Here is a 115343-nt window from a genome sequence, read left to right on the forward strand (position 1 = left end):
ATCGCCGATGGTAGTGTGGGGTTTCCCCATGTGAGAGTAGGTCATCGTCAAGCTTGTATTTCAAACCCCCCATCTGCGTGAGCAGGTGGGGGGTTTGTCTTTGCACCGCAGAAAAGATCGTGCGTAGCAATGTAGGCAACCGCTCGAAGGTTTGGCGCAGGTAAGCGTAAGGCTCTTGGCTCTTGGTCGTTGGCTTTGGTGGTTTCGATCAAACTCTAGAACTGAGCACCAGTAGTCGCGCCCTTGGGCATGTCGCTGAACAGGCAGGTATCCAGCGCCGCCGCGATCCAAAGCCTTCTGGCTACCGCCACGAGCCTGGTGCCTGGCTTAAAGACACACTGGGAAAAGTGCCACCTGGCTGAACAGCCGAATTAATGAACTTCTGCCATTAAGCTCACCTTGCCATGAACTTCCATAGCATTAATGACACCCTCAAACAGGCTTCCGGCTTTGAACTTCACCGCCTTCGAGGCATGTTGGATCGTACCCGAAGCGGATTGTTGCCGTGCAGACGTGACTGCTCATAGGTAAGCGCTCCATAAACCACGTCCGTCAGGACAAAGTCTGCTTTCAGGAGGCTGGGGCTGGCGAGCAGTTCCATGGCAGCAGCGCTTCGTAGCCTTCGACGCTGTTGGCCTGCGGCAGGCGTTCGAGGATGTGGCGCAGGTAAGCGTAAGGCTCCTGGCCGTTGGCCTTGGCGGTTTCCACCAGGCTGTAGATTTGTGCGCTGGCGGTCGCGCCCTTGGGCGTTTCGCTGAACACCCAGTTTTTACGGCCGATGACGAAGGGACGGATGGCGTTTTCGGCACGGTTGTTATCGATCGGCAGGTGGCCACCTTCGACGTAGCGTTCAAGCCGGCTCCAGTTGCTGGCCAGGTAGTTCACCGCTTTACCCAGCGCGTTTTGCGCGGTGACCTGGGGCTGGGTTTTCTCCAGCCAGGCCTTGAGTTGAGCGAGGATCGGCAAGCTGTGCTGTTGACGGCCCTGATGGCGCTGCTCGGCGCTGGCTTCCTTGAAGTCGCGCTCGATGCCGTACAGCTTGTTGATCAGGCTCAGCGCTACGTCGGCCCGTCCGGTTTTGCCCTTGGGCTGCACCTTCTGCGCTTCGATAAATTTACGCCGCGCATGCGCCAAGCAGGCCAGTCGCTCAACGCCCGACTGGGCGGCCACGGCGTTGTAGCCAGCATAGTCGTCGGTCATCAAATAACCGCGATAGCCGGCGAGCAGGCGCAATGGTATTTCCTGCGCGCGGCTGGTTGTGTAGTCGAAGAGGACCACCGGCCTGTCTGGCGGGCCGCCGGTTTGCACCCACATCCACGATTGGCTGCTGGGGCCCCGCCCCGGCTCTTTGAGCACCTGCACCCGGGTTTCGTCGCAGTGCAGCACCGGATAGTCCAGCAGCGTGTCGCGCATCAAGTTGAGCAAGGGCTGCAGGTGCTCCCCGCACTGGATCACCCAGCGCGCCAAGGTCTGCCGGGGGATGTCGATGCCATGACGATGGAGGACTTTCTCGAAGCGATACAGCGGCGTGCCGTCGACATACTTGGTGCTCAGCAACATCGCCAACACACTGGGGCTGGCCAGGCTTTTCTCGATCAGTTGCGCCGGTTTGTCGGCGGTCACCGGAGCGGTTTCACACCCTTTGCAGGTGTAGGTCTTGCGGATGTGTTTGATCACCCGGATCTGCATCGGGATGATGTCCAGCTGCTCGCTGGTTTCCTCACCGATCACCTGCTTGCGGCAACCGCAGGCACAGGTTAGTTCGTGCTCGGGCAGCTCGTGGATGACTTCAACGCGCGGCAGCTCGGCCGGCAACGGCCTGCGCTTGCCACGACGCTTGGTCGGCGCGACGACTTCTTCCTCAGCCTCATCGGCAGGCGCTTCAGGCATTGCGTCGGCCAGACTTTCGGCCTCGTTGAAGATCTCCAACTGCGGCGAGTCCGGATCGGCGGTCTGCTCGGATTTACGGCCGAACAGGCGCTGGATCAGCAGTGCGTTCTGCTCACGCAGGCGCTCGATCTGCCCATCCTTTTCCGACATCTGTACGTTCGCCGTCAGCAGCAACTGCTTCAGCAAAATAGGGTCATCGGGAAGGGTTTCGGGCACGGAAATCATGCCGTGGATTATACCAATTCAGGTTACGAAACGGGGAGTCAGCACCTTGTGCGGTTGGTTGCCCCAGAGGTCGATGCCCTCCAGTAGTTGGTTCAATTCCCGCACAGTCAGTTCGATGGCCTCGTCGCCCGCATCGGGCTTGGTCTTGAACCGTTCGGCCTCCAACCGCTTGAGCCACAGACAGAAGCCGTTGCGATGCCAGTACAGAATTTTTACTTGGTTGCGCGCGCGATTGAGGAAGACGAACAACACCGGGTCGAACACCGCGACCTTAATATCCAGCTCGACCAGGACCGCCAGACCATTGATGGATTTACGGAAATCGACCGGCTTGGGTTAGAGGTAAACCGCTTTGACCCTGGGGTCGGGACGCATCATGTGCTGGGCTCCAGAAAGAAATCGGAACACAGCATCGGCGGGTTATCGGTTCATTTGAAGGTGGGGTTTATGGAGCACTTACGCTCATAGGCAGTAGGTCAATTATTATGTTGCTGGCAGTAACGCGAGCTCACCGCCTTGGTCCCTGAGTTTCGCCGCAAGCATGTGGTGGTGCGCGACTTGGCGAGGCACAAACGCTGGCTGATTCCATACGCTGCTATCAATCTGGGCGAGACGACTGTAAAGATTCGTGAAACGGATGGCGCCGGTCTAATCCAGCATGCGCTCGCCATCGGGGAAACGGTCAGATTTATAGGCGGCGAACACCGGCAGCTGCACGGGGAAATCATCCGTATCAACGGCAAGACAATCACCCTTGCGTGCGACGAGGAGTAGTGGCGACTACCTGCACTTATAGGTCAAATGCAGGCTGAACGGCGCTTGACCGGCTGTGCTTATACACGCACGTGGCTAGTTCGTTAATATAGCCGGAGAACTTCAACGTTGGCGTGATGGAGCGAGCTTCGAGCATGAAAGTTGCGCATTTCTGGTAGCGTGATTGGAACATAACGCCGAATCATTAACGGGTAGTAGGCACTCAGCCGTTAACTCTTACAGCAACTTGCGCGCTAGTATGGCTATCAACTCTTGACTGCTTACAAGCGAAGGCGGGCAGAAAATATTCTGATGTCCGAAATTATTCGACCACAACAGAGTAAGAGGCGGTTGTTAAGCCGCCTCTACTCAACGTCTAGCGGTTGAAGCGTTCGACCAGCGAATACTGTTCCTGCGCTGTGTTGGTGAGTGCTTCGCTGAGCACGGCAGAACTTTGTGCTTCGCTAGCGGTTTGGTCGGACAATTGAGCAATGTTGGTAATGTTACGGTTGATTTCGTCGGCAACTGAGCTTTGTTCTTCGGCGGCTGCCGCGATCTGGTCGGCCATGTCTGCGATGTTGGATACTGCATCGCTGATCCCAGAGAGAGCTTGATCGGCCTGCTGCACGCGCGCGACGCCTTCATCTGCCTGCTTGCGACCTATTTCCATGGTCATCACTGCTTCTTCAGCTGTGCGTTGTAGCTTGGCAATCAGTTGGTGAATTTGCCCTGTGGATTCGGTGGTGCGTTGTGCCAGTGAGCGTACTTCGTCGGCGACAACCGCAAAACCACGGCCCATTTCACCTGCACGGGCAGCTTCGATTGCTGCGTTTAGAGCGAGTAGGTTGGTCTGGTCGGCGATGCCTTTGATCACATCGACCACGCCGCCGATTTCGTTGCTGTCCTGGGCGAGGCGGGTGACGGTTTCGCCGGTGTCGCCGACTGATTGCGAAAGGCGCTGAATGGCGGCGCGAGTTTCCGCCGTAATGGCACGGCCTTCGCTAGTCAGGCGATTGGCTTCCTGGGTAGCGATAGCGGTACGCGCCACATTGCTGGCGACTTCCAGGGTTGTTGCAGCCATTTCGTTTACTGCAGTGGCAACCTGTTCTGTTTCCTGGCGCTGGCGATTTAGGCCTGCGGAGCTGCTGTGCGCGAGCGCATCCGCTTGCTTGGCCTGTTTTGCCAAATTTTCAGCGCTGTCTTGCAAGCGTGTCAGGCAGGTTTTCAACCGTGCCTCCTGGCCTAGGATGGACATCTCCAAGCGGCCTTGAACGCCACGGCTGTCGGTGTACATTTGCGCAATCAGCGGGTCGGAGGTAGTTTGATCTGCCAGCTGCAACAGACGCTTTATTCCGCGCTGCTGCCAGCTGAGACCAGCAAGGCCCAGAGGTATCGAGAGTAGAGCGGCGACTGCGAAGCCCCAGCTGGTGTCGAGCCAGGTACCGATCAGGAAGCCGACTTGGCTGATCAGTATAAAAGGTAGCCAGTTTTGTAGGGTTGGTAGCCACTGGTCGCTGCTTGGCACCGCGGACTTACCATTATTTATACGCATGTAAAGGGCTTCGGCGCGGCGCACTTGCTCGGCAGTCGGTTTGATCCGTACCGACTCGTAACCGACCACTTGGTTTTTTTCCAGTACTGGGGTGACATAAGCATTCACCCAGTAATGATCGCCATTTTTGCTACGGTTCTTTACGATACCCATCCACGGCCGGCCCAGCTTGAGTGTGTTCCACATATGGGCGAACACGGCTGGCGGGACATCGGGGTGACGTACTAGGTTGTGTGGTGCGCCCAGCAGCTCATCATGGCTGAAGCCGCTGATTTCGACGAACGCCTCGTTGCAGTAGGTTATCTGGCCTTTGATATTGGTCGTGGATATCAAGCGTTGCTGGGCCGGAAAAGTGCGTTCGCGTTGAGTGACAGGCTGATTATTGCGCATGAGGATTTATGTCCCTTACTGTTATGCCTCATCATCGGCCAGGCATGGCTAAAGTTGAGTTCAATTTATCCATGCAGTGTAACTGGATATTGAAGGGCTTCACATTTCTGCAGGCGACAAGGCAGTTGAGGGGGCAGTCGTAGATAGTGCGGGAATTGCTAAATTCTTCGGTTCTCATAGCCCGATAAGTACAGGCATGACCTGGGAGGTCTTGCCCGGATTATGCCTGTACCACGCCCTATCGCGACTGGTCGGGTGGAGGAGCCGGTGATCTAACCCTCAACGCTAGCCTGCAATCAACTGGCGCAAAACAAAATGCAAAATACCACCTGCTTTGAAGTATTCCACCTCGTTGAGGGTGTCGATGCGGCAGAGTACTTCGGCGCTTTCCCGTGTGCCGTCTGCGCGATTTATTTCGACGATGAGCTTCATCTGTGGATGCAACTCGACGCCATCCAGGCCATAGATACCGAGGATTTCATTACCTGTCAGGTGCAGGCTCCGGCGATTCTGGCCCGGCACAAACTGCAAGGGCAATACGCCCATACCAACCAGGTTGGAGCGGTGGATACGCTCGAAGCTTTCGGCGATCACCGCCTTGACCCCGAGCAGGTTAGTGCCCTTGGCCGCCCAGTCACGACTTGATCCGGTGCCATACTCCTTGCCCGCGATCACTACAAGCGGAGTTCCTGCATCCTGGTAGCGCATGGCCGCATCATAGATCGCCAGTTTTTCACCGCTCGGTATGTGCAGGGTATTGCCGCCTTCTTCGTCACCAAGCATCTCGTTGCGGATACGAATATTAGCGAATGTGCCACGCATCATTACTTCATGGTTGCCGCGGCGCGAGCCGTAGGAATTGAAGTCCACCTTGTCGACGCCCTGCGCCTGCAGGTACTGACCGGCGGGGCTGTCGGCCTTGATATTACCGGCCGGTGAGATGTGGTCTGTGGTCACCGAGTCGCCGAGCAGAGCGAGGATTCGTGCTTGATGGATGTCGCCAATATGCGGCGGTGCGTCGCCGATGTTGTCAAAAAACGGTGGATGTTGGATATAAGTCGAGTCGGCTTGCCAGGCGTAGGTGGCAGCTTGCGGTACTTCGATAGCCTGCCACTGTGCGTCGCCCGCGAACACCTCGGCGTATTCCTTGTGGAACATAGCTGTGTCGACCTTCTGGATCGCCTCAGCGATTTCCTGCTGGCTCGGCCAGATGTCCTTGAGATAGACCGGCTGGCCGTCTTTGCCTTGTCCCAGCGATTCGCGGCTGATGTCCACCTGCACGCTGCCAGCTAGTGCGTAGGCCACAACCAGCGGCGGCGAGGCGAGCCAGTTGGTTTTCACCAGTGGATGCACGCGCCCCTCGAAGTTGCGGTTGCCGGACAGTACCGAGGCCACCGTCAGGTCGTGCTGTTGGATGGCCTGTTCGATCGGTTCGAGCAGCGGCCCCGAATTGCCAATACAGGTGGTGCAACCGTAACCAACCAGGGCGAAGCCCAACTCATCCAGGTAGCGGGTCAGGCCGGCGGCCTTGAAGTACTCGGTGACCACCTTAGACCCGGGCGCTAGCGAGCTCTTGACCCAGGGTTTGCGCTGCAGGCCTTTCTCGATGGCTTTCTTCGCCAGCAGGCCTGCGGCCATCATCACGCTGGGGTTGGAGGTGTTGGTGCAGGACGTGATGGCAGCTATCACCACTGAGCCATTTTTCAAGTGGTAGGTCTGGCCCTCGTACTCATAGTCGACCTCGCTGCTCTGTTCCCTTGTGCCGATCGCGGTGCCTCCACCGCCTTCATTGAGCAGGCGACCTTCTGCCTTGGCGCTGGGCTTGAGTTGCAGGCCGACGAAGTCGTCGAACGCTTGCTTGACTTGCGGCAGTGTGACCCGGTCCTGCGGGCGTTTTGGTCCGGCCAGACAGGCTTCGACACTGCTCATGTTCAGCTCCATGCTGTCGCTGAACAGCGGTTCCTGGCCTTGTTCGCGCCACAGGCCTTGGGCCTTGCAGTAGGCCTCGACCAGCTTGACGGCCGGCTCTGGGCGCCCTGACAGACGCAGATAGGCCAAGGTAATCGCATCGACCGGGAAGAAGCCACAAGTGGCGCCGTATTCCGGGGCCATATTGGCGATGGTGGCACGATCCGCTAGCGGCAAGTCAGCCAGGCCGTCGCCGTAGAACTCGACGAATTTGCCGACCACCCCCTCATTACGCAACATCTGTGTGACGGTGAGCACCAGATCAGTTGCGGTGATGCCTTCCTTCAATTTTCCGCTGAGTTTGAAGCCGATCACCTCGGGGATCAGCATTGATACCGGCTGGCCGAGCATGGCCGCCTCCGCCTCGATGCCACCGACACCCCAGCCGAGGATGCCGAGCCCATTGATCATGGTGGTGTGCGAGTCGGTACCGACCAAGGTATCGGGGAAGGCAAAAATCTGGCCGTCTTCCTCTTTGGTCCACACCGTGCGGCCGAGGTATTCCAAGTTGACTTGGTGGCAGATACCGGTACCTGGCGGCACCACACTGAAGTTGGCGAAGGCATGCTGACCCCAGCGCAAGAAAGCATAGCGCTCCCCGTTGCGCTGCATCTCGATGGTCACATTCTCGTTGAACGCGTCCGTGCTGGCGAACTTGTCGACCATTACCGAGTGGTCGATCACCAGGTCCACTGGCGACAGCGGATTGATCTTCTGCGGGTCGCCGCCGGCCTTGGCCATGGCGTCGCGCATCGCGGCCAAGTCAACCACCGCGGGTACGCCAGTGAAGTCCTGCATCAGCACGCGGGCTGGGCGGTACTGAATCTCGCGCTCGGAACTGCGGCTTTTCAGCCAGTCGGCCATGGCTTGCAGGTCTGTGCCGGTGACGGTCTTGCCGTCTTCCCAGCGCAGCAGATTCTCCAGCAATACTTTAAGCGACATGGGCAATCTGTCGATATTGCCGAGGGTCTTGGCCGCGTCCGGCAGGCTGAAGTAGTGGTAGGTCTGGCCGTCTACATCGAGGCTGCGGCGACTGTTCAGGCTATCTAAGGAAGGCATTGCGCGTCTCCTGTGGCTTGCACGGTGCAAGTCGATTGTTTGCTGCAGAGTCTTCAAGCTAGCTCTGCTTGGCGAGGCTCGCCACGTCATTACGCGGTGTGGCGAAAGCATGTTGCGATTTGGCACGTTTATCGAGGCGGTCGTACTTGCGGCGTTTGTCTGGGGAATATTGATAGCTTTTGCAGGTGCTAGTTCAGCTGCGCAGTGTTGCGTTGGTTTGCAGGGTTTTCGCCGTAAAAACTGTTATCCAATTGCAAGCGAAACAATCACCCTCACTAACTTGAGAGGCCGCCGGGGTTTAAGAGCCAGACTCCGCTATGATGCGCGCCTTGAGGAGATCACCGATGAATAGTTTGTTACTGCACTGCCGTCCCGGTTTTGAGAACGAGGTGTGTGCGGAGATCGCCGAGCATGCCGCGCGCCTGGATGTGGCGGGTTACGCTAAGGCTAAACCGAGTACGGCTTGCGCCGAATTTATCTGCACTGAGCCGCAAGGGGCTGAGCGCTTGATGCGTGGTGTGCGTTTCAGTCAGCTGATTTTCCCGCGGCAATGGGCGCGTGGCGTGTTTATCAATCTGCCAGAGCTGGACCGCATCAGCGTGTTGCTATCCCATCTGGCGGACTTGCCGGCCTTTGGCAGCCTGTGGCTGGAAGTGCTGGACACCAACGATGGCAAGGAGCTGTCGAATTTCTGCAAGAAGTTCGAGGCGCCACTGCGCAATGCCCTGACCAAGGCCGGCAAACTGGTAGAGGACGCGCAGAAGCCGCGTTTGCTGCTGACGTTCAAGAGCGGTCGTGAGGTGTTCGTCGGGCTGGCGGAAGCGAATAATTCGGCAATTTGGCCGATGGGCATTCCGCGCTTGAAGTTCCCGCGCGAGGCGCCGAGTCGTTCGACCCTCAAGCTGGAAGAAGCCTGGCATACCTTCATTCCGCGCGAACAGTGGGACGAACGCCTATCGGGCGAGATGACCGGCGTCGACCTTGGCGCCGCGCCGGGCGGTTGGACCTATCAACTGGTTAAGCGCGGTATGTTAGTGACCGCCATCGATAACGGGCCTATGGCCGAAAGCCTCATGGAAACCGGCCTGGTGCAGCACCTGATGGTCGATGGTTTTACCTACAAGCCGCGCCAGCCGGTTGACTGGATGGTCTGCGATATTGTCGAAAAACCCGCGCGCAGCGCCGCCTTGCTGGAAACCTGGATCGGCGAAGGCCTTTGCCGCGAGGCAGTGGTCAATCTGAAGCTGCCGATGAAGCAACGTTACGCCGAAGTGCGACGCCTGCTGCAACGTATGGAGGATGGCTTTGCTGAGCGCAAGATCAAGGTGTCAATTGCCTGCAAACAGCTTTATCACGATCGCGAGGAAGTGACCTGCCATTTGCGGCGGTTGTAGGCGCGGGAAGAGGCTCAGTCGCATGCCCGCGATGATTGTGCAACGCCCGGTTTCGCGGGTATGGCCCGCACCTTCAGCGTGGGTGAAATCCATAAGCGGTATCAACGCGGATCCCTGATTTCATCCGCCTCACCAGGGCGGTGTAGGGGGATGATGCCTTTTTCATCCACCACTGCTATTGGTGGATGGGCAAAGCGTTAGCTACGCCCCCTGATCCCGCAGACCTTGCCCATGGTCTCAATGTCTCAAGGTCCACTGGGCTGCTGTTGCCTGACCCAATAGCTTTGCTTGTGCCCGCGCGCCTCGAATTGCCGGGCCAGGGCTTCGGCAGCGATACGGGTCAGGTCGGCGCGCACCACGAATTGGTTGCCGTTATCGTCCATGCGCATCAAGCACCAATTCCGCGGTTTGCTGGGTGCTGACATACTTGCAGCCTGCGCTGTAGTCCCTCGGTTCACTAAAGACTAGCTCGGCGCAAGCACTGGCGCCTTCTATCCGCGACAGTTCTGGCTCGCTCGGGCCATATGCGCGGCGGGTGGTTTGAGGGGCTGCTTTGCGCGACAATAATGGCCTATTTCTGGAGCCCGCTGATGCCTTTGCAATCCGATGTCACTCTCGATGACACCCTCGACGCCAGTGGGCTGAACTGCCCGGAGCCGGTGATGATGCTGCACAACAAGGTGCGCGACCTACCGGCTGGCGGCTTGCTGAAGGTGATCGCCACCGATCCCTCGACCCGGCGCGACATTCCAAAATTCTGCGTGTTTCTCGGCCATGAACTGCTCGAGCAGGGCGAAGAAGATGGCACCTATCTGTACTTGATCCGCAAGAAAGTTGACTGAGGTATGGGTTGGTACTTCGCTTACGGCTCCAACATGAACCCTGCGCGCATGCAGGGGCGCGGCCTGCAAGTGAGCGAGGCCTTGCCTGGGCATTTGTCCGGGTATGCGCTGTGCTTCAACAAGCGTGCAGTGGATCGTGCTCCGGGCCGCGCCTACGCCAATATTCGCTATGAGCGCGATGGTGTCGTGGAGGGCGTGCTCTATCGGCTGGCAGGATTGGACGAGATCACCAAGCTCGATCCTTTTGAGGGAACGCCAATCTATTACAGCCGTGAGCGACTGCCGATTGTCACTGCCCATGGCTAGCAGCCTGCTTGGGTATATATCGCCAATCCGGCGTTTCGTCAGGATGGCTTGTTGCCTAGCGCCGATTACCTGGCGCACCTGCTGCAAGGCCGCGCATTCCTGTCTGAGTCCTATTGGTCGGCGTTGGCTGCCTGGCCATCCCACCCGGACTGACCCGGAGCCAAGCCACAGCTCTTCAGGCTGTCCTGCCAGGCGCGTACATGCCGATTAGTGGCTGCTTGAAAATCAACCCACAGGGATTGCTCGGGGCCCGCTAGGTTCAGCAGGTAGTTGCGCGTGGCCGCTGGTACTTCGGCGGCGGCGCTGAGTTGGCGCAGGCTGCTGCTCCAGGTCTGGCCGCGTTGGTGTACTTGGGCCAGATAAGGTTGCAAGCCGCCAGCATAAAATTTGACGAAGATATTCTGCAGAATGCGGCCGTTTGGCGTCGCTTGCCCTAGCGGGCAAATCGGCCGTTGCTGCTGGCGGACCTCGAGCAGGCGACTGCCTTCATTGAGTGTATGGGTCAGGCTGGCCAGGCTGCTGATCAGTTGACCGCCCTGGGGGCTGGTATGCAGGGCGAAGAACAACGGGTCGAGCTCATCAGTTGCCGGTGGCAGGGTTTGCGGCAGGGCATTGGCCATGGCGGCCAATTGTGCAAGAGCAGCGAGGGCTGCATCGTCCTCGCTGGGGGCTGTAGGCAGTGCCTGATCGGCAAAGCGCAAGTAGCGCTCGACTTCCTGGCTGGCGTTCAGGGCATTCCAGAAAACGCTAGGCAACTGTGTGCGCTTCTCCAGGGCCAGTCGACTGAGCGAGGCGTGCAGGTCGGGGTCTTGCCCAGCGGCCAGATACGGTAAGCAGGCGTCGATGGTACGTAACAGATCGCCTTCATACCCCAGGCGGCTGCTGGGAACCAGCTGTTTGCCCAGGCTGCTGTTGCGCTGGCTGATTTGCTGCTGCAGGGCGGGGCAGAGGCGGACATCAAGCACTAGGTCGAGCAAGCCGATGCGGACTTCGGGGATATCCACCACACGCTCTCGGCGCGGCGGCAAGCGATAACGGGTCAGCAGGGCCTTGTCGAAGGCGACGACATCATCATCACCTCCGACGGCATTATTCAGACGCTGCAGGTAGTCTGCCTGCAGGGCCATGCCGTCATCGGCCGGTTGGCACGCAGCAAGGCTGAACAGGCTGAGCAGGATAAGGGTTCTGGCTTTCATGGCGTTATCTTAACTGCTCGAATGCGCTTGCGCGCGCTGCCTGCGAGACGAATTGCCAGCATGACGGCGGCGCAGGTCAGGCCGACGATCAAGCCTTGCCAGAGGCCGCTCGGGCCGCTCGGCTCGCCGAGCAGGCTAGACAGGCCGAGGGCGTACCCCACAGGCAGGCCGATGCCCCAGTAAGCGAACAGGGTCAGCAACATGGTGATACGGGTGTCCTGGTAACCACGTAGAGCGCCGGCAGCCGTGACCTGGATCGCATCGGAGAATTGGAACAGCGCGGCATACACGATCAACCCGGAGGCCAGGGCGATTACCGTCGGGTCGGCGGTGTAGATCTGCGCGATCTGCTCGCGCAATAGCAGCATCAAGCTGGCGGATAGGCAGGCATAGCCTAGCGCCGTCGCCATGCTCACGCCGGCAGCGAAACGAGCCTCGCGCGGTTGGCCGCGCCCGAGCATCTGGCCGACGCGCACCGTGGCAGCCATGCCGAGGGAGTAGGGGATCATGAACACCAGCGAGCTGAAATTCAGCGCAATCTGATGACCGGCCACCACGCTGGCTCCCAGGCCGCCGATTAGCAGGGCAATCACCGCGAAGATGCTCGATTCGGCAAATACTGCGATACCGATCGGTAAGCCAATTGCCAGAAGGCGCTTGATCACAGGCCATTCTGGCCAGTCAAACCGGCTGAACAGCTGACTCGGTTTGTAGAAGGGCGCCCACTTTACCCACCAGAACATGCCCAGCAGCATGAAACTCATCACCAGTGCGGTGGCCCAGCCACAGCCGACACCACCCATGGCCGGCAGGCCGAACTTACCGTAGATGAAGACGTAGTTGGCGGGAATATTTAGCAGCAGCCCGCATAGCCCCAGCACCATGCTTGGCCGAGTATGGCCGAGGCCGTCACTGAAGCAGCGCAATACATGGTACAGCGCCACTGCAGGGAAGCCGCACGCCACTGCGCGCAGGTAACCCATTGAGGGCTCGATCAGGCTCGGCTCGATATTCATTAACTGCAGGACGATTTCGGCATTCCACAGCAGGACTGCAGCGCCACCGCCGACCGCCAGTGCCAACCACAAGGCCTGGCGCACTACCGGACCGATTTCGGCTTGCTGTCCGGCCCCGAAGCGCTGCGCAACCTTGGGTGTAGTGGCCAGCAGGATGCCGGTCATCAGTAGAAATACCGGCACCCAGATCGAGTTGCCCAGCGCCACCGCTGCAAGGTCATGGGAGCTGACACGTCCAGCCATCAGCGTATCGACAAAGCCCATGGCGGTATGCGCCAGCTGGGCGATGATGATCGGCGTGGCGAGAACCATCAGGGTGCGCAACTCGGTGCGTACGCGCTGCAGGCGCGATACGGCTGGCATAGGGGTCATCCGTTGGATCTCTGAGAAAACAGTGCAGTCTACGCGCTGACGCTTCGGTCAGGAACTCGTTTTGCAGTGGCGCAGTGCGAGGGCGACGACAGTGGCAAGCTGCCTTAGAATGACGACCCGACGTATGGAGCCAATCATGCAAATAGTCGCTGACGAGAACATCCCCCTGCTCGATGAGTTTTTCGCTGGATTCGGCGAGATTCGTCGCTTACCTGGTCGCGGTATCGATGCGGCGGCTGTGGCCGATGCCGAACTGTTACTGGTACGTTCGGTGACCCGTGTTGACAGTGCACTGCTTGAAGGCAGTGCGGTGCGGTTTGTCGGTACCTGCACGATCGGCACAGACCATCTGGATCTTGATTATTTCGCCCGGGCAGGCATCGCCTGGGCCAGCGCGCCAGGTTGCAATGCGCGTGGTGTGGTCGATTATGTGCTCGGCAGCCTGCTGCTGTTGGCTGAGCAGCAGGGCGTTGAGCTGGCCTCGCGCACCTTCGGGGTGGTCGGTGCAGGTGAGGTGGGCGGGCGTTTGGTCGAGGTATTACGTGGGCTGGGTTGGCGGGTGTTGGTGTGTGATCCGCCGCGGCTGCTCATCGAGGGTGGCGACTTCGTCAGTCTGGAGCAGGTGATCGCTGAGTGCGATGTGGTCAGCCTGCACACACCCCTTGAAAGGGACGGCGCGCAGCCCACCCATCACCTGCTCGATGCACGGCGCCTGGCCCAACTCAAGCAGGGTACCTGGCTGATCAATGCCAGTCGTGGCGCGGTGGTGGATAACCTGGCGCTGCGCGAGGTGCTCAAACAGCGCGGTGATCTGCAGGTGGTGCTGGATGTTTGGGAGGGCGAGCCGCAGGTCGATGTCGAGCTGGCCAGCTTGTGCCGTATTGCCACGCCGCATATCGCCGGCTACAGCCTCGATGGCAAGCTGCGTGGTACGGCGCAGATCTATGCGGCGGTTTGCGCGCATCTCGGCTCTACGCCGACGGTTAGTCTGGATCAGTTGATGCCGCGGCCCTGGCTTGCTGAGTTGAACCTGGATGCCGGTGCCAATCTGGATTGGGCGCTGGCGACTGTGTGTCGCGCGGTCTATGACCCGCGGCGCGACGATGCGGATTTTCGCCGCAGCCTGCACGGCGACAAGGCAAATCAGCGCGCGACCTTTGATGCGCTGCGCAAGTATTACCCGATGCGCCGCGAGATCGATGGGTTGAGTGTAAAACTGCAAGGCGATGCGCCGCAGCTGGCACAGATGATCAAGGCGCTGGGTGCGACAGTGCGCTGATAGGTGGAGGCGACAGTGTGTAGCCGGGGGGCAGGGCAACATGGCCCGGTCAACCGTGGTGGCTATCCGGCACGCTCGAGTGTTTTTACAACGCCCGGCAGGTGTGCAGGATCATGCCCTCAGTTATCGGGATCTTCTGGCCTTTTTCGCTGGTGATTGCCCAGTCTGCCTGCTGTTGCGCGTGCAATGGAACCCTCGCGGGGGAGCAGGGTTTTGCTGCTGCGGGCTTATGAGCCGGGGGTGTGCGCAGTCCAATAGAGTCGGATGCACACGCTCAGGCAGTTCGAGCGACGGTGCGCCGTCACAAATACAGTTCACACGTGACGCACTTGTCACTGTGCCGAAAAATCTGTGGGCTGACATGCTCCTTGGAGCGATTCGAGGTTCAACGAGGTATTTATGTCGCGGTTCCATCTGGGCTTGATCATCAATCCCCTCGCAGGCCTTGGTGGTCCGGCGGGACTCAAGGGCAGTGATGGCGTGGCCGAACAGGCCCTGGCGTTGGGCAGCCAACCGCTGGCGGCAGAGCGAACGCGCACGGCACTGGAACGCTTGCAAGCTGTGCAGGAACGCCTTGAGTTTCTGACCTTTCCCGGGCCGATGGGCGCCGATCTGCTGGCCGAAATGGGCTTCAGGTACCGAGTGCTCGGCGACTTGAGCGACCGGCTGAGCAATGCGGCGGATACTCGCAAGGCTGTCGAGCAATTGCAGGATGCCGGTGTGGCGCTGATTCTATTCTCCGGCGGCGACGGCACCGCTCGGGATATCTGCGCGGTGGTCCGAGAAGGACAGCCGGTGCTGGGTATTCCGGCCGGAGTAAAGATCCAGTCCGGGGTCTATGCCGTCAGCCCACGCGCCGCTGGCGAACTGACCGCGCGGCTGATCGAGGGCGGACTGGTACGACTGGCCAGTGGCGAGGTGCGCGATATCGATGAAAGCGCCTTGCGTGAAGGCAGGGTCACTGCGCGCTGGTATGGCGAACTGACCGTGCCGCAAGAGGGCGGTTACATGCAGCAGGTCAAGCAGGGCGGGGTGGAGTCCGAAGAACTGGTGCTCAGCGACCTGGCCGACTGGCTGCAGGATAGCTGGGAAGCAAATGTTCGGTATATCTTCGGCCCCGGTTCGACCCTGCACGGCCTGGCGCAGAACCTTGGGCTGGAAACCAGCTTGCTGGGTGTCGATGTGATCGAGAACGGTCAGGTGATCGCTCTCGATGTCAGCGAGGTGCAGCTATTCGAGTTGGTGGCCGAGCATCCGGCGCGGCTCTTGGTCACCGCAATCGGTGGCCAGGGCCATATCATCGGCCGTGGCAACCAGCAGATCAGTCCGCGCGTATTGCGCGCCGTGGGTCTGGAGCATCTGCGGGTGGTGGCCACCAAGCGCAAGCTCGGTACCCTGCAAGGCCGGCCCTTGCTGGTCGACAGCGGTGATGTAGAGTTGGACGATGCCTTCCCCGATGTGGTGCGGGTGTGGGCGGGCTACAAGGAAGAACTGCTCTATCCCGTGGGGAGGTGATGGTCAGGGTCGCCTGGTCTCAGGATTGTGAGTGGCGCGGCTATCGTTGGGCTGTGTCGTCGTTATTTACCCGTCAATATACGGCTGCAATCCGCTAGCGTTTCTGCAGGCGCTGAATATCCCCGGATTTCATTCGAGTCAGCAAAAAGCTGCGTTCCTGGCTTAAGTGAGCAGCACAGGAGCTCATCTGGCGTTCTTTGCATGATTAAGTGGGTCATCCGCTTGAGGTGCTTGATCTGCCACGGATGAGCCCCCACCTAATTGAGGTGCACACTGCCTCGCAGCGCTAATTGCGACATTCCCTATCACCCTCAAGGCTTACGCCGAGCAGCGAGTAACCATGCTTTCGATCCTGTCTTCCCGCCAGCGCAATGCCCTGCGCATGGCCTGGCGTTTCGTTGCGCCTTATCGCTGGCGCGTGGTCGGTGCCTTGCTGGCGCTGATATTTACCGCGGCAATCACGCTGTCCATGGGCCAGGGTATTAAATTGCTGGTCGATCAGGGCCTGGCTACTCAGTCGCCACGGGCGCTGCAGCAGTCGATCGGGCTGTTTTTCGTGCTGGTGCTGGCCTTGGCCGTCGGCACCTTTAGCCGTTTCTACCTGGTGTCGTGGATCGGTGAGCGCTTCGTCGCCGATATTCGCAAGCGGGTGTTCAATCATCTGATCGATCTGCATCCGGGCTTCTACGAAAGCAACCGCAGCTCGGAGATCCAGTCGCGCCTAACCGCCGATACCACGCTGTTGCAGTCGGTGATCGGCTCCTCGTTGTCGATGGCGCTGCGCAACGTGATCATGCTGATCGGTGGCAGTGTGCTGCTGGTGGTGACCAATCCCAAACTCAGCGGCATCGTGTTGCTGGCATTGCCGCTGGTGGTCGCGCCGATCCTGATTTTCGGCCGACGGGTGCGCGCGCTGTCGCGCCTGAGCCAGGATCGGGTGGCCGATGTCGGCAGCTATGTCGGCGAGGTGCTCGGGCAGATCAAGACGGTGCAGGCCTACAATCATCAGGCTGAGGACAAGCGGCGCTTCGGTCTGTCGGCGGAGGCGGCTTTCGATATCGCGCGCAAGCGCATTGCTCAGCGCGCCTGGCTGATTACCGTAGTCATCGTGCTGGTCCTCGGGGCGGTAGGAGTGATGCTCTGGGTTGGCGGCATGGACGTGATTGGTGGACGTATTTCCGGCGGCGAGCTGGCGGCTTTCGTCTTCTACAGCCTGATCGTCGGCGGCTCGTTCGGCACTCTCAGTGAGGTGATCGGCGAGTTGCAGCGCGCCGCTGGTGCTGCCGAGCGGATTGCCGAGCTGCTGCAAGCGCGCAATGAAATCACCTCGCCGGCCGTCAATGGCGTGGCGCTGACGCAGCCGGTGCAGGGCCGTATAGAGCTGCAGGGGCTGCGCTTCGCCTACCCGTCACGCCCCGGCAGTTTTGCCGTCGATGGCATCGACCTCACGGTTGCGCCGGGTGAGACCCTGGCCCTGGTCGGGCCTTCGGGGGCAGGCAAGTCCACCCTGTTCGATCTGCTGCTGCGTTTCTTCGATCCGCAGCAGGGGCGAATTTTAATCGATGGTCAGCCCATTGAGTGCCTTGACCCCCATGAGTTACGGCGTTGCTTTGCTTTGGTGTCGCAGCATCCGGCGCTGTTCTTCGGCTCGGTGGAGGACAATATTCGCTACGGTAAAACCGGCGCGAGCCGCACTGAGGTCGAAGCTGCAGCCAAGGCCGCCCATGCCCATGAGTTCATTATGCGCATGCCTGAGGGCTACCAGACTCACCTGGGCGATGCCGGTCTGGGGTTGTCGGGTGGTCAACGCCAGCGTCTGGCCATTGCCCGTGCGCTGCTGGTGGATGCACCTATCCTGCTGCTCGATGAAGCCACCAGTGCGTTGGATGCGGAAAGCGAATACCTGATCCAGCAGGCTTTGCCGCGTTTGATGCAGGGCCGCACTACCCTGGTAATCGCCCATCGCCTGGCTACGGTGAAAAGCGCCGACCGCATTGCGGTGATCGAGCAGGGCAAGCTGGTAGCGATTGGTAAACATGCCGAACTGGTCGGCAGTAGCTCGCTGTATGCGCGTCTGGCTGAGTTGCAATTTAGTAATGAACAGACGGCGCCTACGCTTTAGAGCAGTTTTCCTTTCGGTCTGATGGTCGCCGCCGCGCCGGCCGAAGCCAGGATTATCGCGCTGATCGCCAGCCACTGATTCAGGCTCAGTCTCTCGCTGAGAAATAGCAGGCCGGAGAGCGCGGCAATGGCAGGTTCCATACTCATCAAGATGCTGAACGTGCGCGCTGGTAAGCGAGTCAGGGCGATCATTTCCAGGCTGTAGGGCAGTGCAGATGACAGCACCGCCACACACAGGGCGATGGGTAGCAGGTCGAGCGAGAACATGCTGCTGCCCGCGTGCCACACACCGATCGGGAAGACCAAGCAAGCGGCGACTATAGTGCCCAGGGCGACGGTCTGCCGGCCGTGCTCGGCCCCGGCTTTTTGGCCGAAGATGATGTACAGCGCCCAGCACAGGCCTGCAGCCAATGCCAGGGCCATGCCCAGCGGGTCGAGTTGCACATCGGCTTGCGCGCTGGGCAGCAATAACCAGATGCCAAAGACCGCCAGAGCAATCCAGGCGAAATCCAGCAGGCGCCGTGAAGACAACAGGGCCAGGCCCAGTGGCCCGGTAAACTCCAGGGCCACGGCGATGCCCAGCGGGATGGTTTGCAGCGATAGATAGAACAGCAGGTTCATGCTGCCCAGCGCCAGCCCATAGGCCAGCAACGAGCGACAGGAGCGCAGGTTCAGGCGTGCCTGCCAGGGGCGCATCAACACGCACAGGATCAGCGCGCCCAAACCCAGGCGCAGTGCGGTGGTGCCTGTGGCGCCAATCAATGGGAACAGGCCTTTGGCCAGAGAGGCGCCGCTCTGGATCGAGGTCATGGCGATCAGCAGCAGCATAATCGGCAGGATCACCAGGGCGAAGTGCGATGAACGCGGCATTCGGTTGTTCCACGGTGTTGAAGGGCATAAACAAAAAAACCGGCCATCAGGCCGGTTTCTCAGGCGTCAGCTACCTTAGCGGTATTCGCACAGGTAGGCGGTATCAACGGCTACCTTGAGCTGGAATTTGCTATTGGCCGGGACTGTAAATTTGCTGCCACTGGTGAAGGTTTCCCAGCTGTCGCTGCCTGGCAGTTTGACCGTCAGGGCGCCGGCGACCACGTGCATGATCTCCAGCTTGTCGGTGCCGAACTCGTATTCGCCGGCGGCCATCACGCCAATGGTGGCAGGGCCTTCGGCCATGCCGAAGGCGATAGATTTGACGGTGCCATCGAAGTATTCATTGACCTTGAACATATGCAATTCCTGGAGATGAGTTGAAAGCTTGTGAAAAATACTCGCCCATTACGCCTGTCAATGCGCCTTCAGGTGAGCGCGTAGTGAAGGCATCGCTATGGCGTTAGGTATTTTCACAACCTCTGAAAAAGGCCATTAAGTATGCCCAAGCCTTGGCAGTGCGTCATCTGCTTTACGGAGGCTTAACGTGGCAGCACCAGAGGCAGCAGTCGGGCGGTATTGCGGGCATCTATCAGCGCCCGGTGTTGTTTGCCGCTGAATTGCAGGCCTGCCAGTTGTAGTGCAGTCGTAAGGCCGACCGGGCGGGCTAATTGGCGGGTTTCGGCAAAGCGGCGCTTGAGATTGAGGTGGGGGATCAGGCTCAGGCAGCTGACCAGCTGGTATTTTTGCCAGTCTTGCTCAAATTGGCGGCGATCGTATTCGCCCCAACTGGCCCATCCGATCAGGTGCGGCTGGTGGCTCAGTAGCCAGCGCTCGAACTGCGGCCAGATGCCGGTCAGTGGTGCTGCAGTATCAACATTTGCCTGGCTGATATGGGTAAGTTCGCGACAGAAACGGGTGAGCTGAGGTCGCCGTGCTGGGCGCACGAAGCGTTGAAAATGATCCACTTCATGGCCTGACGTGCTGACCAGGCTGGCGCCGATCTCGATGATTTCCATGTCTTCCAGGGGCCATCCGCCTTCTTCGGTGGTGGCTTCCAGATCGACTACCAACCAATATCCCATATACCCTCCGGCGTTTTGTAAGGTCGTTGTCTCGAGCGTCCACGCGTCAAGCTTTGGGGGCTTGCCAGGCCGCATGTTAGGCTGAGAGTCACTGAATTCGGAGGTGCGTATGGCGAAGGTAGCCTTTATCGGGCTGGGTGTAATGGGATATCCGATGGCGGGGCACCTGGCTCGTAGCGGCCATCAAGTGTGTGTCTATAACCGGACGCCGGCCAAGGCTGCGCAATGGTTAGCCGAATTCCCCGGCAGCAGTGCGCCCACCCCGCGTGAGGCGGCCCAGGGTGCCGAGTTGGTGATGGTCTGCGTGGGCAATGACCATGACCTGCGTGGCGTGGTGCTGGGCGCGGACGGTGCCTTTGCCGGCATGGCGACGGGCGCTGTACTGGTTGACCACACCACGGCCTCGGCCGATGTTGCCCGCGAGCTGGCAGCCAAGGCCGGCGAGCTGCAGCTGGGCTTCCTCGATGCACCGGTGTCTGGCGGTCAGGCCGGTGCGCAGAATGGTGCGCTGACGGTGATGGTGGGTGGCGAAGCCGATGTATATGCGCGGGCCGAGCCGGTGATCCAGGCATACGCCCGCATGGTGCGTCTGATGGGGGCGGCTGGCAGCGGGCAGCTGACCAAAATGGTCAACCAGATCTGCATTGCCGGCCTGGTGCAGGGCTTGTCCGAAGCACTGCATTTCGCTCAGTGCGTGGGTCTCGACGCGCAGGGAGCCATGGAGGTGATCAGCAAGGGTGCGGCGCAATCCTGGCAATTGGAAAACCGTCACCAGGCCATGCTGGCTGGAGAGTTTGAATTCGGTTTTGCCGTCGACTGGATGCGTAAGGATCTGTCGATCTTACTCGAAGAAGCACGGCACAATGGCGCGCAACTGCCGGTTACCGCGTTGGTCGACCAGTTCTATGCCGATGTCCAGGCGATGGGCGGCGCTCGCTGGGATACGTCTAGCCTGATTGCCCGCCTGAAGGTGCCGAACAAGCCTTGAGCGAACTCGCGTGTCAGTCGCCGGCGCCCTGCTGGCGTCGGGCCTAAAGCCGCCGCTGTTACGATTATGTTGAGGTTGTGCCGTCATGCAATGCCGTGCTGGATGTGGTGCCTGTTGTATTGCTCCTTCGATCAGTTCTCCTATTCCCGGTATGCCTCACGGCAAGGCGGCTGGTGAGCGCTGCATTCAGTTATCCGTGGATAATTACTGCAGCCTGTTCGGTAAGCCGGAGCGGCCGGCTGTATGCTCGGCATTTTTGCCGGAGCTGGATGTTTGCGGCACTAGCAATGAGGCAGCAATCCAGCTGCTGGGCTGGCTGGAGCAGCAGACTGCTCTGGCGAATTGAGGGCTTCAGTCAAGGCTGAGCCCTAAAGGTTGTGCCGTCACAGCGGCGCCTCTCGGGGATGCTATTGGCAGTTGGGGGGCTCACGCATGGCGGGCTCGCAAATGCCGCCGAGGCAGGCGTTGCTTGGCCGCTAGGCCATTAAGCGGGTCATTTGTCCCGCGCATAACGCGGGATGCAAAAAAGGCTGCCACTGGCAGCCTTTTTTACATCGGTAAAGCCGAGGTTTATTTCTTCAGATCACGTTGCGGGTAACCCGTGTACAGCTGGCGTGGTCGGCCAATTTTGTAAGGGTTGGAGAGCATTTCTTTCCAGTGAGAGATCCAGCCGACAGTCCGCGCCAGGGCGAAGATTACGGTGAACATGCTGGTCGGAATGCCGATCGCCTTGAGGATGATGCCCGAGTAGAAGTCGACGTTCGGGTACAGGTTGCGCTCGATGAAGTACGGGTCGGTCAGGGCGATTTCTTCCAATCGCATGGCCAGTTCCAACTGCGGATCGTTGGTAATGCCCAGCTCTTTCAAGACTTCGTCGCAGGTCTGCTTCATTACGGTGGCACGCGGATCGCGGTTTTTATACACACGATGACCGAAGCCCATCAGCTTGAACGGATCGTCCTTGTCCTTCGCCTTGGCAATAAAGACGTCGATGTTCGACACGTCGCCGATCTCATCCAGCATAGCCAGTACGGCTTCGTTGGCGCCGCCGTGTGCCGGGCCCCAGAGCGCTGCGATACCGGCGGCAATGCAGGCAAACGGGTTGGCGCCCGAAGAGCCTGCCAGGCGGACAGTGGATGTCGAGGCATTCTGCTCGTGGTCGGCGTGGAGGATGAAAATCTTATCCATCGCCTTAGCCAGTACCGGGCTGATCGGTTTGATCTCGCACGGCGTGTTGAACATCATGTGCAGGAAGTTTTCCGCGTAGCTCAGGTCGTTGCGCGGATACATCATCGGCTGGCCCATGGAGTACTTATAGGTCATGGCAGCGATGGTTGGCATCTTGGCGATCAGGCGCATGGCCGATACTTCGCGGTGATGCGGGTTCTTGATGTCCAGTGAGTCATGGTAGAACGCAGAAAGCGCACCCACCACACCACACATGATGGCCATCGGGTGAGCGTCGCGGCGGAAGCCGTTGAAGAAGGTCTTCAGTTGCTCATGAACCATGGTGTGGTTCTTGATGGTGCTGACGAACTTGGCTTTCTCTTCTACCGTCGGCAGTTCGCCGTTGAGCAGCAGGTAGCATGTTTCCAGGTAATCGGAATGCTCTGCCAGTTGCTCGATAGGGTAGCCACGGTGCAGCAGAATGCCCTGATCACCATCAATATAAGTGATCTTCGACTCGCAAGAAGCGGTGGACATAAAGCCCGGGTCAAACGTGAAACGGCCCGTGGCGGTTAAGCCCCGCACGTCTATTACATCGGGACCAACGGTGCCGCTTAAAATGGGCAGCTCGACGGGGGCTGCGCCCTCGATGATCAACTGCGCTTTTTTGTCAGCCATATGTGGCCTCCTAGTTATGCTTGAAGTCATCTGACGGCCCCCCACGCAGGGCCGGCATCACTATAGTGAGATAAATCCGAAAGTCAATTTGAGCGGAGCTAGGCGCTAGAAGGGTTTGCGGGGTGTTTCTTATGAAAAAAATGGCCTATCTACGCCATTTGTATTGGGTGCGCAATGCGCTATTAGGCATAGGCCTTTGCGTTGTCATTAGTAACCTAACTGTCTATACTCTGGGCCCGACCACCAAGGGCTTTGAACCCTCATTCTGGTGGTTGTCACTCCTTGGGTGATGGGTACCTGACCAGTGCACCTCCCGACAACTTTGCCCTGATAGTTAGGGCTCTCAGTGTGATAAAAAAGCCGTGAATAGCCAACGACCTGTAAACCTCGACCTTAGGACTATCAAACTCCCAGTCACCGCTTACACGTCCATTCTCCACCGTATCTCCGGTGTCATCCTCTTTGTCGGTATCGCCATCCTGCTGTATGGCCTCGACAAGTCGCTGGCGTCCGAAGAGGGCTTCGCCCAGGTGAAAGAATGCCTGACCAGTCCGCTGGCCAAGTTCGTGATCTGGGGATTGCTGTCCGCTCTGCTTTACCACTTGGTGGCCGGAGTACGCCACTTGATCATGGACATGGGTATCGGTGAGACGCTGGAAGGCGGCAAGCTGGGCTCGAAAATCGTTCTCGTCGTTTCGGCGGTGGTGATCGTATTGGTGGGGGTGTGGATATGGTAACCAATGTCACGAACTTCTCGCGTTCAGGTCTGTATGACTGGATGGCGCAGCGTGTGTCGGCAGTCGTTCTCGCAGCTTATGTGGTCTTTTTGCTGGGCTACATAGTCGCTAACCCAGGTATGGGTTATGCCGAATGGCAAGCTCTGTTCTCCAATAACGCGATGCGTATCTTCAGTCTGCTGACCCTGGTAGCGCTCAGCGCTCATGCCTGGATCGGTATGTGGACAATTTCCACTGACTACCTGACGCCAATGGCACTGGGTAAGTGGGCGACCGGCATGCGGTTCCTGTTCCAGGCATCGTGTGGCATTGCCATGTTTACGTTCTTCGTCTGGGGCGTGCAGATTTTTTGGGGTAACTGATTCATGACTATTCGTACTCTTTCTTATGACGCCATCATCATCGGTGGCGGCGGCGCGGGTATGCGTGCTGCATTGCAGTTGGCTCAAGGCGGCCACAAGACCGCAGTAGTCACCAAGGTGTTCCCAACCCGGTCGCACACTGTTTCTGCCCAGGGCGGCATTACCTGCGCCATCGCTTCGGCGGATCCAAACGACGATTGGCGCTGGCACATGTACGACACCGTCAAGGGCTCCGACTACATCGGCGACCAGGATGCAATCGAATATATGTGCTCCGTTGGTCCGGAAGCCGTGTTCGAACTGGAGCACATGGGGCTGCCGTTTTCCCGTACCGAACAAGGCCGTATCTATCAGCGTCCGTTCGGTGGCCAGTCCAAGGACTTTGGCAAGGGTGGTCAGGCCGCTCGTACCTGTGCCGCCGCTGACCGTACTGGTCATGCGTTGTTGCACACGTTGTATCAGGCCAACTTGAAGGGCGGCACCTCGTTCCTTAACGAGTGGTATGCGGTCGATCTGGTGAAAAACCAGGATGGCGTGATTGTTGGTGTGATCGCAATTTGCATTGAAACCGGTGAGACCGTTTATATCCGCTCCAAGGCCACAGTGCTGGCTACTGGCGGTGCAGGTCGCATCTATGCCTCGACCACCAACGCCCTGATCAACACGGGTGATGGCATCGGCATGGCCCTGCGTGCAGGCGTGCCTGTGCAAGACATCGAAATGTGGCAGTTCCATCCGACCGGTATTGCGGGTGCTGGCACTCTGGTAACCGAAGGTTGCCGCGGTGAAGGTGGTTACTTGATCAACAAGCATGGCGAGCGTTTCATGGAGCGCTATGCACCGAACGCCAAAGACCTGGCTGGCCGCGACGTAGTTGCGCGCTCCATGGTCAAGGAAATCATCGCCGGTAACGGTTGTGGCCCTGATGGTGATCACGTGATGCTCAAGCTCGATCACCTCGGCGAAGAAGTACTGCACAGTCGCCTGCCAGGCATCTGCGAGTTGTCCAAGACCTTCGCCCACGTCGACCCTGTGGTCGCGCCTATTCCGGTTGTGCCGACTTGCCATTACATGATGGGCGGCGTGCCGACCAACATTCATGGTCAGGCCATCACCCAGGATGCCAACGGCAACGACAAGATCATCGAAGGCCTGTTCGCGGTAGGCGAAGTGGCTTGCGTATCGGTACACGGTGCCAACCGTCTGGGTGGCAACTCGCTGCTCGATCTGGTGGTGTTCGGTCGTGCCGCCGGGATCCATCTGGAAAAGGCTTTGAAAGAAGGTGTTGATTACCGTGGCGCCTCCGAAACCGACATTGAGCTGTCGCTCAAGCGTCTGGCTGGCGTCAACGAGCGCACCACCGGCGAAGATGTAGCGCCGCTGCGTAAAGAGCTGCAAACCTGTATGCAGAATTATTTCGGGGTATTCCGTACCGGCGAATATATGCAGAAAGGCATCGAACAACTGGTCGACCTGCGTGAGCGGATCGCGAACGTCAAGATCGCGGATAAGAGCCAGGCGTTCAACACTGCGCGTATCGAAGCGTTGGAACTGCAAAACCTACTTGAGGTGGCCGAGGCGACTGCGGTGGCTGCGGAGGTTCGTAAAGAATCCCGTGGTGCCCATGCCCGCGAAGACTTCGAAGATCGTGATGACGAGAACTGGTTGTGCCATTCCCTGTACTTCCCGGGCGAAAAGCGTGTGGCCAAGCGCGCTGTTAACTTCTCGCCGAAGACAGTTCCGACGTTTGAACCCATGATTCGGACTTACTAAGGGTGGCGGATATGTTGCAAGTCAGTGTTTATCGTTACAACCCGGAGCAGGATGCTTCGCCGTTCATGCAGGATTTCCAGATCGATACCGGCGGCAAGGACATCATGGTTCTTGACGTACTGGCCTTGATCAAGGAACAGGACGTGACTTTCTCGTACCGTCGCTCCTGCCGCGAAGGTGTGTGTGGTTCCGATGGTATGAATATCAACGGCAAGAATGGCCTGGCCTGCATCACGCCGCTGTCGGCAGTGGTGAAGGGCGGCAAGCTGACCATTCGTCCTTTGCCGGGATTGCCAGTCATTCGTGACCTGGTCGTCGATATGAGCATCTTCTACAAGCAATACGAGAAAGTGCAGCCTTACCTGCAGAACGATACGCCGGCTCCGGCCATCGAACGCCTGCAAACGCCGGAAGAACGCGAGAAGCTGGATGGTCTCTATGAGTGCATTCTGTGCGCTTGCTGTTCGACCAGCTGCCCGTCGTTCTGGTGGAATCCGGACAAGTTCCTCGGTCCCGCTGCGTTGCTACAGGCCTATCGTTTTCTGGCCGATAGCCGCGACACCAAGACCGAAGAGCGCCTGGCTGCATTGGACGACCCGTTTAGCGTGTTCCGTTGCCGCGGCATCATGAACTGCGTGAACGTTTGCCCTAAGGGTCTTAACCCGACCAAGGCAATCGGCCACGTGCGCAACATGCTGTTGCAGAGCGGTATCTGATCAAAAGCTTTACCCGTGACACCTGCGACGCTGGTCTTGAAATCAGCGTTGCAGTCTAGCCAGAGCCGCTGCTCACAAAGTCGCGGCTCTAACTTTGAAATATATGACGACCAGCAGGGGCATCCGGGCTGGTGCCCGGACTATCTGCGGGATCCGTGGTGGCTTTGTCGCAGTCGCTGCTTCAAGACTTCGCAAGCCTGACGGTTTCTTCGCCGGTGGTGTCCCCTTACCGAGGGTGACCAAGCATGCAAGAAAGCGTGATGCAGCGCATGTGGAACAGTGCCCACCTATCCGGTGGTAACGCTGCCTATGTGGAAGAGCTCTATGAGCTTTACCTGCACGATCCCAACGCTGTGCCCGAAGAGTGGCGCACCTACTTTCAGAAGTTGCCGGCAGATGGCAACGCTGCTACTGACGTATCGCATTCTACGGTTCGCGATCATTTTGTGTTGCTGGCGAAAAACCAGCGTCGTGCCCAGCCGGTGTCTGCCGGCAGCGTGAGCAGTGAACACGAAAAGAAGCAAGTTGAAGTCCTGCGCATGATCCAGGCTTTTCGCATGCGCGGCCATCAGGCTGCCCAGCTCGATCCGCTTGGCTTGTGGCAACGGCATGCTCCGGCTGAACTGTCGATCAATCACTACGGGCTGACCGATTCCGACCTGGACACCACCTTCCGTACCGGTGGTCTGTTCATTGGCAAGGAAGAGGCTACTCTGCGTGAAATTCACGAAGCCTTGCAGCAGACATATTGCCGCACCATCGGTGCCGAGTTCACCCATATCGTCGATTCCGAGCAGCGCAACTGGTTTGCCCAGCGCCTGGAAAGCGTGCGTGGGCGCCCAAGTGTTTCGATAGAAGTGCAAAGCCATTTGCTGGAGCGTCTGACTGCCGCCGAGGGCTTGGAAAAATACCTGGGCACCAAATACCCGGGTACCAAGCGTTTTGGCCTGGAAGGCGGCGAGAGCCTGATTCCGCTGCTCGATGAAATGATCCAGCGCGCCGGCTCCTACGGCACCAAGGAAGTGGTCATCGGCATGGCTCACCGTGGCCGTCTGAACGTGCTGGTCAATACCTTTGGCAAGAACCCACGTGACCTGTTCGACGAGTTTGAGGGCAAGAAGCAAGCGTCCCTCGGTTCTGGCGACGTCAAGTATCACCAGGGATTCTCCTCCAACGTGATGACTGCCGGTGGCGAAGTCCATTTGGCTATGGCGTTCAACCCTTCCCATTTGGAAATCGTCTCGCCAGTGGTTGAGGGATCGGTGCGTGCGCGCCAAGATCGCCGCAACGACAGTGCCGGCGACAAGGTGCTCCCGGTTTCGCTCCACGGTGATGCGGCGTTCGCCGGTCAGGGTGTGGTGATGGAGACCTTCCAGATGTCGCAGACCCGTGGTTTCAAGACGGGCGGCACCATTCATATCGTGATCAACAACCAGGTCGGTTTCACTATCAGTAACCCGGAAGATTCGCGCTCCACCGAGTACTGCACCGACGTGGCGAAGATGATTCAGGCGCCGATCCTGCACGTTAATGGCGATGATCCAGAAGCCGTGTTGTTTGTCACTCAACTGGCCGTCGACTATCGCATGCAGTTCAAGCGTGATGTGGTGATCGACCTGGTGTGTTACCGCCGTCGCGGTCACAACGAAGCCGATGAGCCGAGCGGCACCCAGCCGATGATGTACCAGCAGATCAGTAAGCAGCGCACCACCCGTGAGCTGTATGCCGATGCACTGACTGCAGCTGTGCGTCACTCTGCCGATGATGTGCAAAGCAAGATCGACGAATACCGTACCGCTCTGGACAACGGCCAGCATGTGGTCAAGAGCCTGGTCAAGGAGCCGAACAAAGAGTTGTTCGTCGATTGGCGCCCGTATCTGGGCCATACCTGGACCGCACGTCACGACACGCGTTTCGAACTGAAGACCCTGCAGGATCTGTCTGCCAAGCTGCTGGAAATCCCTGAAGGCTTTGTGGTTCAGCGTCAGGTCGCGAAGATTCTCGAAGACCGTCAGAAGATGGGTGCCGGTGCGCTGCCAATCAACTGGGGCTACGCCGAAACCATGGCCTACGCCACCCTATTGTTTGAAGGCCACCCGATCCGCATGACCGGCCAGGACATTGGTCGTGGCACCTTCTCGCACCGCCACGCGGTGCTGCACAACCAGAAGGAGCCGGGTTCGCACGTTCCGCTCAAGCACCTGTACACCGATCAGCCGCGTTTCGACTTGTACGACTCACTGCTGTCGGAAGAAGCGGCGTTGGCGTTCGAGTACGGTTACGCGACTACCAAACCGGATGCGCTGGTTATCTGGGAAGCCCAGTTCGGTGACTTCGCCAACGGTGCCCAGGTGGTGATCGATCAGTTCATCACCAGCGGCGAGCACAAGTGGGGTCGCCTGTGTGGTCTGACCATGCTGTTGCCGCACGGTTATGAAGGCCAGGGCCCGGAGCACTCCTCCGCACGTCTCGAGCGCTTCCTGCAATTGAGCGCTGAGCAAAACATTCAGGTGTGTGTGCCGACTACGCCGGCGCAGGTTTACCACATGTTGCGACGCCAGGTGATCCGTCCACTGCGCAAGCCGCTTATCGCCTTGACGCCGAAGTCGTTGCTGCGCCACAAGTTGGCCATTTCGACCTTGGAAGATCTGGCCGAAGGCTCGTTCCAGACCGTGATTCCAGAGGTCGATACCATCGATCCGAAGAAGGTCGAACGCATGATTCTGTGCAGTGGCAAGGTCTACTATGACTTGCTGGAGAAGCGTCGTGCCGAAGCTCGCGAAGATATCGCCATCGTGCGTATCGAGCAGCTTTATCCGTTCCCGGAAGAAGATCTGGCCGAAGTTCTCGCTGCGTACAAGCACCTCAAGCACATCGTCTGGTGTCAGGAAGAGCCGATGAACCAAGGTGCCTGGTATTGCAGTCAGCATCACATGCGTCGCGTTGCCACCGCATACAAGAAGACTCTGCTCCTCGAGTATGCCGGCCGCGATGGCTCTGCTGCCCCGGCCTGTGGTTACGCTTCAATGCACGCTGAACAGCAGGACAAACTGCTGCAAGACGCCTTCACTGTTTAACGCCTTTGCGCAAGAGGCGGCCTGATGAGGCCGCCTCGCAGAAGAAACCGAATTTAAGGAACCACACAGAATGGCTATCGAGATCAAAGCCCCTACTTTCCCGGAATCGGTTGCCGATGGCACCGTGGCCACTTGGCACAAGAAGCCGGGCGATGCGGTCAAGCGCGACGAACTGATCGTCGACATCGAAACCGACAAAGTAGTGATCGAAGTACTGGCCGAGGCCGACGGTGTCCTCGCGAGCATCGTCAAGAATGAAGGCGATACCGTCCTCAGTAATGAACTGCTGGGCACCCTGAGCGAAGGCGGTGCTGCCGCTGCTTCTGCGCCGGTTGCTGCCCAGGCTGCTGCGCCTGCTGCCGCTGCTCCTGGTGTTGCGGGTGATGATCAAATCCTCTCGCCGGCTGCGCGCAAGCTGGCCGAAGAGAACGGCATCGACCCGAACAGCATTGCCGGTACTGGCAAGGGTGGTCGGGTGACCAAGGAAGATGTAGTTGCCGCTGCCGAAGCCAAGAAGAATGCTCCCGCGCCAGTTGCCAAGCCTGCTGCCCCGGTAGCTGCCGCGCCGGTACTGGCCGCCGGCGATCGCGTCGAGAAACGCGTGCCGATGACCCGCCTGCGTGCCAAGGTGGCCGAGCGGCTGGTCGAAGCCCAGTCCACCATGGCCATGCTGACTACCTTCAACGAAGTCGACATGACCGAAGTCATGGCGCTGCGTTCGAAGTACAAGGACCTGTTCGAGAAGTCCCACAACGGCGTGCGCCTGGGCTTCATGTCGTTCTTCGTCAAGGCTACCACCGAAGCGCTGAAGCGATTCCCGGCGGTTAATGCTTCAATCGACGGCACCGACATCGTCTACCACGGCTATGCCGACATTGGTGTGGCCGTATCCAGCGACCGCGGTCTGGTGGTGCCGGTACTGCGCAATGCCGAGCTGATGAGCCTGGCTGAAGTCGAAGGCGGCATTGCAACTTTCGGCAAGAAGGCCAAAGAAGGCAAGTTGTCGATCGACGACATGACCGGCGGCACGTTCACCATTACCAACGGTGGTACCTTCGGCTCGATGATGTCGACGCCAATCGTCAACCCGCCGCAAGCTGCGATTCTGGGGATGCACAACATCCTGCAGCGCCCGATGGCCATCAATGGTCAGGTGGTTATTCGCCCGATGATGTACCTGGCCTTGTCCTACGATCACCGCCTGATCGATGGTAAGGAAGCCGTGACCTTCCTGGTGACCATCAAGAACTTGCTGGAAGATCCGGCGCGCCTGCTGCTGGACATCTAATAGCCAGTCTCTCCCACGGCGACCCTGTACTCAGGGTCGTCCGGTTTACTCGAGAAGGAATACCTTATGACCCTGAAATTTGACGTGGTAGTCATCGGTGCCGGCCCTGGTGGCTATGTGGCCGCCATCAAGGCTGCTCAGCTTGGTCTGAAGACCGCTTGCATCGAAAAATACCAGGACCATGACGGCAAGATTGCACTCGGTGGCACCTGCCTCAACGTCGGTTGCATCCCGTCCAAAGCGCTGCTGGACAGCTCCTGGAAATATCACGAAGCTAAGACAGGCTTTGCCATCCACGGTATCGAGGCCAAGGGCGTCAGCATCGACGTACCGGCGATGATTGCCCGCAAGAGCAACATCGTTAAGAACCTTACCGGTGGTGTCAGTACGCTGTTCAAGGCCAATGGCGTGACCTTGCTTGAAGGTCACGGCAAGTTGCTGGCTGGTAAGCACGTCGAAGTCACCGCGATGGACGGTACCACTCAGGTGGTTCAGGCCGAGAACGTGATTATTGCTTCCGGCTCCAAGCCGATCGACATTCCGCCTGCTCCGGTCAACCACGACACTATCGTTGACTCTACTGGCGCCCTGGAATTCCTGAGCGTGCCCAAGACCTTGGGCGTGATCGGTGCTGGTGTAATCGGCCTGGAACTGGGTTCGGTATGGGCCCGTCTTGGTGCTGACGTCACCGTGATTGAAGCACAGGATAAATTCCTTCCGGCTGCCGATGAGCAGATCGCCAAGGAAGCGCTCAAGACCTTCACCAAGCAAGGTTTGAAGATTCGCCTGGGTGCGCGCTTGACCGCTTCCGAGGTGAAGAAGAAGCAGGTTACGGTCAGCTTCACCGACGCCGAAGGCGAGCAGCAAATGACCTTCGACAAGCTGATCGTGGCGGTCGGCCGTCGCCCGGTGACTACTGATCTGTTGGCTACCGATAGTGGTGTCGATCTGGATGAGCGTGGCTTCATTTATGTCGACGACCAGTGCGCTACCAGCGTGCCGGGTGTTTACGCAGTGGGTGACGTGGTCCGTGGTGCAATGCTGGCGCACAAGGCCTCGGAAGAGGGCGTGATGGTTGCCGAGCGCATCGCCGGGCACAAAGCCCAGATAAACTACGACCTGATTCCTTCGGTCATCTACACCCATCCGGAAATCGCATGGGTGGGCAAGACCGAGCAGCAGCTGAAAGGCGAGGGCGTTGCGGTCAACGTTGGCACCTTCCCGTTCGCCGCCAGTGGCCGTGCCATGGCAGCCAATGATACCGGCGGCATGGTCAAGGTGATTGCTGACGCCACTACCGACCGTGTATTGGGTGTCCACGTAATCGGCCCGAGCGCTGCCGAGTTGGTTCAGCAGGGCGCCATTGGTATGGAGTTCGGCACCAGTGCCGAGGACCTGGGAATGATGGTCTTCTCCCACCCAACGCTGTCCGAAGCGCTGCACGAAGCGGCTCTTGCCGTGAATGGCCATGCCATCCACGTCGTCAATCGTAAGAAGCGTTAACAAAAAGCGCTAAGTAGTCGTTTGTAAGTCGCCGCGCACTGGTCGCTGTTTGTAGTTGACCTGTAGTGGCGACGTTACAAGAAGAACCACGGCGGACTGCCCGTGCGGAGCCTGGCTCTAGCGCGGAATGCCGTCGGACTGCTCGCAGAAGCAGTCACAGGTGGTGCGGCATCACAAGTGCAGCACCGAATGCGCAATACCTAACGAAGACGGTAGACAAGCATGAATCTCCACGAGTATCAGGGTAAGCAGCTGTTCGCTGAATACGGCCTGCCCGTATCCAAGGGTTTCGCCGTAAGCACTCCGGAAGAAGCAGCAGAAGCCTGCGAAAAAATTGGCGGTACCGAATGGGTCGTCAAGGCTCAGGTGCATGCCGGCGGCCGCGGTAAAGCGGGCGGCGTGAAGCTGGTCAAGAGCAAGGAAGACGCCAAGGCCTTCGCCGCCAACTGGCTGGGCAAGCGTCTGGTGACCTACCAGACCGACGCCGCCGGTCAGCCGGTCAACCAGATTCTGGTTGAGTCCTGCACCGACATCGCCAAAGAGCTGTATCTGGGCGCAGTAGTTGATCGCTCCAGCCGTCGTATCGTATTCATGGCTTCCACTGAAGGTGGCGTGGACATCGAGAAGATCGCTCACGATACTCCCGAGAAAATTCTCAAGGCCACTATTGATCCGCTGGTCGGCGCACAGCCGTTCCAGGGTCGCGAGCTGGCTTTCCAGCTGGGCTTGGAAGGCGATCAGGTCAAGCAGTTCACCCACATCTTCGTTGGCCTGGCCAAGCTGTTCCAGGACTATGACCTGGCTCTGCTGGAAGTGAATCCGCTGGTCATCAAGGCCGATGGCAACCTGCATTGCCTCGATGCCAAGATCAACATCGACAGCAACGCCATGTACCGCCAGCCGAAACTGCGTGCCATGCACGACCCGTCCCAGGACGATCCGCGCGAAGCTCACGCTGCCAAGTTCGAACTGAACTACGTTGCCCTTGAAGGCAACATCGGTTGCATGGTCAACGGTGCTGGTCTGGCCATGGGCACCATGGACATCGTCAACCTGCACGGCGGTCAGCCAGCCAACTTCCTCGACGTAGGCGGCGGCGCCACCAAAGAACGCGTAACCGAAGCGTTCAAGATCATCCTCTCCGACGACAACGTCAAAGCTGTTCTGGTGAACATCTTCGGCGGTATCGTGCGCTGCGACATGATTGCCGAAGGCATCATTGGCGCGGTTAAAGAAGTCGGCGTGAAAATTCCGGTTGTTGTACGTCTGGAAGGCAACAATGCCGAACTGGGCACCAAAGTACTGGCTGAAAGTGGCTTGAACATCATCGCGGCAACCAGCCTGACCGACGCTGCTCAGCAAGTCGTCAAAGCTGCGGAGGGCAAGTAATGAGCGTCCTGATCAATAAAGACACCAAGGTAATCTGCCAGGGCTTCACCGGCTCGCAAGGCACGTTCCACTCCGAACAAGCCATCGCCTACGGCACCAAGATGGTTGGCGGCGTAACGCCGGGTAAAGGTGGCACTACTCACCTGAATCTGCCGGTGTTCAACACCGTACGCGAAGCAGTTGAGCAGACTGGCGCAACCGCCAGTGTGATCTACGTTCCGGCTCCGTTCTGCAAGGACTCGATCCTTGAAGCGGCCATGAGCGGCATCAAGCTGATCGTCTGCATCACCGAAGGCATTGCGACCATCGACATGCTCGAAGCCAAGGTCAAGTGCGACGAACTGGGCGTGGTCCTGATCGGCCCGAATTGCCCAGGCGTGATCACTCCGGGCGAGTGCAAGATCGGCATCATGCCGGGTCACATCCACTTGCCAGGTAAAGTAGGCATCGTGTCGCGTTCCGGCACCCTGACTTACGAAGCCGTCAAGCAGACCACTGACGCCGGTTTCGGTCAGTCCACCTGTGTCGGCATCGGCGGTGACCCGATCCCAGGCTCCAACTTCATCGACATCCTGAAGCTGTTCCAGGAAGACCCGAAGACCGAAGCGATCGTGATGATCGGTGAGATCGGCGGTTCGGCTGAAGAAGAAGCCGCTGCTTACATCAAGGCCAACGTGACCAAGCCAGTGGTGTCCTACATCGCTGGTGTGACCGCTCCGGCGGGCAAGCGTATGGGCCACGCCGGCGCGATCATTTCCGGCGGCAAGGGTACTGCAGACGAGAAGTTCGCAGCCCTGGAAGACGCTGGTGTGAAAACCGTGCGTTCCCTGGCTGACATTGGCAAGGCCCTGGCCGAGCTGACCGGCTGGGAAGTCAAAAAAGCCTAAGGCTTTTTGATTTGAGAAAAGGCCACCTTCGGGTGGCCTTTTTTATATCGGTTTTAGACGAACTGTTGTTAATGCGACAGCTTTTTTCACCAGTCCGACAGCCTGACCTATGCCAGTGCCGCTGGTTCATCAATTTCGTTAGGCTAGCAACTATAAGTACCTGTTCCGCCACAAGCGGCTGAGGATACTGCAGTGGCCTCGCTTAACCGGCTGGGTAACGTTTCCCCCGACCCCACGGGAAACCATCGGAACTCATAACTTTCTGCCTGTGGTATTCCCCTCTATGAATCGTTTGAAAGGCCCGGATCTCCTGGCGCTTGGTTTTATGACCTTTGCCCTGTTTTTGGGCGCGGGCAACATCATTTTCCCGCCGAGCGCCGGTATGGCTGCTGGCGACAACATTGGCCTGGCGGCCCTGGGTTTCCTGCTCACCGGTGTCGGCTTGCCGCTGCTCACCATCGTGGCACTGGCCCGGGTCGGCGGCGGTATGGCGCTGTTGACCGCACCTCTGGGCAAGCGCGCCGGGATGCTGTTTGCGGTGGCGGTGTACCTGGCAATCGGTCCGCTGTTTGCCACGCCGCGTACCGCGGTGGTGTCTTTCGAGATGGCTGTGGCGCCGTTTACGGGCAATTCTGCTGCGCCACTGTTGATCTATACCCTGGTGTATTTCGCAGCGGTGCTGTTCCTGTCGCTCAACCCAGGGCAGTTGGTTGACCGCGTTGGTAAATTCATTGCACCTGTGCTGTTGGCCGCACTCCTGGTGCTGGGCGGTGCGGCATTGCTGATGCCCGCCGGCGAAATTGGCCCTGTAGCTGCGGATTACCAGGCAGCGCCCTTCGTGCAAGGTTTCCTGCAAGGTTACTTGACCATGGATACCCTGGGTGCGTTGGTGTTTGGCATTGTGATTGCCACGGCTATCCGTGACCGGGGGGTGACCGATGGTGCGCTAATTACCCGTTATTCGGTGATTGCCGGGGTGATTGCAGCCGTCGGGTTGTCCTTGGTCTACCTGGCCTTGTTTTACCTGGGGGCGACCAGCCAAGGTATTGCCGGCGAGGCGCAGAATGGTGTGCAGGTTCTTACCGCGTATGTGCAGTACACCTTCGGTACCGCAGGGAGCCTCCTGCTGGCGGTGGTGATTACCCTGGCTTGCTTGACCACCGCTGTAGGACTGCTGACTGCCTGCGGCGAATTCTTCAGCGGTCTGCTGCCGGTTTCATACCGTGTGGTTGTCGTGGTGTTTGGTTTATTCAGCCTGCTGGTGGCCAATCAGGGCTTGACCCAGTTGATCAGTATTTCGGTACCGGTGCTGGTTGGCCTTTATCCGCTGGCTATTGTGCTGGTCGCCTTGAGTCTGCTGAGTAACCTGTGGTTGTCACCGCCGCGGGTGTTCGTGCCGGTCATGGCCGTGGCCTTGCTCTTTGGTGTGGCCGATGGCCTGGCCGCTGCGGGTTTTAGCCAGTGGCTGCCCGCACTGTTCAGCCAGTTGCCGCTGGCTGGGCAGAGCCTAGGCTGGCTGGTGCCCGTGTTGTTGATGGTGCTGCTGACGGCAGTGCTAGACCGGGCCTTGGGCAAGCCGAGGCCGCTAGAGGCTTGACCTATGCTGGAGTGACGAGGCCGCCTGCAAAAGGCGGCCTTTTTTGTTGGCCAGTGCAACGCCAGTGCTGGCTATAATCGGCGCTGGCCAACAAGGAGTCCCTATGCCGATCGATAACTATTACCTGGCGCATCTGCTTGCTGTTTGCTGGTTTGTGATCTGTTGGGTCGGTTACAGCCGCTACGCGCTGTTTAAAGGGCGTACTACGCCTTGCCTGGCCAGCGTTCTGCATCTCTACCGCGAGGATTGGATGCGCCGCATGCTGTTGCGCGACAACCGTATCGCTGATGCTAATGTGATCGGCAACCTGGAGCGCAATGCCTCGTTCTTCGCATCGAGCACCCTGATCATTCTTGCCGGTATCCTTACCGTGCTGGGAGCTTCCGATCGCGCGGTATCGTTATTGGCTGACTTGCCCTTTGTGCAGGCCGCCAGTCGGGAGATGTCTGAGGTCAAGTTGCTGTGCCTGGGGGTGGTCTTTGTCTACGCCTTCTTCACCTTCAGTTGGTGCATGCGCCAGTACAATTTCGCTGCTGTGCTGGTCGGTTCGGCGCCTATGGTGGGCGAGAAACATGTCACCGAACAGGAGCGCAAGTCGTTTTCCGAGCGCACTGCGCGGGTGATTTCGATGGCGGCCAATCAGTTCAACTACGGCCTGCGTGCCTACTACTTTGGTATGGCGGCGCTGTCCTGGTTCATTAACCCCTGGTTCTTCATTGTGGTGACCACCGGCGTTGTGTTGGTGCTCTACCGCCGCGAGTTCCATTCGGATGTACTTGAAGTGATGGTCTATACCCAGACTGCGATGCTTGAGCCAGCCAAGGAGAAGTCCGAATGAGTTTGCCATTCTGGTGCGTGTTTATTAGTGCGCTGCTGATTTTTCTGGCCAAGGCCCCTGTCGCAAAGGCCATGCAGCAGGAGGGTGGGGTGTATGACAATCATCACCCGCGCAGCCAGCAAGCGCGGCTGACTGGCTTCGGGGCGCGGGCTTTGGCCGCGCATCTGAACAGTTTTGAGGCCTTTCCACTGTTTGCCGTCGGCGTACTGATGGCCCATGTCACACAGACCCATGGCGTGCTGGTAGATGTGTTGGCAGTGACGTTCGTCGTGTCGCGAGTGCTGTATCTGCTGTTCTATTGGGCAGATATGCATTGGCAGCGCAGTCTTGTGTGGGTCGCAGGCCTGTTGTGCAGCTTGCTGCTGATGCTCACTCCAGCGTTATGATGCTTGCAGAAACGACAAGGCCCGCATAACGCGGGCCTTGTCTTGCACGGTAGTGTTACTGACCGTCAACGCTGTCTTTGACATCGTCACCAGCATCTTCGATGGCATCTGCAGCGTCATCCGCTGCATCTTCGATTTTTTCACCGGTGGTAGGTTCCGTGCCCATCACTTCGTCTGCTTTCTGTTCGATGGCGTCGGCGGTGTCGTCTGCCGCGTCACCCATAGACTCAGCAGCTTCGGAAACCGACTCCTTGGCCGACTCCATCTTGTCTTCCGGGGTTTTTTCACAGGCTGCCAGGGCCAGGACAGCAGCGAGAAGCAGGGTATAGGTAAATGGTTTTTGCACGGTCAGTACTCCTTGTGGACATTTATGATGGCTGGGTCACCCCAGGCATAGCCCATTCGAGTACCCCCTGTTCGGCGAAGTTCCCTGTCAATTGTTCGATAAGTAGCCCATTTCAACATTACCGCAATGGGCTGTGGCTCCGGGGAGGCGGTAACATGCGGGCCCCTTGTGCCGTTGTGGTCGGACTGAAACGATGAGCAACACCCTCATTCTCGAACAGGCGCAGCGCTTTCTGGCGGCGTTGCGCCGTTGTCAGGTGCTCGGTCTTCAGGTCCATGACGCCAGCCCCGAGGGGTTGACCCTGCGCTTGCCCTACAGCCAGCACATACTGGGCGACCCTGAGTCCGGGGTTATTCACGGCGGTGCAATTACTACTCTTCTGGAGACTACCTGCGGCATTTCAACAGTCTGCGTGCTCGCCGAGTTCGAGGTTTGCCCGACTCTCGACCTGCGTATTGACTATATGCATCCGGCTGAACCGAACAAAGATGTGTTTGGTTTTGCTGAATGCTATCGGGTTACGCCGAATATCATCTTCACGCGCGGTTATGCCTACCAGGATGATCCGGCGCAGCCGATTGCCCACGTAGTCGGGACCTTCATGCGTATGGGCAAGGGTGTGGCCCAGCGTGACATTCAAGGGGCTGGCGCATGAGCGACTTGAAGCTCAGTCAGCGGGTATCCCTGGCCCATGAAGGTGGCGATTACGACGCGCTGATCAGCTTGATGCCGTATGCCAAATTGCTTGGCATGCAATGCGTGCGGTTAGGTGAAGACATGGTTTTCCGCTTGCCGGCCCACCGGGACAATATTGGCAACCCGATGCTACCGGCGTTGCACGGCGGGGTGATCGCCGGCTTTATGGAGCATGCCGCCATGCTTCATCTGTTGATGTTCATGGGTATGCCGCATTTGCCGAAAATCATCGACTTCTCGATAGATTACCTGCGTGCCGGTCATTATCGTGACACCTATGCCCAATGCCAGGTGTGGCGGCAAGGTCGACGGGCAATTACGGCCTGGCAAACCAATCAAACCGAGCCTATCGCCACGGCACGGGCGCATTTCAAGGTCGACGAGCCTTGAGTGCCCCGATCATCGTGACCTCTCGACGTAAGGAGCTTGAATGGATGCGCTGTTGATCCTTGGCGGCTTGCTGCTGATCCTGGCCGGTTTGATTTGGCTGGTAATGCGCGCTTTTGACACTGGCCTGCTGTGGGGCTGGGCGAGCCTGATACCGCCGTTCACGCTGCTGTATGTGCTGCGCCACTGGCCCCGTGCGCGCAAAGCGGTGGCCCTCAGTGCCTTGGGTTTTATCCCGCTGGTTGTCGGCTTGACTCTGCTGGCCAGTCAGGATTCGCAGCGCCTGCATGCGCTGCTTAGTTTGCAGTGGCTGCAGCCAGAGGTGCAGGCTCCGGCAGAATTAGCCATCGATTTACAGGGCGAGTTGCATGGCCAGCCTTTTGTGCCGCAGCAGGGCGAATTACTCGGCCGCATATTGAGCCTGCGCGAAGGCCAGGATTTTTTTGCCCGGCGCGAACTGTTGATCCGCCTACCGCAGCCGGTAACGGGTGCCTTGCGCATCGATGTGTTGCCAGGTGACCAGGGCCCACTGCCGGAAATAGAAGTGAGCTGGTTGCTGCCAGAGCAGGATCTGCCCGAGGCGCGACGGCTCAACCACGGCTATACGCTGCACCTGAACCTGCAGCCTGTACCACCGAACAGGTTGGCTGGTGATTTTCATCTGGTTCTGCCTGCGCAGTTCAAGACTACTCTGAGCGGCAAGATCGAGGTATTCAGCGATGGTCTGCGTTATCGCGATGGCAAGGTCGACCGCAATGTCGACTCGACCGATACCCTGGCCTATGTCATCGAAGATTATCTGCAGCGGCGTTTTGCAACTCGTGCGGTGCAGTTGAGCGACTTGCCGGCCCTGCAACTACCGGCTGACCGCCTCGAATTGACGGTCGATGTGCTGATTAACGGAAAAGCACAACAGTTGCCCATGCGCCTGAGCAAGACAGCGTCCCGCGGCTGGACAGTCGAGGCTGATCGCTTTGCCGCTTTGCCGGACCCCAGGCCTCAGGCGCAGACTGCGCCAGCCGAGACGGCTAGCCAGCAACGTATCAGCCGCCCTCTGGATCGACGCCAGCGCTTCAGCCTGGAAGGTCTGTTACGCAGTCCGAGCCGCTACGAAAACCTGACCATGCGCGTATCGACTACACGCGGCAACCTCGCGGAGGGGCGTTTTCAGGGGGTCGACCAAGAAGGCCGCATCATCCTGCGCCAGCGGTTGAGCGGTTCTGGCGCCGCGAGCTACGCCTTGCGTCCCGAGGAAGTCAGCAAGATCGAGCTGCTGGAGCCCTGAAAGCGGGTGAAAAAACCTTGTCTACGGCAACCGGCCCAGGCCGCTCGATAGGTGCACAGCCCCTTAGAGGTTTGGCCAACTACTTGAAATTCCAAGGCTCGCCCCCATCTGCATGACATCCGCCGGATTCCGGCCTAGTCACCAATGTGGAGTATGAGTGTGGAAACTCAAAAAGAAACCCTGGGCTTCCAGACCGAGGTGAAGCAACTGCTCAACCTGATGATCCATTCGCTGTATTCCAACAAGGAAATTTTCCTTCGCGAATTGATCTCCAATGCCTCGGATGCCACCGACAAGCTGCGTTTCGAGGCGTTGGCCAAGCCCGAGCTGCTGGAAGGTGGTGCCGCGCTGAAGATACGCATCAGCTTCGATAAAGAAGCCAAGACCGTCACCCTCGAAGACAACGGCATCGGCATGAGCCGCGAGGACGCGATCACTCACCTCGGGACTATTGCCAAGTCGGGTACCGCCGACTTCCTGCAGAACATGTCCGGTGACCAGAAGAAAGATTCGCACCTGATCGGTCAGTTCGGCGTGGGCTTCTATTCCGCTTTTATCGTCGCCGACAAGGTCGACGTGTTCAGCCGCCGTGCTGGTCTGGCGGCCAGTGAAGGTGTGCATTGGGCGTCGCAAGGCGAGGGTGAGTTCGAAATCGCCACCGTTGAGAAGGCCGAGCGCGGCACTCGTATCGTCCTGCACCTGAAGAAGGGAGAGGAAGAGTTCGCTGATGGTTGGCGCCTGCGCAACATCATCAAGAAGTACTCCGACCATATCGCCCTGCCGATCGAACTGCCGAAAGAGGCTGCTTCTCTGGACAGCAGTGAAGAGGCTGACAAGCCGGCCGACGTCGAGTGGGAAACCGTCAACCGCGCGAGCGCGTTGTGGACCCGTTCGCGTACCGAGGTCAAGGACGAGGAGTATCAGGAATTTTACAAGCACGTCGCCCATGATTTCGACAACCCGCTGGCCTGGAGCCACAACAAGGTCGAGGGCAAGCTGGAATATACGTCCTTGCTCTTCGTGCCGGGCCGCGCGCCATTCGACCTTTACCAGCGCGATGCCTCCAAGGGTCTCAAGCTGTATGTGCAGCGCGTATTCATCATGGATCAGGCGGACGAGTTCCTGCCGTTGTACCTGCGCTTCATCAAGGGTGTGGTCGACTCCAATGACCTGTCGCTGAACATTTCCCGCGAGATCCTGCAGAAGGACCCGGTAATCGACTCGATGAAGTCGGCGCTGACCAAGCGCGTACTGGACATGCTGGAAAAGCTGGCGAAGAACGATCCCGAGCAATACAAGGCGTTCTGGAAGAACTTCGGCCAGGTGCTCAAGGAAGGTCCGGCAGAAGATTTCGCCAACAAGGAAAAAATCGCCGGTTTGCTGCGTTTCGCCTCTACCAGCAGCGATGCGGGCGAGCCAAGCGTGGCCCTTGCCGACTACATCGGGCGAATGAAGGAAGGCCAGGACAAGATCTACTACCTCTCCGGCGAATCCTACGCCCAGGTGAAGAACAGCCCGCACCTGGAAGTGTTCCGCAAGAAAGGCATCGAGGTGCTGCTGCTTACTGACCGTATCGACGAGTGGCTGATGAGCTACCTGACCGAATTCGACGGCAAGCACTTCGTCGATGTCGCCCGTGGCGACCTGGATCTGGGCAAGCTGGACTCGGAAGAAGACAAGCAGGCTCAGGAAGAAATCGCCAAGACCAAAGAAGGCCTGGTTGAGCGCCTGAAAGCCGCGCTGGGTGAGCAGGTAGCACAGGTACGGGTGTCGCATCGTCTGACCGATTCGCCAGCGATCCTGGCCATCGGCGAGCAGGATCTGGGCTTGCAGATGCGCCAGATCCTCGAAGCCAGTGGGCAGAAAGTGCCGGAGTCCAAGCCGATCTTCGAGTTCAACCCCAACCATCCGCTGATCGAGAAGCTGGATGCTGAGCCGGACGAAGAGCGCTTCGCCGACCTCAGCCACATCCTCTTCGATCAGGCTGCGCTGGCGGCCGGTGACAGCCTGAAAGATCCGGCGGCGTATGTGCAGCGTCTGAACAAGCTGCTGGTGGAACTCTCCGCCTGACATGAGCCGTAAATAATTAAGCCCGCGAAAGCGGGCTTTTTTCTGAGTGCAGCGCGCTCAGGCGCTACTGTTGAGAACTACTCACCTACGCGGGATTAGATCGATGAAAAAATCACTTTTACCCTTGGCGCTGGCTGGCCTGGTCGGTGCCGCCGAGGCCGCAGTAGTGGTCAAGCCGGTGCCTTACGAGATCGACGGTGAAGCCTTTGAAGGCATGTTGATCTATGACGATGCAGTAACCACACCGCGCCCAGGCTTGCTGATGGTACCCAGCTGGCTGGGCGTCACCGAGGACTCGGCGAAAAAGGCCGCACGCGCTGCGGGCGACAAGTACGTGGTGTTCATGGCCGATATGTATGGCAAGGCGATACGCCCGAGCAACGCGCAGGAGGCAGGAGCGGCAGCCGGTGCGGTGCGCGGTGACCGGCAGTTGATGCGTAAACGTGCACAAGCTGCCGTGGAGGTGCTCAAGGCGCAAACTGCGCAGGTGGCGCTGGATGTCAGCAAGCTGGGGGCGATTGGTTTCTGTTTTGGTGGCGGTGCGGTGCTCGAATTGGCGCGCTCTGGTGCCGATCTGAAAGGCTTTGTCTCGTTCCACGGCAATCTGGATACGCCCAATCCAAATGACGCACAGAACATCAAGGCGCCGGTATTGGTACTGCATGGCGCGGACGATCCGTCGGTACCGCCGGAGCAGGTCGAGGGCTTTATCGCCGAGATGAAAGGGGCGAAAGCCGATTGGCAACTGGTCAGCTATGGCGGTGCGGTGCATTCCTTCAGCAACCCGCAGGCCAATGTGCCGGGGCGCAATGAATACCACCCGGTGGTGGCAGCGCGTGCCTTCAAGGCCATGGACCAACTGTTCGACGAGGTGTTCGTGGCGCCCTGATTGTCACGCCAATGACGGCGCCAAGGCATAGGATGCTGGCGCCGTTACCGCGGCAGTCCATCCGCCGCGACCTCAGGGATTAACCGCCGATTAGTACCAGGTACCTTTGCGCCTGCTGAACTTGCTGGGCAACTGCCGGGTCTATTCAGCCATGCTGACTACCAGGGGGAACACCGCTTTGCATCTTCTACGTTTGAGCTTGATTGCGTTTTTCGTCCTGGCCGCGAACAGCGCGCATTCCCGTGATTATCGTTATAGCGATGCGCATCTGCACTATGTCGATTTCTTCCAGGAAAGCGTCGGCATGGACAAGCTCCTCGAGCGTATGGCCGAGGCCAACGTGGAGCATGTGATGCTCTCGGGTATCCCCGTGGCAAAGAAATGGGACGAAAATGAACCCAAACGCCCGCGCTACTATGCCGGCGATGACGCCAGTGCTTATTGGTATAGCGCCACCGATACGCTGATCGCGCATGCCTTCAAGCAGGTGCCGGCCGAGCAGCGCAAGCGCTTTCATCCCTTTTTGTCCGGCTTCAATCCCAATGACAAGAACGCCGATGCGCATATCCGTCGCATGCTCGAGATGGACCCCGGCTTGTGGCAGGGCATTGGCGAAATATTCACCCGCCACGATGATCTGACGGCGTTGATTCATGGCGATGCGCCGCGGGCCGACAACGAGGCGCTGGCACGGGTGTTTCACCTGGCCGCCGAGTACGACTTGCCGGTGATGCTGCATTCCAACATCACCTCCAAGCGCGAGCGTAATCCGCTGTATTTGCCGGAAATGGAAGCGCCATTGCGCAATCACCCGCACGTGCGCTTTATCTGGGCGCATGCCGGGACTAGCCTGGAAATACACCGCCACCAGGAGAAACTGGACTTCCTCCTGTCGACCCTTGACCGCATGCTCGAAGCCTACCCGAACCTGTACATCGATCTGTCCTGGAGCATGCTCAGGCCCTATCTGCTGGATGATCAGGGCAAGCCTGACTCGCAATGGTTGGCACTGGTCAAGCGCTATCCCGAACGCTTTATGCTCGGTTCCGACGTGGTGGGCCGCTTCGACAGCATGGGTGAGTACATGGAGGGCTTCGAGCCGTTCCTCGATGCCTTGCCCGCCGAGGTCGCGCACAAGGTCGCGCTGGACAACTTCCTCGCCATCCTGCCGCGTAAGGTTCGGAGCGAACTCAAGCGCTAGCAGCCTAGCGGTGAACGTTTAAACAATGCCTGCTTTCAGCTGGCATTTGCCGAGAGCACCAGGAGAAGCAGTCTTGCGGCTGCACTCGAAGTTGTCACGTTGAGGCTTCTGGGGCGGCATTGCAGCAGGTTTGCAATGCCTACGAGCGCCTTGTATTGCGGGATAATCGCAAGGTCATCTGTCATTTCGAGTGCGCTAAATAAAATCAAATGCTGCTCGGTAATTCGCAGGCTGAGGCTTTGCGGATTTTTAATCCGGCAAGGCTCAAGAAGTCTTTACGCAAGTCTATATCCGCTTTAGCTGAGAAGGCGGCTAGCCGGGCTTCTCATATATTCACAAGGATGATGGCCATGTACCATCACATATGTCGAACAAGACAGTAAAGGACTGCCACGATGCCCCTAAGAAACCTCAATATTGCGCCTAGAGCATCGCTCGGCTTCGGCCTGGTGGCCTTGCTGGTTTTATTACTCGGCAGTTTTTCACTGCTGCAGATGTCGGAAATGAACAAACAGTCGGAGCAGGTAAACGGTAACTGGCTGCCAAGCGTCTTGAGTCTGGGCGAGATGAACCAGGACATTTTGCGCCTGCGTGCGCTGACCTTGCGTCTACTGCTTAATGACGACGAAGCCCTGACCCGACAAAACCTGGCGCGCGCTGACGAGTTCAAAGCTCAGATGCGCACAGCGCAGTTCGCCTATGAAAAATTAATTTCAAGTGCTGCAGAGCAGAGTCTCTACGAGCGCTTCAAACAGGCCGAAAGTAGTTATCTGCAGGAGCAGGGCAAGATCGTCGAGGCGGTGCGTCGTGGCGATATGGATGCCGCGTTGGTTTTAGCCAGTGGCCCGCTCAACGGTCATGCAGATAGCATGGCCAAGGCACTGACTGACCTGTCCGTGCTGAATCGAGTCGGTGCAACTGAAGCTGCCAGCAGTGCCAGTGCTGTCTTCGCCAGCGCGCGTTTGTGGGTGGTGGTAATGATTGCCGTGGCGCTTGGGCTGACGGTGCTCCTGGCGCTGCTGCTGACGCGCAGCATCGTCGCGCCACTTGCCGAGGCGCTAAGGGTTGCCGAGGTGGTGGCCAGTGGCAACCTGACCCAGTCGATCGATGTGCAGGGTACGGATGAGCCGGCCCGTTTGCTAGGCGCGCTGAAGAGCATGCAGCAAAGTCTGCGCAGCACCATTCAGAATATTTCCGACTCATCGACGCAGTTGGCATCTGCTTCTGAAGAGCTCAGTGCGGTGACTGAGGACTCCACCCGCGGCCTACATCAACAGAACAATGAAATTGAACAGGCTGCCACCGCAGTCAACCAGATGACCAGCGCTGTGGAGGAGGTGGCACGCAACGCAGTGAGCACCTCGGAGGCCTCCAGCGAATCCAATCGTACTGCCCAGCATGGTCGCGAGCAGGTGCGTCAGACAGTTGATTCAATCAGCCATCTGGCTGACGACGTTACCAACACGTCCAGCGAAGTCGAGTTGTTGGCAGGCAAGGTGCGTGATATCAGCAAGGTACTGGATGTGATCCGCTCGATAGCGGATCAAACCAATCTGCTGGCCCTTAACGCGGCTATTGAAGCGGCGCGTGCCGGCGATGCCGGACGTGGTTTTGCTGTCGTGGCGGATGAAGTCCGTGCGTTGGCTCATCGGACTCAGCAGTCGACCAGTGAAATAGAACAGATGATTAGCGGTATTCAGCAGGGCACCGATAAGGCCGTCAACGCCATGCAGAATAGCAACAGCAGGGCGCGTTCGACCCTGGATGTGGCCAAGGCAGCCGGCCTGGCCCTGGATGAAATTGCGGCCGCTATTTCGCAGATCAACGAGCGCAATCTGGTCATTGCCAGCGCGTCGGAACAACAGGCGCAGGTTGCCCGTGAGGTCGACCGTAATCTGGTCAACATCCGTGATCTGTCGATGCAGTCTTCGGCAGGTGCCAATCAGACCAGCGCTGCCAGTCAGGAGTTGTCGCGCCTTGCGGTGGACCTGAATACGTTGGTGGCGCGCTTCTCCATATGACAGCAGGTTGGCGGGATTACTTGCGCACTGCTTTGCCGCAACCAGGCCTTGATGTGGGCTGGTTCGCGGCAGGTTGGCTGATCAAGGGTGACCCCCGTTAGGTGTACGCAGGCGTTGTTATAAAACCTGCAAGTCAGCCGCGTGCAGTGCGTTCAGTCACATGTCGAGTTCAAGCAGCAAGTTGTCATTCGCCTGTCATACGGGTGTCATAGGCTCGCGCCATCCCAAACAAGGAGCGCGACATGCATTACACCCGTTTCAGTGCGCTGGCCGCATTCATGTTGATGGCCGGGCAGGTGCAGGCCGAGGTAAGGGTCGAGGGGCCCGTGGAGTACGGTGTCTTTGCCAGCCAGTATCAGGACTTTAAGCCGGGCGAGCGGGTCTTGACCCGCAGTAATCAGCAGATCGAGCGCGCCGAGGTGATTCCGGCCAAGCTCGGCACCAAGTTCGGCATGCGCTATAGCTTGGTGGGTAAAACCGCCAGCGAAGCGCCACTGACCCTGCTTTATCTCACTCCAGGCGTCACCACCCCGGATGGCACGCGTCACGACAAGTTCGTCGTGACGCAGGCGTTGGTGCCAGACGCTGCGCAGGATGTCATGGCCTTCGAATTCAGCGAACCCCATGAAGTCGTTGCAGGTGAGTGGCATTTCCTGGTGTTCCAGGATGACCGCAAGCTGGCCGAGCAGCGTTTTCAGGTGCGTTGAGAAATCAGGCCAGGCTGCTGTGCAGTTGTGTGCCGTTGAGCAGGTTATCGGCCAGCGGACAACGCCGTTCGATTTCGTCGAGCAGTGCCTGCTTTTGTTCGCGGTCGAGGTCGGCGTCGATCTCGACCTTTACCCTTAGCGCCTGGAAACCAGGTCTTACGTCTTCACGCCTGCCGAGCAGGCCATCGGGGTCGTAGTCGGCCTCGATCTCGAAGCGCATGCCACGCAGTTCGATCTTCTGCTGGTGGGCGATGTAACGGCCCAGGGTGCCGAAGCAGCCGGCGACCGCCGCCAGGACAATATCCAGTGGAGTGGGGCCCAGGCCCTGCCCGCCAGCATGCGCGGGCTGATCCATGACCACGCGATGATCGCCGCATTGCACCTCGATGCTCATGCCGGCATGCATGTGCCCATGGGCGCTGATGGTTTTAATGGTCATGCCTGAGTCCTCATTGTGCTGCGATTGGCGTTGCCAGCAGCATAAGAGGGCGCGCGGCCGTGACGTTGATCCTGGTCAAGCAAGGCGTAATGCTGTTCGTTATACCCGCTGCCGAGTGCGCCGGGCCAGGCAATAAATTGTCTAGGTGATGCTCCGAGGCTTGCGGCTGTCGGTGCCGCGCGGACTCATTTCGTTTCTGCCATTTGCTCTGAACAGCCCGGCGACTTACAGTCTGGCGCTCATTGAGCGGAGTATCTATGCGCGTCACCTGGGACATTTTCTGCAGCGTTGTCGACAACTATGGCGATATTGGGGTGACCTGGCGGCTTGCGCGGCAACTGGCGGGCGAGCATGACGTGACCGTGAGGTTGTGGCTGGATGATCTCGGTGCGTTCACGCGCCTGTGCCCACAGGCCGACAGGCATCTGCCGCAGCAATCCTTGCAGGGCGTAGAGGTGCTTCAGTGGCCGCTGCCTTGGCAGCCTGTAGAGTCGGCGGATGTGGTGATCGAGGCGTTTGCCTGCGAGTTGCCGGCCGTTTATGTCACGGCGATGGCGGCGCGGCCGCAGAAGGTTCTGTGGCTGAATCTGGAATACCTCAGCGCTGAGGGCTGGGTCGAAGGCTGCCATGGTTTACCGTCCCTGCAGTCGAATGGATTGCAGAAATTCTTCTTTTTCCCCGGCTTTACCGCAGGCAGCGGTGGCTTACTGCGCGAGCGCGATCTGCTCGACCAACGCCGGGCGTTTCAGGTCGACTCTTTGGCATGTGAAGCTTTTCTTCAGGGGCTGGGGGTGGAGCCCATAGCAGGGGCGCGGCGTGTGTCGTTGTTCGCTTACGAGAATCGCGGCCTGGCCAGTTGGTTGGACGCCTTGGCGGCAGATGCCCTTGTGACTCAGCTGCTGGTGCCGGAGGGGCGTATTCTCGGCGATCTGCAAGCCTGGCTCGGTTGCGCGGCGCTGGTTGCCGGTGATCGACAGCAGCGCGGGCAGTTGCATATCCAGGTACTGCCGTTTGTTGAGCAGGAGCAGTACGACCGCTTGCTCTGGAGTTGCGACTTCAACGCGGTGCGTGGTGAGGACTCATTCGTTCGTGCGCAATGGGCAGGGCGCCCGTTGCTTTGGCATATCTATTGGCAAGATGAGGGCGCTCACTGGGACAAGCTCGAAGCGTTTCTGGCGTTGTATACCAAGGGCTTGTCGCCTGCCGCGCGTGAGGCGCTTGAAGGCCTATGGCGTGCGTGGAATGCGGGTGAGACTATGGGTGCTAGCTGGCAGGCAGTGCTGCAGGTGTGGCCAGAACTGGCTGAACATGCTGAACGCTGGTCTCTGCAACAGGCTTCTCAGGCTGATCTTGCCGCGGCACTGGTAGAGTTTTACCTAAATTGGCTATGATACGCGGCCTAGATTTCCGTATCTCCATCCAAATCCGGATATTAGTATGAAAACCGCACAAGAAATGAAGCCCAACAGTGTGGCCCTGATTGACGGCCAGCCTTGGCTTATCCAGAAGGCCGAATTCACCAAGTCCGGTCGCAACAGCGCTATTGTCAAAATGAAGCTGCGTAACCTGCTCACGGGTTCCTCAACAGAGACCGTGTACAAGGCCGACGATAAGCTTGAGCCGGTTATTCTTGACCGCGTTGCCGTGACCTACTCCTACTACAGCGAGCCGAACTACGTCTTCATGGACGATGAGTTCAATCAGTACGAGCTGAACAAGGATGATCTGGAAAGCGTTATGCCGTATATCGTTGACGGCATGACTGACATCTGCGAAGCCGTGTTCTTCGAAGGCAAAGTGGTTTCGGTCGATCTGCCGACCACCATCGTTCGCCAGATTACCTACACCGAAGGTTCCGCCCGTGGCGACACCTCCGGCAAGGTGATGAAGACTGCCAAGCTGAGCAACGGCACTGAAGTCAAGGTTGCAGACTTCTGCAATATTGACGACTGGATCGAGATCGACACTCGCACCGGTGAGTACAAGTCCCGCGCTAAAGCCCCAGTCTAAGTACTGGCTTTACCCGCGAGCAAATCAAGCCCGACCTAGTGTCGGGCTTTTTGCTGATGCGCCAAGGGTGGGGCCTCGTTTGGCGCTCCGCCTTATGGCGTATCGCCTTGAGCACGCCATGTTGGCCCTTCACAACTGATTGCTGTCGGCAGGGCACGCCGGTTTAACTGCCGCTTGCCTAAACGTGTCGCGGGCTCTGTGGCGGCGGGTTGATGCCCATGGACAGATAAATGCTGGTGAAGGCGTCGACGCCGATATTGGCCGGTTTGACCCAGTCCACGGGTACATACAGCAGGCCGCCGCCTATTGGGATAGGGGCAGTTGGCACCAGCACGGCGTAATAGCTGCGGCCATCGATATCAATCGGGTTGGGGTTGGGCATTAGTGCCAGTACGGCGACCCCGTCACCACCGAACAAGCACCAGACCGGACTCATGGCATTGATGTCGGCGCCTTCCTTTTTCTCCAGCAGGTCGACAAAGCGATCCGCCAGATTGTAAAGCTTACCGAACAGCGGAATGCGACGCAGGGTCAGGTTGGTCAGCCATTGCAGCGGGCGGCGCAGCCCCAGTTGCACGCCCAGGCCTAGGGCATAAATGCCCATCAGCAGCGCCGCGGTGCCCAGGGTGTACGCCAGGTAAGGGTTGCTGACGAATGGCTGGCCCATGGCGGCAAACACTTGGCCGAGATAGCTGGAGGGCCCGATTGCCTGGTTCAATAAGCCGACCACCCAGGACAACAGCGTCAAGCTCAAGGCCAGGGGCAGCAGTACGATAAAGCCGGTTAGCCAGGTGGCAATGAGTGCGTTGGCGCTTTTCTTGAACATGTGGATGAGATCCGGTTGAGGGGTGCAATCAGCTTGAAAACTGCTCAGGTTTGTAACTGGGCCAAGTCACGGAACAGCTCCAGCGCCTGAGGATTAGCCAGAGCGTCAGTATTTTTAACGGGTTTACCGTGCACCACATTGCGCACCGCCAACTCGACGATCTTGCCGCTGATGGTACGCGGGATATCCGCCACAGCAATGATCTTTGCCGGCACATGGCGCGGTGTGGTGTTGGTACGGATGATCTGGCGGATCTGCACTTGTAATGTTTCGCTCAGCTCGACACCTTCGCGCAGGCGCACAAACAGCACCACCCGCACGTCATCATCCCACTCCTGGCCGATGGCGATGGACTCCAGCACGTCTTCGACTTTTTCCACCTGGCGGTAGATCTCGGCGGTGCCGATGCGTACGCCACCGGGGTTGAGCACCGCGTCACTGCGACCATGAATCACCAGGCCGCCGTGTTCGCTGACCTCGGCGTAATCACCGTGGGCCCAGATGCCGGGAAAGGTCTCGAAATAGGCTGCCTGGAACTTGCTGCCGTCGGCATCCTGCCAGAAGCCAATCGGCATCGATGGGAAATGCTGTGCGCAAACAAGCTCACCTTTCTCCCCCGTTACCGGTGTGCCGGCATCGCTCCACACCTGCACATCCATCCCTAAGCCTTTGCATTGCAGCTCACCGCGCCACACCGGCAACACCGGGTTGCCCAGGGCGAAGCAAGAGACAATATCGGTGCCGCCGGAGATCGACGAGAGGCACAGATCGGCTTTGATCTCGCGGTAGACGTACTCGAAGCTCTCATGAGACAGCGGCGAGCCAGTCGACAGAATCGCCTTGAGTCGTTGCAGCGTGTGCGTGCTGCCAGGTTTGGCACCGGCCTTTTCCAGCGCGGCGAGAAACTTGGCGCTGGTGCCGAAGATGCTGATGTTCTCGGCGTCGATCAGGTCGATCAGGCGCTCGGCACCGGGGTGAAACGGTGAACCGTCAAACAGCACCAGGGTCGCGCCCAGAGCCAGGCCCGAGACCAGCCAGTTCCACATCATCCAGCCGCAGGTGGTGTAGTAGAACAGGGTGTCGTCGGCTGTCAGATCGGTGTGCAGGCCGAGTTCCTTGACGTGCTGCAGCAAGGTGCCGCCGGTGCCATGCACGATGCACTTGGGCACGCCGGTGGTGCCGCTGGAGTAGAGGATGTACAGCGGGTGATCGAAGGGCACCTGAGTGAACTCAGGTTCGCCGCCGGGCTGGTAGAAGTCCTGCCACAGCGCGACCTTGGCTGCTGAGTGGAAGTCGGCAGCTTTGGCCTGCGGGTTGGAATAGGGCACCACAATCAGCTGTTCCAACGAGGGCAGGCGCTCAAGGATTTCATTGAGCTTGGCGGTCAGGTCGAGGTTCTTGCCGGCGTAGCGGTAACCGGCGGCGGCGATCAGCACCTTGGGTTCAATTTGGCCGAAACGGTCGATCACCCCCTGGGTGCCAAAGTCCGGCGAACAGCTCGACCAGGTTGCGCCCAGGCTGCTGGCGGCAAGCATGCCGACCAGGGTTTGCCAGGTGTTGGGCATAAAGGCCGCAACCCGATCGCTGCTGCCCACGCCGGCATCGCGCAGGCTTTTTTGCAGGCCGGCGACATGGGTGGCCAGCTCGGCATAGCTGAGCTGTTCGCGGCTGCCATCTTCGCCAATGGCGATCAGGGCGGGATGATCGTCGCGGCGGCGCAGCAGGTGTTCGGCAAAATTAAGTTGGGCGCCGGGGAACCAGTGAGCGCTGGGCATGGCTTGGCCCTCATCCAGTACCTGCTCGGGCTGTTGGCTAAAACGCACCGCGAAGAATTCGACGATGGCCTGCCAGAACGCCTCGCGTTGCGCCACGCTCCACGCATGCAGAGCGGGGTAGTCGGCCAACCGCAGACCGTGACGCTGGTTGACGAAGCGGCGGAAGGCGTCCATTCGGGTGGCGGTGATACGTTCCTTGGAGGGTGTCCACAAGGGCTGTTGCATGTCGATTCCTCATTCGGCAGGTGCCGTAATTCTTGTTGTGCCGGGCTGCTGCGCCTGGCCGATTGCACGCTAGCCTACTGATCGCTGGAAGCCTTGACCTGCAGCGACCCTTATTGCTCGGCTGCCGACCTGGCGGCTGTTGTAGCAGTTTTGCACCGAAGGCCGGGCCGGCACGCTGCATCTGGGGCTGTGGCTTTACAGGCTGTAAACAAAGCCTGACGGCAGTGGTTTTCGTAACCCGATGCAATCCGGGACAGCCTTTATTCACCGCCCTCTCGATTGCGTTGGGCTACGCGCTGGCCAGCCGCGCCCGTGCTACCCGCGAGCCATTGGGCTTATCCAGTACTGCGCAAATGCGCTGGCCGGCGCAGATCAACTTATCCATATCAATACCGGTTTCGATACCCTGGCCGTTGAGCAGGTACAGCACATCTTCGGTCGCGACATTGCCGGTGGCACCCTTGGCGTAAGGGCAGCCGCCCAGCCCCGCGACGGAGCTGTCGAACACGTTAATACCTTCGAGCAGGCTGGCGTATATATTGGTCAAGGCTTGGCCGTAGGTGTCGTGGAAGTGTCCGGCCAGCTTGTCTCTGGGGATATCGCGGCCCACCACTTCGATCAGTCGGCGCGTATCACCTGCGGTGCCGGCACCTATGGTGTCGCCTAGGGACACTTCATAGCAGCCCATGGCAAACAGCTCGCGGGCGACCAGGGCGACCTGTTCTGGCGGCACGCTGCCGTCATACGGGCAGCCCAGCACGCAGGAGACATAACCGCGCACGCGGATGCCATGTTGGTGAGCGGCGTCCATTAGCGGAGCAAAGCGCTCAAGGCTCTCGCTGATCGAGCAGTTGATATTCTTCTGTGAGAACGCCTCGCTTGCTGCAGCAAATACCGCAACCTCCTTGACCCCTGCGGCCAGCGCACCTTCGAAACCTTTCAGGTTGGGTGCCAGGGCGGCGTAAGTGATACCCGGCAATTGCTGGATCTGCGCAAACACCTGCGCGCTGCCCGCCATCTGCGGCACCCACTTGGGCGAGACAAAGCTGCCTACCTCGATATAGCCGAGGCCGGCGGCAGATAAGTCGTCGACCAGGCGCACCTTGTCGGCCACGCTGATCGGCTGTTTCTCATTCTGCAAACCGTCGCGCGGGCCGACTTCGACCAGGCGGACTTGTTTGGGTAAATTCATTTGGCGTCTCCTTTGGGGCCACTGGTGCGCACGGCGCACCCTACGGTGTACGCGATGCCATGGGTTTACGCAGGGTGCGTTGCTTATGGCTCTTGCAGCTCCACCAGCACGGCGCCTTCGCTGACCATCTCACCTTCGCTGCAATACAGCGCCTTGACGGTGCCGGCATGGGGCGCACGGATGCTGTGTTCCATCTTCATCGCTTCCAGCACCACCAAGGCCGCACCGGCTTCCACCGCCTGCCCAGCCTCGACCAGTACGCGCACGATACTGCCGTTCATGGGTGCGGTAAGCCCGCCGTGATGGCTGTGGCTGGCCTCGACTGCGGCAATCGGGTCGAGTTGGCTGATGGCGTGCAATTCACCTTGCCATTCCAGGTAAAGGGTATCGCCCTGGCGGATGGCGTGCAGGCGTTGTTCGCCCCCTGTAGGAGCCAGCTTGCTGGCGATCTGGATGGCAGCAGGAGCATCGTTAGAATGCTGCAACACGGCCAGCGGGTTGTTGCACAACAGCGTCTCGCCCTGCAGTCGGGCGCCACCGTTGGCGCGCACCTTTTGCGTGGTGCCATTACAGCTCAGGTGCAGGTCGATCTCGGTCGGCAGACCGGCGCGCCAGCCACTGGTGCCGACCCAGGGCGAATGGAAGTCTTCGTGCTTGCGCCGTAGCGGCTCGCTCTGGGCGAAGGCGTCGCCTGCCAGCTGCCAGAACTCAGCCGTCAGGTCAGCGGGCGGCGGCAGCAGTTGCGCTTCATGGCGCGGGATAAAACCGGTATCCAGTTCGGCGTCGGCAAAGGCCGGATGGGCCAGCACGCGGGTGAGAAATGCCAGGTTAGTCTTGACTCCGCCGATGCAGGTTTCCTTGAGCATGGCCAGTAGGCGTAGGCGCGCCTCCTCGCGGTTCTCGCCCCAGGCGATCAGCTTGCCGAGCATCGGGTCGTAGAAAGGCGAAACTTCGTCACCTTCGGCAACCCCCGTGTCGACTCGGCGGCCCGGGCCGGCTGCGGGTTCGCGGTACAGGCTCAAGCGTCCGGTGGACGGCAGGAAGTCGTGCTCCGGGTCTTCGGCGTAGAGACGCACTTCGATGGCGTGGCCAATCAGCGGCACCTGCTCCTGGCTGATCGGCAGCGCTTCGCCACGGGCGACGCGGATCTGCCAGGCGACCAGGTCCAGGCCGGTAATCAATTCGGTCACCGGGTGCTCGACCTGCAGGCGGGTGTTCATCTCCATAAAGAAGAAGTCGCCGCGCTCATCCAGTAGAAACTCTACGGTGCCGGCGCCGACATAGCCGATGGCCTGGGCGGCCTTGACCGCCGCTTCGCCCATGGTGCGGCGCAGTTCAGGCGACAGGCCGGGCGCTGGTGCTTCTTCGACGACCTTCTGGTGGCGGCGCTGGATCGAGCAGTCGCGCTCATTCAGGTACAGGCAGTGGCCGTGCTGGTCGGCGAAGACCTGGATTTCCACATGGCGCGGCTTGAGGACGTATTTCTCCACCAGCATGCGCGAATCGCCGAACGAGGATTGTGCCTCGCGCTGGGCGCTGGCTAGGGCTTCGGCTAGTTCGCTTTCGCGCTCGACCACCTTCATGCCCTTGCCGCCGCCGCCAGCGGTAGCCTTGAGCAATACCGGGTAGCCGATGACGTCGGCAGCAGTGCGGAAGGTCTCGATATCCTGAGCGTTGCCGTGATAGCCCGGTACCAGCGGTACGCCGGCGGCTTCCATCAGCGACTTGGCCGCAGACTTGCTGCCCATGGCGTCGATAGCCGAGGCGGGCGGGCCGAGAAAGATCAGGCCAGCGTCTTCAATGGCGCGGGCGAAACCAGCGTTTTCCGAAAGAAAGCCATAACCGGGGTGGATGGCCTGGGCACCGCTGGCCTTGGCCGCTGCGATCAGCGCGTCGATACGCAGGTAGCTGTCGGCCGGCTTGGCGCCGCCCAGGTCGATGGCGATGTCCGCTTCGCGTACGTGACGGGCGTTATGGTCGACTGCACTGTGTACCGCCACGGTCGTGATGCCCATGGCTTTGGCCGTGCGCATCACCCGGCAGGCGATCTCGCCACGGTTGGCGATTAGCAGGGTGTCAATGTGCTTGCTCATGATTGTTGCTCCTGCCAGGCCGGTTTACGTTTATCCAGAAAGGCGCGCAGGCCCTCCTGGCCTTCGGCGCTGACGCGGATGCGAGCGATGGCGTTTTCCGTGTAGCGGCGCAGTGCTGGAGTCAGCACGCCGCTGCCGACTTCGCGCAGCAGGTCCTTGCTCGCCTGCATCGCCTGGGGGCTGTTAAGTAGCAGGTTGCTGATCCAGCTTTCTACTTGAGCTTCCAGTTCGGCAGACGGATAGCACTCGGCAAACAGTCCCAGCTCCTGGGCGCGTTCGCCGCTAAAGCGCTCGGCGGTCAGGGCATAACGGCGCGCGGCACGCTCGCCAATGGCCTGCACGACAAAGGGGCTGATCACCGCCGGGGCCAGGCCGATGCGCACCTCGGACAGGCACAGCTGGGCGTCATCGGCGCCGATGGCCATGTCGCAGCAGCTGATCAAACCCAGCGCGCCACCAAAAGCTGCGCCTTGCACCACGGCCAGGGTCGGGATCTTCAGCTGATAGAGGTTGTGCATCAGCTCGGCCAGCTCGCGCGAGTCGGCCAGGTTGGCGTTGTAGTCCAGGGTCGCGGCATGCTGCATCCAGGCCAGGTCCGCGCCCGCGCTGAAGTGCTTGCCACGGCCGCGCAGCAGCAGAAAACGTAGGCTTTTGTCGGCCATCACCGCGTCGAGGGCGAGAATCAGCTCGCGGATCATATCGGAGTTGAAGGCATTGTTCTTGTCGGCGCGGTTGAGCCAGAGGGTGGCAAAGCCGCGCGGGTCTTTTTCCATTTGTACGGTGTTGAATTCGCTCATGGTCATCTTCGTAGGGTGCGCTGTGCGCACCATTGCGTTGAAAGGCGGTGCGCACGGCGCACCCTACGGTACTAAAGCCCATCCCGCGGATTACATTCTGAACACGCCAAAGGTGGTCGGCTCGATTGGCGCGTTCAGGCTGGCAGACAGTGCCAGGCCCACTATCTCGCGGGTCTGCGCTGGGTCAATGACACCGTCGTCCCACAGCCGCGCGCTGGAGTAATAGGGGTGACCCTGGCGCTCGTACTGTTCGAGGATCGGCTGCTTGAGTGCAGCTTCATCCTCGGCGCAGAAGCGCTGCCCGGCGCGGGCGGCCTGTTCGTGCTTGACCTGCACCAACACGCCTGCGGCCTGTTCGGCGCCCATCACGCCGATCCGCGCATTTGGCCACATCCACAGAAAGCGTGGCTCAAAAGCGCGGCCGCACATGCCGTAGTTGCCGGCACCAAAGCTGCCGCCGATGATCACCGTGAATTTCGGCACCTTGGCGCAGGCCACGGCGTTCACTAGCTTGGCGCCATGCTTGGCGATGCCGCCGGCTTCGTATTTCTGCCCGACCATAAAGCCGGTGATGTTCTGCAGGAACAGCAGGGGAATACCGCGCTGGCAGGCCAGTTCGATAAAGTGCGCGCCTTTCTGCGCCGATTCCGCAAACAGGATGCCGTTATTGGCAAGGATCGCCACCGGATAGCCGTGGATATGCGCAAAGCCGCAGACCAGAGTGGTGCCGAATAGCGCCTTGAACTCATCGAATACGCTGCCATCGACGGTGCGGGCGATCACTTCACGGACATCGAAAGGCTGCTTGGCGTCTGCTGGAATCACTCCGTACAGCTCTTCACTGCTGTACAGCGGGTTAATCGGCGCGCGGGTGTTCAGAACGCCGAGCTTGCGCCAGTTGAGGTTGCTGATGCTGCGCCGAGCGAGAGCCAGGGCGTGTTCGTCGTTGTCGGCGTAATGGTCAGCGACGCCGCTAGTTTTGCAGTGCACGTCGGCGCCGCCCAGGTCTTCGGCGCTGACCACTTCACCGGTGGCAGCTTTTACCAGCGGCGGGCCGGCGAGGAAAATGGTGGCCTGGTTGCGCACCATGATCGCCTCATCTGCCATGGCCGGCACGTAGGCACCGCCGGCGGTGCAGGAGCCCATGACCACGGCAATCTGCGGGATGCCCATGGCCGACATATTCGCCTGGTTGAAGAAGATTCGCCCGAAATGCTCGCGGTCGGGGAACACTTCATCCTGACGCGGCAGGTTGGCGCCGCCGGAGTCCACCAGGTAGATGCAGGGCAGACGGTTCTGCTGGGCGATGGTCTGCGCGCGCAGGTGCTTTTTCACCGTCAGCGGGTAGTAACTACCGCCTTTTACCGTGGCGTCGTTGGCCACGATCATGCATTCCACGCCTTCGACCCGGCCGATACCGGCCACCACGCCCGCCGCTGGCACCTCTTCGCCATACACCTCATGGGCGGCCAGTTGGCCGATCTCGAGAAACGGCGAGCCGATATCCAGCAGGCGGTTGATGCGTTCGCGCGGCAGCAGTTTGCCGCGTGAGGTGTGGCGTTCCTGAGCCTTGGCGCCGCCGCCTTCGTGAACGCGGGCGAGCAGGGCACGCAGGTCGTTTACCTGGCTAAGCATCGCCGCACTATTGGCGGCAAAATCCGGCGAGCGGGTGTTGATCTGGGTGTGCAGGATGGCCATCTGGCGCTCCGGGTCTACTGGCTGACAACGCGTAGGGTGGGTTGAGCGAAGCGATACCCACGCGGTTTCGGGTTCGATGGGTATCGCTTTGCTCAACCCATCCTACGGTTCTGGCTTATTTGGTTTCGTTAAACAGTTCGCGGCCGATCAACATGCGGCGGATTTCGCTGGTGCCGGCGCCGATTTCATAAAGCTTGGCGTCACGCAGCAGGCGGCCGGTGGGGTAGTCGTTGATATAGCCGTTGCCGCCGAGAATCTGGATCGCATCAAGGGCCATCTGCGTGGCGCGCTCGGCGGAGTAGAGAATCACTCCGGCGGCGTCCTTGCGCGTGGTTTCGCCGCGGTCGCAGGCCTGAGCCACGGCGTACAGGTAGGCTCGGCTTGCGTTGAGCTGGGTGTACATATCGGCGACCTTGCCCTGGATCAGCTGGAACTCGCCGATGCTCTGGCCGAACTGCTTGCGGTCGTGGATATAGGGCACGATGACGTCCATGCAGGCCTGCATGATCCCGGTCGGGCCGCCGGAGAGCACCACACGCTCATAATCCAGGCCACTCATCAGTACCCGCACGCCGCCGTTAAGCTGGCCGAGTACGTTCTCCTCCGGCACTTCGACATTGTCGAAGAACAGCTCGCAGGTGTTGGAGCCGCGCATGCCCAGTTTGTCGAACTTGCTACCACGGCTGAAACCCTTCCAGTCGCGCTCAACGATAAAGGCGCTGATACCGTGGGCGCCTTTTTCCGGATCGGTTTTGGCGTAGATCACATAGGTGTTGGCATCCGGGCCGTTGGTGATCCAGGTCTTGCTGCCGTTGAGCACGTAGTGGTCGCCTTGCTTGTCGGCGCGCAGCTTCATCGATACCACGTCGGAGCCGGCGTTTGGCTCACTCATTGCCAGGGCACCGATATGCTCGCCGGAGACCAGCTTGGGCAGGTACTTGGCCTTCTGCGCGGCGGTGCCATTGCGCTTGATCTGATTGACGCACAGGTTGGAGTGCGCGCCGTAGGACAGGGCAACCGAGGCCGAGCCACGGCTGATCTCTTCCATGGCGATGACGTGGGCCAGGTAGCCGAGGCCGGAGCCGCCGTACTCTTCATCGACGGTGATACCAAGTAGGCCCATATCGCCGAATTTGCGCCACATATCCGCCGGGAACTGGTTGTCGCTGTCGATGGCGGCGGCGCGCGGGGCCAGTTCGCTGGCGACAAAGGCCTGGGTCTGCTCGCGCAGCATGTCGATGGTTTCGCCGAGGGCGAAGTTGAGGGACGGATAGCTCATGGTTCCACCTGCTGTTGTTTTTGTAGGGGTGCGGGGCCGGCTAGGCGGCGCGCACCGGGTTGGTTGGTGCGGCGCACTCTAGGTGATGGTATCGGCCATGGCCGCCAAGCAGCGTTCCTCTGCAGTATCCAGCTCCAACTGCATCTGTTCGATATCCAGCAATTGCTGCTGCAGTTGGACGCGGCGCTCGGCGATCTTGGTCATGAAGGTGTCCAGCTGCTTGTGATTGCCGTGCACCGGGTCGTACAGCTCGATCAACTCCTTGCACTCGGCCAGGGAGAAGCCGATGCGCTTGCCGCGCAGGATAAGCTTGAGGGTGACCTTGTCCTTGGCGGTATAGATGCGCTCCTGGCCGCGCCGTTCCGGGCTGAGCATCTGCTGCTCTTCATAGAAACGAATGGCGCGGGTGGTGATGTCCAGCTCGCGGGCCAGCTCGGAGATGGAGTACGTGATCATGAATGACGCCCTTAATTGACCTTTACGTTAACGTAAGGCTGGGCGTGCATTAAGTCCACGACCATATGAGTGCGTTCAAGCGCATCCGGGTTTTGGATATTGGGCTGTGACGCCAGTGCAGTGAGGTCTGTAAAACCCAGCGTGTACTGCGGGCATTGATGGCAGAGCAGCCCAGTGGGGCAGTGCGGTGTGTGCGGGTAAATGCGTGCAACTAATACCGGTCGCGCGGGCCAGGGTAAATTGATCGAGAGGATCGAGTGCCGGGCGACTCTGCAGCCCGTTGCAGCTGCTGTTTAGCTGATTGAGCTGCGCAGGCACGCAAAAAATTCGCCTGGCGCAGCTGCCTCTGGGTACCCACTATGGGTGTTGCGCTAAGTGAAATACGAGGGTATCCAGCTGACTGAACGCCCTCCATGTAAGCACTTTGCCGCGAAAACGCCTGAGGCGCCCTCACGAGAGCGCTGGAGATACCAACAACCGTTGATGATTACTCCGGCATGCTCCAGGGCGCCAGGTTATAACCCTGCTGGCTTAATTCCGCGCGGGATTTGTTGAGTACGCTGGCCAGTTGTATCGGGTCGCTGTAGGTGCTGCTCGATAGCAGGGTGCGGCCCAGTAACCGGGTGCTGGTACGGTCGATGACCGTCAGGCTGAGTTCGCCAGTGCCGTCTTGTGGTGTCCAGGCGACACACTGCAAGGGTTGAAAGGCGCGATCGGCAATCAGAAGTGCTTCGTTGAAACGCAGTGGCGCGTTCATGGGGTCGGTTTCTCCGAGGTGATCCCAAAATCGTAAAAGTCAGCGCCGCTTCCTGCTGCGCCGTCCAGTTATAGTTGTTGATGATCAGCCGGGGTCATCAAGTCACATTTGCGGGCGCGATAATCTAGAAAATGTAGGCTTGATCGAAAAATCGGCCTATCGAGAGCGATTTACATGCCGAGACTCATAGTGCCTGCATGCGCTCAGCCAGGCGGCCGCTGTCCGCCAGTTCGAGGAACTCGTCGCCCAGCCGGCGGCTTTCGTCCATGGCCTTGCGCCAATAGCGCTCGCGGCCTGCATCGTCGCCCAGATAGCGATTGAAGTCCTTGCGGTCCGGCAGTTTGCCGTGGGGCAGGCGGGTCAGGTACTCGCGCGATGGCGCCAGCAGTAATACATCTTGCAAGCGTCCGGTATCGCCCCGGCGCCAAGGCATACCTTTGTCGAACCAGCCGGGGATGACTTTGTCGGTGAAGTGTGGATAGAGCACGATATCCTCGCCGCTGTAGGGCAGGTCGAGGTGGTAATCGAGCAGGCCTCCATCGCGGTAGGTGCCCGGACCAGCTCCGGGAATGTCGCGCACCCCTTGCATGATCATCGGGATTGACCCGGAGGCGAGCAGAGCGTGGCGCAGGTTGGCGCTGTCCAGCGCCAGGTAGCGCGAAGGAAAGTCGTTCAATGTTTCCAGCGGTGGAGCCAGGCGCGCATCGTGCAGAATCAGTCGCTCGAAGTGCCTTGCCAGGCGCGGGCGCCCTAGCAGGTTGTTGCTGATAACAGAAGATAAGCCCAGGCCCAGTGCGCCGCGGTGGTCATGCTGGAGCAAGCCGTGGCTTTTCACCACGACGATATTCAGGCGATAGTGCGGGTTGCTCAATACGTCGGCGTCCTGGCCGGCCAATAGGTCTGCAAGCATCTGCCGACAACTACGCGAGACCTCGGCCATGCTCGCGCCCTTGGCAAAACGCTGCCCGGTATAGAGTTCGCCGAGGCGGTGTATACCGGCGACAGCATCCGGTAGGCAGGCACTGGCGAAGCGCCATGAGCCGATTGACGCTCCAATTAGCGAGCGTTCGCGCGGCATCCGCGGCAACCAGTCGCCAAACAGGGCAAGATCGAGGCCCTGGATGCCAAGGGCTTTGGGGCCGCCGGCAGCGCCTGGCAGAATGCCCACGTCAGCGGGTTGTATGCCGCGCTCACGAATGCGTGCCAGGGCCCGCGGGCCGGCCTTGATCGTCAGGGCGGGGTACTTTATTTGAATCGCACTCATGCTCGTATCCATCTCGCAAGGTTTTGATTATAGAGTCCCCTGCGGACAGGCCAAGTTACTTGATGGGCTGAATGATGGCGCTACGGGTTGTAGCGGATTTAATTGAATTCAGCTTGAGTTAAGTTCGGCGCAGTAATCTCAATCCTGTCGAACAAACTCGCACGGAGACTCACCATGAACGCCCTGATAGCACTGTTTGCAACTGCAGCCCTGAGCATCTCGGTCGGGATCGCCCAGGCGCGTGACTTGGGGCCGGATGAAGCATTGAAACTACGTGACGCGGGCACCGTCCAGTCGTTCGAAAAGCTTAATACTGCTGCCCTGGCGCTACATCCAGGCGGCAAGATCGAGGGGACCGAGCTGGAGGAAGAATACGGCCGCTACATCTACCAGCTCGAGTTGCGTGACGCGCAAGGCGTGCAGTGGGATGTTGAGCTGGACGCCAGCAACGGCCAGGTTCTCAAGAATCAGCAGGACGATTGATGCTGGCCTCTCTGCGCGATGGCGTGCTCTGCGGCCTGCTTCTGCTTCTGCTTCTGCTTCTGCTTGCGCTGAGCGGCAGTGCCAGCGCCCGCGATCTGGATCAGGATGAAGCCTTGCGTCTGCGTCAGGCGGGACACATTCTGCCCCTTGAGCAATTGTTGGGCGTGGCCTTGCAGCGTTACCCCGGCGCGATCTTGCTTGAGGCCGAGCTGGAAGAGGAAGACGACATTCTGGTCTATGAGGTCGAATTACTGACCCTGCAAGGGGTGGTTCGCGAACTGGAGTTGGATGCTCGTGATGGGCAAATCCTGAAGGATGAGGTAGATGACTGAATGCGCCTGTTGCTAGTAGAAGACCATGTGCCCCTGGCCGACGAGCTGCTCGCCAGCCTGACGCGTCATGGCTATGCGGTAGATTGGTTGGCCGATGGGCGCGACGCGCTGTATCAGGGGGCGAGTGAGCCTTATGACCTGATCATTCTCGACCTCGGTTTGCCAGGCAAGCCTGGGCTGCAGGTACTGCAAGAGTGGCGTGCCGGTGGCCTGCAAACCCCGGTTCTGATCCTTACTGCGCGCGGTTCCTGGGCTGAGCGCATCGAGGGGCTGAAAGCCGGTGCCGATGATTACTTGAGCAAACCCTTTCACCCGGAAGAACTGCAGCTACGGATTCAGGCGTTGCTGCGCCGTGCGCACGGCCTGGCCAATCAGCCACAATTGCAGGCCGCCGGCTTGCTGCTGGATGAGAGTCGTCAGTGTGTCAGGCGTAATGGCGAGGAAATTGACCTGACCAGCGCAGAGTTTCGCCTGCTGCGCTATTTCATGCTGCACGCTGGGCAGATTCTCTCGAAAAGCCACCTGGCTGAGCACCTCTACGACGGCGAGACTGAGCGCGACTCGAATGTGATCGAGGTTTACGTCAATCACCTGCGTCGCAAAATTGGTCGGGAAGCCATCGAAACCCGGCGCGGCCAGGGTTACAGGTTCAGTGGAGAGGCTGTTTGAAATCGATCCAGCGGCGCTTGAGCCTGGGCTTGATCAGCATCTTGCTGGTGGTTGGCCTGCTCCTGGTGCAGACCAGCCTGTGGCTGTTCGATCTCGGTTTGCGCAGTTACCTGCAAGCGGATTTGCGCGATGAAGCCGAGTCGCTGCTGGCGGCCATGGTGCGTGGCCCGCAGGGCATTCAGTTGGATGAGCAGCGCCTCAGCGCGGCTTTTCAGCGACCATTCTCGGGGCATTATTTTCGTATCGACTTTGCTGACAAGACCTGGCGCTCGCGTTCGCTATGGGACAGTGAACTGCAGCCGGCGCCGCAGCCCGGGCTGCAGGACGAATTGGGAGACGGCCCGCAGGGTCAGTTACTACTGACCTACCGTGGCGACTATCAGCGCTTTGGCCAGCAGCTGTCAGTTCTGGTGGCTCAGGATTACACGCCGATGCTGCAGAGTTTACGTCGTGTACAGCAAATGGGCCTGGGGCTGGGTGTGGCCGCCTTGCTGCTGATCTTGCTGTTGCAGCGCCTGACCGTTAGTCGTGCATTACGCCCGCTGGAGCAGGTGCGCCAGCAGATCGCCCAACTGCAACAAGGACAACGTAGCGCACTGGACAGCGGCGTGCCCCGCGAGCTGGAGCCATTGGTGGGGCAGATCAACCACCTGCTGGCGCACACCGAAGACACCCTGAAACGCTCGCGCAATGCCCTGGGCAACCTCGGTCATGCGCTGAAAACGCCTTTAGCGGTGCTGGTCAGTCTGGCCGGACGTGAAGAGCTGCACGGCTATCCTGCGTTGCGCGCCAGCCTGCTCGATAACCTGCAGCAGATCGAGCAGCGCCTGGAGCGCGAGCTGGGCCGTGCGCGGTTGACTGGCGAGGCTTTGCCCGGTGCGCACTTCATTTGTGCCGAGGAGCTACCAGGCTTGTTCTCTACCCTGGCAATGATCCACAACCGCGGCTTGCACCTGGAATGGCAAGCGGCAGCAGGTTTACGCCTGCCCTGGGATCGTGAGGATATGCTTGAGTTGCTGGGTAACCTGCTGGATAACGCCTGTAAATGGGCCGCCAGCCAGGTGCTGTTGAGTATCGAGTGCACCGCCGAAGGTTACGCCTTCACTGTGGAAGACGATGGCCCTGGCGTCGAGGCGCAGCAGCGCGCGGAAGTCTTGAACCGCGGCAGTCGGGTGGATGAACAGGTTGCCGGACACGGATTGGGCCTTGGCATCGTGCGCGATATTGTCGATGCCTGGAGCGGTCACCTGGAATTGCGGGACAGTCGGTTGGGTGGTTTATGCGTGCATATCCAGTTGCCGCAACCTTCACTGCGCAAGGCTTGATGACCTGTGAATACGCAACGGCGCCGCCAGTAACGTGCACTCACACCGGTGTCGATACCCGGCAGGTCGAGGCGCTGGCGAACATGCCGCCGATCGCCTTTGCCGAGTCCTGAGGGACGACCTTCAGGGTGAACGGTTATCACCCTGAAGGTGCCGCTCAAGCTCAAGAGCGCTGCTTATGCCTCGGCCCCTAATCCCGTAGAACACGCAATACAGCACAGGCAATACCACCAGTGTCAGCAGGGTGGCGAAACCCAGGCCGAACATGATCACCACCGCCATGCTCTGGAAGAAAGCATCTGCGAGCAGCGGGCTCATGCCCAGGATGGTGGTCAGGGCGGCCATGGACACCGGGCGCACGCGGCTGATCGACGCTTCCTCGACTGCCTGCCGGGCGTCCTTGCCGCTGGCCAGTTGCAGCTGGATTTCATCCACCAGAACGATACCGTTCTTCACCAGCATGCCACTCAGGCTAAGCAGGCCGAGCAGGGCCATAAAACCGAAGGGAATGCCGGTGATTAAGAAGCCCAGGGTTACGCCGATCATTGCCAATGGCACGGTGAGCCAGATCACCAGCGCCCGCTTGAATGAGTCGAACAGCAGAATGGTGATCATAAACATTGCCAGGTAGCCCAATGGCAGGCTGCCGAAGATGGCCCCCTGCGCATCGCGTGAGCTCTCGTATTCACCACCCCATTCCAGGCTGTAGCCTTCCGGCAGCGGCATGGCCTCGATCTCAGGCCGGATGCGCTCGAACAGCTGCGCCGCTGTTTCGCCACTGAGCAGGGCCGGGTCGGCCTGTACGGTGAGGGTGCGCTTGCGGTTCAGGCGCATGATCAACGGGTCTTCCCACTCGGTGGTGAAGCCCAGTAGCACCTGCTCGATGGGCAGGTAGCCCGCGCGGCCATTGCTCCAGACCTGCAGGTCGCTGAGGCTGTCGGCATTCAAGCGCTCGTTGTCTGGCGGGCGCGCAATGATCGGCAGCAGGCGCGTGCCATCGCGGTACAGACCGACGTTCATGCCCGAAAAGCTCATGCGCAGCAGGTCGTCCAGTTCACTTTTGTCGACACCCAGTTCGCGCGCACGGGCTTCTGCAAATTGCGGGCGGATCAACTTGGTGCGCTCATGCCAGTCGTGCGTTACCGCGTTGGCTACCGGGTCCTGACGCATCAGGCGGATGGCTTCACTGCCCAGTTTTCGCAGCATTTCAGGGTCGGGGCCGCTGAAGCGTGCCTCGATCTTGCTGTCGTTGCCGGGGCCAAGCATCAGCTGTTTGAATTTCGGCTTGATCTGCGGGTACTGCTCGGCCACGTGCAGTTCAAGTTGGTTGATCAGCGGTTCGATTCGCTCCAGTGTATCGGTGCGCACCAGCAGTTGGGCATAGTTGGGGTACTGCTTCTGCGGGGCGTAGGTGAGGATAAAACGCAGCGCGCCCTGACCTATGGTGCTGCTCACCGCTGTAACACCTTCCTGGGCCAGCACATGGCGATCCAGTTCGGCCACCATTTGCTCGGTGTAGCGGATGTCGCTGCCTTGCGGCAGCCACAGGTCAATAAAGAACATCGGGGTGTTGGACGGCGGGAAAAAACTCTGCCGCACCTTACTGAAACCGGCGATAGCCACCACCAGCATGATCACTAGCAGGCTCAGGGTCAGGCCACGACGATGCAATGCAACGTCGAGCATGGCGCGGTAAGCGGTGAAAATCACTCCACCATAAGGGTCGCCCTGGGGTTGGCCGATCAGCGTCTGATTGTCACGGAAGAACAGGCTGGCGAAGAACGGCGTCAGGGTGATGGCCGTGACCCAGCTCAGCAGCAGGGAAATCATCAACACCTGGAATAACGACAGGCAGAACTCGCCTGTGGAGTCATCGGACAGGCCGATGGGGGCGAAGGCGATGATGGCGATCAGGGTGGCGCCGAGCAGTGGCAGGTTGGTTTGCTTGACGATGGCTCGCGCGGCTTCGAGGGTGGTTTGCCCGCGTTGGCGACCGACCAGAATGCCCTCGACCACCACAATGGCGTTATCCACCAGCATGCCGAGCGAGATCACCAGTGCCCCGAGGGAGATGCGCTGCAACTCGATACCCAGTATGCGCATGAAGATAAAACTGCCGAGTACCGTCAGGGCCAGAATCAGGCCGATCAACAGGCCACTGCGCATGCCCATAAACACCAGTAGCACCACAATCACGATGATCACTGAGGCAACAAAGTTGATCACGAAGCCCTTTACCGAAGACTCGACTTCGGCCGCCTGATCGTAAAACACCTGCAGTTGCATCCCGGCCGGGCGCTGATTATCCAGCTCGGTCAGGCGCGCATTGATGGTTGCACCCACGTCTACCACATTGACCTTGGGTGCGAAGGAAATGCCCAGGGTCAGGGCCGATTGCCCGTTCATGCGGTAGAGATTGCCGGGCGTTTCGCTAAAGCCACGTTTTACCTGGGCGATATCACCCAAAGTAACCTGTTGCGAGCTGCCGGGATCGCTGATGATCAGCCGCTCAAGCTCGCGCACATCCTGAAATTCCCCGGTGGGGTGCAGGCGGATGGATTCACTGCCGGCCAGAATACGCCCGGCATTGGACACCACGTTTTGCTGGCTCAACACCTGCGCCAAGCGCTGCGGCGCGATGCCCAGGGCGCTCATTTTGCTGCGTGATATTTCCACCTGCACTTGTTCCTGGCGCGCGCCAGCCAGCGTGACCTTGCCTACGCCGGGCAGCAGCACCAGTTCACGCCGTAGGTAGTCGGCAAAGTCGCGCAGCTCTTGTGCGCTGTAGCCATCGCCGGTGACCAGCAGGAAAAAGCCGAATACATCGCTGAAATCATCGCGAATCTGTGGCGGGTTGACCCCTGGCGGCAGATTGGGTTGCAGGTCGTTGATCTTGCGCCGCAGCTCATCCCAGATTTGCGGAATCTGCTCGGCCTTGTATTGGCTTTGCAGCTCCAGACTGATTTGCGATAGCCCGGCACTTGAAATAGAGGTGATCTTCTTGATCGAGGGCATCTGCTGGATGGCGTTCTCCAGCGGGTAGCTGACTTCCTCCTCCACCTGCTGCGGCGAAGCGCCCGGGTAGCTGGTAATGACCATGGCGTTTTTCAGGGTGAAGGAGGGGTCTTCCAAGCGTCCGATGTCGAGAAAGGCCATCAGGCCGCCGATGCCCAGCACCAAGGTGACCAGCCAGCTGGTGACTCGACGCTGGATAAAATAACCGGCGATATCCATTTACAGTCCCCGCTCGCGTACCCAGGGGCGCACGGTCTGGCCTTCCTCCAGCTCAGCGCCACCGACAGCGACGATCTGCTCACCGGGTTCCAGGCCGCTAAGCACTTCAATGCTGTCACGGCTGAGCTGGCCAACCTCCACTGCGCGGGCGCTGAGGTGCAATGCGTCATCCTGTTCGCGTACCACCCACACCTGTTTGGCGCTGGCCGGGCCGGCGTCGGCGCTAAATACCGCTTCCACCGGCACCAGCAGGCGATTGTCCGGGGTGCGCGAGAGCTGGGCGAAGTCCACCTTGACGGTGGCACTCATGCCTGGCAGCAGGTTGAGTTCCTGGGGGCGGGGCATAGACAAGGTGACTTCATAGGTCAGGGTGCGAGGGTCGGGCTGGGTGCTGTGTTCTTTGTACACTGCCTCGAACTCACGACCTGGCAGGCTGTCGAGAGTCACGTTGGGGTGATAATCGGGTCTGTCCTCGCGCCGGTGCAGATTGGTCAGCAGGTTTTCCGGCAGCTGGAACAGCACATCCAGGCTGTCGCCGCTTTGCAGGGTAGCGATGGGTTGCTTGGCCTGCACCACCTGGAAGTTGTCCACATAGGTGCTGGCTACTACCCCGTTGAAGGGCGCGAGGATTTGGGTGTAGTCCAGTTCCTGGCGGGCCAGACTAAGAGCCGCGTTGGCCGAGTCCAGGGCCGCCTTGCGCTGGTCGTATTCCGAGCGGGAGATCATCTGCCGCTCATACAGCTTGGCAATCCGCTGGAACTGCGCGTTGGCCAGGTCAAAGCTGGCCTGGCGATCACGCACACGCAAGCGCTGGTCGGTGTCTTCGATGCTGGCAATCAGTTGGCCGAGCTTGACCTGTTGGCCCTGCAGTACTTCGATTTTTTTCAACTGCCCACCTATACGGAAGGACAGCTCGGCCTCGTTGGTGGCTTTCAGTCGTGCCGGGAATTCGCGCAGACGCTGGCTGGCCGGATCCTCGACGGTGAACAGCTTGACCAGGCGCGGGGCCTGTTGCTGTGGGGCAGGGGGCTCACCGCAGCCTGCGAGCAGAACGCTGGCAGGCAGGCACAGGCAGATCATGGCGCGAAGGTTCAAGCTGACTATCCTTGAAATTGAAAAAAGCGCGGATGCGAGCATCCAACCGAGTGCAACTGGCCAAGAGGTTATAGGCTAACCGCCGCTATCGCGATCTGAGTGGCCGGCACGGCGCTGAAACTCGCGACCTGTTAGGCAACCGAGTCTTACACCGGGTTCTGCGTTCAGCGCTATTTTTTGCAGTACCTCAGTGGTGAGTTTTAGCTGTTTGATATACAGCGCCAACATATTCTCAGGTGCATGAGGACTCCCCGCCAGGCCTGCGCACCCTCGCGACGCATTGCTACCGATTGCCCCGGTGATTACAGGCTCAGCCAGAGGCGACGCGAGAAGCTGCCATCACATGCCGTTGGCGAACGCGGGATTGGCCATGTCTATGCTTTCACGCACGGGCTTAAGCGCCTTGGCGTACTTACTCAAAATATCCAGGTTGTAGTCGACGCGCCCGCGCAGGCGCTGGTCGTCTTCGCTGGTCGGTTCGGGAGTGTTGAGGACTTTTTCGACCTGGCGCACGATCAAGTGTTCGGGCACGTAGCAGAGGCGGCAGTTCTTGTAGCTGGAGGCGCGTAACTCACTGATCGGGTAGGCGCCGCCGACTCCAGATGAAACGCCGACCAAGAGGCCCGGTTTGTGCGCCAGTTCGGCTTTGCTGGCGTAGATGAAGAAGTTCTTTATGGCGGGACAGGCCATGCCATTCCACTCGGGAGCAACGATAACAATGGCATCGGCATTTTTTAGCTGTTGGCTGTAGAGGTTCCATGGGCCTGCATCTTCGGCTGGCCACAACGGCAGTGGTGCCAGGCCCAGGTCGATCACGCAGCTCAGTTCGTTGGTGGTTTGACCGAGTTGAATCAGGCGTTGGCGCAGAAAGCGGGCGACCTTGCCCGATTGGCTGTTGTTGCGGCCGGAGCCGGCAACCAAGGCGACGTTCAGCATGGTATATCCCCAAAAAAGTGATCGCCCAGGCTAGCGGTCGCAGGCCGGGGCGGCAAGGCATACGCCGTTCAGACGCGAAATTGATCCATCAGGCTTTGCTGCTGGTTGGCCAGACGGTTGAGACTCTGGCTGACCTGGGCCGACTCGTCGGCCTGCCCAGCCATGGTTTCGGTGACGTCGCGAATCGAGGCGACGTTGCGGTTGATCTCTTCGGCGACCGAGCTTTGCTCCTCGGCTGCGCTGGCGATTTGCAGGTTCATGTCGGTGATTACGCTCACCGCTTGGCTGATCCGTTGCAGTACGGCTACCGCTTGACCGACTTGTTCGACACTGCCCTGGGCTTGTCGGTGACTGCTATGCATCGTACTGACCACCTCGCGGGTGCCTTTTTGCAGGCCTTCGATTACCTGGCGGATTTCCTCAACCGAGTCCTGGGTGCGTTTGGCCAGGTTGCGGACTTCATCGGCGACCACTGCGAAGCCGCGTCCAGCCTCGCCTGCGCGGGCCGCTTCGATGGCGGCGTTGAGTGCGAGCAGATTGGTCTGGTCGGCAATCGAGCGGATCACTTCCAGTACCGAGCCGATTTGTTCGCTGCTGTTGGCCAATCCTTCGACTTCCTGCATGGCGACGTTCATTTCGTTGGCCAGCAATTCGATGGTCTCGGTGGTCTTGCCGATCACCCCAAGTCCTTCGCGGCTGGCCCGGTCGGCGCTGTTGGCGGCTTCGGCTGCTTGCGCGGCGTTGTGCGCTACGTCATGGGCGGTAGCGCTCATTTCCTGGAAGGCAGTGGCTACTTGGTCGACCTCACGGAATTGCTGCTGCATGCCAGCACTGGTCTGACTGGCAATGGCGGCGGATTGGTCGGCCGTGCCACGAGCGTCTTGCACGCTGCGTTTGACCTCGGCGATAACCGGCTGCAGCTTGTCGAGGAATCGGTTGAACCAGCTGGCCAGCTCGCCGAGCTCGTCCTGCCGAGGGTAGTCAAGGCGGCGAGTCAAGTCACCTTCACCGCTGGCGATGTCTTTCAGCATGGCGGCAACGCCGAGGATTGGCTTGGTCACGCCACGGGCGGTCAGCCACATCAGCAACAGGCCAAGAAGCATCGCCAGCAGGCCGATCATCAGTGCCACTACGCTGTCGCTGGTCCGCTGCTGGTTCAGTTGGCGCTCCAGTTGTACAACCGGTGCGAGCAGTTTCTGTTCGGGTACTTCGAGTAATACGCTCCAAGACTTGGCCTCGGGAATCGGCTTGAATGGCTGCACTACGCGGAGCATGTCGCCGTGCTGCAGTTCGCTGGCTTGGCCATTATTGATCAATGACCGCAGCTCGCCAGCATATTCACTGTAAGCCTTTTCTACGGGACTGCTGAGCAGGCTGGCATCGCGGCTGTGACCGGCCAGCAACGCTGCCGGGCTGAAAATGCTGATATGACCAGCGCCGTCATAGAGCTCGCGATTGGCTTGCACGCTCAGCAGTTGCAGGCTGTCCAGGCTGATATCGACGCCCACTACGCCGATTACCTTGCCATTCAGTTCCAGCGGGAAGGCAATGCTGGTCATCAGCACTTGCTGGCCGCCGACCTCGTCGAAGTAAGGCTCCAGAACGCAGGTTTTGCCGCTGTCGCGTGGGCAGGTGTACCACGCGTTATAAGGTTCGCCGCTGGGGCCGGTCTTGGTGTCGCTAAGCATCTCCTCGTTCATCGACTCCGACTCAAGTTGCCCTGGCGTCGCTTGCGACCAGTACAGTGAGAAGCGCCCCTGGTCGTTACTACCGAGTTCGGCTTGCTCGACAAATAACTCATCCTTACCGTCTAGCGCGTTGGGTTCGAAGACCATGTAGAGGCCGAGTAATGACGGGTTTGCCTCCAGACTGCTGCGCGCTTGCCGGGTCAGGTCTTCGCGCAGGTCGAAGGCATCGAGGAAGCGTTTCTCAGCCTGCTCGCGGAGAAAAATGATCTGCCGGGAAAACCCCTTGCCATACTGGTAAGTGTCCATGAAATAGCGCTGGACGAGCACCGCCTGCAGCTCGCCACGTGCCTGCAGGCGAAGTTTGGCGCTGTCGGCCAGCATATTGCTGCTGGAGTTGCGCACCAACTCGGCACTGCGGGCGGACTGATAAAGCGAGGCGCCTACCAGCAGCGTCACGATCACGAGCAGGCACAGGCCGGCAAGTAGGGTGATTTTCCATTGGATCGAAAGACGGCTGAAGGGCATGGGGCGCTCCTGAATCAATTGTTCACGACGTGGTTATCGGCGACTGCATGGGTTTCTTGATCGAGCTGGCGGTATCGCTGCGATATGCCGTTTTTTGCTGGCGGCGCTGGCCAGTCATTGCGGTGGGATTATGCACGGGTGATCAATATTTAACACACTGCATTTTTGACACATCCCGCCACTTACGGCAGAGTACGCGGCTTTTTTCTGGGTACAACGGCGTCCCCGTTGATCCGCAGCTTTATAACTGCCTGCAGGTCATGCGCGTGCAGTCAGGCATGCGCCGCCACGGACGCGTAACACCCAACCTTGGTTTCTTCCAGCAAAGCTTCATTAGGAGCGGTTCATGAATGCAGTAATTGCGGCGGTCGGCATCATGCTGGTCCTTAGCCTGTGCCGCGTGCACGTAGTGGTCGCGCTGATAGTCGGTGCACTGGCCGGTGGCATGATCGGTGGCTTGGGGGTGGAGGGTTCGCTGGCTGCTTTCAATCAGGGGCTTGGCGGTGGCGCGACGGTGGCGCTGTCCTATGCCTTGCTCGGCGCCTTCGCTGTGGCCATCGCCAAGTCGGGTCTGGCCCATGCGCTGGCCGACAAGGCCCTGGCTCTGGTCGGCAAGCAGGATGTGCAGGGAGGCGGGGTGCTCAAGTGGGCGTTGATCTTGTTACTGCTGGCGGTAGCGATGGCCTCGCAGAACGTGCTGCCGATCCATATCGCCTTCATCCCGCTATTGGTACCACCGTTGCTCTATGTGCTGAGCAAGTTGCAGCTTGATCGCCGACTGATTGCCTGCGTGCTGACCTTCGGTCTGATCACACCCTACATGTTCCTGCCGGTCGGTTTTGGCGGCATCTTTCTCAATGAGATCCTGCTGGCTAACGTAGCCAAGGCCGGAGTGGACGTGACTGGCGTCAGTATCACCAAGGCCATGGCAATTCCGGCGCTGGGCATGCTGTTCGGCCTGCTGGTGGCTGTATTGTTCAGCTACCGCAAGAAGCGCGTCTATGACCTGACGAAGATCGAGCAGGCCGAGCGCATTGATGTGGCCTACAACCCGCTGAGCCTGTTGGTAGCCGCTGTGGCGATTGGCGCAGCGTTTGTCGTGCAGTTGTGGCTGGACTCGATGATCATCGGCGCGTTGGTCGGGTTTGTAATCTTCTCGGTATCCGGCGTCGTGCGCTGGAAAGAAGCCGATAGCCTGTTCACCGAAGGCATGAAGATGATGGCGATGATCGGCTTCATCATGATCGCCGCCGCCGGTTTTGCCGAGGTAATGAAGGCAACCGGCGAGGTGAAAACCCTGGTCGACAGTTCTGCTGCATTGATTGGGCATGACAAGGCTATTGGCGCGCTGCTGATGCTGCTGGTTGGCCTGCTGGTAACCATGGGTATCGGTTCGTCGTTCTCCACGGTACCGATCATTGCCGCCATTTTCGTGCCGCTGGGCGTACAGCTGGGTTTCAGCCCGCTGGCCATTGTCTGTATTGTCGGCACGGCTGGTGCCCTGGGCGATGCCGGCTCGCCGGCCTCGGACTCGACCCTCGGTCCGACATCGGGGCTGAACGTCGACGGCCAACACAACCATATCTGGGATAGCGTGGTGCCGACCTTTCTGCATTACAACCTACCGCTGCTGGTATTCGGCTGGGCGGCAGCTATGGTGCTGTAAACGAGAGAGTGGCGGGCAGTAACTTCGCCAGCCAATTGTCGCTTTATTTTCTGACGGGACTGCCGATAGATCGGTAGTCCCGTTTCGTTTTGTAAAGCCTATAAGGAAAATAATAATGCGCCTGACATTAAAAACCAAAGTGGTGTTACTTGCCCTAGTGCCGGTGATCCTGTTCGCTATTGTGCTCAGCGGTGCAGCTGCCAAGGTCTTGCAAAGCCTGGCTGCCGAGGAAATAGCAGAAACCCGCGAGCGACTGATCCAGGAAAAACGCGTCGAGCTTGAGCACTATATTCAGATTGCTTTGGGGGCCGTGCAGGGGCTGTATGCCGAGGCGACTCAAGGCGATATGGCCAGTCGCGAGAAGGCTATCGCGGTGCTGTCAAAGATCAAGTTCGGCAACGACGGTTACTTCTTTGCTCATGACTCCAATATTGTGCGTCTGTTTCGCAGCGACAGCCCGGCGGACGTGGGCGTCAGCCTAGCCGAACGACGCGATCCGAACGGCGTCTACACCAATCGTGAGCTGGTCAACGTTGCCAAGAACAACACCTATTTTGTCAATTACTCTTCGCCGCTACCGTCCAACGACGCAGTCATAGTGCCCAAACTGGCTTACAGCTATTACCTGCCGAAGTGGGACATGGCGCTGGGCACAGCGCTTAACCTGGACGGTGTTGAAGCGCAGATCGGCAAGATTCAGGGCCAGATCGACGAACGCATCAGCACGATCCTCACCAGTATTCTGATTATTGCCGTGGTCCTGCTGCTGGTCTTTGGCATCGTCGGTGTGGTGCTGAGTAATACCTTCCTGCGGCCGCTGCAGCAGATAAAAGACAACCTTGATGACATCGCCGCTGGCGAGGGTGACTTGACCCGTCGCCTGCCAATCAGCGGGGACGATGAGCTGGGCCAGTTGGCCGGTTCGTTCAACCGTTTTGTTGAGAAGATCCACAATCTGGTCCGCCAGATCGCCGAAATGACCGGGCAGCTCACGGAACTGGTCGGCCAGGTGTCGACTCAGACCCAGCGTTCCGAACTGGCCATGCAGCAGCAGCGTCATGAAACCGATCAGGTGGCGACCGCGATCAATGAAATGTCTGCCGCGGCCCACGAGGTTGCACGAAGTGCTCAGGGCGCGGCCGAAGCGGCGCAGAAGACTGATCAAGAAGGTCAGGCAGCCAAGCGCGTGGTTGATGGCAGTATCGAGCGCATTCACGCCCTGGTGCAGGACATCCGCGACAGTGGCTTGTCCCTCGACAGCCTGCAGAATGATGTGTCGTCGATTGTCAGTGTGCTTGATGTGATTCGCTCTATCGCCGAGCAGACCAATTTGCTGGCACTCAATGCGGCTATCGAAGCAGCCCGTGCCGGTGAGGCTGGGCGGGGATTTGCCGTGGTCGCCGACGAGGTACGTGCCCTGGCCAGTCGTACCCAGCAGAGCACCCAGGAGATCCAGGGCATGATCGACCGCTTGCAGAAAGGGACGCATCAGGCGGTGGTTTCGATGCGCCAATCAAGCGACGCCGGGGACCTCACCAGCGAGCAAGCCAATAAGGCGGGCTCGTCGCTGGATGCCATTGCGCAGTTGATTGCCACTATCAATTCAATGAATGCGCAGATCGCCAGCGCTGCTGAAGAGCAGACTGCAGTGGCAGAGGAGATCAACCGTAGCGTGCATCAGATTGCCGTGGCTGTAGACAGCGTCGCCGACGAAACCCAGCAAGGGGCTCAAACTGCGCGCAATCTGTCTGGGCTCGGTGAGCGCCTGGGAGCGTTGGTTCGACAGTTTCGTATCTGAGTGCCCTGTAGCTAAAACCCGGCCTACATAGCCAAAGCGCGCAATCTGTAGGAGCGGGCGCACCCGTTAGGTGTTACAGGGGTGTCTGGGTAAGAGTGACATTGCTTGAGGCTGTAATGAGTAGCGTGACGCGATGCCGCTCAGGTCATGCACACCAATCTTAAACTTACCCCGGTGCGCACGGCGCACCCTACACGATCAGGCCCCTTGACACTTAAGCGTCGACGGCTGAGCGCAACAGATAACGGGTACAGAGCCAACAAAAAAAGCCCCGGCATCGCTGCCGGGGCTTTTTCGTTACTGACTCGGTCGGGGTGCGTGGCCCCAACCGAGCGAACCTCAGGCTATTAGCCGAACTGGTTCATGGTGTTGTCTTTGCCGCCAGCTTTGAGAGCTGCTTCACCAGCGAAGTACTCTTTGTGAGCGTCGCCGAGGTCGGAACCGGACATGTTCTGGTGCTTAACGCAGGCGATACCTTGACGGATCTCCTCACGCTGAACGCCTTTCACGTAAGCCAGCATACCTTGGTCTGCGAAGTACCCTTTGGCCAGGTTGTCGGTAGACAGTGCGGCGGTGTGGTAAGTCGGCAGGGTGATCAGGTGGTGGAAGATACCGGCCTGAGCAGAAGCGTCGCGCTGGAAGGTGCGGATGCGCTCGTCAGCAAACTTGGCCAGCTCAGTTTCGTCGTAGTCGACGCTCATCAGCTTGGCACGGTCGTAAGCGGAAACGTCCTTGCCTTCTGCAGCCATGGTGTCGAATGCCTGCTGACGGAAGTTCAGAGTCCAGTTGAACGATGGGCTGTTGTTGTAAACCAGCTTGGCGTTCGGGATGGTTTTACGGATTTCGTTAACCATTTCTGCGATCTGACCGACGTGTGGCTTCTCGGTTTCGATCCACAGCATGTCCGCGCCGTTCTGCAGCGAGGTGATGCTGTCCAGTACGCAGCGCGCTTCACCGGTGCCAGCACGGAACTGGAACAGGTTGGACGGCAGACGCTTGGGACGCAGCAGCTTGCCTTCGCGGTTGAGAACCACGTCGCCGTTCTTCAGATCGGCAGGGGAGACTTCTTCGCAATCCAGGAAGGAGTTGTACTGGTCGCCCAGGTCGCCCGGCTGGTTGGTAACCGCGATCTGCTTGGTAAGGCCTGCACCCAGGGAGTCGGTACGTGCAACGATCACGCCGTTGTCGATGCCCAGTTCGAGGAATGCGTAGCGAACAGCGTTGATCTTGGCGAGGAAGTCGGCGTGTGGGACGGTAACTTTACCGTCCTGGTGGCCGCACTGCTTCTCGTCGGAAACCTGGTTCTCGATCTGGATGCAGCAAGCACCCGCTTCGATCATCTTCTTGGCCAGCAAGTAGGTGGCTTCCGGGTTACCAAAACCGGCGTCGATGTCGGCGATAATTGGCACTACGTGAGTTTCGTAGTTGTCGATCTGATTCTGCAGGTCAGCAGCTTTGGCGTTGTCGTCAGCGGCGCGGGCAGCGTCAAGGGCGCTGAACAGAAGGTCCAGCTCACGGGCATCAGCCTGGCGCAGGAAGGTGTACAGCTCTTCGATCAGGCCGGAAACCGAGGTTTTCTCGTGCATGGACTGATCCGGCAGCGGACCGAAATCCGAACGCAGAGCAGCAACCATCCAGCCCGACAGGTAGAGGTAGCGCTTGTCGGTAGTCTTCAGGTGCTTCTTGATCGAAATCAGCTTCTGCTGACCGATGAAACCATGCCAGCAACCCAGGGACTGAGTGTAGACGGAGGAGTCAGCATCGTAATCGGCCATGTCTTTGCGCATGATGTTGGCAGTGTACTGAGCGATTTCTAGACCGGTTTTGAAGCGGTTCTGAGCGCGCATGCGGGCCACGGACTCAGGGTCAATGGCGCTCCAGCTGCTGCCAGCGGCGGCTTTAACGGCGGCAACGGCTTTGATGTCGTTTTGATAAGCTGACATGGTCAATCCTTCAAAGTATGTGTTTGGTTGAGCACCGACTTTCCCACTCAAAACCTGTGAGGGCGATGGTTGCAGGGGCTCACAACAGTACGAAAGAGAGTGACCAGGGCGCGGTTGCAGCTGGGAGGAGGGGGGACGAAACGAACAGGGCGTCGACTACAGCTGCTGCAAATGATCGTGTCATTTGGCGTCTACGGATCGAATATACCGTTGGACGATTCAGTCGGCTGTAACTGTCTGCTGGCTGCTACGTTGAAGCGCTTCCCCGTCCCTCAGGACAACTTCGTTCCAGTCGCAATCTCGTCGAACTGCCTTGTGGGCTTTACAACACGAGTCGGCTCCGGCGGTAAGCTGAAACACGACCCGGAGGCCCTTTCCAGGGCCCCTGATTAGCGGGAGCGGGGCCATGATGCCTCTGCAAAAAGTGTTCGTCAAACGTTTTGTAGTGCTTTTTCACGACTACTACATAAGTATTACGACGACCGGCGAGTCAGGGGTTGTGAAAAATTCGAGTGCCATGGCCGGAATCTATCCGGGTGTTCGCGGTTAAGCCCCCGGCGTGAAAAGCAGGGCGTTTAGTCAGTTAAATGGCTCTGCTTTTCACCTTGTGCAACGACAGCAGCGGTTGCTTGGCGGCGGCCGCAGCGGGTGTTGGGTGTTCAGTTTTAATCGGTAATTTCGACCTTAACCCGCAGGCTCATGTCCTCGCGCCCTTGGGTAGATCGCTGGCGTAGAACGCCGTCTCGTTCAACCTGGCTCTGCTGGTTAACGCCGCCGATGCTGATCCATTCGCCCAGCCGGCCGCTAACCCGGGTGTCGGTATTCTGGATGTCGATTACTCCGGGCTGCGATTGGCTCACTCGGTCGCGATTGCTACTAATGTTGATGTGTACGATTTCGCCGGTGAGGCTGGCAGTTACGTAAAAGCCGCGCATGACGTTGCGGTATTCGGTGCTGTTGTACACCTGGCCGTAAGGGCCGCTGCTGCTCGAGTTGAGCGGTACGCTTTGGCCGACCTGAATCAGCGCCGGGTAGCCCTCGGTGGCTTGCACGTGTTGGGTGCCGCCGCCACGGCTGTCGGTCGTGCGGCTGATGATGCGCACTTGGTCGCGACCGTTGATTTCGCCCTGGCCAATCTGCACTTGGGCACCGCCGGCGCTCAGGGTGCCGTCGGCGCGATAGCCTCGGTCGTTCTGAAAGCTGGATTCCGAGCTGTCGACGCTGATCAGCAAGCGCCGGGGGCGCGTGTCCAGTTGCTCGAGTAGTTGGCGGATTTCCTCGATTTTGGCCGGCGTGGCGTTGACGACCAGCTGGTTGCCATAGGCATTGACGCGTCCCTCGTTGCCCAGAACCGACTGCACCACCGGCAGCACATCATCCGCGGTGCGGTAATTGAGCGGGATAACTTCGGTGGCCGCACTCAGGGGCAGAGCGATGCAGAGCAGCAGAGCCGCGAACAGGTTAGGTGCACTCATAGCAGGAAACTCCGTACGTCTGGGTCGGTAATGCTGGCCTGCCAAGCCTGATCGAATTGTCTCTGACGCAAGCGTACGCGGGCAGGGTCCTGATATAGCGCATAGCCGGCAAATTGTTCAGGTTCAGGGCGTAGCAGCAAACCGCAGTCATCAGCCAGCAAGAAGGCAATTTCCTCACCGGGATAGTCCGGGTGCAATTTGCGGATATGCAGGTTACTCGACAGTCGGCGCGACAATCCAAGTAAGCGGTGGCCTTGCTTAACGGCCCGGCTGAGGTCTTTGACGAGAATGCGCAGGCGATTTTTCGGGTTGGCCAAGAGCAAGCGGGTGCAGGCCTCCTGGACGCTGCGGTGATGATACAGCCAAGGTTCCAGGTCGGTGCTGTAGATGCACAGGCTGCGCTGGGCTTGCTGGAGCATGGCCAGCGCGTGGGCGCGGGCTGCCTGGGGCTGATCGAAACGCTCCAGTGCCAGGTGCTCGCCGAGGATGAACGGGGCCGGCTCTGCCAGTCGTGATTCGGCTGAGGCTGGCCCAGGGTTGTGCACGGCAAAACGCCCCGGCGACTGAAACTCGATGGCGGGAAGCGCTGCTGGCTCGTTGCTCTCGGTTGCGTCTGACGGGGCGTTCTGGTTCATCCTGACCTCACGGCTATTGTTCGCAGCTATTATTGGCTGTTGCGCACCATATCTACATGAGGAATACCGGCGTCGAGGTACTCACCGCTGACGATGGCAAAGCCAAGCCTTTCATAGAACGGCGTGGCCTGCACCTGGGCGCTGAGCATTTGTTGCTGCAAGCCACGTTTTTCCGCTTCTGTGAGCACCGCGCGCAGCAGTGCGTCGCCAACGTTAAGTCCTCGCCAATCCTTAAGTACCGAAACACGGCCAATATGGCCGTCCGGCAGCAGGCGTGCGGTACCTATCGGATAGTCACCCTCGTAGACGAGAAAGTGCAGTGCCTCGGCATCGTCAGCATCCCACTCGAGTTCCGGCGGTACCGCTTGCTCGGCAATGAACACCGACTCGCGAATGCGCCGCAGCTCGGCATTGTCTTTTTGCCAGTCAGCCAGGCGGATGTGAATACTATTCATCGGCAAATTCCAGACTCCCTTGTTTGGCCAGTTCCACTAGCAGGTTACGTGCCTCGTCATCGGCCAGCCATGCAGCAAGGTTGTCGATATGTAACGCGTCGGCTGAGCAGATCAGTTTCAGCAAGTCGCGCTGGCTGGCCGACAGTAAGCGGCTTTGACCGCTGGCGAACAGCACCAGGTCTTCGCCGACTTCCGACCAGGCCAGGCGGGCGCTGGGGTTGCGGATCAGCACGGCGCCATCTTCGAGGCTGGCGAGGAAGGCGTCTTCATCTATCTCAATGCCAGCGATCAACTCCGGGTAGCGCGGTTCGGTCATGAACTGGCCGAACCAGGTCATCAGCAGGCGCTCATCGCTCATGTGTTCATTGAGCAGGGCTTTCAGGCGATCCAGGGCGTCATGCTGGATCTGGTGCGGATCGCTGGTCGGTTGCGCGTCGGCATCGCTATAGCGGTCTTCATCGGGGAGGAACTGGCCGAGAAAATCGGTGAAATGGGTCAGTACTTCAGCGGCGCTAGGCGCGCGGAAGCCTACGGAATAGGTCATGCAATCATCCTCAGCGGTACCACAGTGGGCCAGAAGCGGCGGCAGATAGAGCATGTCGCCGGGTTCCAGTACCCATTCTTCAGTTTTAGTGAATTCGGCAAGAATCTTCAGGTCAGCGTGTTGCAGCAGCGGGCTCTCGGAGTTGCACATCTGGCCGATCTGCCAGCGGCGTTTGCCGTAGCCTTGCAGCAGGAATACATCGTAATTGTCGAAGTGCGGGCCGACGCCTCCGCCGGGTGCGGCAAAGCTGATCATCACGTCGTCGATGCGCCACTTGGGCAGAAACTTGAACTCTTCGAGCAGCTCTGCCACTTCCGGGACGAACTGATCGACCGCTTGCACCAGCAGGGTCCAGTCGCGTTCCGGCAGTTGGGCGAAGGCGTCTTCGGCGAACGGGCCGCGGCGCAACTCCCATGGGCGCTCGCCGTCCTCGATCACCAGGCGTGACTCGATTTCCTCTTCCAGGGCCAGGCCTGCAAGCTCGTCCGGCGAGATCGGGCTCTCGAAGCCGGGTATGGCCTGGCGCACCAGCAGGGGTTTTTTCTGCCAGTAGTCGCGCAGGAACTCACGGGCTGTAAGGCCGCCTAACAGCTGCAGTGGAGTATCAGGATTCATCGCTAAGCCCTTGAAATAAATAAAAGCCCAAAAATAAAAACGCCCGGCACTGCCGGGCGTGCAAGTGACTCAAACGCTTAAATACGTTTGGCCTGAGCGATTGCATTGCCGATGTAGTTGGCTGGCGTCAGCAACTTCAGTTCGGCTTTGGCAGCGGCTGGCATATCGAGCCCGTCGATGAACGTCTGCAGCGCTTCTGCGCTGATGCCTTTGCCGCGCGTCAGCTCTTTGAGCTTCTCGTAGGGGTTTTCGATGGCGTAACGGCGCATCACGGTCTGGATCGGCTCGGCGAGAACTTCCCAGCACGCGTCGAGGTCGGCGGCGATGCGCGCCTCGTTCAGTTCTAGCTTGCTGATGCCCTTGAGGCTCGCTTCATAGGCGATAACGCTATGGGCGAAGCCGACGCCAAGGTTGCGCAGCACGGTGGAATCGGTCAAGTCACGCTGCCAGCGCGAGATAGGCAGCTTGCTGGCCAGATGCTGGAACAGTGCATTGGCGATACCCAGGTTGCCTTCGGAGTTCTCGAAGTCGATTGGGTTGACCTTGTGCGGCATGGTCGAGGAGCCGATTTCGCCGGCGATGGTGCGCTGCTTGAAGTAGCCCAGGGAGATGTAGCCCCAGATATCGCGATCGAAGTCGATCAGGATGGTGTTGAAGCGGGCGATGGCGTCGAACAGCTCGGCGATGTAGTCGTGCGGCTCGATCTGGGTGGTGTAGGGGTTGAGCTGCAGGCCCAGGTCACCTTCGATAAAGTCGCGGGCGTTGGCTTCCCAGTCGATCTGCGGGTAGGCCGACATGTGGGCGTTGTAGTTGCCTACCGCGCCGTTGATCTTGCCCAGCAATGGCACGGCTGCAACTTGGGTAATCTGCCGCTCGAGTCGATAGACCACGTTAGCCAGCTCTTTGCCCAGGGTGGTCGGCGATGCCGGCTGGCCGTGGGTGCGTGAGAGCATCGGCACGTCGGCGAATTTGATCGCCAGCTCACGGATGGCTTCGGCAGTCTGGCGCATCAACGGCAGCAGGACGTCGTCGCGGCCTTCACGCAGCATCAGGGCGTGGGACAGGTTGTTGATGTCCTCGCTGGTGCAGGCGAAGTGGATGAACTCGCTGACGTTATCCAGTTCCGGCAGCTTGGCAGCCTGTTCCTTGAGCAGGTACTCCACGGCCTTGACGTCGTGGTTGGTGGTGCGCTCGATCTCTTTGACGCGTTCGGCGTGCTCGATGGCGAAGTCGTTCGCCAGTTGGTTGAGTACGGCCTGGGCTTCGGCTGAGAAGGCGGGGACTTCGCCAATACCTTCATGGGCGGCCAGGCGTTGCAACCAGCGCACCTCAACCAGGACGCGAAAGCGGATCAGGCCGTATTCGCTGAAAATTGGGCGCAGGGCGCTGGTTCTGCCGGCATAGCGGCCGTCAACGGGGGAAACCGCGGTGAGCGAGGAAAGCAGCATAAGAGGGCGTTCTCGGGCAGTCGGGCGACGAAAAGGGCGCATATCATACATTAAAACGTCGTGCTGGCCGCGTTTGCTCGCTAGCCGTTCAGCGGCTGCGTCGGGCAATCGACAGCAGGCTGGAGGCGAAAATCAGGGCGGCCCCGATCAGTGAGGTCAGGTCAGGGGTTTCGCCCCAGCGTAACCAGGCGATCACACCGGCAAAGACGATGGCCAGGTAAGCGAAAGGTCCGATCAAGCCGGGCGGCGCCATGCCATAGGCTTTGGACATGATGATCTGGCTGACGGTGGCGAGCAGGCCGATTGCCAGCAACAGGTTCAGCTCATGATTGTTTAATGACTGCCATGCCCACGTCAGGGGGATCGCGGAGGCCAGCGTGCCGAATAGCGCAAAATAGAACACGATGCGATAAGCCGGTTCGGTATCGCTCATCTCGCGGATGGAGACAAAGGCAAACGCTGCCAGGACACTGGCTGCCATGCCGATCAGGGTATTGCCACTGAGCAAGGCGCTCGAGGGTTTAGCCACCAGCAATACCCCAACCAAGCCGATGCCGGTTGTCAGCAGGATGCGTTTGCTCAGCGGCTCCTTCAGCCACCACCAGGCGATCAGTGGAGTGAACAGCGGGGCCGAATAGGTAAACAGCATGGCATCGGTCAGGGGCAGGTGGGCCAGCGCGTAGAAGAAGCAGTACATCGCCGCCAGGCCGTAGCTGGTGCGCCATAGATGCGCCTTGATGCGCGTGGTTTTGAGCGGAGTCACGCCCTTGAGCAGGATCAGCGGCAGAAAAAACAGCACGCCGACCAGATTGCGAAAGAACACCACCGATTCGTTATTGACGCTGCTGGAGACTTCGCGAACGCCGACGCCCATCAACGAGAACAGCAGTGCCGACAACGCCAGCAGTGCGGCACCCTGCATGGGTTTGACCATGCGGGTGTTCATGGTTAACCGCGCAACAGCGGGTAAAGTTCCTTGAGCAGCTTGCTGCGGCTGAACACCAGCTGCCAGCGGTGGCCACCCAGCTGGCGCCACAGTCGCGCCGAGCGGATACCCGCGAGCAGCAGGGCGCGGATCTTCGAGGCGTTGCTTGGCTGTTGCAGATGACGGATGTCGCCTTGCACCTGGATACGCTGGCGGAAGGTGCTGATGGTGTCCTCGTAAAGACTGCCGCAAGCAGCGATGACGTTGTCATGCACCAGGCCGAAATGACCGACCTGGTTCTGGATTTGGTCCAGACGGCTGCCCATTACCTGCAGCATGTCGTCGCGCTTGGCCAGTTGCCGTTCCAGCGCGAGCAGCGCGAGGGCATAGCGCAGTGGTTCGCGTTGCAGGCTGGCCGGGTCGCGCTCCAGAGAGCTGATCAGGGCGCGATAACCGTCGCGCAGGTTGAGGTCGTCACCCCCGTATACATCCAGGGTGCCTTGTGGGTCGCGCACCAGCAGGCTGCCGAGCATGCAGGCCAATCCTGGCTCGCCAATCTGTCCGGTCTTGGCCAGTTTGTCGACCAGCACCGCGGCCTCGAAAACCGCACCCAGGGCGACCAGTTGTTCCTGTGTTGGGCTCATAGGTGCTTATCCTTGCTGCTCCAGGGTTCTGCTATTTCGATCACGCCGCCGCCGAGGCAGATGTCGCCGTCATAGAACACCACTGACTGGCCTGGCGTGACCGCACGTTGCGGCATGGCAAAACTGGCGCGATAGCCGCTGGCAGTTTTTTCCAGGGTGCAGGCTTGATCGTTTTGGCGGTAGCGCACCTTGGCCGTTAGCTGGCGAGGTTCGTTTAACTCGATCGGGTTGACCCAGTAAATATCGGACGCGAGCAGGGCGCTGGAGAATAGCCAGGGGTGATCATTACCCTGGCCAACCACCAGCACATTGCGTTCCAGGTCTTTTTGCAGCACGTACCAGGGTTCTTCGCTGGCGTCTTTTAGACCGCCGATGCCAAGACCCTGGCGCTGGCCGATGGTGTGGTACATCAAGCCGTGATGACGGCCGATGACCTCGCCTTCGGTGGTTTCAATATCGCCGGGCTGGGCCGGTAGGTACTGCTTGAGGAAGTCGCTGAAGCGCCGCTCGCCGATAAAGCAGATGCCGGTCGAGTCTTTCTTTTTCGCCGTGGCTAGCTGGTGTTGCTCGGCGATGGCGCGCACTGCCGGCTTTTCCAGCTCCCCTACGGGGAATAAGGTCTTGGCTATTTGTTCGCCACCGACGGCATGCAGGAAGTAGCTCTGGTCCTTGTTCGGGTCCAGGCCCTTGAGCAGCTCGGTTCGGCCATCACGATCGCGTCGGCGCACATAATGGCCGGTGGCAATCAGGTCGGCGCCGAGCGCCAGGGCATACTCGAGGAATGCCTTGAACTTGATTTCGCGGTTGCACAGGATGTCCGGGTTGGGCGTACGTCCGGCCTTGTATTCGGCGAGAAAATGCTCGAACACGTTGTCCCAATACTCCGCGGCGAAGTTGGCAGTGTGCAGTTTGATGCCGATCTTGTCGCACACAGCCTGGGCATCGGCCAGGTCATCCATGGCGGTGCAGTATTCGGTGCCGTCGTCTTCGTCCCAGTTCTTCATGAACAGGCCTTCGACCTGGTAACCCTGTTCAAGCAGCAGCAGGGCCGAGACGGACGAGTCCACGCCGCCGGACATGCCGACTATGACGCGTTGCTGTTCTGGGCTGGGGAGGGCTGGATCACGCATAGGGGTGTCTGCACAAAAGATGAAATTCTAACAGGCTGGCGGTGCCAAGGCTAAGCGGCGATTCAATCACGGATCAGATCCAGGTCGTGCAGTGGCCCAGCGAGGTAGTCGTCAATGCAGCGAAGGACCAGCTCGCTCCGCCAGCGCTCTGGTTGGCTGGCTAACTCGTCACGGGTCAACCATGGCGCGCCGACGATGCCGGCGTCCAGGCTGCGCTGTGGATGATGACGCAAGGATTTGGCGACAAAGCAGATGCGCTGATAGGTCACACCGTTGCTCGGTGCGGTATACAGATAAACCCCGACGATGCCGGTGAGTTCGACATCCCAGCCGGTTTCTTCGAGCGTTTCGCGCACTGCTGCCTCACGCAGTGTTTCGTTGGCTTCCAGGTGCCCGGCGGGCTGGTTGAGGACCAGTCGTCCACCCTTGAGCTCTTCGACGAGGAGAAAGCGGCCCTGGTTTTCGACGATAGTGGCTACGGTGATGTGAGGCTGCCAATCCATGTGTTTGCCCTGTAAGTGAATGACGATCATGGCGGCCGCAGCGAGGGCGCGCGGCCATGTTGGGTGGGCGCACAAGCAGAAACCCCGGCACGTGGCCGGGGCTTCTGGTCATACGGCGCGTTCAAGCGCCAGGCGTTACACCTTAAAGCAGCGAAGCGATCGCGGCGTTGAAGGTTGGGCTAGGACGCATGGCCTTGCTAGTCAGCTCCGGGTTCGAACGGTAGTAACCGGCAATGTCGACTGGCGTACCTTGCACGGCACTGAGTTCGGCAATGATGGTTGCTTCGTTGTCGCTCAGGGTTTTAGCCAGTGGGCTGAAGTGCGCTTGCAGCGCCGCGTCTTCAGTCTGTGCCGCCAGCTCTTGTGCCCAGTACATCGCCAGGTAAAAGTGGCTGCCACGGTTATCCAGCTCACCGGTTTTGCGCGACGGCGATTTATTGTTGTCGAGCAGCTTGCCGGTGGCCGCATCCAGAGTCTTACCCAGCAGCTTGGCACGCTGGTTGTCGTTCTTGATGCCCGTCTCTTCCAGTGATACCGCCAGGGCCAGGAACTCGCCGAGCGAGTCCCAGCGCAGATGGTTTTCTTCGATGAGCTGTTGCACGTGCTTCGGTGCCGAGCCACCAGCGCCAGTTTCGTACATGCCGCCGCCTGCCATCAGTGGCACGATCGAGAGCATCTTGGCCGAAGTGCCCAGTTCCATGATAGGGAACAGGTCAGTCAGATAGTCACGCAGGACGTTACCGGTCACCGAAATGGTGTCCAGGCCACGAACCAGGCGCTCCATGCTGATGCGAATGGCTTCGTTGTAGCCCATCATGCGGATATCCAGGCCGCTCAGATCATGTTCCTGCAGGTAGGCCTCTACCTTCTTCTGCAACTCACGGTCATGGGCGCGCTCGGGGTCGAGCCAGAAAATCGCCGGGGTATTGGACTGGCGAGCGCGGGTCACGGCCAGCTTGACCCAATCGCGGATCGGTGCGTCTTTGGTCTGGCAGGCACGCCAGATGTCGCCGGCTTCAACGTCATGCTGCATCAGCACGCTGCCGTCGGCCAGTACTACGCGCATGGTGCCATCGGCGGTCATTTCGAAGGTTTTGTCGTGGGAGCCATACTCTTCTGCTTTCTGCGCCATCAGGCCAACATTCGGCACGCTGCCCATGGTGGTCGGGTCGAAGGCGCCGTTGGTTTTGCAGAAGTTGATCATTTCCTGGTAGATGCGGGCGTAGGTGCTTTCTGGCATCACCGCTTTGGTGTCCTTGAGCTTACCGTCCTTGCCCCACATCTGCCCGGAGCTGCGAATCATTGCTGGCATCGAGGCGTCGACGATCACGTCGCTCGGGATATGCAGGTTGGTAATGCCCTTGACCGAGTCAACCATGGCCATTTCCGGGCGGTGGCTGTAGCAGGCATGGATATCATCCAGAATTTCTTCCTGCTGCGAGGCCGGCAGAGATTTGATCTTGTCGTAGACGCTGCTGATGCCGTTGTTCGGGTTGACGCCCAGCTCTTCAAACAGCTTGCCGTATTTGTCGAATACATCCTTGTAGTAAACGCTGACCGCATGGCCGAAGACGATCGGGTGCGACACCTTCATCATGGTGGCCTTAACGTGCAGCGACCACATCACGCCGGTTTCTTTGCAGTCCTGCAGCGTCGCCTCGAAGAACTCCCGCAGCTTGCGGCAGCTCATGAACATGCCGTCGAACACTTCGCCTTCTTGCAGCGCCAACTGTTTCTTGAGTTCGACCTTGCCGTCTTTACCGACGAACTCGATGCGCACGTCACCGGCCTTGTCCATGGTGATCGACTGTTCGCTGGAGAAGAAGTCACCGCCGCGCATGTAGTCGGCATGAGACTGGGAGGCCATGCTCCACTTGCCCATCGAGTGCGGGTGCTTGCGCACGAAGGCTTTGACCGCTGCTGGGGCGCGGCGGTCGGAGTTGCCTTCGCGCAGAACCGGGTTCACCGCGCTGCCGAGAATCTTGCTGTAACCGGCGCGGGCTTGTTTTTCTGCCTCGGTTTGCGGGTCTTCCGGCAAATCAGGGATGTTGTAGCCCTGAGCCTGCAGTTCTGCGATGGCCGCCTTTAGTTGCGGTACCGAGGCGCTGATATTGGGCAGCTTGATGATGTTGGCTTCTGGGTCAGTCGCCAGAACCGCCAGTTTGGCGAGGTCGTCCGAGACGCGTTGGTCGGCGTCCAGGTGCTCGGCAAAGCTTGCAAGAATTCGCCCTGCAAGAGAGATGTCACTGGTTTCGACGGCTATGTCAGCGGATGCCGCGAAAGCTTCTACAATTGGCAGAAGCGAATAAGTGGCAAGGGCTGGAGCTTCATCGGTGAAGGTGTAGATGATCTTCGAACGTTTGGACATTTAGGATTAACTCTCTTCTTTGCTAAGCGAGCACAGAATCTCGAGATGCGCAGGTAAGCGCGTTCGCTCAAAGTCGTCAATGAGCCGAAAGTCGAGGATTTGCCGCAGTGATGTTGGATGCACCAGTAGAGCGTTGAGCAGTTTAACGGTCGAGACGCGGTAGCAACTCAACCGTTTCAAGGGCCTGCTGCCTCGTTCAAAACAGGCAAGCCCTTATGACTCGTTAGTCACGGCTACAAGTATACCATTGCACTAAGGTACTGAAGAATGACCTTCTACCTATAGACAAAGGAACAGCTGTCTCGCCTGAATCAAGTGGGTTACGCTCGGGAGAGATACGATTTCTAACCACAAAGCGGAGTCAAGCATGGGATACCAAAAGATCCAGGTGCCAGCAACCGGTGACAAAATCACCGTCAATGCAGATATGTCGCTTAACGTACCGCACAACCCGATCATTCCTTATATCGAGGGCGACGGCATTGGCATCGATATTAGCCCTGTGATGATCAAGGTGGTCGATGCAGCCGTCGAAAAAGCCTACGGCGGCAAGCGCAAAATCTCCTGGATGGAGGTTTATGCGGGCGAGAAAGCCACTCAAGTGTATGACCAGGACACCTGGCTTCCTCAGGAAACCCTGGACGCTGTCAAAGACTATGTCGTATCGATCAAGGGGCCGCTCACCACTCCGGTTGGTGGTGGTATTCGCTCCCTCAACGTGGCTCTGCGCCAGCAACTGGACCTCTATGTTTGCCTGCGCCCAGTGCGCTGGTTCGAGGGCGTACCGAGCCCAGTGAAAAAGCCTGGCGACGTCGATATGACGATCTTCCGGGAAAACTCCGAAGATATTTATGCCGGCATTGAGTGGAAAGCCGGTTCGCCGGAGGCTGATAAAGTCATCAAGTTCCTCAAAGAGGAAATGGGCGTCACCAAGATCCGCTTCGACGAAAACTGCGGTATCGGTATCAAGCCGGTTTCCCGAGAAGGTACCCGTCGACTGGTGCGCAAGGCGCTGCAGTATGTGGTCGATAATGATCGCGACTCGCTGACCATTGTGCATAAAGGCAACATCATGAAGTTCACTGAAGGTGCCTTCAAGGAGTGGGCGTACGAGATTGCTGCTGAAGAGTTTGCCGCAACCCTGCTCGACGGCGGTCCCTGGATGCAGTTCAAGAATCCGAGAACCGGCAAGAACGTGATCGTCAAGGACGCCATCGCCGATGCCATGCTCCAGCAGATCCTGCTGCGCCCGGCTGAGTACGATGTGATCGCCACGCTCAACCTGAATGGTGATTACCTGTCCGATGCCCTGGCAGCCGAAGTGGGTGGTATCGGGATTGCGCCTGGCGCCAACCTGTCCGACAGCATTGCCATGTTCGAAGCGACTCACGGCACCGCGCCGAAGTACGCCGGCAAGGATCAGGTAAATCCGGGTTCGCTGATTCTGTCAGCTGAAATGATGTTGCGGCACATGGGTTGGCTCGAAGCGGCAGACCTGATCATCAAAGGCACCAACGGTGCTATCTCGGCCAAGACAGTGACCTATGACTTTGAGCGTCTGATGGATGGCGCGCAGCTGTTGTCCTGCTCGCAGTTTGGCGACGCCATGATCGCTCATATGTAAGCTGTTCTGTGTTAGCAAAAGGCCAGTCAATTGACTGGCCTTTTTTGTGTCAATCCTGACGCAAGAAGACGCGCGCACCGCTGAGCAGCGTCGCTGACTAAAGCGAAGCGCAAGTGTGTGAGGGAGCCCGCTTAGCGGTCTGGGTGGGCATGCAACCGCGCAGTGGCGTGTGGCCCAGTGCCGAGGTGGCCTGCTTGAGCGCTGCGCGCAAAAGCTGCACCTGCATTTCTTCTGGCTGCAATCTTTCGGATTGCCCAGTGAGGCGATGCATGTGGGGTTGTTTGGTTGGGAGGCGGCCTGTTAAGGCCGCACCCTATGCCTCGGTGGGTGCATCCATGCACCTTGTCGCTGTTGCCCAGCCTTACTTACCGGCCCAGCGTTTAAGCACCAAGGTGGCGTTGGTGCCACCAAAGCCGAAGCTGTTGCTCATTACGGTGTCGATCTTGGCGTTTTCGACGGTGCTGCGCTGGATCGGCAGGTCGGCGATTTCAGGGTCTATTTCGTCGATATTGATCGAGCCGGCAATGAAGTTGCCTTCCATCATCAACATGCAGTAGATCGCTTCCTGCACGCCAGCGGCGCCCAGGGAGTGACCGGTCAGGCTCTTGGTCGAGCTGATGGCCGGAGCCTTGGCGCCGAATACTTCACGTACTGCGCGGCTTTCTGCGACGTCGCCGACCGGAGTCGAGGTGCCGTGGGTGTTCAGGTAATCAATCGGTGTATCGACGGTAGCCAGCGCTTGCTGCATGCAGCGCACGGCACCTTCGCCGCTCGGAGCAACCATGTCGTAGCCGTCGGAAGTGGCGCCGTAACCGACGATTTCCGCGTAGATCTTGGCGCCGCGCTTGAGTGCATGCTCCAGCTCTTCAACCACTACCATGCCGCCGCCGCCGGCGATGACGAACCCGTCACGCTTGGCGTCGTAGGCGCGCGAGGCTTTTTCCGGGGTGTCGTTGTACTGAGTGGAGAGGGCGCCCATGGCGTCGAACAGGAAGCTCTGGGTCCAGTGTTCTTCTTCGCCGCCGCCGGCAAACACCATGTCCTGCTTGCCCATCTGGATCTGCTCCATGGCGCTGCCGATGCAATGAGCACTGGTGGCGCAGGCAGACGAGATGGAGTAGTTGACGCCCTTGATCTTGAACGGCGTTGCCAGGCATGCGGATACGGTGCTGCCCATGGTGCGTGGTACACGGTAAGGGCCGACACGCTTGACGCCCTTCTCGCGCATGATATCCAGTGCTTCCATTTGGTTGAACGTGGAAGCGCCGCCGGAACCGGCAATCAAGCCGACGCGCGGGTTGGAAACGTCTTCAGCGCTGAGCCCGGAGTCCTTGATAGCCTGTTCCATGGACAGGTAGGCGAAAGCTGCTGCATCGCCCATGAAGCGAAAGACTTTGCGGTCGATCAGTTCTTCGAGTTTCAGATCAATAGAGCCGGACACCTGGCTACGCAGGCCCATCTCGGCGTATTCCGGATTGAAACGGATACCTGCCCGGCCAGCGCGAAGATTGGCGGAGACGGTTTCTTTATCATTGCCCAGGCAGGAGACGATGCCCAGACCGGTAATCACGACGCGACGCATGGGGGAATCCTTTAAAAACTGTCGGTAGATGTGAACAGGCCGACACGCAGGCCTTCGGCACTGTAGATCTCGCGGCCATCGACACTCACGCTGCCGTCGGCGATAGCCAGGACCAAGGAGCGGGCGATGGTGCGCTTGATATGAATGTTATAGGTAACCTTCTTGGCGGTCGGCAGGACCTGACCAAAGAACTTCACTTCACCCGAGCCCAGGGCGCGACCGCGGCCGGGATTGCCCTGCCAGCCGAGGTGAAAGCCAACCAGCTGCCACATGGCGTCGAGGCCCAGGCAACCAGGCATTACCGGATCACCTTCGAAATGGCAGGCGAAGAACCACAGGTCCGGGGTTATATCGAGCTCGGCGACTATTTCGCCCTTGCCGTACTTGCCGCCGGTATCGCTGATGTGAGTGATGCGGTCGATCATCAGCATGTTCGGCGCGGGCAGTTGCGCATTACCTGGGCCGAACAGTTCGCCGCGGCTGCAGCGCAACAGATCATCCCGGGTGAAGGCGTTTTGTTTGGTCATGCGAGCTCCTCAAAATATCCCATGCGCCAAGGCTGGGTGGATCGTCCTGGCCGGTCACGCCGCTATTGTGCGTCTACCGATAGCCTAGTCATAGACTGTTGCGTTGTGGTGAAAGTCACAGCGCGCTGAGTACAGCGCTATTTCATCCCCGACATCTTGCCACAGAGGGGCGTGTTGGTAAGCCCATGTACGTCAAGCCTGAACACTTTAACAGACCGTTGAAAAACAACTGCGCTCGGCTATGTGGCTATGTTGATGTGCAGCGCTGCGGCATGCTGTGAAATCAACGGTTGGCCCGTGGCGAGCGAAGCGAGTCAATTAACTAGCGCGCCCCGAAGGCCGAGTGACACGAGTAATGTTCATGTACAGCACGTGCGCTCAACTACTAGGCAGTCCAGTCCGCTTCCTCGGCCGCCTGCGTCTTGCCTCGCCATCGAGCGCTACATTTTTTAACGGCCTGTTAGCTGTCTGGGCAGCTGGTTTAGGGGCCAGGTGGCAGCCAGTTAAGTAGTATCCGTTGCAGATCGGCGCGCTTGAAGGGTTTGGCCAGGTAGTCATTCATGCCTGCATCCAGGCAGGTTTCGCGGTCGCCTTGCAAGGCATTGGCGGTGAGGGCAATGATCGGTATGTCTGCCCGGCCGTCGAGGAGTCGGATGCGCCGGGTGGCGTCATAACCATCAAGGATCGGCAAGCGGCAATCCATCAGGATGGCGGCAAAGTGCTCGCGCTCGACACTTTGCACTGCCTGCGCGCCGTCGCAGGCCAGGCGAACCTGGTACCCGAGGCTGCGTAGCATGGCTTCGATCACGGTTTGGTTAACTGGGTTGTCTTCGACCAGTAGCACCACTTGTCCTTGCCCCTGGTCGACTTTATTGGCGATGCCCAGGCTTGCATGCCGCAACTGGCGCGAGAAGGGCAAGGGTATCTCCAGGGTGAATACCGAGCCCTGCTGCTCCTGGCTTATGGCGCGCAAGGTGCCGCCCATGCGTTCGGCCAGGGTGCGGGCAATCGGCAGGCCCAGGCCTGTGCCGCCATAGCGCCGGGAGATCGAGGTATCCGCTTGCTGAAAGGCATCGAACATGTGCTCCAGGCGTTCGGCTGATACGCCGATGCCCGTGTCATGCACCGAGCAAGTGAGCCACATCACGTGGTTGTCCAGCGCTTTCCAGCAGATATCTACGCGGATGCTCCCTGTTTCAGTGAACTTCAGCGCATTACCAATCAGGTTGACCAGAATCTGTCGAATACGGGTTGGGTCGCCTTGTACTTCAAGCGATTCCAGGCCGCCCGGGGTGTTCAGTTGCAGCTCCAGGCCGCGTTGTTGGGCGCTGTGCTGAAACATATGTACACAAGTCTGCAGCAGCTCCAGCACGTTGAAAGGGATGCACTCCAGCTCCAGGGCGCCGCGCTCGATACGTGAGAAGTCGAGAATGTCATTGATGACTTTCAGCAGGTGTTCGGTGGATTCGGCCGCCAGCGCCGCATATTCCGCCTGCTCCTGGGTCATTTGAGTAGTTTCCAGCAGTTGCAGCATGCCCAGCACCCCATTCATGGGGGTGCGCAGTTCGTGGCTCATCATGGCCAGGAAGTCGGATTTTGCACTGTTGGCCTGCTCCGACTCCTCGCGTGCCTTGATCAGCAGCGCAATGGCCTGCTCTTGCTCGCGGCTGGCGTGATTCAGGCCATTGGCCAGGTTGTTGATGTGTTGAGCCAGGACGCCCAGTTCACCATCTTCGATTTCGGGCAGGGTGGTGCTGTAATCGCCGCCCTGAATCGCTGTGACTGCAGTGCTCATCGCGCTGAGTGGGCGTGACAGCTGTCTTGCCAGGCGGCGTGCCAGGATGAAAGTCAGGAACAGAGCCAGTAGCGCCAGTGCTGCAGCTTTAAAAAGGATTTCCTGTTGGCGGGTGTTGAAGGCGTCATTAGACATGCCGACCACTACGCGACCGAGATCTTGTTCGACTGCTTGTATCGGATCAGTAACCCGGGGCTGCAGAAAGTCGCTATCCAGCGTGATTCGCTGCAGGCGAATGGGCGCGTGGAAGAGATCCACCTGCGTGTTGCCTTGCCCATTGCTGTTGGGTCGTTCGACATACACCAGGATATTGTCGGCGTGGTCACGCACTTCGAGGAAGCGCACGTGTGGTGTCTTCAGGGTGGCCTGCAACAGAGCGTCGAGCACTTCCAGGTTGCCAGAAATGACACCGTATTCGGTTGCCGGAGCCAGCTGGCTAGCAATCAGCTGGCCGGTGTGGTCAAGCTCTTGGCGCAGATCCTGTAAGCGCACAAAGGTGAAAAAACCGGTCAGCAGCAGGGTCATCAATAGCGCCGGACCGACACTGATCAACTGCGTGCGGGTATGGATATCCCAGCCGCGGCTCAGCTTCATGGGGTTTCTCCTTCAGCCACTTGTTGCGCCAGGCTGACGTCATCGGCCAGTTGAATGGCTAATGCACGGGCCACCTGACGGTTGCCAAGTACCTTGAAATAGGCAGGGTAAGCGCTGCGCGGCCAGCTCTGCGGGGGCTGATCGAGCAGTTGTTCGAGGCTGTTCAGCCAGTCTTGCTGGTCGCTGTAAATGCTTGCCAGGCTGCCGGCGCGGACGAAGCTGGCGCTGGGGCCGATGAGCGCGCGCTGTTGGGCGTAGCTGGTAAGCAGCAGATTTTTGGCTGTACGTGGGTTGAACAGGTCGTCATCGTTCACACCGTACAACAGGTCGCTGCTTTGCAGCAGGGCCAGCAAGGGCCGGTTGTCACGATTATCCGGCCAGGCCTGTTCGACGATCTTGAGCCCTAGAGGCGCGGCGGCATGGCGCAGTTCGTCGAGCAGGAACTGGCTGTGCTGATCGTAGAGCACGCCGATCCGTTGCGCTTGGGGCAAGAGCAAGCGCGTCAGGCGCAGTTGGCGGGTGGGTGCCGGATCGCTCCAGAGCAGGCTGAGCTGTGCCGGGCGGTGATTGCCGAGGCGCTCTTGGGCATCTACTCGACTGATTCGCAGGATTAGGGTCGGCGGGCCTGCGGGTGTGCTCAGGCGCCATTCGAGAGCTTGCAGGTCGAGCAGGATCAGGCGCGTGTCGTCGGGGATTTGCTCGGGATTTGGCAATTCTGCCAGCGGCCGGAACTGCACCCGATCGTGGGGGCGCATATCCGCCAGCGCGGCGCTGAACGCGCGGATGGACGGGTTGTCATCAGCGCCGCTTATGAGGATCTCGGCCGCCCGCAGCGGGCCACTGCATAGCAGGCAGCAAACCAGAAGCCAGTGGCGCATCCATAAAGACCGCTTGGAACTCATCCGTGAGAGGGGGTATTGCATCCTAAAACTCTAGCTCCGCGCTGAAATACAGCAGGTTTCGTTCGTCGTAGTTGTTTTCTTGCCAGCTCAGCGGTTCATCGTCGAGGCGTTGTTGCATCACCCCAGCCAGTTCCAAGGCTGCGCTGCCAATGGCAATGCGTTTGGCCACACGCAAATCCAATCGTTCGAAACGGTATTGATTGAGTTGGTCGGCGCCGTAATAGAACAATGCGCTCGACCAACCCTGGCCCCAGTCGCGCAACCAGCCGGCCGAGCCGCTGTTGCGTGGCGTAAGGCGCCGATCGATGCGGTGGCTGGCGTCGTAATCAATGTAGGCGTAGCCGAGGCGCAGGCGGTCGCGTATGCCCAGTTGCCAGTTCAACTCGCTCTCGGCACCTTTCAAGCGCAGGTGATTGTTGTTGGTAGGTGCGAATTGATAAACCTTGAGTGGTTCGCTGATCATGTTGTCGATTTCGTCATAAAACAGTTTGACGTCGAGGGTTAGTCCGATGTTGCTGAAATGACCGTTGTAACCGACTTCGCGCGAGCGCATGACCTCCTGCTCAAGGTTGCCAGGGCCTGACGCCTTGGCGAAATAGTAGGCCTCGCTTTGGCCGAGCGCCGCCGGGCGCAGGTCGCGCACACGGTATTGCCAGTGTGCATGGTTCTCGAACATATCCGGCGTGCGCACCGCTTCGGAATACACCGCACGCAGGCCGTGGGCGGGGGTGATCAGGTAGTTGAGCGCCAGGCGTGGTGACAGCGAGGGGTTTTGCGTGCTGGCGTCCTCGAGCATCGCGCCGCCTTGTAGCAGCCAGTGTTGGTCAACGCGCCATTCGAACTGACTGAACAAGCTCCAGGTGTCTCGTTTGAGTTCGCCATTAAGGTAGGTCTCGGATTCGGCGCGGTCGTGGCGGTAGCTTAGTCCGCTGACCAGGCGCAGGTCATCGGAGATGCTGAAGGTGTCCTGGATTTCCAGATCGAAGCGGTTTTCGCGAGCGTCTTCGTTGATCAGGCCGCAGGCGTGGTTAAACCCCGTCGGGTTAAGCGCTGAAGGGGACTGCGCAAGAATTGCCGCTATCTCAGCCTTTTGTGCGTCTGTACCGGGGAGCGGTAGGTTTTTCTTGATTGCGTCTGCGGTCGCCAGTACATAGCCGGGGTTGCGGCTCCAAAGATCACGCAAGCCTGGGCTGAAAGCCAGCTGACCCTCGCAAGCCCGCCATTGGCGCAGGCGCTCCCATTGCTGCAGGTTGGTCTGTACGTAAAGACTGTGCGCAGGGTTGAGGTCGAGGTTCCAGCGCAGGCTGGTGGCAAAGTCACGGGCGCGTACGTCAGAGTCGCTGGCCTGCTCCCAGGGCTGCGCGGCGATCGGGAAGATGGATTCGTAGCGATTGTCGACCTGGTTAGTGCCTTCCTTGAGCGCTAATTGCCAGTCTATTGACTGGGTCGCGCCGAGTTCCTGGCTGATGCTCAGGTTGAGTCGATTGAGGCGTTTGCTGTCGCGAAAGTTGTTGTTTTCGCCGTCATGGTCAAAACCATCATCGTGTAGACCCGAGAGTGACAGGCGCATGTCACCGTTATCCCAGCCCAGCCCATGGCTGGCATACCAGTCGTCGATGCCGCGTTGGCCGCGTGTGTGTTTCAGGCGTGTGCCATGGCTGTCGCGTGGCGCGCGGGTGAGAATGTTGATCACGGCCATCAGCGCGTTGGCGCCGTAGCTGACGGTGTTCGGGCCGCGGAATACCTCGATGCGGTCGATGTCTTCGATGGCCACGGGGATGTCGCCCCAGTCGACCTGGGCGAAACCTGCGCGATATACCGAACGGCCATCCACCAGCACTTGCAGGCGCCGGGCCTGGTTGGCGCTGCTCCCATGGTAATTGACGGTACTCAGGTTCCCGCTTTGTGGCACCACTTGCATGCCGGGCACCAGGCGCAACAGCTCCGGAATGCTGCGTGCGCCACTGGCTTTGATCAAGGCGCTGTCGAGCACCGTGACGCTGCCCGGAACCGCCGCTGGCGACTGCTTCAGGCGCGTAGCAGTCAGTATTTCTGGCATGGCGTGGTGGTTGTCGAACAGGTCATTGCCCAGCACTTCGCCGGTGGCCATTAATGCCAGCAGCGCCAGGGGGAGTGAGGCACGGGTGTTGTTAGCCACGCTGCGGCCTTGTTCGAGGTGGGGGGCGGCATGTTAACCGAGCTGTAAGGTTTTTTCAGTCGGTGCAGGCACGCTTGAGTGTATTTCTGCCAGTGTGCGCAAGGCGCGGGTCCCAGCTAAAAGCTGGCCGCCGCCACCTCGGGCCGTATAATGCACGCAGACTGCCATTGTGCATGGCCCAAAACGGATACTTTATGACTGAGCAGCAACCCATAGCCGTCCTTGGTGGCGGTAGCTTTGGTACCGCAATTGCGAACCTGCTGGCGGAGAATGGTCAGCATGTATTGCATTGGATGCGCGACCCGGATCAGGTTGAAGCGATCCTTGCTACCCGCGAAAACCCGCGCTACCTCAAAGGGGTGAAAATCCACCCCGGTGTCGAGCCGCTGACTGATCTGGCTGCCACCTTGAGTGCGTGTCTACTGGTATTTGTCGCCCTGCCTTCCAGTGCCTTGCGTCAGGCGCTGCAGCCGGTGGCCGAGCAACTCAGTGGCAAGTTGCTGGTCAGCACCACTAAAGGCATCGAGGCGAATGGTTTCAAGCTGATGAGTCAGGTTCTTGAGGAGATCGTCCCGCAGGCACGTATCGGCGTATTGTCCGGGCCGAATCTGGCCCGAGAAGTCGCCGAACACGCGCTGACTGCTTCGGTGATCGCCAGCGAGGATGAAGAGCTGTGCCTGCGGGTTCAAGAAGCCCTGCATGGCCGGACTTTTCGTGTGTATGCCAGTGGCGACCGCTTCGGTGTCGAACTGGGCGGCGCACTGAAGAATGTCTACGCAATCATCGCCGGCATGGCCTCAGCCATGGGCATGGGCGAGAACACTCGCAGCATGCTGATCACCCGTGCGTTGGCGGAAATGACCCGCTTTGCCGTGCAGTTGGGTGCTAATCCGATGACCTTCCTCGGCCTGGCCGGGGTGGGTGACCTGATTGTCACCTGCTCGTCAGCCAAAAGCCGGAACTATCAGGTTGGTTTCGCCTTGGGCGAGGGCTTGACTCTGGAGGACGCAGTGGAGCGTTTGGGCGAGGTGGCGGAGGGGGTGAATACCATCAAGGTACTCAAGGCCAAGGCTGAGGAATTGCAGATATACATGCCGCTGGTCGCGGGATTGCATGCCATCCTGTTCGAGGGCCGCACGTTGAATCAGGTGATTGAGGCGCTGATGCTTGCCGAGCCCAAGACTGACGTCGATTTCATCCCCACCACGGGTTTCTGACCCGCCACTTAGCAAGGAGATTTTCATGAGCGAAGAGCCCAAAGAGCTGGAACGCGAGTCCATTCTGCTGCGGATTCTCTGGATGGTCGTGTTTCTGATTGTCTGGCAGTTGGCTGAGCTGGTACTCGGTGCCGTGGTCTTGCTGCAGTTGGGCTACCGGCTCTTTTATGGTGCGCCAAGTGCCAGCTTGCTCGGATTTGGTGACAGCTTGAGCCAGTACCTGGCGCAGATTGGCCGGTTCGGCACCTTCAATAGCGAAGAAAAACCATGGCCATTTGCCGACTGGCCGACGCCGCAAGCCCCCCAAGGGCAAGCGCCGCACAGTGTGCCGCCGGCTCCGCATCCGGTGCGAGACGAAGAGCCGAAATTGTGAGGGTTAGTCAGTGAGGTTGTGGTTACTGCGCCACGGCGAGGCCGAAGTTCAGGCGCGCAGCGATGCCGAGCGCGCCTTGACCTCGCGCGGTCGTCAGGAGGTTCGCCAGGCAGCGGTGCAGCTGGAGGGGCGCGTGCTTGGTGCGATCCTGGTCAGCCCTTATGTGCGGGCACAACAAACCGCCGCGTTGGTGTGCAGCGCCCTGGGTTTCACGGGGAGGGTCGATACAGTGCCCTGGCTTACGCCCGACAGTGATCCTCGCGAAGCCCTGCGCCAGCTCGATCAGTACCCTCAAGGCGAGCTCTTGTTGGTGACCCATCAGCCGCTGGTCGGTGCATTGGCCGGCCTGCTGATCCATGGTCATCGTCAGCAGGCCGTGCCAATGCACACCGCCAGCCTCGCCGAGCTGGAGGGTGAGGTGCTGGCCGCCGGCTTGATGGAATTACTGGCCTTGGTGCATCCGCAGCACGGCTGAAGATGAACTACACAGCGAAACATTTCTTCACTTGCAGCCTGCCTTTGTGCGTGGAATAGTCCAACCAAGCAATTGCTTGGTTGGCTCCACAAAAACAACAAAGGAGAATGCCCTGTGGTCGATGCTATCCGCTTGCCGCTGCAAATGTTTTACCAACGTGAAACCCAGCACCCGAATAAGCCCTATATGGTGCAGCCGTTACCTGGCGGACAGCTGGAGGCATTGAGCTGGGCCGATGTCGGTGAGCAAGCTCGCCGCGGTGCTAACTGGTTGCGCGCCCGGGAACTGTCGCCCGGTAGCCGCATTGCGATCATCTCCAAAAACTGTGCGCACTGGATCATTGCCGACCTGGCGATCTGGATGGCCGGGCATGTCTCGGTGCCGCTGTACCCGAACCTGACCGCCGAGTCGGTGCGCCAGGTACTCGAGCATTCCGAGGCAGCGCTGGTGTTCATCGGCAAGCTGGACGACTGGCCGAACATGGCGCCAGGGGTGCCTGCTGATCTGCCAACTATCGGCTTGCCGCTACGCCCGGCAGGGCAGTTCAGTTACGTTTGGGACGATTTGCAAGCGTGTACGCCGATTCAGGACAACCCCATGCCTGCGGCCGATCAGTTGGCCACTATCATTTATACCTCCGGCACTACCGGCACGCCGAAAGGGGTGATGCACAATTTCAGCAACCTCGGGTTTGCCGCCAGCCATGCGACCGAGCTGTTCGGCGTCGGTGAAGATGATCGGGTGCTGTCTTACCTGCCGCTGTGTCATGTGGCCGAGCGGATGTTCGTCGAGATGGCATCGATCTACGCTGGGCAAACGGTATTCTTTGCCGAAAGCCTGGAGACCTTTCTCGAGGATCTCAAGCGTGCCCGGCCGACGGTGATATTCGGGGTGCCGCGGATCTGGACCAAGTTCCAGATGGGGGTTTACAGCAAGATGCCGGCGGCAAGGCTCGACTTCTTGCTCAAGCTGCCGCTGATCGGGCGTCTGGTTGGCAGGAAGGTGCTTGCCGGCCTTGGCCTGGACGCGGTGCGCTATGCGCTGTCTGGCGCCGCGCCCGTCCCCGAAGCGCTACTCAGCTGGTACAAGCGCCTGGGTCTGGATGTGCTTGAGGTCTACGGCATGACCGAGAACTGTGGCTATTCCCATGTTGGTCGGCCAGGGAAGTTCAAACAAGGCTGGATTGGTCAGAACAGCCCCGGCGTGGAGGTGCGCATCGCCGAGGATGGTGAGGTGCAGGTGCGCAGCGGCGCGACCATGCAGGGCTATTACAAGGACCCGCAGAAAACTGCGGAAACTATCACCGCCGACGGCTTCTTGCGTACCGGCGATAAGGGCGAGCAGGACGCCGAAGGCAATTTGCGCCTGACCGGGCGGATCAAGGAAATTTTCAAGACCAGCAAGGGTAAATATGTTGCCCCGGCGCCGATTGAAAACCGTCTGGCCGTGCACCCGCGTATCGAGCAGGTGTGCGTGGTTGGCGATGGCATGGCCCAGCCTATGGCCTTGTGCGTGCTTTCCGAGGTCGGTCGGCTGGAAGTCGTCCGCGGCTCCCGTGGCGACTTGGAAAACAGCCTGAAGAGGCTGCTTGAACAGGTCAACCTGGATCTCGACAAGCACGAGCGGTTGCAGCGCCTGGTCTTGGTCAAGGAAGTCTGGGCGGTGGACAACGGCTTTCTCACCCCGACCCTGAAGATCAAACGCACGGTAGTTGAGGGCGTCTACGGGCCGCACTTCGCCGACTGGGTCGAGCGCCACGAAACGGTGCTGTGGCACGAGTAACCAGTGGCGAGTGTCACGTCAGTTGACCCGTGACGCGACACTCGCCGCCTTTCTTAAGGCTATGTACCAGTTAAGCGTTGTCTCGGTGCTTGGAGGAGTACAGCGCTACTTGCAATTGCAAAGGCCGCAATGTGTAGGGTGCGCTGTGCGCACCAACTCAGACGGCAAATTGCTGGTGCGCACGGCGCACCCTACGGCCTCAGGCCCTCTCACGCTCAGCGGCGAAGCTGAACGCAACAGGCTATTGGTACATAGCCTTTCTTAAACCGAAAGAAGGATTTCCCATGAGCCTGTGGCGCCAGATTCCGGATATCGAACAGCTTAACGCGACCTTGAGCAATACCATCGGCGAGCAGTTGGACATTCGTTTCGAGTCCTTCGATAACGACTCAATGAGTGCCAGCATGGTGGTCGATCCGCGCACTCATCAGCCCTACGGCCTGCTACACGGCGGCGCATCAGTAGTGCTGGCGGAAACCCTCGGCTCCACCGCCAGTTATCTGTGCATCGATAGCAGTCGGTTTTACTGCGTCGGTCTGGAGATCAACGCCAATCACCTGCGCGGTCTGCGCAGTGGGCGGGTTACTGCGGTGGCGCGCGCCGTGCATCTGGGGCGTACCACGCATGTCTGGGATATTCGCCTGAGCGGCGAAGATGGCAAAGTCAGCTGCATCTCACGGCTGACCATGGCCATTGTGCCTCTGAGTGAAAACGGCCCGGCGCAACGCTAAAGCTGCGCCGCGGCAGGCCCGACTGGGCGCGCTGGCGTGGCTCCCCTTGGGTTTGGCCATAGTGCCGTCATTCATTGGCCGATTCGTCATTGCCGTGCTGGCGTTGCTGCCGGACAATCCCCGGATAATTTCGCTAAAGCTGCCGCCATGACTCAGCCCGTGTTTTTCGCTCATGCCAATGGCTTTCCCTCGGCCACCTACGGCAAGTTGTTCGCCGCGCTGGCTCCCGAGTACGGGGTGCTGCATTTGCCGCAACACGCTCACGACCCGCGCTTTCCGGTGAATGACAACTGGGGCAACCTGGTTGATGAGCTGGTGCATCACCTTGAACAACGCGATGAGCCGGTATGGGGCGTCGGTCACTCGCTTGGCGGTGTGCTGCATTACCATGCGGCGCTGCAGCGTCCGGAGTTGTATCGCGGGGTGGTGATGCTCGACTCGCCGGTATTGACCCTGGCCGACCGCATCGTGATTCGCGCCGCCAAGCGCTTTGGTTTTATCGACCGTATCACTCCGGCCGGACGCACCCTGGGCCGACGTGAAGAGTTCGCTGACTTGATCGAGGCGCGCAGCTATTTCGCGGCCAAGAGCCTGTTTCGGCGCTTCGATCCGGAATGCCTGGATGCCTATCTGCAGCATGGCCTGCACGGCAGTGGACAGAAGCTGCGCCTGCGTTTCGATGCAGCCACTGAAATCAGTATCTACCGCAGCGTGCCGCATATCAGCCCGGGTCGCCCGCAACAGTTGCAGGTACCGCTTGCCATGATTCGCGGTCGTCAAAGCCGGGTCGTGCTGCCGCATCATGCACGCCTGATTCGGCGCATGGCCAAGGGTGAATACCTGACCCTGCCCGGCGGGCACATGTTTCCCCTGGAACGGCCTCAGGACACTGCCGAGCTGCTGCGCTCGCTGTTCAAACGCTGGTCCGGTCAATCTGTTGAGGTATCTGCATGAGCCTGCCGTTTGAGGAAGTCCGTCTACGCTTGCCGCACATCGAACTGGCGGCCCACCTGTATGGCCCCCAGGATGGGCAGCCAGTTATTGCCTTGCACGGCTGGCTGGATAACGCCGCGAGTTTCGCCCGGCTGGCGCCCAAGTTGCAGGGCCTGCGCATCGTCGCTGTGGATTTTGCCGGGCATGGCCACTCCGATCACCGTCCTCTGGGAGCCAGCTACGCGATCTGGGACTACGTACATGATGTCTTGCAGGTGGCCGAACAGTTCGGCTGGCAGCGTTTCTCCCTGCTCGGTCACTCCATGGGTGCCATTGTCTCGGTGTTGTTGGCCGGTGCGCTGCCTGAGCGCGTCGAGCGCCTGGCGTTGATCGACGGCTTGATTCCCTTCACCGGTGAGGCCGACAGCGCGCCGCAGAAGCTGGCCGAAGCACTCAAGGCGCAGATGGCGCTGGATGGCAAGCGCAAACCGGTGTACGCCGAGTTCGAGCGTGCGGTCCAGGCGCGCATGCGCGGCAACATTGCAGTCAGTCGCGAGGCGGCCGAGCTGCTGGCCCAGCGCGGGCTGATGCCAGTGCCTGGCGGCTTCACCTGGCGCACCGATAGCCGCCTGACGTTGCCATCGCCGCTGCGTCTTACTCGTGCCCACGCCATGGCTTTTGTCCAGCGCCTGGAATGCCCGGTTAGCCTGGTGTTGGCGGAGCAGGGCATGCTTCACCAGCAGCCGGATTTTGCCCAGCTGGTGAGTGGCTTGTCGATCGATCTGACGCATCTACCGGGCGGGCATCATTTGCATCTGGATGACGAGGCTGGCGCACAGCTCGTAGCAGACTGTTTCAATCCTTTCTTACGCTCGTCTTGACTTGCCAAAGCCAACTGGGGAAGGTGTGGCCGATTGCAATGGAGAATCGCATGATCGATCTTTACACCGCAGCGACCCCAAATGGCCACAAGGCGTCCATCGCGCTTGAGGAGTTGCAGCTGCCTTATAGTCTGCATGCGCTGAGTTTTGAGCGTAAAGAGCAGAAGACTCCGGCGTTCCTCAAGATCAATCCCAATGGTCGGATCCCGGCCATCGTCGACCGTGATAACGACGATTTCGCGGTATTCGAGTCTGGCGCCATCCTGATCTACCTTGCCGAACTGACCGGGCAACTGCTGCCGCAGGACCCTAAGGGCCGTTCACAGGTGTTGCAGTGGCTGATGTTCCAGATGGGCGGTGTTGGCCCGATGCAGGGTCAGGCCAATGTGTTCTTCCGTTATTTTCCCGAGAAGTTGCAAGGCCCGATCGACCGCTACCAGCGTGAAACCCGGCGCCTTTACGAGGTAATGGACCGACGTCTGGGTGAAGCCGAGTACCTGGCGGGCGACTACAGCATCGCAGATATAGCCACGTACCCTTGGGTACACATCCATGACTGGTCGGGTGTCTCTGTTGATGGCCTGGAGAACTTGCAACGCTGGGTCGCGGCACTCGAGAGTCGCCCGGCGGTGCAGCGCGGCATGCTCGTGCCGCGTCGCGAAGTGCTTGACGACAGTGTGGTGAAAGCCGCCCAGTCGATGCTTATCCAATGAGGGCTCATATGCGTTGGTTCAGTCTGTTGGGTGGGGTATTGGCAAGTGCAACGGTTGTAGCCGCTGATGTTGCTGGCAGCCGTGATCTTGAGGTGTTACCGCGTTTTCCCGGTAGCCAGATAGTAAGTTTTAGCGAGGCCGCGGAGCAGGAAAGGGTCTACCCGCAGGGCGCGATTCGCCGCATCAGTGGTCGCTTGCGCTATGAGCGCGAGGTGCAAACGGAGGGGCTGCTGACCACGCTGACGTATGAATTACCGCGCACCCACTCGGCCAATGAAGTTTTCACAGCTGCCCGCGAAGCCTTGCAGGCTCAGGACGCCGAGTTGCTTTACTGGTGCCAGGGGCGCGAGTGCGGATCAAGTAGCCTGTGGGCCAATGCGGTGTTCGATAATCGCATTCTGTATGGCTCCGATGATCAGCAGGCTTATGTGTTGATGCGTTTGGCCGAGCCGCGGCAAGACAGTTTGCTGGCGCTCTACAGCATCACGCGGGGTAATAAACGCGCTTACTTGCATGCCGAGCTGCTAGCCGCCAATGCACCGCTGGCGGAAGTGCTGCCAACGCCCGCCACCTTGCTGCGCCAGCTGAATGATGGGGGCGAGTTGCGCCTGCCCAAGCACGAGGAACCTAGCGACGTCTGGGCGACATTGCTGGCGCGTAGTCTGAACCTTAACAGTACCTTGCGTGTCAGCCTTTCCGGCCCTCAGGCAGAAGCCTGGCGTCAGGCGCTGGTCGAGCAGCGGGTAAGGGCCGCACGGCTGGAATTGGGCGATACCTCGGTTGAAGGTTTGCGCATCAACGTTCTACGCTGAGCGCCTGGCACGCGGGCCTTGAAGGCGCGATGCCGCTACCACCGATGGCTCACTGGGCTCTGCACCTTAGGTACAGGGCCCAGTGTCGTTTCTTACTCGCGGAGTTGTTCTGATGTTCGATAACGACCGTTTGCTGGTGCAGATTCTGCTCCTCGGTCTACTCAGTGCGAGCCTGTGGGTGCTCGCGCCGTTTGGCTCGGCGCTGTTCTGGGCTGCGGTGTTGTCCTTTGCCAGTTGGCCGCTGATGCGCGGCCTGACCCGTTTGCTTAATGGTCGGCAAACTGCTGCGGCGGCGCTGCTGACGCTGGGCTGGATTGGCCTGGTGGCCATACCGTTGGTGATGCTCGGGTTCAACTTGGCCGAGCACGTCGGCGATGCTACGGCGCTATTCAAGGATTACCAGGTCTCAGGCCTACCGCCGGCACCGGCCTGGTTGGTGCATGTCCCGCTGGTGGGCGAAAGCCTGCTGGGGTTCTGGCAGACCATTGACCAGCAGGGTGCGGCGTTCTTCGCTACGCTCAAGCCTTATCTCGGTCAGGTCGGCAACTGGTTGCTGGCGCGTAGTGCGCAAATTGGCGGTGGGGTGCTGGAGTTGGCCCTGAGCCTGGTGCTGGTGTTCTTTTTCTACCGCGATGGACCACGTCTGGCTGAGTTCGCCCATAGCCTGCTCGAACGCCTGATCGGCGAGCGCGCCGAGCATTATCTGGAACTGGTTGCCGGTACCGTGCAGCGGGTAGTCAATGGCGTCATCGGTACGGCAGCAGCGCAGGCGCTGTTGGCACTGATCGGCTTCTATATCGCCGGCGTACCGGGCGCGCTGATCCTCGGCATGCTTACTTTTGTGCTCAGCCTGATCCCTGTGGGCCCGCCTATGGTCTGGATTCCCGCGACGCTCTGGCTGTTTACCCAGGGCGACTATGGTTTAGCCATTTTCCTCGGGGTTTGGGGCATGTTCGTCATCAGTGGCGTTGACAACATCCTCAAGCCTTACCTGATCAGTCGCGGTGGCAACCTGCCGTTGGTGGTGGTGCTGCTCGGGGTGTTCGGCGGGATTCTGGCCTTTGGCTTCATGGGCCTGTTCCTAGGGCCTACCTTGCTTGCTGTGGCCTACAGCCTGCTCGGCGATTGGGTGGCGCACAAGGTGCCGGCAACCGAGCAACCACCGGCCAAGTCGTCACCGGACTAGTGTTCCTTCTCGTAACTGTCGAGGCTGTCGCGGGCGATCTGCCGGCCGAGCATGATCAGCTCCGGCGCCTTGTAGAACTCGAAGAAGCGACAGGCACGTCTCGGCACGTTGATCAGAATATCCGGCGGGTAGCCGGCGATCTTGTACTGTGACAGCGAGGTCTGCATGACCTCGAAGCTTTGGTTGATTAGCTCCAGCAAGGAGGCCGGTCCGCTCAGGTCGGCAACCCGGGAGCCACTGGCGGACTTGGTGGCGCCTGCACTTGGCGCATCCGGGCGCGCAGGCGCTGCGGCTTTTTCCAGCCATGGGTTGATCTGCTCGCGTACGGGCTCGTCAATCAGCAGCAGTTCGTCATCCTCGCCGTTCTTGCGGCGAAACGAGGGCAGCCGCGAGCCGAGTGAGTTCATCAGTAGGTCGAACCGACTCTTTAATGCTGGGGGGCGGTCGATCACGGGTAGCTGGTAATGCTGCTGATTGGTCGAGTTGAGGTTGACCGCGATAATCAAGTCGCAGTGGCTGGACACCACCGGCACAATTGGCAACGGATTGAGCAGGCCGCCGTCGACCAGCATGCGTTTGCCCTGAATTACCGGGGTAAACAGGCTGGGAATTGCCGCCGACGCGCGCATGGCTTGGTGCAGGCAGCCTTCCTGAAACCAGATTTCTTGCTGGTTGGTCAGGTCGGTGGCAACTGCGGTGAAGGGAATCGACAGGTCCTCGATATTGATCTCACCGACGATCTCGCGGATCTTGCCAAACACTTTTTCGCCGCGGATGGCGCCCAGCCTGAAACTCACATCGAGCAGGCGCAGCACATCCAGATAGTCCAGGCTCTGGGTCCAGTCGCGGTACTCGTTCAATTTGCCTGCGGCATAAATGCCGCCTACCACCGCGCCCATGGAGCAACCGGCAATGCAGGCGATCTCATAGCCGCGAGCTTCCAGTTCCTCGATCACGCCGATATGCGCATAACCCCGTGCACCGCCGGAGCCCAGGACCAAAGCTACTCGCTTAGTCATCTTCTCAATCTCCGTAAGGCATTGTTTTATCAACATACCGCGCGCGGATCAGAAGCGCCAAGGCCGTATTTGCTAGAATGCCGCCGCCTGTCGACGATATGAGTGAGATTTTATGAGCGAGCCGATCCGTTTGACCCAGTACAGCCACGGCGCTGGCTGTGGGTGCAAAATTTCCCCCAAGGTGCTGGATGTGATCCTGGCGGGCAGTGGTGCGCAGAATCTCGACCCGAATCTGTGGGTAGGTAATGCCTCGCGTGACGACGCGGCGGTCTACGCCATCGATGCAGAACGCGGAGTGGTGTCGACCACCGATTTTTTCATGCCGATTGTCGACGACCCTTTCGATTTCGGTCGAATCGCTGCGACCAACGCGATCAGCGACATTTACGCCATGGGCGCCGACCCGCTGATGGCCATCGCCATTCTCGGCTGGCCAGTCAATGTTCTGGCCCCTGAAGTGGCTCGCGAGGTGATTCGCGGTGCTCGCGCGATTTGTGACCAGGCCGGTATCCCGCTGGCTGGCGGGCACTCCATCGATGCGCCTGAGCCGATCTTTGGCCTGGCTGTGACCGGCCTGGTAGAAAAGCGCCACATGAAACGCAACGACACTGCCACGGCCGGCTGCAAGCTGTACCTGAGCAAACCCCTGGGTATCGGCATCCTCACCACCGCAGAAAAACAGGCCAAGCTGCGCACTGAGGACATCGGCCTGGCGCGCGACTGGATGTGCACCCTGAACAAGCCTGGCAGTCGTTTCGGCAAGCTTGCCGGGGTGACTGCGATGACCGACGTCACCGGTTTTGGCCTGCTTGGCCACCTGGTTGAGATGGCGGACGGCAGTGGCCTGACCGCGCGGGTTGAGTTCGCCAAGGTACCGCGACTGGCCAGCGCCGAGTATTACCTGGAGCAAGGCTGCATACCCGGCGGCACCCAGCGTAATTTCGACAGTTACGGCGACAAGATCGCGCCGCTTCCCGAGCTGTACAAACTCCTGCTGTGCGACCCGCAAACCAGCGGCGGCCTGCTGATTGCAGTGACAGCCGAGGGCGAGGCGGAGTTTCTCACCGTTGCCGCCGAACTGGACCTGGCACTTGAGCCAATCGGCCAGCTGTTCGAGCGACAGCGCTACGCAGTCGAGGTGCTGTGATGCGCGACAACACCCATGACTACCGCCAGCTGTTTCTCGGCGGCGTGCCGATGATGGATGCCCGTGCCCCAGTGGAGTTCGCCAAGGGCGCGTTTCCCGGGGTGCTCAACCTGCCGTTGATGGACGACAGTGAGCGGCAGAGAGTGGGTACCTGCTACAAACAGCAGGGCCAGCAAGCGGCCATCGAACTGGGTCATCAATTGGTCAGCGGTGCGCTCAAGGCCGAGCGCATCGAGGCTTGGGCGACCTTTGCCAGGGCCAACCCCGAAGGCTATCTGTATTGTTTTCGCGGTGGCCTGCGCTCGCAGATCGTCCAGCAATGGCTGAAAAGCGAAGCGGGCATCGAGTACCCGCGGGTGATCGGCGGCTACAAGGCGATGCGCACCTTCCTCCTGGAAACCACCCAGCAGGCGACGGAGCAATGCGACTTGATTCTGGTTGGCGGCATGACCGGCACCGGCAAGACCGAGGTGATTGCGCAACTCGACAACAGCCTGGATCTGGAAGGCCATGCCAATCACCGCGGTTCCAGCTTCGGTAAGCGCGCCACGATCCAGCCGACGCAGATCGACTTCGAAAACGCCCTGGCCATCGACATCCTGAGAAAGCGCGCGGCGGGTATCCAGCAGCTCGTGCTCGAGGATGAGGGCCGTATTATTGGTAAGAGCGCCTTGCCGCTGGGGCTCTACCAGGAGATGCAGGCATCGCCCATGGTTTGGCTCGAAGACAGCGTGGCAGGGCGGGTTGAGCGTATTCTCAAGGATTACGTGACTGACCTTTGCGCCGAATTTGTCGCCTTATATGGCCCCTCAGAGGGTTTCAAGGCCTTCGCTGAGCGCCTGCAGCAGAGTCTGGCGAATATCCTCAAACGCCTGGGTGGTGAGCGCTACCAGCGTCTGGCGGCGATCATGGATCAGGCTCTGCTGGAGCAGCAGAGTCTGGGCGTGGTGGATCTGCACCGTGGCTGGATCGAGGCGCTGCTGGTGGAGTATTACGACCCCATGTATGCCTTCCAACGGGAGAACAAGGCCGGACGGATCGAGTTCGTGGGCGAACAGGCTGACGTAGTGGCGTTCTTGCGTCAGCGCGGCCATCCTTAGTGGGTTGATTGTCGGTGAGGGTTGGCACTTTTCTGCTCTGCGGCCGTCATATTTCGAGCATCTGCTTATTTCCCCATATCAAGGAGTGCGCAACATGAAAGCCTGGATTTTGCTACCGATGGTCATGCTGGTGCTGGCCGGTTGTGCCGGTAAAACTGCTTATCGCGATAGTTGTGCCAATCAACTGAATGCAGCCTGGTCCGAGCTGGATCTGGCCAAGGCCGAAGGCTTTGCTGGCACCGTTAGTTACTCAAAGGCTTTGTCGTTATTGACCGCGGCGAAAACCCAGCAGCAGTTCGAAGGCTACAAGGGTTGCACCAGTAAAGCTGAGCGGGCACGTTTCTACATACGCGAGTCACGCGCCGGCCGTTAGCTGCCCCGGCAGCCGTCTCGATTGCTCTGCGATAAGTCCGATAAACAAGCCCGTTAGGATTTGCCTTTTTCCAATCAGCAGCAATGCTTAAAGCATGAGTGCAGTTTTTGCTCGCCAGGGCGCAGCAGCAGTAAGACCGCATATAGCCGCGTTGACTAATTGGGGATTGGCTATGCAGCAGAGCAGCGCTGTGGTGTTACCGGCTGCCATGAGTTCCTGGCGTGGTTTGGGCTTGTGGAATTTCTACTTCATTACCAAGTTGGTTTTGCTTTGGTACGGCCAGCTAAATTTTCATGCCCTTGAGAATCTGGCCTTCGCCGCTTTTCTGCTATTTCCGTTGTCGCCGCATTGGTTGCACCGGCTGCGACATGTGCTGGCCATACCGCTGGGCGTAGCCCTTTACTATTACGACAGCTGGCTGCCACCGTTCAGTCGCCTGCTCGCCAACTCCGCCCAGGTCGGCCAGTTCAGCGCCGACTATATGCTTGAGTTGGCAGGGCGCTTCATCAACCCGACCTGGCTGGCCGCGGGGTTGATCTTGCTGGTCGGCTACCTGTTCATCAGTCAGTGGATCAGGGTGACCAGTTTCACTGTGGCGACGCTGGTGCTGGTCCTGGTGCTGGGCAATAGCCAATTGTTCGTGCCGCAGCAGGCGACCGTTGCGGTGCGCCTGTCGACTGCGGTAAGCGGCGCACCTGTTGCAGGCGATGCGGCGCCAGTCGTGATCGATGATGCTTTTCTGAACGCGGCCCTGGACGACTTCTATACGCGCCAGGGCCAGCAGGTGACGCAATTCCCGAGTGCGCTGGCGGCTGATGCCTTACCCGTTGATGTGCTCATGTTGAATATCTGCTCCCTGGCCTGGGACGATCTTGATGAGTCAGGCATGCGCCAACATCCACTGTGGGCCAAGATGGATATCCTCTTCGATGATTTCAACTCCGCAGCCACCTACAGCGGCCCGGCAGTACTGCGCTTGTTGCGCGCCAGTTGTGGCCAGGCGTCGAATGCTGATCTGTATCGCCCCGGGGCCAAGCAATGCTTCCTGTTCGAAAACCTCAAGCAGTTGGGTTACACCGATGGTCTGCTGCTCAATCACACGGGTCGCTTCGACAACATGCTCGGTCTGCTGCGTGACGGTGGTCGCTTGCAAGCTGAGGCCAGCCCGTTCGGCGAATTACGCCCGGCATTGACCGGATTCGACGGCTCGCCGATCTATCGCGATCGCGATGTGCTGACGCAGTGGTGGCAGCAGCGGCTGAGTTCTGGCTCGCCGCGTGAGGCGTTGTTCTACAACTCGATCACCTTGCACGATGGTAATCGGCGGCTGGACAAGGTCACTGGCAAGGCCGTCAGCGCAGACTACAAGGTCAGCCTAAACCAGGTGCTGGATGACCTCGACAGTTTCATCGAGCATTTACAAGCATCTGCCAAGCCCGTGCTGCTGGTCATCGTCGCCGAACATGGTGCGGCCCTGCGCGGTGATCTGATGCAGGTCAAGGGCATGCGCGAGATTCCCAGTCCGACGGTTACCCATGTTCCGGCTGGGATCAAACTGATCAATGCCAAGGCGCAGCTGCCCCAGCAGCCGCTGCATATTCAGGCGCCGAGTAGCTATCAGGCCTTGTCTGAGCTGATTGCGCGGCTGGTTGATGGTGAGGCCTACCGCACTGCAGACTTCGACCTGCTTGGCGTGACTCGGGATCTACCGGGGCTGGATATGGTAGTGGCGGAAAACGAGGGCAGTGTCATGGTGCGCCTGCACAACGAGCATTACCTGCGCATGGAAAACCAGGGCTGGATTCCTTATCCGCAACGTTGAGAGTATAAGGCGCAAGCCCGCGCAGTCTTGGGCCTGCTGACACCTTGTCGGGGTCCACTGGGCTCGAATGACTCAACTACCGGCGCTCCGCCAGCGGGCGCCGCTGATCTACTCGCTTACCAATCTCGCGCGGGAGAGGACTTTAGCCGCGACAGACCGTGCAGGCGCTGAAAGCATCGCCGCTGACGCCATGTTGGGTTACGCGGCGGTTCAAGGCCGAATTGGATTCAGCATAGGCGCCCGCCGCTAACCCAACCTACGCTGTTTCGGGATTTCATGGTTGTCGTGACCTAGCCAAAAACAAGCCTGCATCACGGCAGTGATGCGGGCTTTGTGCCGTTGCAGTGGTTCAATTGAACTGGGCGTATTCCTCCAGCGGTTCCAGAGGCATCTTCAGGTCGCCATCCCAGGGGGCGAAGCTGTAGCGTAGATAGAGCAGGGCGCCGCGTGGCTCGTAGTCGCTGCCCACCGAGCGCTCCATGCCGAGCATGCCGCCCACAAACCAGTTCGGGGTCAGTCGCCGTTCTGCCGAGAAACTGAAGCGGTAACTGAATCCGTCGCTGCGCCCGCCCTGGAAAATCGGGTTGCCGGCTTCGCTTTGCAAGTCGCGGCGGGTCGGGAAGTAGGGCGAATCGTCGTTGCGCGACCAGGAAAAACCTGTCGATGCCTCGGCATAGATCGACCAGTCGCCCCAGCGCTGGGCATAGTTGATTGGCACTGAGAGTGAGCGGTATTGCTGCGGGCTGTAATAACCGCCTTGGCCGAAGGTGTAGCCGCTAAGGTCTTTCTGGTAATGCCAATACATGGCGTTGCCGCCGATGCGTAGGCGCCGATCCGGCTCGTCGATGATTCGGAAGTAGACTCCGGCCATCAACCGGTAGCGGTCGTTGTCCTCGACGTTCTTGCCCGTCAGGCGATGTGCCTGCAGGCTCGACCAGATCCCATAACTGCCGCCCTCGTCGTAGCTCAGGCCTAGGCGAATGCCGTTGCTGCGTACGCCGCCCCAGGTTTCGCCGGTGCGCGGGTCCTCGGTGCCGGCGAATGACAGCAGCGAATTGTTCAGGGCGCGGCGCGAGACGTCCAGGGTCCAGCCGAGCTTGGCCAGGTCGCCTCTGATGCGGATGCCACCGACCACATCCTCCACCGGGAAGCCCAGTGGGGTGGTGCCGATGTCCCACTCCAGGCGTTCGCCGCGCCAGCCAATGGCCAGCGCAGTGCCTGCTTCGCGCTGGTTTCGGTCGCCCTGGTCGCAGGCTTCGCCGCGTTGCTGGCAGATGAGCACGCTGCCGAAATCGTCGGCGTCGAGCAGGTTGTCAAAGCTGCCGCTGTCCATGGTCACCTGCTCGGCGCGCAGGAAGCCCCGGCCGCTGCCCAGCGGTTGCGCCACTTCGGCGATCAGGTAGCCGGCCTGTAGATCGGAGAAGCCGGGCGTACCTTTGCTCTCTAGGTAGCTGTATTGCACGGTGGCGGTGGGCGCCTGGTGCAGGTAGAGCTCGGCGGAGTCGCGGCGAATGCTGCGCTTGAGCCAGTCGTCTTCGTCATTGCTGCGGGTGCTGCGGGTGAATGCCAGGGTATCTTCCGACGCCAGGGCGATGCCGCTGCTGCGCATGGCTTCGCGGTAGGCCGCCAATGCCTCTTGTGGCTGGCCGCCGGCCAGGGCCAGGCGACCGCTGTCGCGCCAGATCCAGGGGTCCTGCGGGGCAGCGAGACGAGCCTGGATCATCGCTTGCTCGGCCTTGGTCTGCTCGCCGAGTTGCAGCCAGAGATTGGCGATACGCCGCTGCTGGCTGGGTGAAGGGGTGGCAGGGGCAAACGCATCGAGGCGTTGCTGAACATCGGTATCGCGACGCTGCTGGGCCAGCTCGATCAGGCTGAGTTCGGCTTCGCTGTTGTGCGGTTCGAGTTGCTGAGCCAGTCGGTACTGACGCTCTGCCTCTGCTCGGTTACCTCGCCGTTCGGCCCATTCGCCGAGGGTCAGGGGGATGGCAACCTCTTCTGGAAAGTGGCGTTGCTGCGCCTTGAGGTAGTCGCTGGCCGCGTGCTCACGGCCTTGGGCGTGCATCTGGCGTGCATTATCCATGGTCTGGGCGAAGCGCAAGCGCCGATCAAGGGCGCGCATGCCGTCGTCCCACGTGGTCCTGGGCACCGTGGCCAGGCTGGCCAGGGCTTGCTGGGGGCGATCCTGGCTGGCCAGAAACAGGCTATGGGCATAGCGCGAGGCCGGATCGTAAGGCGCGCGCAGCAGCAGGCCGGCAAAACTCTGCTCGGCAGCCGGGTCATCGAGTTGCACCCGGGCCTTGGCCAGGTCGTAGGCGATCCAGGGGTTGTCTGGTTGCAGGCGCAGGGCCTGATCGAGCAGGTGCTTGGCGGTGGCCCAGCGTTGCTGGTCGGCGTGTTGTTGGGCCTGGGTTGTCAACTGGGCAGCTTGCAGACGGTTCAATTCGGGCTCGAAGCGTTGGCGCTGGTCGGCCGGTAAGGTAGCGATGATTTCCCGTGCGCGTTCGGGTTGGCTGGCGCTATAGAGGTTGATCAGGCCGCGTTTAGCCGCAGCATTATTGCGGTCGCGAGCCAATGCCGCCTGGTAGTGCCTTTCGGCGCCCGCCATGTCGTTGCGCCTGGCCTGGATATAGCCAAGGCCGTTGTGTGGTTCGGCGGCATTGGACTTGAGTGTGGCTGCCTGCTGGTAAAGCTGCGCGGCGCGCTCAAGCTGACCTTGCTCAACGGCAACTTCAGCCTCCTTCAGGGTGGCCCAGAAGCGTGATTCAGTGATCAGGGTTTGCCATTTGCCCATGTTATCGATGTTTTCCTCGTGGCTGCGAGCCTGTTCATACAGCGTCAAGGCCTCCTGTTGCCGCCCTTGGCGCTGGCGCAGCAGACCCAGTGCGCCGAGGGTTTGTGAATCCGTCGGAAAACCCTTGAGTGCCAGTTGCAGGTCGCGCTCGATGGCCGGGTAGGCCTGTGAACCGCTTTCGAGATTGCCCAGGGCGCGCTGCTTGGCCTGGAAGGAGGGGTTGCCGAGCAACGCTTCCTGTTCAGCCAAAGATTGTCTGGCGATCTCGTCGGCCTCGGGGTACTGCGTGAGGTAGCGGCGCCACAAGGCGGCGCTGCGCTCGTTGACGGGGAGCCGTTCGAGACGGTCTTGCCAGACGCTGGCAACGCCCGCTCGGGCATAGGGGTCGCTGGACAGCTTCTCCAGATCGGCGTGGGCGGCCTCGCTGTACGGGTCGCGCGCCAGGCGTTGTCTGGCCAGGGCCAGGCGAAAACTGCTGCTGTACGGGTACTGCTCAACCAGCTGTTCCAAGCCCTGCAAGGCCCTGGCTTGACCGGTTGGGGCATTGGCCAGGGCCTGCCAGTACTCAAGGGCATGATCGCTACTGGGAAAACCGTGCTTGAACAGGCTGTCGTAAACCGCCAGCGCTTCCTCGGGGCGCCCCGCGCGCGCCAGCAGGCGAGCCTGCTGCAGGTGTTGCTTGGCCTCGGGTTCGTTGATCGCCAAGTGCAGGCGGGCATGGGCGAGCGGCTCGCTGTCGGG

Annotated in this window: 96 protein-coding genes and 4 pseudogenes (1 of these 100 running past the window's edge); 54 read left to right on the top strand and 46 right to left on the bottom strand. The window is 59.6% G+C overall.

The genetic code is table 11. The features are described 5' to 3' along the window. Positions 1–570: 570 nt before the first annotated feature. Both Q8K09_RS18630 and tnpB read right to left on the bottom strand, forming a co-directional pair. The gene (locus Q8K09_RS18630) at positions 571–2115 is read right to left on the bottom strand and encodes an IS66 family transposase (RefSeq protein WP_305256474.1); all 1545 of its coding nucleotides are present in this window, start codon (positions 2113–2115) and stop codon (positions 571–573) included. An 18-nt stretch (positions 2116–2133) separates the two neighbouring features. Beyond that, positions 2134–2436: pseudogene (tnpB, locus tag Q8K09_RS18635) on the bottom strand (IS66 family insertion sequence element accessory protein TnpB); the annotation flags it as partial. Between the two features lie 195 nt (positions 2437–2631). On the opposite strand from tnpB, the gene Q8K09_RS18640 reads away from it, so the two are divergent. Continuing rightward, positions 2632–2889, top strand: coding sequence for a hypothetical protein (locus tag Q8K09_RS18640; protein ID WP_305256475.1), 258 nt, complete (start codon positions 2632–2634; stop codon positions 2887–2889). A 355-nt stretch (positions 2890–3244) separates the two neighbouring features. Here Q8K09_RS18640 and Q8K09_RS18645 read toward each other — a convergent pair whose 3' ends face one another. Both Q8K09_RS18645 and acnA read right to left on the bottom strand, forming a co-directional pair. After that, complete coding sequence (locus Q8K09_RS18645) at positions 3245–4810, bottom strand: PAS domain-containing methyl-accepting chemotaxis protein (protein ID WP_305256476.1); 1566 nt, start codon at positions 4808–4810, stop codon at positions 3245–3247. A gap of 285 nt (positions 4811–5095) precedes the next feature. Continuing rightward, a complete protein-coding gene (acnA, locus tag Q8K09_RS18650; RefSeq protein WP_305256477.1) occupies positions 5096–7837 on the bottom strand; it encodes an aconitate hydratase AcnA in 2742 nt (913 codons plus the stop codon). A 344-nt stretch (positions 7838–8181) separates the two neighbouring features. Between acnA and rlmM the strand changes: the two genes are divergently transcribed. Beyond that, positions 8182–9231: a 23S rRNA (cytidine(2498)-2'-O)-methyltransferase RlmM gene (gene rlmM, locus Q8K09_RS18655; RefSeq protein ID WP_305256478.1), complete on the top strand. Its 1050-nt coding sequence runs from the start codon at positions 8182–8184 to the stop codon at positions 9229–9231. 245 nt (positions 9232–9476) lie between these two features. Here the strand turns inward: rlmM and Q8K09_RS18660 are convergent, their stop codons facing one another. Then, on the bottom strand, positions 9477–9620 hold the full coding sequence (locus Q8K09_RS18660; protein WP_370869573.1) for a hypothetical protein: 144 nt from the start codon (positions 9618–9620) through the stop codon (positions 9477–9479). 201 nt (positions 9621–9821) lie between these two features. Here Q8K09_RS18660 and tusA point away from each other — a divergent pair, with 201 nt between their 5' ends. Both tusA and Q8K09_RS18670 read left to right on the top strand, forming a co-directional pair. Beyond that, the gene (tusA, locus tag Q8K09_RS18665; protein ID WP_305256480.1) at positions 9822–10073 is read left to right on the top strand and encodes a sulfurtransferase TusA; all 252 of its coding nucleotides are present in this window, start codon (positions 9822–9824) and stop codon (positions 10071–10073) included. 3 nt (positions 10074–10076) lie between these two features. Next, positions 10077–10379 carry a gamma-glutamylcyclotransferase family protein gene (locus Q8K09_RS18670; RefSeq protein ID WP_305256481.1) on the top strand — a complete coding sequence of 101 codons (303 nt, stop codon included), beginning with the start codon at positions 10077–10079 and terminating at the stop codon, positions 10377–10379. Positions 10380–10489: 110 nt separating this feature from the next. On the opposite strand, the gene Q8K09_RS18675 is transcribed toward Q8K09_RS18670, so the two are convergent. After that, positions 10490–11575 carry a DUF3080 family protein gene (locus tag Q8K09_RS18675; RefSeq protein ID WP_305256482.1) on the bottom strand — a complete coding sequence of 362 codons (1086 nt, stop codon included), beginning with the start codon at positions 11573–11575 and terminating at the stop codon, positions 10490–10492. Then, positions 11572–12954 (bottom strand): MATE family efflux transporter, encoded by a 1383-nt coding sequence (locus Q8K09_RS18680; protein ID WP_305256483.1) that lies wholly within the window; start codon positions 12952–12954, stop codon positions 11572–11574. Before Q8K09_RS18680 ends, Q8K09_RS18675 begins: the two co-directional genes overlap by 4 nt. A 145-nt stretch (positions 12955–13099) precedes the next feature. On the opposite strand from Q8K09_RS18680, the gene pdxB reads away from it, so the two are divergent. The 3 genes from pdxB (at position 13100) to Q8K09_RS18695 (ending at position 17879) form a co-directional block, all read left to right on the top strand. Further along, entirely contained in the window at positions 13100–14242 is a 1143-nt protein-coding gene (gene pdxB / locus Q8K09_RS18685; RefSeq protein WP_305256484.1) for a 4-phosphoerythronate dehydrogenase PdxB, read from the top strand. Positions 14243–14641: 399 nt separating this feature from the next. Beyond that, complete coding sequence (locus Q8K09_RS18690) at positions 14642–15757, top strand: ATP-NAD kinase family protein (protein ID WP_305256485.1); 1116 nt, start codon at positions 14642–14644, stop codon at positions 15755–15757. A gap of 340 nt (positions 15758–16097) precedes the next feature. Beyond that, on the top strand, positions 16098–17879 hold the full coding sequence (locus tag Q8K09_RS18695) for an ABC transporter transmembrane domain-containing protein (protein WP_305256486.1): 1782 nt from the start codon (positions 16098–16100) through the stop codon (positions 17877–17879). On the opposite strand, the gene rhtA is transcribed toward Q8K09_RS18695, so the two are convergent. The 3 genes from rhtA to Q8K09_RS18710 all read right to left on the bottom strand — a co-directional run bounded on the left by rhtA (position 17876) and on the right by Q8K09_RS18710 (position 19830). Continuing rightward, entirely contained in the window at positions 17876–18748 is an 873-nt protein-coding gene (rhtA, locus tag Q8K09_RS18700; RefSeq protein ID WP_305256487.1) for a threonine/homoserine exporter RhtA, read from the bottom strand. The two genes, Q8K09_RS18695 and rhtA, sit on opposite strands and share 4 nt — an antisense overlap. A gap of 75 nt (positions 18749–18823) precedes the next feature. After that, positions 18824–19105 carry a pyrimidine/purine nucleoside phosphorylase gene (locus Q8K09_RS18705; RefSeq protein ID WP_305256488.1) on the bottom strand — a complete coding sequence of 94 codons (282 nt, stop codon included), beginning with the start codon at positions 19103–19105 and terminating at the stop codon, positions 18824–18826. Positions 19106–19287: 182 nt separating this feature from the next. Next, positions 19288–19830: an exonuclease domain-containing protein gene (locus Q8K09_RS18710; protein WP_305256489.1), complete on the bottom strand. Its 543-nt coding sequence runs from the start codon at positions 19828–19830 to the stop codon at positions 19288–19290. 109 nt (positions 19831–19939) lie between these two features. Here Q8K09_RS18710 and Q8K09_RS18715 point away from each other — a divergent pair, with 109 nt between their 5' ends. After that, the gene (locus Q8K09_RS18715) at positions 19940–20818 is read left to right on the top strand and encodes an NAD(P)-dependent oxidoreductase (RefSeq protein WP_305256490.1); all 879 of its coding nucleotides are present in this window, start codon (positions 19940–19942) and stop codon (positions 20816–20818) included. Positions 20819–20903: 85 nt separating this feature from the next. Further along, entirely contained in the window at positions 20904–21164 is a 261-nt protein-coding gene (locus Q8K09_RS18720) for a YkgJ family cysteine cluster protein (RefSeq protein WP_305256491.1), read from the top strand. A gap of 224 nt (positions 21165–21388) precedes the next feature. On the opposite strand, the gene gltA is transcribed toward Q8K09_RS18720, so the two are convergent. Then, positions 21389–22663, bottom strand: a complete 1275-nt coding sequence (gltA, locus tag Q8K09_RS18725; RefSeq protein WP_305256492.1) for a citrate synthase — start codon at positions 22661–22663, stop codon at positions 21389–21391. A gap of 362 nt (positions 22664–23025) precedes the next feature. On the opposite strand from gltA, the gene sdhC reads away from it, so the two are divergent. From sdhC to Q8K09_RS18785, 12 genes are all read left to right on the top strand, one after another. Beyond that, positions 23026–23400, top strand: a complete 375-nt coding sequence (gene sdhC, locus Q8K09_RS18730) for a succinate dehydrogenase, cytochrome b556 subunit (protein WP_305256493.1) — start codon at positions 23026–23028, stop codon at positions 23398–23400. Next, positions 23394–23762 carry a succinate dehydrogenase, hydrophobic membrane anchor protein gene (gene sdhD, locus Q8K09_RS18735; protein WP_305256622.1) on the top strand — a complete coding sequence of 123 codons (369 nt, stop codon included), beginning with the start codon at positions 23394–23396 and terminating at the stop codon, positions 23760–23762. Before sdhC ends, sdhD begins: the two co-directional genes overlap by 7 nt. 3 nt (positions 23763–23765) lie before the next feature. Then, the gene (gene sdhA, locus Q8K09_RS18740; RefSeq protein WP_305256494.1) at positions 23766–25535 is read left to right on the top strand and encodes a succinate dehydrogenase flavoprotein subunit; all 1770 of its coding nucleotides are present in this window, start codon (positions 23766–23768) and stop codon (positions 25533–25535) included. 11 nt (positions 25536–25546) lie between these two features. Beyond that, positions 25547–26251, top strand: a complete 705-nt coding sequence (locus Q8K09_RS18745; RefSeq protein ID WP_305256495.1) for a succinate dehydrogenase iron-sulfur subunit — start codon at positions 25547–25549, stop codon at positions 26249–26251. Positions 26252–26496: 245 nt separating this feature from the next. Then, the gene (locus tag Q8K09_RS18750) at positions 26497–29328 is read left to right on the top strand and encodes a 2-oxoglutarate dehydrogenase E1 component (RefSeq protein WP_305256496.1); all 2832 of its coding nucleotides are present in this window, start codon (positions 26497–26499) and stop codon (positions 29326–29328) included. A gap of 70 nt (positions 29329–29398) precedes the next feature. Continuing rightward, positions 29399–30616: a 2-oxoglutarate dehydrogenase complex dihydrolipoyllysine-residue succinyltransferase gene (gene odhB, locus Q8K09_RS18755; RefSeq protein ID WP_305256497.1), complete on the top strand. Its 1218-nt coding sequence runs from the start codon at positions 29399–29401 to the stop codon at positions 30614–30616. A 66-nt stretch (positions 30617–30682) separates the two neighbouring features. After that, positions 30683–32119, top strand: coding sequence for a dihydrolipoyl dehydrogenase (lpdA, locus tag Q8K09_RS18760; RefSeq protein WP_305256498.1), 1437 nt, complete (start codon positions 30683–30685; stop codon positions 32117–32119). Between the two features lie 222 nt (positions 32120–32341). Next, positions 32342–33508, top strand: a complete 1167-nt coding sequence (sucC, locus tag Q8K09_RS18765; RefSeq protein ID WP_305256499.1) for an ADP-forming succinate--CoA ligase subunit beta — start codon at positions 32342–32344, stop codon at positions 33506–33508. After that, the gene (gene sucD / locus Q8K09_RS18770; RefSeq protein WP_305256500.1) at positions 33508–34395 is read left to right on the top strand and encodes a succinate--CoA ligase subunit alpha; all 888 of its coding nucleotides are present in this window, start codon (positions 33508–33510) and stop codon (positions 34393–34395) included. Before sucC ends, sucD begins: the two co-directional genes overlap by 1 nt. Before the next feature lie 283 nt (positions 34396–34678). Next, complete coding sequence (gene brnQ, locus Q8K09_RS18775) at positions 34679–35992, top strand: branched-chain amino acid transport system II carrier protein (protein ID WP_305256501.1); 1314 nt, start codon at positions 34679–34681, stop codon at positions 35990–35992. 103 nt (positions 35993–36095) lie between these two features. Further along, the gene (locus Q8K09_RS18780) at positions 36096–36830 is read left to right on the top strand and encodes a DUF599 domain-containing protein (RefSeq protein ID WP_305256502.1); all 735 of its coding nucleotides are present in this window, start codon (positions 36096–36098) and stop codon (positions 36828–36830) included. After that, the gene (locus Q8K09_RS18785) at positions 36827–37216 is read left to right on the top strand and encodes an MAPEG family protein (protein WP_305256503.1); all 390 of its coding nucleotides are present in this window, start codon (positions 36827–36829) and stop codon (positions 37214–37216) included. The genes Q8K09_RS18780 and Q8K09_RS18785 overlap by 4 nt, the downstream gene beginning before the upstream one ends. Before the next feature lie 55 nt (positions 37217–37271). Here Q8K09_RS18785 and Q8K09_RS18790 read toward each other — a convergent pair whose 3' ends face one another. Further along, positions 37272–37562, bottom strand: coding sequence for a hypothetical protein (locus Q8K09_RS18790; RefSeq protein WP_305256504.1), 291 nt, complete (start codon positions 37560–37562; stop codon positions 37272–37274). A gap of 193 nt (positions 37563–37755) precedes the next feature. Between Q8K09_RS18790 and Q8K09_RS18795 the strand changes: the two genes are divergently transcribed. The 8 genes from Q8K09_RS18795 (at position 37756) to Q8K09_RS18830 (ending at position 46818) form a co-directional block, all read left to right on the top strand. Then, entirely contained in the window at positions 37756–38217 is a 462-nt protein-coding gene (locus tag Q8K09_RS18795; protein ID WP_305256505.1) for a PaaI family thioesterase, read from the top strand. Further along, positions 38214–38648 (top strand): PaaI family thioesterase, encoded by a 435-nt coding sequence (locus tag Q8K09_RS18800; RefSeq protein WP_305256507.1) that lies wholly within the window; start codon positions 38214–38216, stop codon positions 38646–38648. The genes Q8K09_RS18795 and Q8K09_RS18800 overlap by 4 nt, the downstream gene beginning before the upstream one ends. A 40-nt stretch (positions 38649–38688) precedes the next feature. Continuing rightward, a complete protein-coding gene (locus tag Q8K09_RS18805; RefSeq protein ID WP_305256508.1) occupies positions 38689–39930 on the top strand; it encodes an MFS transporter in 1242 nt (413 codons plus the stop codon). Positions 39931–40083: 153 nt separating this feature from the next. Continuing rightward, complete coding sequence (htpG, locus tag Q8K09_RS18810; RefSeq protein WP_305256509.1) at positions 40084–42000, top strand: molecular chaperone HtpG; 1917 nt, start codon at positions 40084–40086, stop codon at positions 41998–42000. A 103-nt stretch (positions 42001–42103) separates the two neighbouring features. Then, complete coding sequence (locus Q8K09_RS18815) at positions 42104–42889, top strand: dienelactone hydrolase family protein (protein WP_305256510.1); 786 nt, start codon at positions 42104–42106, stop codon at positions 42887–42889. Between the two features lie 178 nt (positions 42890–43067). Beyond that, positions 43068–44090 (top strand): amidohydrolase family protein, encoded by a 1023-nt coding sequence (locus Q8K09_RS18820; protein ID WP_305256511.1) that lies wholly within the window; start codon positions 43068–43070, stop codon positions 44088–44090. 395 nt (positions 44091–44485) lie between these two features. After that, entirely contained in the window at positions 44486–46111 is a 1626-nt protein-coding gene (locus tag Q8K09_RS18825; protein WP_305256512.1) for a methyl-accepting chemotaxis protein, read from the top strand. 242 nt (positions 46112–46353) lie between these two features. Beyond that, positions 46354–46818, top strand: coding sequence for a DUF3859 domain-containing protein (locus tag Q8K09_RS18830; protein WP_305256513.1), 465 nt, complete (start codon positions 46354–46356; stop codon positions 46816–46818). A gap of 4 nt (positions 46819–46822) precedes the next feature. Here Q8K09_RS18830 and Q8K09_RS18835 read toward each other — a convergent pair whose 3' ends face one another. Continuing rightward, positions 46823–47257 carry an OsmC family protein gene (locus Q8K09_RS18835; RefSeq protein ID WP_305256514.1) on the bottom strand — a complete coding sequence of 145 codons (435 nt, stop codon included), beginning with the start codon at positions 47255–47257 and terminating at the stop codon, positions 46823–46825. Between the two features lie 257 nt (positions 47258–47514). Here Q8K09_RS18835 and earP point away from each other — a divergent pair, with 257 nt between their 5' ends. Further along, positions 47515–48648: an elongation factor P maturation arginine rhamnosyltransferase EarP gene (gene earP, locus Q8K09_RS18840; RefSeq protein ID WP_305256516.1), complete on the top strand. Its 1134-nt coding sequence runs from the start codon at positions 47515–47517 to the stop codon at positions 48646–48648. Positions 48649–48694: 46 nt separating this feature from the next. After that, on the top strand, positions 48695–49267 hold the full coding sequence (gene efp / locus Q8K09_RS18845; protein WP_305256517.1) for an elongation factor P: 573 nt from the start codon (positions 48695–48697) through the stop codon (positions 49265–49267). Positions 49268–49445: 178 nt separating this feature from the next. Here the strand turns inward: efp and Q8K09_RS18850 are convergent, their stop codons facing one another. From Q8K09_RS18850 to Q8K09_RS18895, 10 genes are all read right to left on the bottom strand, one after another. Continuing rightward, positions 49446–50093 carry a DUF502 domain-containing protein gene (locus Q8K09_RS18850; protein ID WP_305256518.1) on the bottom strand — a complete coding sequence of 216 codons (648 nt, stop codon included), beginning with the start codon at positions 50091–50093 and terminating at the stop codon, positions 49446–49448. Positions 50094–50137: 44 nt separating this feature from the next. Beyond that, the gene (locus tag Q8K09_RS18855) at positions 50138–52093 is read right to left on the bottom strand and encodes an acetoacetate--CoA ligase (protein WP_305256519.1); all 1956 of its coding nucleotides are present in this window, start codon (positions 52091–52093) and stop codon (positions 50138–50140) included. 289 nt (positions 52094–52382) lie between these two features. Then, a complete protein-coding gene (locus tag Q8K09_RS18860; protein ID WP_305256520.1) occupies positions 52383–53285 on the bottom strand; it encodes a hydroxymethylglutaryl-CoA lyase in 903 nt (300 codons plus the stop codon). Positions 53286–53368: 83 nt separating this feature from the next. Beyond that, positions 53369–55378 (bottom strand): acetyl/propionyl/methylcrotonyl-CoA carboxylase subunit alpha, encoded by a 2010-nt coding sequence (locus Q8K09_RS18865; protein WP_305256521.1) that lies wholly within the window; start codon positions 55376–55378, stop codon positions 53369–53371. Beyond that, positions 55375–56175: a gamma-carboxygeranoyl-CoA hydratase gene (locus tag Q8K09_RS18870; protein ID WP_305256523.1), complete on the bottom strand. Its 801-nt coding sequence runs from the start codon at positions 56173–56175 to the stop codon at positions 55375–55377. The genes Q8K09_RS18865 and Q8K09_RS18870 overlap by 4 nt, the downstream gene beginning before the upstream one ends. Positions 56176–56265: 90 nt before the next feature. Further along, positions 56266–57873 (bottom strand): carboxyl transferase domain-containing protein, encoded by a 1608-nt coding sequence (locus Q8K09_RS18875; RefSeq protein ID WP_305256524.1) that lies wholly within the window; start codon positions 57871–57873, stop codon positions 56266–56268. Between the two features lie 115 nt (positions 57874–57988). Beyond that, on the bottom strand, positions 57989–59152 hold the full coding sequence (locus Q8K09_RS18880) for an isovaleryl-CoA dehydrogenase (RefSeq protein ID WP_305256525.1): 1164 nt from the start codon (positions 59150–59152) through the stop codon (positions 57989–57991). Between the two features lie 78 nt (positions 59153–59230). Next, on the bottom strand, positions 59231–59608 hold the full coding sequence (locus Q8K09_RS18885; RefSeq protein ID WP_305256526.1) for a MerR family DNA-binding transcriptional regulator: 378 nt from the start codon (positions 59606–59608) through the stop codon (positions 59231–59233). A 487-nt stretch (positions 59609–60095) separates the two neighbouring features. Further along, on the bottom strand, positions 60096–60365 hold the full coding sequence (locus Q8K09_RS18890) for a hypothetical protein (protein ID WP_305256527.1): 270 nt from the start codon (positions 60363–60365) through the stop codon (positions 60096–60098). A 184-nt stretch (positions 60366–60549) separates the two neighbouring features. Then, a complete protein-coding gene (locus Q8K09_RS18895) occupies positions 60550–61629 on the bottom strand; it encodes a patatin-like phospholipase family protein (protein ID WP_305256528.1) in 1080 nt (359 codons plus the stop codon). A 174-nt stretch (positions 61630–61803) separates the two neighbouring features. Here Q8K09_RS18895 and Q8K09_RS18900 point away from each other — a divergent pair, with 174 nt between their 5' ends. The 4 genes from Q8K09_RS18900 to Q8K09_RS18915 are packed head-to-tail and all read left to right on the top strand — an operon-like array spanning position 61804 to position 64438. Further along, entirely contained in the window at positions 61804–62112 is a 309-nt protein-coding gene (locus Q8K09_RS18900) for a PepSY domain-containing protein (protein ID WP_305256529.1), read from the top strand. Further along, entirely contained in the window at positions 62112–62444 is a 333-nt protein-coding gene (locus Q8K09_RS18905) for a PepSY domain-containing protein (protein ID WP_305256530.1), read from the top strand. Before Q8K09_RS18900 ends, Q8K09_RS18905 begins: the two co-directional genes overlap by 1 nt. Beyond that, the gene (locus Q8K09_RS18910; RefSeq protein WP_305256531.1) at positions 62445–63113 is read left to right on the top strand and encodes a response regulator transcription factor; all 669 of its coding nucleotides are present in this window, start codon (positions 62445–62447) and stop codon (positions 63111–63113) included. Further along, positions 63110–64438, top strand: coding sequence for a sensor histidine kinase (locus Q8K09_RS18915; RefSeq protein ID WP_305256532.1), 1329 nt, complete (start codon positions 63110–63112; stop codon positions 64436–64438). Before Q8K09_RS18910 ends, Q8K09_RS18915 begins: the two co-directional genes overlap by 4 nt. A 123-nt stretch (positions 64439–64561) precedes the next feature. On the opposite strand, the gene Q8K09_RS18920 is transcribed toward Q8K09_RS18915, so the two are convergent. The 5 genes and pseudogenes from Q8K09_RS18920 to Q8K09_RS21375 form a co-directional block, all read right to left on the bottom strand. Beyond that, positions 64562–67672: an efflux RND transporter permease subunit gene (locus Q8K09_RS18920; RefSeq protein ID WP_305256533.1), complete on the bottom strand. Its 3111-nt coding sequence runs from the start codon at positions 67670–67672 to the stop codon at positions 64562–64564. Continuing rightward, positions 67673–68767, bottom strand: coding sequence for an efflux RND transporter periplasmic adaptor subunit (locus Q8K09_RS18925; protein WP_305256534.1), 1095 nt, complete (start codon positions 68765–68767; stop codon positions 67673–67675). It abuts the gene before it with no gap. Between the two features lie 339 nt (positions 68768–69106). Continuing rightward, entirely contained in the window at positions 69107–69703 is a 597-nt protein-coding gene (locus Q8K09_RS18930) for an NADPH-dependent FMN reductase (RefSeq protein WP_305256535.1), read from the bottom strand. Between the two features lie 68 nt (positions 69704–69771). Then, on the bottom strand, positions 69772–70527 hold the full coding sequence (locus Q8K09_RS21370; protein WP_370869578.1) for a methyl-accepting chemotaxis protein: 756 nt from the start codon (positions 70525–70527) through the stop codon (positions 69772–69774). 150 nt (positions 70528–70677) lie between these two features. Further along, positions 70678–71916 (bottom strand): annotated as a pseudogene (locus Q8K09_RS21375) (cache domain-containing protein); the annotation flags it as partial. A 346-nt stretch (positions 71917–72262) separates the two neighbouring features. Between Q8K09_RS21375 and Q8K09_RS18940 the strand changes: the two are divergent. From Q8K09_RS18940 to Q8K09_RS21385, 3 genes and pseudogenes are all read left to right on the top strand, one after another. Beyond that, on the top strand, positions 72263–73582 hold the full coding sequence (locus Q8K09_RS18940) for a Na+/H+ antiporter family protein (RefSeq protein ID WP_305256537.1): 1320 nt from the start codon (positions 72263–72265) through the stop codon (positions 73580–73582). A gap of 115 nt (positions 73583–73697) precedes the next feature. Beyond that, positions 73698–74474 (top strand): annotated as a pseudogene (locus Q8K09_RS21380) (cache domain-containing protein); the annotation flags it as partial. A gap of 309 nt (positions 74475–74783) precedes the next feature. Then, positions 74784–75380, top strand: a pseudogene (locus Q8K09_RS21385) (methyl-accepting chemotaxis protein); the annotation flags it as partial. A 347-nt stretch (positions 75381–75727) separates the two neighbouring features. On the opposite strand, the gene Q8K09_RS18950 reads toward Q8K09_RS21385, so the two are convergent. After that, a complete protein-coding gene (locus tag Q8K09_RS18950) occupies positions 75728–77323 on the bottom strand; it encodes an isocitrate lyase (protein WP_305256539.1) in 1596 nt (531 codons plus the stop codon). 406 nt (positions 77324–77729) lie between these two features. On the opposite strand from Q8K09_RS18950, the gene Q8K09_RS18955 reads away from it, so the two are divergent. Continuing rightward, complete coding sequence (locus Q8K09_RS18955; RefSeq protein WP_305256540.1) at positions 77730–77873, top strand: hypothetical protein; 144 nt, start codon at positions 77730–77732, stop codon at positions 77871–77873. A gap of 115 nt (positions 77874–77988) precedes the next feature. Here Q8K09_RS18955 and Q8K09_RS18960 read toward each other — a convergent pair whose 3' ends face one another. The 10 genes from Q8K09_RS18960 to Q8K09_RS19005 form a co-directional block, all read right to left on the bottom strand. Continuing rightward, the gene (locus Q8K09_RS18960) at positions 77989–78798 is read right to left on the bottom strand and encodes a secretin N-terminal domain-containing protein (RefSeq protein ID WP_305256541.1); all 810 of its coding nucleotides are present in this window, start codon (positions 78796–78798) and stop codon (positions 77989–77991) included. Further along, positions 78795–79433 (bottom strand): histone acetyltransferase HPA2, encoded by a 639-nt coding sequence (locus Q8K09_RS18965; RefSeq protein WP_305256543.1) that lies wholly within the window; start codon positions 79431–79433, stop codon positions 78795–78797. The genes Q8K09_RS18960 and Q8K09_RS18965 overlap by 4 nt, the downstream gene beginning before the upstream one ends. 29 nt (positions 79434–79462) lie before the next feature. Continuing rightward, the gene (locus Q8K09_RS18970) at positions 79463–79888 is read right to left on the bottom strand and encodes a GNAT family N-acetyltransferase (protein ID WP_305256544.1); all 426 of its coding nucleotides are present in this window, start codon (positions 79886–79888) and stop codon (positions 79463–79465) included. After that, positions 79881–81047 carry a cupin domain-containing protein gene (locus Q8K09_RS18975; protein ID WP_305256545.1) on the bottom strand — a complete coding sequence of 389 codons (1167 nt, stop codon included), beginning with the start codon at positions 81045–81047 and terminating at the stop codon, positions 79881–79883. The genes Q8K09_RS18970 and Q8K09_RS18975 overlap by 8 nt, the downstream gene beginning before the upstream one ends. A gap of 77 nt (positions 81048–81124) precedes the next feature. Next, positions 81125–82495, bottom strand: a complete 1371-nt coding sequence (gene purB / locus Q8K09_RS18980; protein WP_305256546.1) for an adenylosuccinate lyase — start codon at positions 82493–82495, stop codon at positions 81125–81127. 88 nt (positions 82496–82583) lie between these two features. Then, positions 82584–83441, bottom strand: a complete 858-nt coding sequence (locus Q8K09_RS18985; RefSeq protein ID WP_370869574.1) for a DMT family transporter — start codon at positions 83439–83441, stop codon at positions 82584–82586. 2 nt (positions 83442–83443) lie between these two features. Beyond that, a complete protein-coding gene (gene hflD / locus Q8K09_RS18990; protein ID WP_305256548.1) occupies positions 83444–84064 on the bottom strand; it encodes a high frequency lysogenization protein HflD in 621 nt (206 codons plus the stop codon). Beyond that, positions 84061–85194: a tRNA 2-thiouridine(34) synthase MnmA gene (mnmA, locus tag Q8K09_RS18995; protein ID WP_305256549.1), complete on the bottom strand. Its 1134-nt coding sequence runs from the start codon at positions 85192–85194 to the stop codon at positions 84061–84063. The genes hflD and mnmA overlap by 4 nt, the downstream gene beginning before the upstream one ends. Positions 85195–85256: 62 nt before the next feature. After that, positions 85257–85697 (bottom strand): NUDIX hydrolase, encoded by a 441-nt coding sequence (locus tag Q8K09_RS19000; RefSeq protein ID WP_305256550.1) that lies wholly within the window; start codon positions 85695–85697, stop codon positions 85257–85259. 142 nt (positions 85698–85839) lie between these two features. Then, positions 85840–88065, bottom strand: a complete 2226-nt coding sequence (locus Q8K09_RS19005) for an NADP-dependent isocitrate dehydrogenase (RefSeq protein WP_305256551.1) — start codon at positions 88063–88065, stop codon at positions 85840–85842. Between the two features lie 367 nt (positions 88066–88432). Here Q8K09_RS19005 and icd point away from each other — a divergent pair, with 367 nt between their 5' ends. Further along, complete coding sequence (icd, locus tag Q8K09_RS19010) at positions 88433–89689, top strand: NADP-dependent isocitrate dehydrogenase (RefSeq protein WP_305256552.1); 1257 nt, start codon at positions 88433–88435, stop codon at positions 89687–89689. A 361-nt stretch (positions 89690–90050) separates the two neighbouring features. On the opposite strand, the gene fabB is transcribed toward icd, so the two are convergent. From fabB to Q8K09_RS19035, 5 genes are all read right to left on the bottom strand, one after another. Beyond that, complete coding sequence (fabB, locus tag Q8K09_RS19015; RefSeq protein ID WP_305256553.1) at positions 90051–91271, bottom strand: beta-ketoacyl-ACP synthase I; 1221 nt, start codon at positions 91269–91271, stop codon at positions 90051–90053. An 11-nt stretch (positions 91272–91282) separates the two neighbouring features. Then, complete coding sequence (gene fabA / locus Q8K09_RS19020; protein WP_305256554.1) at positions 91283–91798, bottom strand: 3-hydroxyacyl-[acyl-carrier-protein] dehydratase FabA; 516 nt, start codon at positions 91796–91798, stop codon at positions 91283–91285. 481 nt (positions 91799–92279) lie between these two features. After that, entirely contained in the window at positions 92280–94187 is a 1908-nt protein-coding gene (locus tag Q8K09_RS19025; RefSeq protein WP_305256555.1) for an ATP-binding protein, read from the bottom strand. After that, the gene (locus Q8K09_RS19030; protein WP_305256556.1) at positions 94184–95065 is read right to left on the bottom strand and encodes an ABC transporter substrate-binding protein; all 882 of its coding nucleotides are present in this window, start codon (positions 95063–95065) and stop codon (positions 94184–94186) included. The genes Q8K09_RS19025 and Q8K09_RS19030 overlap by 4 nt, the downstream gene beginning before the upstream one ends. Before the next feature lie 46 nt (positions 95066–95111). Continuing rightward, complete coding sequence (locus Q8K09_RS19035) at positions 95112–97199, bottom strand: TonB-dependent siderophore receptor (protein ID WP_305256623.1); 2088 nt, start codon at positions 97197–97199, stop codon at positions 95112–95114. A 242-nt stretch (positions 97200–97441) separates the two neighbouring features. Between Q8K09_RS19035 and Q8K09_RS19040 the strand changes: the two genes are divergently transcribed. From Q8K09_RS19040 to Q8K09_RS19085, 10 genes are all read left to right on the top strand, one after another. Continuing rightward, the gene (locus tag Q8K09_RS19040) at positions 97442–98464 is read left to right on the top strand and encodes an NAD(P)H-dependent glycerol-3-phosphate dehydrogenase (RefSeq protein WP_305256557.1); all 1023 of its coding nucleotides are present in this window, start codon (positions 97442–97444) and stop codon (positions 98462–98464) included. Positions 98465–98489: 25 nt separating this feature from the next. Next, positions 98490–98837, top strand: coding sequence for a DUF4389 domain-containing protein (locus tag Q8K09_RS19045; RefSeq protein WP_305256558.1), 348 nt, complete (start codon positions 98490–98492; stop codon positions 98835–98837). A gap of 10 nt (positions 98838–98847) precedes the next feature. Continuing rightward, positions 98848–99312, top strand: coding sequence for a phosphohistidine phosphatase SixA (sixA, locus tag Q8K09_RS19050; protein ID WP_305256559.1), 465 nt, complete (start codon positions 98848–98850; stop codon positions 99310–99312). Between the two features lie 114 nt (positions 99313–99426). Continuing rightward, positions 99427–101094 (top strand): AMP-binding protein, encoded by a 1668-nt coding sequence (locus tag Q8K09_RS19055; RefSeq protein ID WP_305256560.1) that lies wholly within the window; start codon positions 99427–99429, stop codon positions 101092–101094. A 284-nt stretch (positions 101095–101378) separates the two neighbouring features. Then, complete coding sequence (locus tag Q8K09_RS19060; RefSeq protein ID WP_305256561.1) at positions 101379–101825, top strand: hotdog fold thioesterase; 447 nt, start codon at positions 101379–101381, stop codon at positions 101823–101825. A 147-nt stretch (positions 101826–101972) separates the two neighbouring features. Further along, entirely contained in the window at positions 101973–102779 is an 807-nt protein-coding gene (locus tag Q8K09_RS19065) for an alpha/beta fold hydrolase (RefSeq protein ID WP_305256562.1), read from the top strand. Then, positions 102776–103639 carry an alpha/beta fold hydrolase gene (locus Q8K09_RS19070; protein WP_305256563.1) on the top strand — a complete coding sequence of 288 codons (864 nt, stop codon included), beginning with the start codon at positions 102776–102778 and terminating at the stop codon, positions 103637–103639. The genes Q8K09_RS19065 and Q8K09_RS19070 overlap by 4 nt, the downstream gene beginning before the upstream one ends. 50 nt (positions 103640–103689) lie before the next feature. Beyond that, positions 103690–104352 (top strand): glutathione S-transferase family protein, encoded by a 663-nt coding sequence (locus Q8K09_RS19075; RefSeq protein ID WP_305256564.1) that lies wholly within the window; start codon positions 103690–103692, stop codon positions 104350–104352. Positions 104353–104360: 8 nt separating this feature from the next. Further along, positions 104361–105164, top strand: a complete 804-nt coding sequence (locus Q8K09_RS19080) for a DUF4892 domain-containing protein (protein ID WP_305256565.1) — start codon at positions 104361–104363, stop codon at positions 105162–105164. 112 nt (positions 105165–105276) lie between these two features. After that, a complete protein-coding gene (locus Q8K09_RS19085; RefSeq protein WP_305256566.1) occupies positions 105277–106350 on the top strand; it encodes an AI-2E family transporter in 1074 nt (357 codons plus the stop codon). Here Q8K09_RS19085 and Q8K09_RS19090 read toward each other — a convergent pair. Continuing rightward, entirely contained in the window at positions 106347–107369 is a 1023-nt protein-coding gene (locus tag Q8K09_RS19090; RefSeq protein ID WP_305256567.1) for a patatin-like phospholipase family protein, read from the bottom strand. The genes Q8K09_RS19085 and Q8K09_RS19090 overlap by 4 nt on opposite strands. A gap of 112 nt (positions 107370–107481) precedes the next feature. Here Q8K09_RS19090 and selD point away from each other — a divergent pair, with 112 nt between their 5' ends. From selD to bcsG, 4 genes are all read left to right on the top strand, one after another. Beyond that, entirely contained in the window at positions 107482–108516 is a 1035-nt protein-coding gene (gene selD / locus Q8K09_RS19095) for a selenide, water dikinase SelD (protein ID WP_305256568.1), read from the top strand. After that, positions 108516–109616 carry a tRNA 2-selenouridine(34) synthase MnmH gene (gene mnmH / locus Q8K09_RS19100; protein ID WP_305256569.1) on the top strand — a complete coding sequence of 367 codons (1101 nt, stop codon included), beginning with the start codon at positions 108516–108518 and terminating at the stop codon, positions 109614–109616. Before selD ends, mnmH begins: the two co-directional genes overlap by 1 nt. 94 nt (positions 109617–109710) lie before the next feature. Further along, positions 109711–109989, top strand: coding sequence for a hypothetical protein (locus Q8K09_RS19105; RefSeq protein WP_305256571.1), 279 nt, complete (start codon positions 109711–109713; stop codon positions 109987–109989). A 172-nt stretch (positions 109990–110161) separates the two neighbouring features. Beyond that, positions 110162–111811, top strand: coding sequence for a cellulose biosynthesis protein BcsG (bcsG, locus tag Q8K09_RS19110; protein ID WP_305256572.1), 1650 nt, complete (start codon positions 110162–110164; stop codon positions 111809–111811). Between the two features lie 349 nt (positions 111812–112160). Here bcsG and bcsC read toward each other — a convergent pair whose 3' ends face one another. Beyond that, positions 112161–115343, bottom strand: the 3' portion of a protein-coding gene (gene bcsC / locus Q8K09_RS19115) for a cellulose synthase complex outer membrane protein BcsC (RefSeq protein WP_305256573.1). The gene runs 267 nt beyond the window's last position; the window shows 3183 of its 3450 coding nt (coding positions 268–3450); the start codon falls outside the window, past its right edge; the stop codon is at positions 112161–112163.

This window comes from Pseudomonas sp. (assembly GCF_030683065.1).
Classification (GTDB): domain Bacteria; phylum Pseudomonadota; class Gammaproteobacteria; order Pseudomonadales; family Pseudomonadaceae; genus Aquipseudomonas.

What these genes read in the sequence shown, in the direction of transcription:
- Q8K09_RS18830 (WP_305256513.1), top strand. Translation starts at nt 46,354, where the DNA reads ATGCATTACACCCGTTTCAGTGCGCTGGCCGCATTCATGTTGATGGCC.
- Q8K09_RS18680 (WP_305256483.1), bottom strand. Translation starts at nt 12,954, where the DNA reads ATGCCAGCCGTATCGCGCCTGCAGCGCGTACGCACCGAGTTGCGCACC.
- Q8K09_RS18985 (WP_370869574.1), bottom strand. Translation starts at nt 83,441, where the DNA reads ATGAACACCCGCATGGTCAAACCCATGCAGGGTGCCGCACTGCTGGCG.
- Q8K09_RS18720 (WP_305256491.1), top strand. Translation starts at nt 20,904, where the DNA reads ATGCAATGCCGTGCTGGATGTGGTGCCTGTTGTATTGCTCCTTCGATC.
- Q8K09_RS19025 (WP_305256555.1), bottom strand. Translation starts at nt 94,187, where the DNA reads ATGAAGCTGAGCCGCGGCTGGGATATCCATACCCGCACGCAGTTGATC.
- Q8K09_RS18715 (WP_305256490.1), top strand. Translation starts at nt 19,940, where the DNA reads ATGGCGAAGGTAGCCTTTATCGGGCTGGGTGTAATGGGATATCCGATG.
- Q8K09_RS18745 (WP_305256495.1), top strand. Translation starts at nt 25,547, where the DNA reads ATGTTGCAAGTCAGTGTTTATCGTTACAACCCGGAGCAGGATGCTTCG.
- tusA (WP_305256480.1), top strand. Translation starts at nt 9,822, where the DNA reads ATGCCTTTGCAATCCGATGTCACTCTCGATGACACCCTCGACGCCAGT.
- Q8K09_RS18690 (WP_305256485.1), top strand. Translation starts at nt 14,642, where the DNA reads ATGTCGCGGTTCCATCTGGGCTTGATCATCAATCCCCTCGCAGGCCTT.
- Q8K09_RS18875 (WP_305256524.1), bottom strand. Translation starts at nt 57,873, where the DNA reads ATGGCCATCCTGCACACCCAGATCAACACCCGCTCGCCGGATTTTGCC.
- Q8K09_RS19090 (WP_305256567.1), bottom strand. Translation starts at nt 107,369, where the DNA reads ATGACTAAGCGAGTAGCTTTGGTCCTGGGCTCCGGCGGTGCACGGGGT.
- Q8K09_RS18965 (WP_305256543.1), bottom strand. Translation starts at nt 79,433, where the DNA reads ATGAACCAGAACGCCCCGTCAGACGCAACCGAGAGCAACGAGCCAGCA.
- Q8K09_RS21370 (WP_370869578.1), bottom strand. Translation starts at nt 70,527, where the DNA reads ATGCAGCAGCAATTCCGTGAGGTCGACCAAGTAGCCACTGCCTTCCAG.
- rlmM (WP_305256478.1), top strand. Translation starts at nt 8,182, where the DNA reads ATGAATAGTTTGTTACTGCACTGCCGTCCCGGTTTTGAGAACGAGGTG.
- Q8K09_RS18955 (WP_305256540.1), top strand. Translation starts at nt 77,730, where the DNA reads ATGATGCCTCTGCAAAAAGTGTTCGTCAAACGTTTTGTAGTGCTTTTT.
- sucC (WP_305256499.1), top strand. Translation starts at nt 32,342, where the DNA reads ATGAATCTCCACGAGTATCAGGGTAAGCAGCTGTTCGCTGAATACGGC.
- Q8K09_RS18780 (WP_305256502.1), top strand. Translation starts at nt 36,096, where the DNA reads ATGCCGATCGATAACTATTACCTGGCGCATCTGCTTGCTGTTTGCTGG.
- Q8K09_RS18885 (WP_305256526.1), bottom strand. Translation starts at nt 59,608, where the DNA reads ATGATCACGTACTCCATCTCCGAGCTGGCCCGCGAGCTGGACATCACC.
- Q8K09_RS19070 (WP_305256563.1), top strand. Translation starts at nt 102,776, where the DNA reads ATGAGCCTGCCGTTTGAGGAAGTCCGTCTACGCTTGCCGCACATCGAA.
- odhB (WP_305256497.1), top strand. Translation starts at nt 29,399, where the DNA reads ATGGCTATCGAGATCAAAGCCCCTACTTTCCCGGAATCGGTTGCCGAT.
- gltA (WP_305256492.1), bottom strand. Translation starts at nt 22,663, where the DNA reads ATGGCTGACAAAAAAGCGCAGTTGATCATCGAGGGCGCAGCCCCCGTC.
- Q8K09_RS18950 (WP_305256539.1), bottom strand. Translation starts at nt 77,323, where the DNA reads ATGTCAGCTTATCAAAACGACATCAAAGCCGTTGCCGCCGTTAAAGCC.
- Q8K09_RS19035 (WP_305256623.1), bottom strand. Translation starts at nt 97,199, where the DNA reads ATGGCCACCGGCGAAGTGCTGGGCAATGACCTGTTCGACAACCACCAC.
- bcsG (WP_305256572.1), top strand. Translation starts at nt 110,162, where the DNA reads ATGCAGCAGAGCAGCGCTGTGGTGTTACCGGCTGCCATGAGTTCCTGG.
- Q8K09_RS18705 (WP_305256488.1), bottom strand. Translation starts at nt 19,105, where the DNA reads ATGTTCAAGGTCAATGAATACTTCGATGGCACCGTCAAATCTATCGCC.
- Q8K09_RS19085 (WP_305256566.1), top strand. Translation starts at nt 105,277, where the DNA reads ATGTTCGATAACGACCGTTTGCTGGTGCAGATTCTGCTCCTCGGTCTA.
- earP (WP_305256516.1), top strand. Translation starts at nt 47,515, where the DNA reads ATGCGCGTCACCTGGGACATTTTCTGCAGCGTTGTCGACAACTATGGC.
- Q8K09_RS18930 (WP_305256535.1), bottom strand. Translation starts at nt 69,703, where the DNA reads ATGCTGAACGTCGCCTTGGTTGCCGGCTCCGGCCGCAACAACAGCCAA.
- Q8K09_RS18865 (WP_305256521.1), bottom strand. Translation starts at nt 55,378, where the DNA reads ATGAGCAAGCACATTGACACCCTGCTAATCGCCAACCGTGGCGAGATC.
- selD (WP_305256568.1), top strand. Translation starts at nt 107,482, where the DNA reads ATGAGCGAGCCGATCCGTTTGACCCAGTACAGCCACGGCGCTGGCTGT.
- lpdA (WP_305256498.1), top strand. Translation starts at nt 30,683, where the DNA reads ATGACCCTGAAATTTGACGTGGTAGTCATCGGTGCCGGCCCTGGTGGC.
- Q8K09_RS18895 (WP_305256528.1), bottom strand. Translation starts at nt 61,629, where the DNA reads ATGAGTGCGATTCAAATAAAGTACCCCGCCCTGACGATCAAGGCCGGC.
- Q8K09_RS19060 (WP_305256561.1), top strand. Translation starts at nt 101,379, where the DNA reads ATGAGCCTGTGGCGCCAGATTCCGGATATCGAACAGCTTAACGCGACC.
- Q8K09_RS18710 (WP_305256489.1), bottom strand. Translation starts at nt 19,830, where the DNA reads ATGGGATATTGGTTGGTAGTCGATCTGGAAGCCACCACCGAAGAAGGC.
- fabB (WP_305256553.1), bottom strand. Translation starts at nt 91,271, where the DNA reads ATGCGTCGCGTCGTGATTACCGGTCTGGGCATCGTCTCCTGCCTGGGC.
- Q8K09_RS18870 (WP_305256523.1), bottom strand. Translation starts at nt 56,175, where the DNA reads ATGAGCGAATTCAACACCGTACAAATGGAAAAAGACCCGCGCGGCTTT.
- Q8K09_RS18900 (WP_305256529.1), top strand. Translation starts at nt 61,804, where the DNA reads ATGAACGCCCTGATAGCACTGTTTGCAACTGCAGCCCTGAGCATCTCG.
- rhtA (WP_305256487.1), bottom strand. Translation starts at nt 18,748, where the DNA reads ATGCCGCGTTCATCGCACTTCGCCCTGGTGATCCTGCCGATTATGCTG.
- Q8K09_RS18905 (WP_305256530.1), top strand. Translation starts at nt 62,112, where the DNA reads ATGCTGGCCTCTCTGCGCGATGGCGTGCTCTGCGGCCTGCTTCTGCTT.
- mnmH (WP_305256569.1), top strand. Translation starts at nt 108,516, where the DNA reads ATGCGCGACAACACCCATGACTACCGCCAGCTGTTTCTCGGCGGCGTG.
- Q8K09_RS18920 (WP_305256533.1), bottom strand. Translation starts at nt 67,672, where the DNA reads ATGGATATCGCCGGTTATTTTATCCAGCGTCGAGTCACCAGCTGGCTG.
- Q8K09_RS18630 (WP_305256474.1), bottom strand. Translation starts at nt 2,115, where the DNA reads ATGATTTCCGTGCCCGAAACCCTTCCCGATGACCCTATTTTGCTGAAG.
- sucD (WP_305256500.1), top strand. Translation starts at nt 33,508, where the DNA reads ATGAGCGTCCTGATCAATAAAGACACCAAGGTAATCTGCCAGGGCTTC.
- Q8K09_RS19030 (WP_305256556.1), bottom strand. Translation starts at nt 95,065, where the DNA reads ATGCGCCACTGGCTTCTGGTTTGCTGCCTGCTATGCAGTGGCCCGCTG.
- Q8K09_RS18750 (WP_305256496.1), top strand. Translation starts at nt 26,497, where the DNA reads ATGCAAGAAAGCGTGATGCAGCGCATGTGGAACAGTGCCCACCTATCC.
- Q8K09_RS18795 (WP_305256505.1), top strand. Translation starts at nt 37,756, where the DNA reads ATGAGCAACACCCTCATTCTCGAACAGGCGCAGCGCTTTCTGGCGGCG.
- Q8K09_RS18645 (WP_305256476.1), bottom strand. Translation starts at nt 4,810, where the DNA reads ATGCGCAATAATCAGCCTGTCACTCAACGCGAACGCACTTTTCCGGCC.
- purB (WP_305256546.1), bottom strand. Translation starts at nt 82,495, where the DNA reads ATGCTGCTTTCCTCGCTCACCGCGGTTTCCCCCGTTGACGGCCGCTAT.
- Q8K09_RS18825 (WP_305256512.1), top strand. Translation starts at nt 44,486, where the DNA reads ATGCCCCTAAGAAACCTCAATATTGCGCCTAGAGCATCGCTCGGCTTC.
- brnQ (WP_305256501.1), top strand. Translation starts at nt 34,679, where the DNA reads ATGAATCGTTTGAAAGGCCCGGATCTCCTGGCGCTTGGTTTTATGACC.
- icd (WP_305256552.1), top strand. Translation starts at nt 88,433, where the DNA reads ATGGGATACCAAAAGATCCAGGTGCCAGCAACCGGTGACAAAATCACC.
- Q8K09_RS18695 (WP_305256486.1), top strand. Translation starts at nt 16,098, where the DNA reads ATGCTTTCGATCCTGTCTTCCCGCCAGCGCAATGCCCTGCGCATGGCC.
- Q8K09_RS18675 (WP_305256482.1), bottom strand. Translation starts at nt 11,575, where the DNA reads ATGAAAGCCAGAACCCTTATCCTGCTCAGCCTGTTCAGCCTTGCTGCG.
- fabA (WP_305256554.1), bottom strand. Translation starts at nt 91,798, where the DNA reads ATGACCAAACAAAACGCCTTCACCCGGGATGATCTGTTGCGCTGCAGC.
- Q8K09_RS19065 (WP_305256562.1), top strand. Translation starts at nt 101,973, where the DNA reads ATGACTCAGCCCGTGTTTTTCGCTCATGCCAATGGCTTTCCCTCGGCC.
- Q8K09_RS19000 (WP_305256550.1), bottom strand. Translation starts at nt 85,697, where the DNA reads ATGGATTGGCAGCCTCACATCACCGTAGCCACTATCGTCGAAAACCAG.
- Q8K09_RS19075 (WP_305256564.1), top strand. Translation starts at nt 103,690, where the DNA reads ATGATCGATCTTTACACCGCAGCGACCCCAAATGGCCACAAGGCGTCC.
- Q8K09_RS18890 (WP_305256527.1), bottom strand. Translation starts at nt 60,365, where the DNA reads ATGAACGCGCCACTGCGTTTCAACGAAGCACTTCTGATTGCCGATCGC.
- efp (WP_305256517.1), top strand. Translation starts at nt 48,695, where the DNA reads ATGAAAACCGCACAAGAAATGAAGCCCAACAGTGTGGCCCTGATTGAC.
- Q8K09_RS18960 (WP_305256541.1), bottom strand. Translation starts at nt 78,798, where the DNA reads ATGAGTGCACCTAACCTGTTCGCGGCTCTGCTGCTCTGCATCGCTCTG.
- Q8K09_RS18660 (WP_370869573.1), bottom strand. Translation starts at nt 9,620, where the DNA reads ATGCGCATGGACGATAACGGCAACCAATTCGTGGTGCGCGCCGACCTG.
- Q8K09_RS18970 (WP_305256544.1), bottom strand. Translation starts at nt 79,888, where the DNA reads ATGAATAGTATTCACATCCGCCTGGCTGACTGGCAAAAAGACAATGCC.
- mnmA (WP_305256549.1), bottom strand. Translation starts at nt 85,194, where the DNA reads ATGCGTGATCCAGCCCTCCCCAGCCCAGAACAGCAACGCGTCATAGTC.
- Q8K09_RS19005 (WP_305256551.1), bottom strand. Translation starts at nt 88,065, where the DNA reads ATGTCCAAACGTTCGAAGATCATCTACACCTTCACCGATGAAGCTCCA.
- Q8K09_RS18805 (WP_305256508.1), top strand. Translation starts at nt 38,689, where the DNA reads ATGGATGCGCTGTTGATCCTTGGCGGCTTGCTGCTGATCCTGGCCGGT.
- acnA (WP_305256477.1), bottom strand. Translation starts at nt 7,837, where the DNA reads ATGCCTTCCTTAGATAGCCTGAACAGTCGCCGCAGCCTCGATGTAGAC.
- Q8K09_RS18855 (WP_305256519.1), bottom strand. Translation starts at nt 52,093, where the DNA reads ATGCAACAGCCCTTGTGGACACCCTCCAAGGAACGTATCACCGCCACC.
- Q8K09_RS19045 (WP_305256558.1), top strand. Translation starts at nt 98,490, where the DNA reads ATGAGCGAAGAGCCCAAAGAGCTGGAACGCGAGTCCATTCTGCTGCGG.
- sdhD (WP_305256622.1), top strand. Translation starts at nt 23,394, where the DNA reads ATGGTAACCAATGTCACGAACTTCTCGCGTTCAGGTCTGTATGACTGG.
- Q8K09_RS18880 (WP_305256525.1), bottom strand. Translation starts at nt 59,152, where the DNA reads ATGAGCTATCCGTCCCTCAACTTCGCCCTCGGCGAAACCATCGACATG.
- Q8K09_RS18670 (WP_305256481.1), top strand. Translation starts at nt 10,077, where the DNA reads ATGGGTTGGTACTTCGCTTACGGCTCCAACATGAACCCTGCGCGCATG.
- Q8K09_RS18940 (WP_305256537.1), top strand. Translation starts at nt 72,263, where the DNA reads ATGAATGCAGTAATTGCGGCGGTCGGCATCATGCTGGTCCTTAGCCTG.
- Q8K09_RS19105 (WP_305256571.1), top strand. Translation starts at nt 109,711, where the DNA reads ATGAAAGCCTGGATTTTGCTACCGATGGTCATGCTGGTGCTGGCCGGT.
- Q8K09_RS18800 (WP_305256507.1), top strand. Translation starts at nt 38,214, where the DNA reads ATGAGCGACTTGAAGCTCAGTCAGCGGGTATCCCTGGCCCATGAAGGT.
- sdhA (WP_305256494.1), top strand. Translation starts at nt 23,766, where the DNA reads ATGACTATTCGTACTCTTTCTTATGACGCCATCATCATCGGTGGCGGC.
- Q8K09_RS19040 (WP_305256557.1), top strand. Translation starts at nt 97,442, where the DNA reads ATGACTGAGCAGCAACCCATAGCCGTCCTTGGTGGCGGTAGCTTTGGT.
- htpG (WP_305256509.1), top strand. Translation starts at nt 40,084, where the DNA reads ATGAGTGTGGAAACTCAAAAAGAAACCCTGGGCTTCCAGACCGAGGTG.
- Q8K09_RS18975 (WP_305256545.1), bottom strand. Translation starts at nt 81,047, where the DNA reads ATGAATCCTGATACTCCACTGCAGCTGTTAGGCGGCCTTACAGCCCGT.
- Q8K09_RS19080 (WP_305256565.1), top strand. Translation starts at nt 104,361, where the DNA reads ATGCGTTGGTTCAGTCTGTTGGGTGGGGTATTGGCAAGTGCAACGGTT.
- hflD (WP_305256548.1), bottom strand. Translation starts at nt 84,064, where the DNA reads ATGAGCCCAACACAGGAACAACTGGTCGCCCTGGGTGCGGTTTTCGAG.
- Q8K09_RS18835 (WP_305256514.1), bottom strand. Translation starts at nt 47,257, where the DNA reads ATGACCATTAAAACCATCAGCGCCCATGGGCACATGCATGCCGGCATG.
- Q8K09_RS18785 (WP_305256503.1), top strand. Translation starts at nt 36,827, where the DNA reads ATGAGTTTGCCATTCTGGTGCGTGTTTATTAGTGCGCTGCTGATTTTT.
- Q8K09_RS18850 (WP_305256518.1), bottom strand. Translation starts at nt 50,093, where the DNA reads ATGTTCAAGAAAAGCGCCAACGCACTCATTGCCACCTGGCTAACCGGC.
- Q8K09_RS18910 (WP_305256531.1), top strand. Translation starts at nt 62,445, where the DNA reads ATGCGCCTGTTGCTAGTAGAAGACCATGTGCCCCTGGCCGACGAGCTG.
- pdxB (WP_305256484.1), top strand. Translation starts at nt 13,100, where the DNA reads ATGCAAATAGTCGCTGACGAGAACATCCCCCTGCTCGATGAGTTTTTC.
- Q8K09_RS18815 (WP_305256510.1), top strand. Translation starts at nt 42,104, where the DNA reads ATGAAAAAATCACTTTTACCCTTGGCGCTGGCTGGCCTGGTCGGTGCC.
- Q8K09_RS18860 (WP_305256520.1), bottom strand. Translation starts at nt 53,285, where the DNA reads ATGAATTTACCCAAACAAGTCCGCCTGGTCGAAGTCGGCCCGCGCGAC.